This is a genomic window from Pseudomonas sp. B19(2017), assembly GCF_002113165.1.
In the GTDB taxonomy this organism is placed as follows: Bacteria; Pseudomonadota; Gammaproteobacteria; order Pseudomonadales; family Pseudomonadaceae; genus Aquipseudomonas.
In genome coordinates this window covers 1-112422 of sequence record NZ_NEJR01000001.1, presented here as the reverse complement: position 1 = coordinate 112422, position 112422 = coordinate 1, and the positions used below count along the sequence as shown (strand labels likewise).

The window sequence follows — 112422 nt, the reverse complement described above, 5'->3', positions numbered from 1 at the left end:
TCGCGGGGCCTTGAGCAGGCGCTGCATGGTGTCGTCTTGCGACACCGCAGCAGCCAGGCCGAGCATGGCTGACCAATTGGCCAGTTGCTGATGGGCCTGGGCATGCTCAAAGGCAGCCTTAGCGTAAGGTCGGGCCAACGTGGTCAGTTCTGCCATGATCGCCCTCGCTTAAATTTCAGCGGCCAGTTTGTTAACCAGCTCCGCATGCGCGTTTTGATCGATTGTGGCGCCAAGGATCTTTTCAGCACCGCCAACGGCCAGGGCACCCACTTGGGCACGCAGGGCGTCTTTAGCGCTGTTCAGTTCCTGTTCGATCTCGGCCAGAGCCTGAGCCTTCACACGGTCAGCTTCGACGCGGGCCTGATCACGGGCTTCCTCGACAAGCTGAGCAGCGCGCTTCTTGCTTTGCTCAATGATTTCGGCTGCCTGTGCTTTAGCTTCACGCAGTTGCTGACCCACTTTCTCTTGGGCCAGCTCCAGGTCGCGAGCTGCGCGGTTGGCAGCGTCCAAGCCGTCGGCAATCTTCTTTTGACGCTCTTGCAGAGCAGTGATGACCGGAGGCCATACGTACTTCATGCAGAAGAGTACAAAAATCAGAAAAGCAACGGATTGGCCAATCAGGGTTGCATTAATGTTCACGCCAACACCTCGCTCGGTCTTAATTCATCACAGCCATCAACTCGTGGGTACGAGTGATTAGCCGGCGATCTGACCAACGAAGGGGTTCGCGAAGGTGAAGAACAGAGCGATACCAACACCGATCATGGTTACGGCGTCGAGCAGACCGGCAACGATGAACATTTTCACCTGCAGCATCGGAACCATTTCAGGCTGACGAGCAGCGCCTTCCAGGAACTTGCCGCCCAGCAGGCCGAAACCAATGGCGGTACCCAGAGCACCCAGGCCGATCAGCAGAGCAACAGCGATAGCGGTCAGACCAACTACAGTTTCCATCTTTCCTCCCGACTTTTACGTCGTATTGGTTAGGTTTTTAGTTTGAAGCGGTAAAACAAATCGTTTGGTACAGCATGCCCTTGCGGACTTTTTAAGCCCTCCCCCCAAACGAGCGGGGAAGGCTATCAGACACGCCAGGCGGTCTTAATGGTTATCTTCGTGAGCCATCGACAGGTAGACGATGGTAAGCATCATGAAGATGAAGGCTTGCAGGGTGATGATCAGGATGTGGAACACAGCCCACGCCCACTGCAGCACCACACCCAGGCCGCTGAGCCAGAGGATGCCGGCGCCGAACATCACGGCGATCAGGATGAACACCAGCTCGCCGGCGTACATGTTGCCGAACAGACGCAGTGCCAGCGAGATCGGCTTGGCGATCAGGGTGACGAATTCCAGCAGGAAGTTGACCGGAATCAGCAGGATCTGCACGAAGATGTTCTTGCTGCCGAACGGGTGCAGGGTCAGCTCACCGATGAAGCCGCCCAGGCCCTTGACCTTGATGCTGTAGAAGATGATCAGGGCGAACACACAGAAGGCCATGGCCAGGGTCGCGTTCGGGTCGGTGGTCGACACGGCGCGGAACGGAATGTGCGGGTCACCGGAGATCAGGATGGCCAGCTGAGGAATCCAGTCGACCGGTACCAGGTCGATGGCGTTCATCAGGAACACCCAGACGAAAATGGTCAGCGCCAGCGGGGCGATTACCGGGCTACGGCCGTGGAAGGAGTCCTTCACGCTGCCGTTGACGAAGTCCACCAGCACTTCAACGAAGTTCTGCAGGCCGCCAGGTTGGCCGGAAGTCGCCTTCTTGGCCGCCATGCGGAAGATGAACAGGAAGATCAGACCCAGCGCGACGGACCAACCCAGGGTGTCCAGGTGGAACGCCCAGAAGCCCATTGCCTTGGCTTCTGCAGCCGAATGGGCGAAGCCCCAGCTGCCGTCTGGTAGTTGACCGTAGGTCAGGTTCTGCAAGTGGTGCTGGATATAGCCCGAAGCGGTTTCTGCTGCCATGGTTGCCTCAAACGCCCTAAGGTCTCGAAAGTCTTTTATTCATCAGCAGGGGCGCGAACCAGCTGACCAAAAGGGTCAACACGAAGACGCCGAATACTGCTAACGGCGCCAGTGGCTTCACTCCTGCGAAGGTCAGTGCAAAAAGCACTGCCGTCAAAATCATCTTGCCTGCCTCGCCAGCGTAGAACGACTTGACGATGGCTTGTGCCGCCCGGGCCCCGCTGAAGCGAAAAGCCTTCCAGGCGAAATACACATTGGGTAGCCAGGCAATCAAGCCTCCACAAAGGCCTGAATATCCACTGACCGCCCCTTTCCACTGCCACAACACCAACGTTGCCAGCAGCAGTACGACGAATTGAGCCAGCAGTACCGGGAAAACCGCCCAGCGATGGAAAGGCAAGCGGTTTGGCGTGCGGATTTCCATCACAACTGCTCCTCGGAAGTCGACCAACAAGTCAGCTATGACTTGGCATAATTTGTGCCGACAAAATGCGCGCAGAGTATAGGGGTGGATTAACCCCTATTCAACTCTTCGTAGTGATTTCCGACTGCACGCTACAACAGGAATTGTTTCAGCGGATGTGAGCAAGCACACCTTGCAACTCGTCAAGCGAGTTGTAGCGAATAACCAACTGGCCTTTGCCCTTGTTGCCATGACGGATCTGCACGGCCGAGCCCAGGCGCTCTGCAAGCCGCTGTTCAAGGCGTGCGATATCCGGATCAGGTTTGCTCGGTTCGACCGGATCAGGTTTGTCGCTGAGCCATTGACGGACCAGTGCCTCGGTTTGGCGCACGGTGAGTCCACGTGCGACAACATGACGCGCCCCCTCTTCCTGACGGTGTTCTTCCAGGCCGAGCAATGCACGGGCGTGGCCCATCTCCAGGTCGCCATGGGCGAGCATGGTCTTGATCGCATCCGGCAGGGTGATCAGGCGCAGCAGGTTGGCCACGGTTACCCGCGACTTGCCCACGGCATCAGCCACCTGCTGCTGGGTGAGCTCGAACTCCTGCTGCAGGCGCTGCAGGGCCAGGGCTTCTTCCAGCGGGTTGAGGTCTTCGCGCTGGATGTTCTCGATCAGCGCCATGGCGATGGCGGCTTCGTCGGGCACTTCACGGACCATGGCCGGAATCTTGTCCAGGCCAGCCTGCTGGGTGGCGCGCCAGCGGCGCTCACCGGCGATGATCTCGTAGCGGTTGCCGTCGATCGGGCGCACCACGATCGGCTGCATCACGCCATGGTTGCGAATCGAGTGCGCTAGCTCTTCCAGCGCCTGCGGGTCCATGTCCCGGCGTGGCTGGTACTTGCCACGCTGGATCAACTCGACCGGCAGGTGTTGCAGTTCTTTCTGGTCGATCTTCACAGCCTGCTCTTCGAGCGCGCTGACGGAAGGACCACTGAGCAGTGCATCCAACCCACGTCCGAGACCCCGTTTCTTGACGGCCATACGGATTCCTTAAGTTGTTTGTGCAGTGCGTGACTGACGGCGTTGACGGCGTACCAGTTCCCCGGCCAGGGCCAGATAAGCGAGTGCGCCGCGCGATTGCTTGTCGTAGGCCAGGGCCGGCATGCCGAAGCTCGGTGCCTCGGCCAGGCGAATGTTGCGAGGAATGACGGTGTCGTACAGCTGCGGGCCAAAGTGCTCCTTCAGCTGCGCAGAGACGTCGTTGTTCAGGCTCAGGCGCGGATCGTACATGGTCCGCAGCAAGCCCTCGATCTTCAGTTCGGGGTTCAGCCGGGCGGCGATGCGCTTGATGTTATCCACAAGGTCGCTGAGACCTTCCAGGGCGTAGTACTCGCACTGCATCGGGATGATCACGCCATCGGAGGCGACCAGGGCGTTCAGGGTGAGCATCGACAGCGACGGCGGGCAGTCGATGAGGATGTAGTCGTAGTTCTCGCGGATCGGCGCCAGGGCGTTGCGCAGGCGGCTCTCCTTGACCTGCATTTCCAGCAGCACCACTTCGGCGGCGGTCAGGTCACGGTTGGCCGGCAGCAACTGGAAACCACCGTGTTCGGAGTAATGCATGGCCTGGGCCAGGTCGCATTCCCCGATCAGCAGGTCGTAGACCGAGTGCTCGAGCTCGTGCTTGTCCACACCGCTGCCCATTGTGGCGTTGCCCTGCGGATCGAGGTCGATCAGCAGCACGCGACGCTTGGTCGCGGCCAGCGAGGCGGCGAGATTGATACAGGTGGTTGTCTTGCCCACACCACCTTTCTGGTTCGCGATTGCGAATACCTTAGCCATTGTTGCGTGTGTTCCCAGTCATGCCTTGCGGCGCAGTATCAGCAGATGGCGCTGGCCCTGGCAACCTGGAACGGTCAGGGCCTGCTCGCTTTCCACTGTGAAGTCTGCGGGCAATGCTACCAGTTCATCGGCAGGATGCAGCCCCTTCATTGCAAGCCATTGCGTCCCGGTGTCGCCCAGGTGGCGGGTCCAGTTGGTGAAGTTCTCCATGCTGCTGAAGGCGCGAGAGATGATTCCGCTGAACGGTTGTGCCGGCTGGAAGGCCTCGACCCGGCTGTGGATAACCGTGAGGTTGTCCAGTTTGAGCTCCATTTTCACCTGGGTCAGAAAGCGGGTCTTCTTGCCATTGGCGTCCAGCACCGTCACGCGCTTGTGCGGATGCAGGATAGCCAACGGAATACCGGGCATGCCACCGCCACTGCCGACATCCAGCCAGTTGTCACGCTCGCTGTGGATAAACGGCATGACACTGAGGCTGTCGAGCAGGTGGCGCGACACCATCTCGTCCGGGTCGCGCACGGCAGTGAGGTTGTAGGCTTTGTTCCATTTGATCAACAGGGCCAGGTAGCCGAGCAGCTTTTCGTGATGCTCGGGGGTCAGCTCGACTCCGAGCTGGCGCGCACCTGTGGACAACTCTTCGGCGTGTTGCGGGGTGACCAGGGAACTCAAGCGCTTTGCTCCAATTCGCGGCCAGCGCCGCGTTTTTTCAAGTGAATCAGCAACAAGGAAATCGCCGCCGGGGTCACGCCCGGGATGCGCGAAGCCTGGCCCAGGGTTTCCGGGCGGGTCTGGCCCAGCTTGCCCTGGATTTCCTTGGACAGGCCCGAAATCGTCGAGTAATCGATATCCACAGGCAGGCGGGTGTCTTCGCTGGCACGCAGGCGGGCGATTTCATCCTGTTGGCGGTCGATGTAACCGGCGTACTTGGTGCGGATTTCGACCTGCTCAGCGACCTGTGGATCGATCGCTTCGCCGCCGGTGGCCTCGATCAGCCCGGCGTAGTCGATTTCCGGACGCGCCAGCAGGTTGAGCAAACTGTACTCGTGGCTGAGCGGGGTGCCGAACTTATCCACAATGGCTTGGCCTTGCTCGGTATTCGGGCGCACCCAGGTCGACTTCAGGCGCTGCTCCTCACGCTCGATGCCGTCGCGCTTGGCGCAGAAGGCGGCCCAGCGCTGGTCGTCGATCAAGCCGAGTTCGCGGCCCTTTTCGGTCAGGCGCAGGTCGGCGTTGTCTTCGCGCAGGATCAGGCGGTACTCGGCACGCGAAGTGAACATGCGGTACGGCTCCTGGGTACCCAGGGTAATCAGGTCGTCGACCAGTACACCGATGTACGCCTCGTCGCGGCGCGGGCACCAGCTGTCACGGCCCCGCGCTCGCAGAGCCGCGTTGGTCCCGGCCAGCAAACCCTGGGCGCCGGCTTCTTCGTAACCGGTGGTGCCGTTGATCTGGCCGGCGAAGAACAGGCCACCGATGACTTTTGTCTCGAGGCTGTACTTGAGGTCGCGCGGGTCGAAGTAGTCGTATTCGATGGCATAGCCCGGGCGCACGATGTGGGCGTTTTCCATGCCGCGGATCGAACGCACCAGCTCCAGCTGCACGTCGAACGGCAGCGAAGTGGAAATACCGTTGGGGTAGAGCTCATGGGTGGTCAGGCCTTCCGGCTCGATGAACACCTGGTGGCTTTCCTTGTCGGCAAAGCGGTGGATCTTGTCTTCGATCGACGGGCAGTAGCGCGGGCCGACACCTTCGATCACGCCCGAGTACATCGGCGAACGATCGAGGTTCGAGGCAATGATTTCGTGGGTGCGCGCATTGGTATGGGTAATCCAGCAGCTCACCTGGCGCGGGTGCATCTGGGCATTGCCCATGAACGACATGACCGGGATCGGCGTATCACCCGGCTGCTCGGTCATTACCGAGAAGTCCACCGAACGGCCGTCGATGCGTGGCGGAGTACCGGTTTTCAGGCGACCGACGCGCAGCGGCAGTTCACGCATACGGTGGGCCAGGGCGATCGAAGGCGGATCACCGGCGCGACCACCGGAATGGTTTTGCAGACCAATGTGGATAAGCCCGCCGAGGAAGGTACCGGTGGTCAGTACCACCGATTCGGCGAAGAACCGCAGGCCCATCTGGGTCACTACGCCTTTGACCTGGTCCTGCTCGACGATCAGGTCGTCGCACGACTGCTGGAATATCCACAGGTTTGGCTGGTTTTCCAGGATTTCACGCACCACGGCCTTGTAGATGGCGCGGTCGGCCTGTGCTCGGGTAGCGCGTACGGCCGGGCCCTTGCGGTTGTTCAAAACGCGGAACTGGATGCCGCTCTTGTCGGTGGCCAGCGCCATGGCGCCGCCGAGGGCATCGATTTCTTTGACCAGATGGCTTTTGCCAATACCGCCGATTGCGGGGTTGCAGCTCATGTGACCGAGGGTTTCCACGTTATGGGTCAGCAGCAGGGTTTTCACACCCATGCGTGCAGACGCAAGCGCAGCCTCGGTACCGGCATGGCCGCCGCCGATGACGATCACTTCAAAACGGGAAGGGAAATCCACCACGCACCTCGTGCCTGTTTTTGCGAATAGAGAAGGTAAGCGGACAAGTATAGGGACTTCACCCCCTTTAAAGAAACCGTCTGAGCAAAATTTGACCAATCTGTGGATGAGTGGCAGACAACAGAAACCAAAGAAGAGAAATTTATAAAAGCTTTGTTTTTATGTTTATTCTTATGCACAGGCCTATCTGTGGATAAGGTTGTGCAGGCCTTTATCCACGCTGTATAGGGCAAAATTAAACCCTGTGGCTGGAGTGCCATGAGGGCTATGGATAACGTGATTTAGCCTGTGGATTAAATAGCTGTTTACCCACAGGCGGTTTTTTCCTCAGAAAAAAAGCCTGCTTATCAACGGAGCTGAAGGCGGGTTTTCCACAGGGCTCCCGAGCACGGATTCGAGCCTGTGAATGGAAAGAACATGGAGGTAGGCCTGGATGCGGACAAGGTGGGAGCGGGCCAAGCCCGCGAAAGCGTCGTTACAGCCACAGCGATTCAGGGCTTGTAAGGGCCTCTTCGCGGGCACGCCCGCTCCCACAGGTACCCGGTTATCTCCTGTAACGAATTACAGGCAAAAAAAAGCCGCTCCCGAAGGAGCGGCTCTTGGCCTTGCCTGGCTGTGGATTACTTGCCGATGCAGAAGCTGGAGAAGATCCTGCCCAACAGGTCGTCCGAGCTGAATGCCCCGGTAATCTCCCCCAAGGCCTGCTGCGCTTGGCGCAGGTCTTCCGCCAACAGCTCACCTGCGCCAGCCTGGGTCAGTTGTGCACGGCCGTGTTCCAGGTGCTCGCTGGCTTGGCGCAGGGCGTCCAGGTGGCGCCGGCGGGCGCTGAAACCACTCTCGGCAGTCTGTTCATAACCCATGCAGGCCTTCAGGTGGTCGCGCAGCAACTGCAGCCCTGCGTCATCCCCTTTGGCGCTGAGGGTGATCGTTACATGGCCGTCATCGCACTGTTCGAGCGCGACCCGCTCACCACTCAGGTCGGCCTTGTTGCGAATCAGCGTGACCTTGGCCGGATCAGGCCGCTGGTCGAGAAACTCTGGCCACAGGGCGAACGGGTCGCTGGCCTCGGGCGCGGTGGAGTCCACCACCAGCAACACCTGGTCAGCCTCGCCAATGGCCTTCAGTGCGCGTTCCACGCCGATCTTTTCCACGTGGTCATCGGTGTCGCGCAAACCGGCGGTATCGACCACATGCAGCGGCATGCCGTCGATGTGGATATGTTCGCGCAGGATGTCCCGCGTGGTGCCGGCGATATCGGTGACGATCGCCGCTTCGCGCCCGGCCAGCTGGTTCAACAGGCTCGACTTGCCGGCATTCGGCCGACCGGCGATGACCACGGTCATGCCGTCACGCAGCAAGGCGCCCTGCCCGGCTTCACGCTGAACGGTGGATAACTCGCCGCGCACCGCATCGAGCATTGCGAGCACGTGGCCATCGGCGAGGAAGTCGATCTCTTCCTCGGGGAAGTCGATCGCCGCCTCGACGTAGATACGCAGGGCGATCAACGCCTCGGTCAGGCTGTGCACACGCTTGGAGAACTCCCCCTGCAGCGAGCGCAGGGCATTGCGCGCGGCCTGGCTGGAACTGGCCTCGATCAGGTCGGCAATGGCTTCGGCCTGGGCCAGGTCGAGCTTGTCATTGAGGAACGCGCGCTCGCTGAACTCGCCCGGGCGAGCCAGCCTGCAACCCACTTGTACACAACGCTGCAGCAGCATATCCAGCACCACCGGGCCACCGTGGCCTTGCAGCTCGAGCACATCCTCGCCAGTGAACGAATTCGGGCCGGGGAAGAACAGCGCGATCCCTTCGTCCAGCACCAGCCCTTCCTCGTCGCGGAACGGGCCGTAATGGGCATGGCGCGGGGTAAGCGTACGGCCGGTGATCAGCTGGCCGGCCTTGGCAGCCAAAGGGCCGGACAACCTGACAATCCCCACACCGCCACGGCCTTGGGCGGTGGCGATGGCGGCGATGGTTTCACGCACAGTGTTCATGCTCGAAAGCCTCTACGACAAAAACGACAGATAGCAAAAACGCCCCACTAGGGGGCGTTTTTATTCACAGGCTAGCGCAGTAGCCTGTCAAGCAGCAGCTTTTTTGCTGGCTGCTTCGATGCTACGGGTGATGTACCACTGCTGTGCGATCGACAGGCAGTTGTTCACAACCCAGTACAGCACCAGACCCGCCGGGAACCACAGGAAGAAGAAGGTGAAGATGATCGGCATCATTTTCATCACCTTGGCCTGCATCGGATCCGGCGGCGTAGGGTTCAGGCGCTGCTGGATGAACATGGTGGCGCCCATGATGATCGGCAGGATGAAGAACGGATCCTTGATCGACAGGTCGGTAATCCACAGCATCCATGGGGCCTGGCGCATTTCCACGCTTTCCAGCAGTACCCAGTACAGGGCCAGGAACACCGGCATCTGCACCAGGATCGGCAGGCAGCCGCCCAGCGGGTTGATCTTCTCTTTCTTGTACAGCTCCATCATCGCCTGGGACATCTTCTGGCGATCGTCACCGAAGCGTTCCTTCAGTGCAGCGAGCTTCGGCGCAACGGCACGCATACGCGCCATCGAACGGTAGCTGGCAGCCGACAGCGGGAAGAACAGGCCTTTGATCAGCATGGTCAGCACGATGATCGACCAGCCCCAGTTACCCAGCAGGCTGTGGATATGTTGCAGCAGCCAGAAGATCGGTTGCGCGATGAACCACAGGAAGCCGTAGTCGACGGTCAGTTCCAGGCCTGGGGACAACTCTTTCAGCTTGGACTGGATTTTCGGGCCGGCGTACAGCATGGCACTGGTTTCGACCTTGCCGCCAGCAGGCACGCTGATGGCCGGGCCGGTGTAGCCGATGATGTAGTTGCCCTGGCTGTCCTTGCGGGTCTGAACAACGTTGTTGTCCGACTTGGCCGGAATCCAGGCGGTCACGAAGTAGTGCTGCAGCCAGGCAACCCAGCCGCCGGACACATTTTCTTTCAAACTACCTTTGTCGATGTCCTTCATCGAGACCTTTTTGTAAGGCTCGGAAGCTGTCCACAGGGCGGCGCCCAGGTAGGTAGCGGTGCCGGTGGCGGTGCTCGACGACGGATCGGAGCTGGCGTCACGCTTGAGCTGGGCAAACATGTTGCCGCTCCAGGCCTGGCCGCTCTGGTTGTCGATCAGGTAGCTAACGGTCAGGTCGTACTCACCGCGCTTGAAGCTGAAGCGCTTGATGTAGTTGACGCCGTTGTCGCTGAACTTCAGGTCGACTACCAGTTGCTGCTGGCCATCGGCCAACTGGTAACCCTTCTTGTCGGCAGCGTACAGCGGGCGACCGGCAGGTCGGGCATCCGGACCGTTGGTGCCGGTCAGGCCGCTTTGCGCCAGGTAGACACGCTCGCCACCGTTGTCGAACAGCTGGAACGGAATGTCCGGGTGATCCTGGCGACGCGGATACTGCGGCAGGTTCAGCTGGACGATGTCACCACCGACCGGATCGATAGCCAGCTCCAGGACATCGGTCTTGACCCGGATCAGGTCCTTGCTGACCGCGACCGGCGCCAGTTCGGCTGCGCTGGTTTCGGCGTTGGCGCTTGGTACATCGGCGCTGGCGCCGGCATTACCGGCCGGTACGCCATCCGGCAAGCCCGGGGCAACAGTGCTGGAAGCAGTATTCTGAGTCGGCAGGGCAGCCTGGCCGTAGTCCTGGTTCCACTTGAGGACCATGACGTAGGACACGATTGCCAGGGCGACGATCAGGATCGTGCGTTTAATATCCATGATTACTCGGCTATCGAAGAAGTTCGGGAGGAAGGAGCGGGAGGAACGGGATCGAAACCGCCGTCATTCCACGGATGACAACGCCCCAGGCGACGAACGGCTAGCCACCCACCACGCCAGAGGCCGTGGTTTTCAATGGCTTCATAAGCGTAACAGGAGCAACTGGGGAAGAAACGACAGTGGTTGGCCATCAGAGGACTAATGGCATAACGGTAAAACTGGATCGGAACGAGCGCCAGTTTACGCATCTTGGCTGTCTACCCCTGCGGAATTGGCGGTCACTGCTGGAGTTGGCCGGCTGCGCGCCAGGCGTTTCCAGAGTTTGCCAAAGTGTTGGTGCAATTCCGGGTTTTCTATCTCACCCAATCCCTTGCGCGCGACGATCACAATGTCCAACCCGGCAAGCAACTGCTGGTTCAGACGGAAGGAATCGCGCATCAAGCGCTTGAGGCGGTTGCGTTGAACGGCGAGCTTGACGCTCTTCTTGCCGATCACCAGGCCAAGGCGTGGGTGATCGAGGCCGTTCTCGCGAGCAAGGATCAGCAGGTTTTTCCCTGGAACCTTGCCGGTTGGGGAGTCGAAGACCGCTTTGAAATGCCGGGGTGTAAGCAGTCGCTTTTCCCGACTGAAGTCCTGACTCACCACCTGTGCCGAAAAATCAAATGGCCAGACGCTTACGGCCTTTGGCACGACGACGCGACAGAACAGCGCGGCCGTTCTTGGTAGCCATACGGGCACGGAAGCCGTGGGTGCGCGCGCGCTTGATGGTGCTTGGTTGGAAAGTACGTTTCATGGCGTATTACCTGGTTTGTCGACGACGGGCCGGGATGGCCCCCTTTTTAAGAGACCGGCGATTCTAGAGAAAGCAAGCCCGTAGGTCAATTTCCAACCAGTCTTTCCATATAGAGCACGTGATGGACGGTGCGTGCTTGTCCTTCACCAAGGGGTGCTTGATCGGACACACGAATCGGGGACAACATGAAAAAAAAGAAGAGACATATAAAAAGCTTTTCTGAAGAATCTATAACTCTTAGGTGGATAAACGTCTGTGGATAACCTACCAAAGGCCAGAAAACACGGGCTGTACAGAGTTTCATAACTGTGTTCCAAACCGGTGCTGCGCTTGTTTTCTTCGTGGTTAAAAGCTGTGGATTAAATTGTCCATTATCCACAGCTGAGTTATCAACAGGCTTGACCTCAAGGTTGTGCATAGCGCTCATGGTCGCTTATCCACAGGTCTTATTCACAGCGCCACGAAGCTGTTTCGGTCGATAAATGGCTGTTTTGTCATGGTTCCTGGTGTGTCCACATGTGGATAACTGAACGCTCGACCGGTACAATGGCGGTTTGTTTTTGCCTCATCCGGCTTTCAAACTCAGGGGATATCCGTGTCAGTGGAACTTTGGCAGCAGTGCGTGGAGCTTCTGCGCGATGAACTGCCTGCCCAGCAATTCAACACCTGGATCCGTCCGCTACAGGTCGAAGCCGAAGGCGACGAGTTGCGCGTCTATGCGCCTAACCGTTTCGTTCTCGATTGGGTCAATGAAAAGTACCTGGGTCGTTTGCTCGAACTGTTGGGCGAAAACGGCAGCGGCATTGCGCCTGCCCTTTCCTTGTTGATCGGCAGCCGTCGCAGCTCGGCTCCACGTGCCGCGCCCAACGCGCCAGTGAGTGCCGCCGTGGCCGCTTCGCTGGCGCATACCCAGGCGCAGAGCCAGACATTGAAGGCAGTGCCGGCAGCTGTCGAACCGGTCGCCGTGGCCGCCGCCGAGCCTGTGCTTGTCGATGAACTGGCCGAGCCATCCTCGCGTGACAGCTTCGATGCCATGGCCGAGCCGGCTTCGGCGCCGGCGGGCGGTGCCCGGACAGAACAGCGCACCGTACAGGTTGAAGGTGCGCTCAAGCACACCAGCTACCTGAACCGTACTTTTACCTTTGACACCTTCGTCGAAGGTAAGTCGAACCAGCTGGCACGTGCGGCTGCGTGGCAGGTCGCCGACAACCCCAAGCATGGCTACAACCCGCTCTTCCTTTATGGTGGTGTGGGCCTGGGTAAAACCCACCTTATGCATGCTGTGGGTAACCATTTGCTGAAGAAGAACCCGAACGCCAAGGTCGTGTACCTGCACTCGGAGCGCTTCGTCGCGGACATGGTCAAGGCGCTGCAGCTAAACGCCATCAACGAATTCAAGCGTTTCTACCGCTCGGTGGATGCGTTGCTGATCGACGATATCCAGTTCTTCGCCCGTAAAGAGCGCTCGCAGGAAGAGTTTTTCCACACCTTCAACGCCTTGCTCGAAGGCGGCCAGCAGGTAATCCTTACCTCTGACCGCTACCCCAAGGAGATCGAAGGGCTGGAAGAGCGCCTGAAGTCACGCTTTGGTTGGGGTCTGACAGTGGCCGTCGAGCCACCGGAGCTTGAAACGCGGGTGGCTATCCTGATGAAGAAAGCCGACCAGGCCAAGGTCGAGCTGCCGCATGATGCAGCCTTCTTCATTGCCCAGCGTATCCGTTCCAACGTCCGCGAACTGGAAGGCGCATTGAAGCGGGTGATTGCTCACTCGCACTTCATGGGCCGCGACATCACCATCGAGCTGATCCGTGAGTCGCTCAAGGACCTGCTGGCGCTGCAGGACAAGCTGGTCAGTGTGGATAACATTCAACGCACTGTCGCCGAGTACTACAAGATCAAGATCTCCGATCTGTTGTCCAAGCGTCGTTCACGTTCTGTGGCGCGTCCACGTCAGGTGGCCATGGCCCTGTCCAAGGAGCTGACCAACCACAGTCTGCCGGAAATCGGCGACATGTTCGGTGGTCGCGACCATACGACCGTGCTGCACGCCTGCCGCAAGATCAACGAATTGAAGGAATCCGACGCGGACATCCGCGAGGACTACAAGAACCTGCTGCGGACGCTGACGACCTGATGGCCGTCTGCGCAGCTAATTGAAGGCAAGGGACTAGACCATGCATTTCACCATTCAACGCGAAGCCCTGTTGAAACCCCTGCAACTGGTCGCCGGTGTCGTCGAGCGCCGTCAGACCTTGCCGGTCCTGTCCAACGTATTGCTGGTGGTGCAAGGCCAGCAACTGTCGTTGACTGGTACCGACCTGGAAGTCGAACTGGTAGGCCGCGTGCAACTGGAAGAGCCGGCCGAGCCTGGCGAAATCACCGTCCCGGCGCGCAAGCTGATGGACATTTGCAAGAGCCTGCCGAACGATGCCCTGATCGATATCAAGGTCGACGAGCAGAAACTGTTGGTCAAGGCCGGCCGTAGCCGTTTCACCCTGTCGACCCTGCCGGCCAATGACTTCCCGACCGTGGAAGAAGGCCCGGGCTCGCTGACCTGCAACCTGGAACAGAGCAAGCTGCGTCGCTTGATCGAGCGCACCGGTTTCGCCATGGCCCAGCAGGATGTGCGCTACTACCTCAACGGTATGCTGCTGGAGGTTTCCCGCAACACGCTGCGTGCGGTGTCCACTGACGGCCACCGCTTGGCGCTGTGCTCCATGAGCGCGCCGATCGAGCAGGATGATCGCCATCAGGTCATCGTGCCACGCAAAGGTATCCTTGAACTGGCGCGCCTGCTTACTGACCCGGAAGGCATGGTGAGCATCGTTTTGGGCCAGCATCACATCCGCGCCACCACGGGTGAATTCACCTTCACCTCCAAACTGGTGGACGGCAAGTTCCCGGACTACGAGCGCGTACTGCCCAAGGGCGGTGACAAGCTGGTGGTCGGCGACCGCCAGGCGCTGCGTGAAGCCTTTAGCCGTACTGCGATTCTTTCCAACGAAAAGTACCGTGGTATCCGCCTGCAACTGGCTGCTGGCCAACTGAAGATTCAGGCCAACAACCCCGAGCAGGAAGAAGCTGAAGAAGAAATCAGCGTAGACTACGATGGTAGCTCGCTGGAGATCGGCTTCAACGTCAGTTACCTGCTGGACGTGCTGGGCGTGATGACTACCGAGCAAGTTCGTCTGATCCTGTCGGATTCCAACAGCAGTGCCCTGCTGCAGGAAGCAGGTAACGACGATTCTTCCTACGTTGTCATGCCGATGCGTCTGTAACCCGTAGCAGGCGAAATGTCCCTTCGACGTATCATGGTCACCGCGGTGCGCAACTTGCACCCGGTGACACTCTCACCCTCCCCCCGCATCAACATCCTTTACGGCGCCAACGGCAGCGGCAAGACCAGTGTGCTCGAAGCCGTGCACCTGCTCGGGCTAGCGCGTTCATTCCGCAGCACCCGCCTGAACCCGGTTATCCAGTACGAACAGCCCGCCTGTACCGTATTTGGCGAAGTGCAATTGGCCGAGGGTGGCAGCAGCAACCTGGGTGTATCCCGGGAGCGACAAGGGGAGTTCACTATTCGCATCGATGGGCAGAATGCGCGTAGTGCCGCGCAGCTGGCAGAGTTACTGCCACTGCAGCTCATCAACCCAGACAGTTTCCGCCTGTTGGAAGGTGCCCCGAAAATACGCCGCCAGTTCCTGGATTGGGGAGTGTTCCACGTGGAACCTCGTTTCCTGCCGGCCTGGCAACGGCTGCAGAAGGCACTGCGGCAGCGGAACTCATGGTTGCGACATGGTACACTTGACCCAGCTTCGCAAGCCGCTTGGGACCGGGAATTGTGCCTGGCCAGCGCGGAAATAGATGAATACCGTCGCAACTACATCAAGGCCTTGAAGCCCGTCTTCGAGCGAACCCTGAGCGAACTGGTCGAGCTGGACGGGTTGACCCTGAGCTACTACCGAGGCTGGGACAAGGACCGGGAACTGCAAGAAGTACTCGCCTCCTCTCTCCTTCGCGATCAGCAGATGGGCCACACCCAGGCCGGTCCGCAGCGTGCTGATCTACGTCTTCGTCTGGCTGCCAACAATGCAGCCGACATCCTGTCGCGTGGTCAGCAAAAGCTGGTGGTGTGCGCTTTGCGCATTGCCCAAGGCCACCTCGTTAGCCAGGTTCGCCGCGGTCACTGTATTTATCTCGTGGATGACTTGCCGTCCGAACTGGACGACCAGCATCGCCGCGCGCTATGCCGCTTGCTTGAAGAATTACGCTGCCAGGTGTTCATCACCTGTGTAGATCACGAATTACTGAGGGAAGGCTGGCAGACGGAAACGCCAGTTGCTTTGTTCCACGTGGAACAAGGCCGTATCACCCAGACCCACGACCATCGGGAGTGAATGCATGAGCGAAAATCAAACGTACGACTCCTCCAGCATCAAGGTGCTGAAAGGTTTGGATGCCGTGCGCAAGCGCCCCGGCATGTACATTGGCGACACCGATGATGGCAGCGGCCTGCACCACATGGTCTTCGAGGTGGTCGACAACTCGATCGACGAAGCCCTCGCCGGTCACTGCGATGACATCACCGTCATCATCCACCCGGACGAATCCATCAGTGTGCGCGACAACGGTCGCGGCATTCCGGTCGACGTGCATAAAGAAGAAGGCGTTTCCGCAGCCGAGGTCATCATGACCGTGCTGCACGCTGGCGGTAAGTTCGACGATAACTCCTACAAGGTATCCGGTGGTCTGCACGGTGTAGGTGTTTCTGTTGTGAATGCCCTGTCCGAGAAACTGGTACTGACCGTTCGCCGTAGCGGCAAAATCTGGGAACAGACCTACGTTCACGGTGTTCCACAGGCGCCGATGGCGGTTGTCGGTGACAGCGAAACCACCGGTACCCACATCCACTTCAAGCCATCGGCTGAAACCTTCAAGAACATTCACTTCAGCTGGGACATCCTGGCCAAGCGTATCCGCGAGCTGTCGTTCCTGAACTCGGGCGTTGGCATCCTGCTGAAGGATGAACGCAGCGGCAAAGAAGAGTTCTTCAAGTACGAAGGCGGCCTGCGTGCGTTCGTCGAATACCTGAACACCAACAAGACTCCGGTCAACTCCCAGGTGTTCCACTTCAACGTCCAGCGTGACGATGGCGTGGGTGTTGAAGTCGCCCTGCAATGGAACGACAGCTTCAACGAAAACCTGCTGTGCTTTACCAACAACATTCCACAGCGCGACGGCGGTACTCACCTGGTGGGCTTCCGTTCCTCGTTGACCCGTAGCCTGAACAGCTACATCGAGCAGGAAGGCCTGGCCAAGAAAAACAAGGTGGCGACCACCGGCGACGACGCCCGTGAAGGCCTGACCGCGATCATCTCGGTGAAGGTACCGGACCCTAAGTTCAGCTCGCAGACCAAGGACAAGCTGGTCTCCTCGGAGGTGAAAACCGCCGTGGAACAGGAGATGAACAAGTACTTCGCCGACTTCCTGCTGGAAAACCCGAACGAGGCCAAGGCCGTCGTTGGCAAGATGATCGACGCGGCCCGTGCCCGTGAAGCGGCACGTAAAGCCCGTGAGATGACTCGCCGTAAAGGCGCGCTGGATATTGCCGGCCTGCCAGGAAAACTGGCGGACTGCCAGGAAAAGGACCCTGCCCTTTCCGAACTGTACCTGGTGGAGGGTGACTCCGCGGGTGGCTCGGCGAAGCAAGGTCGCAACCGTCGTACCCAGGCGATCCTGCCGTTGAAGGGTAAAATCCTCAACGTCGAGAAAGCGCGCTTCGACAAGATGATCTCGTCCCAGGAAGTGGGCACGCTGATCACCGCACTGGGCTGCGGTATCGGGCGCGAAGAGTACAACATCGACAAGCTGCGTTATCACAACATCATCATCATGACCGATGCTGACGTTGACGGTTCGCACATCCGTACCCTGCTGCTGACCTTCTTCTTCCGTCAGCTGCCGGAGCTGGTAGAGCGCGGCTACATCTACATTGCCCAGCCACCGCTGTACAAGGTGAAGAAAGGCAAACAGGAGCAGTACATCAAGGACGACGAGGCCATGGAAGAGTACATGACCCAGTCGGCCCTGGAAGATGCCAGCCTGCACCTGGACGAGTCGGCACCAGCTGTTTCCGGTGTGCAGCTGGAAGCGCTGGTGAATGAATTCCGCAGTGTCATGAAGACCCTCAAGCGCCTGTCGCGCTTGTATCCGGAAGAACTGACCGAGCACTTCATCTACCTGCCGGAGGTGACCCTGGAGCAATTGGGTGACCATGCTGTGATGCAAGCCTGGCTGGCCCAGTTCCAGGAGCGTCTGAACAGCAGCCAGAAGTCCGGCCTGGTTTACAAAGCCAGCCTGCGCGAAGACAAAGAGCGCAACGTATGGTTGCCAGAAGTGGAAGTTACCTCCCACGGTCTGGCCAGCTACGTCACCTTCAACCGGGACTTCTTCGGCAGCAATGACTACCGTACCGTAGTCAACATTGGCGCCAAGCTGTCCAGCTTGTTGGGTGAAGGTGCTTACGTGCAGCGCGGTGAGCGCCGCAAGGCAATTGTCGAGTTCAAGGAAGGCCTGGATTGGCTGATGAACGAAACCACCAAGCGCCATACTATCCAGCGATACAAAGGGCTGGGCGAGATGAACCCTGAGCAGCTGTGGGAAACCACCATGGACCCGACCGTCCGCCGTATGCTCAAGGTCACCATCGAGGATGCGATCGCTGCTGACCAGATCTTCAACACCCTGATGGGTGATGCAGTCGAGCCGCGTCGCGACTTTATCGAAAGCAACGCACTGTCGGTGTCTAACCTGGACTTCTGATCAGGTGTAGGTTCACAGAGAAGCTGCAAATAGATGACCGGTCGGAACCTCAGTTCGCTTCTCACCGGTCACCACCAAAAGCCCGCTTACGCGGGCTTTTTTTGCCTCAAATTTCCTGTGCCCCACTGACAGATCAACGTTCCACGTGGAACAGGTTTTCAGTAACCGCTGAGAATGTTGACGATCACACCACTGGCAATAGCCACCAGCACATAGTCCCCGTTCACATACAACCAGCGGTGATCATGCGGTGGCGCATACAGGTGGCGTGCTTTCCAGTCGGTCACCCAGTAGCGGTCGCCACGGTAATGAGGGTCAACCACATGGCCACGTTGCCACTGTTGATGAGGGACCGGCATGCCCTGCTGTGGGCGGAAGTTCGGGTCACGGTAAGCGGGACCGCGGCCATTGTCATGTCGGCCTTTTTGTTGCGGCTGACCATGGGGCGAGTTGCCTTGGTGCGATGGGCCGCCATCATGCCGATCAGGTGGACCCGGCTGCGCGAAGCTGGCCAAGGGGACGCTGAGCATGAGCGCGGCGCAGATCACGGTTAGGTTTTTTTTCATTTGATGCGGTCCTCTGCATGTTAACGCCTGGCGGGAGCTGACAGGTTGCCAGGTTCGGTTAACTGATCAGACCACAATCCTTCCCGCTTAATGTCAGGACAGAGGTAAAGGTCCGGTAAAGGTCTGTGAAGCGCCATCCCTGTGGGAGCGGGTTTACCCGCGAACACCGGCGAAGCCGGTGCATCCACCGCGTCGAATGCTTCGCGGGTAAACCCGCTCCCACAGGTGTGGCGCTGTATTCGGGTCCTGTGACGTACCTGTGGGAGCCGGCTTGCCGGCGATAGGGCCGGTGCAGCCAACGCGTCAATTCAGGCCAAGCTCCTTCAACCGGCGATATAGCGTGCGCTCACTCAGACCAAGGTGACGGGCCAGTTCGCTGCGCGAGCCCTTGAAGTGTTCCAGTGCCTGCGCCAGCTCACCCAGGTGATTGCGCCTGCCACCTGCCGTGATCGCCCCCGCCGGCCCGATATCCTCCGGCAAATGCTCCGGCCGGATCAGCCCGTCATCGGCAAACAGTCGCGCCCTTTCCAGCATGTTGCGCAGCTCGCGAATGTTGCCTGGGAACGGATGCAGCCCAAGCTGTTGCAAAGCTTCATCGCTCAGCCTGGGCGTCGGCTTGCCTGCCATGCGCTGCAACAGGCTCTGTGCCAGCAGGGGTAAATCCTCGACCCGTTCGCGCAATGCGGGCAGGCGGATCGGGAAGCCGCTGATGCGGTAATACAGGTCTTCGCGGAAGGTCCCATCCGCCACCATCTGCCGGAGGGGTTTGTGCGTCGCCGAAACCAGGCGAAAATCGGAATGCACCGTGCGCAGGCTACCCACCGGGCGGAAGCTGCCGGACTCGATCAGGCGCAGCAGCTTCACCTGCATCGCCAGCGGTACTTCACCAATTTCATCGAGGAACAGGGTGCCGCCATGCGCTGCTTCGGCGAGGCCGATCTTGCGCTGGTTGGCACCGGTGAACGCGCCCTTCTCGTAGCCGAACAACTCGCTCTCGAACAACGACTCGGTCAGGCCGGTACAGTCGACTACCACCAATGGGCCGTTGGCCCTGGGGCTGCCCATGTGCACCGCGCGAGCGAACAGTTCCTTGCCGGTACCCGACTCACCCTGCAGCAGCACCGGGATCTGCGCCGGCGCGGCACGCTGCAGGCTGGCCAGAGCCGCTTTAAACGCTGGCGCTCGCCCGACCAGCCCGTGTTCCTGGGGCTGCGCCGACGCCAGGGTGATGCTGGTCAGGCGTTCGACAAAGGCCACCACCCTGCCCTGTTCATCCAGGATCGGCCGCAACTCGACATCCACATGCTCGGGGCCGCGTGGCGTGTGATGAATGTGCAACACCCGCTCTGGCACCTTGCTGTGCCACGCCTTGCGCATCGGGCAATGCTCGCCGGCCTGGTCGCAAGGCACGGCATAGTGGTGCGAGACCTTGTGGCATTTTTCGCCCAGCGGCGCCTGCTCATGCCGGCCGAACTGGCGGCGATAGGCAGCATTGGCGGCCAGGATGTTGTACTCGGTATCCAGCACGATGGTTGGCAGGGCATCGTGCTCAAGATAGGAAACCAGGGCTAGGATGAGGGGATGGGCTTCAGGCATGACGGCACCGACTGGATGAGCGACGGAGAGTAGCAAGGACTGCCAAACACTGCCATTGGCTGACAGTCGACTGCCATCTGCGCTGCCACGGTCGTCGGCAGTTGCCAGCAAAGGACCGGTTTCATTGGCCCAAGCGCAGGAAAATGCCTGGCATGCATCTTGATAAACCTCCTGGCACTGCCTTCGCCTGTACAAGGCTGGGCGGATAAATTGGAGAACGCGATGATCATCGGCAACAACCTGCACGTGGACGCTTTTTACGACAAGGCGACCTCGACCATCAGCTACCTGGTCATGGACGGCGTAACGCGCAAGTGTGCGTTGATTGACAGTGTCCTCGACTATGACCCCAAGTCGGGGCGCACCTGCACTGCTTCTGCGGACCAGTTGATTGCCCGGGTGAAGGAGCTGCGAGCTGAGGTGCAGTGGGTGCTGGAAACCCATGTGCATGCCGATCACCTTTCGGCGGCGGCCTATTTGAAGGAAAAGCTCGGCGGCCACACCGCCATCGGCGCGTACATCACCCAGGTACAGAAAGTATTCGGTGCCTTGTTCAATGCCGAGCCTGGCTTCGCCCGCGATGGCAGCCAGTTCGATGTGCTGTTCGAAGATGAGGAAGGTTTCCGCATCGGCAACCTGCATGCCCGCGCGCTGCATACCCCGGGGCACACACCTGCGTGCATGAGCTTCATGATCGAGGACGCAGGCGAGACCGCGGTGTTCGTCGGTGACACCTTGTTCATGCCCGACTATGGTACCGCCCGCTGCGATTTCCCGGGGGCCGATGCCCGCACCCTGTACCGCTCGATCCGTCGCCTGCTGGCCTTTCCCGACCAGACCCGGCTGTTCATGTGCCATGACTACCTTCCAGGTGGCCGCGACATGCAGTACGTCACCACCGTGGCCGAGCAGCGCGCCAGCAATATTCATATCCACCAGGGCATCGACGAGGACAGCTTCGTCGCCATGCGTGAAGCCCGCGACAAGACGCTCGACATGCCCGTGCTGATCCTGCCATCGGTGCAGGTGAACATGCGCAGCGGCCAGTTCCCCGCGCCGGAAGAAAACGGTGTGAGCTACCTGAAGATCCCGCTGAACAAGCTGTAACCGCCCTGCCCCATAACCAGATTTCCAGGATTTACCGCCATGCCTGCCTTGTTGTCCCCTACCTATAACGACCACCACAAAGTGGTCATCGTCGGTGCCGGTGCCGCCGGTATCGCCACTGCTTCCAGCCTGATCAGCCGTGACCCGTCGCTGGACGTGACCCTGATCGACCCCGCCGAGGTGCATTACTATCAGCCCGGCTGGACCATGGTCGGTGCCGGTGTGTTCAAGGCGCAGAGCACTGCCCGCACCATGGCCTCGACCATCCCGCGCGGTGTGCGCTGGATCAAGGCACGTGTGCAGGGGTTCGACCCGCTGGGCCAGCTGGTCCTCCTCGAAGGCGGCCACGCCATCAGTTATGAACAGTTGGTGGTGTGCCCCGGCCTCAAGCTGGATTGGGCGGCCATCGATGGGCTCAGCGAGACCCTGGGCCACAACGGCGTCACCTCCAATTACCGCTACGATCTGGCGCCCTACACCTGGGAGCTGGTGCAGAAGCTCAGGCAAGGCCGCGCCCTGTTCTGCCAGCCGCCGATGCCGATCAAGTGCGCGGGCGCGCCGCAAAAGGCGCTGTACCTGTCATGTGACCACTGGCTGCGCAATGGTCATCTGGGGGCGGTGAAGGCCAGCTTCTTCAACGCCGGTGCGGTATTGTTCGGGGTGGCGGATTACGTGCCCGCGCTGATGAAGTACATCGACAAGTACGGCGTGGACCTGAATTTTTCCCACCGCCTGGTCGCCGTGGACGGCCCGAACAAGCGCGCCACCTTCGTGCGCACCTTGGCCGATGGCAGCAGCGAAACCCTTATCGAGGCCTTCGACATGCTGCACGTGGTACCGCCGCAGGTGGCACCGGACTTCATTCGTGAAAGCCCGCTGGCCGACAACGCCGGCTGGGTCGATGTTGATCCGCACACCCTGCGTCATCGCCACTTCACCAATGTGCATGCCCTGGGGGACGTGGCCAATACCAGCAATGCCAAGACTGCCGCGGCTGCCCGCAAGCAGGCTCCGGTCGTGGCCAACAACGTGCTGGTGGCCCTTGGCAGGCTACCTGCCTTGGCCCGGTACGATGGTTATGGCTCGTGCCCGCTCACCGTCGAGCGCGGCAAGATCGTGCTGGCCGAGTTCACTTATGGCGGCAAGCTGGCACCGAGTTTCCCAAACTGGTTACTGGATGGCCGCCAACCTACACGCCTGGCGTGGTTGCTCAAGGCACGGGTGCTGCCGCCCTTGTACTGGAAAGGCATGCTCAAGGGCCGGGAGTGGCTGGCACGCCCGCAGTTGGTAGCCGAGGGTGGGCAGTGATCGAACATCAACTACTGGGAGCGGGCCTGGGCGCGATCATCGGTGCCGTGCTGGCCTTGACCGGTGCCGGCGGTGGCATTCTCGCAGTGCCTTTACTGGTGTTCGGCCTGGGTTTGTCGATGGTCGAGGCTGCACCGGTCGGCCTGCTGGCCGTAGGCATGGCGGCGGCAGTGGGTGCCGTGCTGGGGTTGCGTCAGGGCCTGGTGCGCTACCGGGCGGCGTTGTTCATCGCGGTGATCGGTGTGGTAGCGGCTCCGTTCGGGCTGATGCTGGCCCACCGCTTGCCTGACACGCCACTGCAGTTGGTGTTCGCCGGCGTGTTGGTGTACGCCTGCCTGCGCATCTGGCGCAAGGCGGCCAAGGAACTGCGCGGCGAAGCCAATGACGCCCACCGCTATATCGAACCCTGCGTGCTGAACCCGTTGCAGGGCCGTTTGCGCTGGACCCTGCCCTGCGCCCGCGCTCTGGCGTTTACCGGCGCACTGTCCGGGCTGCTGTCCGGCCTGCTCGGCGTAGGCGGTGGCTTTGTCATCATCCCGGCCCTTAACCGCTATACCAACTTGCGCATGGCCAGCATCGTCTCCACCTCGCTGGCGGTGATTGCATTGGTGTCTACCGGCAGTGTGGTCAGCGCCAGCCTGGCAGGGGTGATGCACTGGCAGGTTGGCACCCCGTTCGCTGGCGGCGCGGTGCTCGGCCTGCTGCTGGCGCGGCCCTTGGCCGCCAGGCTGGCCGGGCCGCGCTTGCAGCAGATGTTTGCCGTGGCCGGTTGGGCTGCGGCCCTGTTGCTGGCCGGCAAGGCGTTACTCGGCTAGCAACTCGCTTTGTTCTGCAGCGCACAGCGCCAGCAGGTAGTCCCACACTACTCGCAGGCGCACTGACTTGTGCAGTTCGCGGCGGGTGCAGATCCAGTAGCTGCGCTGGATGGTTTCACCAGGCAGTACACGCACCAGTGTCGGGTCGTGGCGGGCCATGTAATTGGGCAGCACGGCGATGCCCAGCCCGGCACGAGCGGCGGTTTGCTGGGCGATTACGCTGGTGCTGCGAAACACTACGTTGGGTGCCCGGCAGAAGCTGTTGAGAAACAGCAGTTCCTGGCTGAACAGCAAGTCGTCCACGTAGCCGATCCAGTTATGCCGGGCCAGGTCCTCGCGGTTTCGTAGCGGGGGCGCGCGATCCAGGTAGGCCTGGCTGGCATACAAGGCCAGGCGATAGTCGGTGAGCTTGCGGGTGATCAGCAGGTCTGCGTTGGGCCGTTCCAGGTGGATGCTGATCTCCGCCTCGCGGTTGAGGATGCTGACGAAGCGCGGCACCGCCACCAGCTCCACCTCCAGGCCGGGGTAGCGGTCGAACAGCGCATTCATGCGCGGGGTGAAGAACATGATGCCGATGCCTTCGGTCACCCCCAGGCGAATCTTGCCCAGTGGCGTGATGGCCTGGGTGATTTCTTCCTGTGCCAGCAGGGCAACGTTTTCCATGGCTTCGGCGTGCTTGAGCAGAGCTTGGCCCGAGGGGGTCAGTTCATAGCCCTGGGCATGCTGCACGAACAGCGCGGTACCCAGGCTTTGTTCGATGCTCTCGATGTGCCGGGCCACGGTGCTGTGGGTGGTGTTGAGGCGCTTGGCGGCGGTAAGCAAACGGCCGCTGCGCTGCAACTCGAGGAAAAACCGCAGATCGTTCCAGTCGAACATGCTGATCCTTTTTGGCAGTTCGTTCCGGCCTCTTCGCGGGCACGCCCGCTCCCACAGGGATCGCGTTACCTTGTGGGAGCGGGCGTGCCCGCGAAGAGGCCAGTACAGACTTACCACTGTGCTAAAACGCACAGCGGCTGCGCGAAATCTCGTGTTTCCTCCACGAAATTACTCACTAAGATGGATCGGGACAAGAATAATAATCAGGCCCGAGGTTGCACATGCCATCAGCCGATTCTGTCTTCGACTACGTGGTCGTAGGGGCCGGTCCCGCCGGTTGCCTGCTGGCCAATCGTTTGTCCGCCGACCCCTCCTGCCGAGTGCTGCTGCTGGAAGCGGGTGGCCGTGACAACTATCCCTGGATCCATATCCCCGTCGGTTACCTCTATTGCATCGGCAACCCGCGCACCGACTGGTGCTTCAAGACCGAGGCGCAGCCTGGTCTGGGCGGTCGTGCGCTGGGCTATCCACGCGGCAAGGTGCTGGGTGGCTGCTCTTCGATCAACGGCATGATCTACATGCGCGGCCAGGCCGCCGACTATGACCGTTGGGCCGAGCAAGGCAACGACGGCTGGGCCTGGAAGGACGTACTGCCGCTGTTCAAGGCCAGCGAAAGCCACTTTGCCGGCGCCAGCGAACACCACGGTGGTGACGGCGAATGGCGGGTCGAGCGCCAGCGCTACAGCTGGCCGATCCTCGACGCCTTCCGCGACGCCGCCGAGCAGAGCGGCATCGGCAAGGTCGACGACTTCAACACTGGCGACAACCAGGGCTGTGGATACTTCCAGGTCAACCAGCGCAGCGGTGTGCGCTGGAACGCTTCCAAGGCTTTCTTGCGGCCGATCAAGGACCGCCCCAATCTCACCGTGCTGATCGGCGTTCAGGTTGACCAGGTGCTGCTCAACAACACCCGCGCACGGGCGGTGAAGGCGTTTTGGCAAGGGGCCTGGCACGAGTTCGCGGCCCGTCGCGAGATCATTCTCTGTGCGGGCGCGGTGGGCTCACCCGGCATTCTGCAGCGCTCCGGCATTGGCCCGCGGCAGCTACTGGAACGCCTGGGCATTGGCGTGCGTCACGACATGCCAGGCGTTGGCGGCAACCTGCAGGATCATCTGCAACTGCGCCTGATCTACCAGATCCGCAATACCCGCACCTTGAACCAGATGGCCAACAGCTTGTGGGGCAAGATGGGCATGGGCCTGCGCTACCTCTATGACCGCAGCGGCCCACTGGCCATGGCGCCGAGCCAGCTGGGCGCGTTCGTGCGTTCGAGCCCGGAGCAGACCACCGCCAACCTGCAGTACCATGTGCAGCCGCTATCACTCGAACGCTTCGGTGAGCCACTGCACAGGTTCCCGGCCTTTACCGCTTCGGTGTGCAACCTGCGCCCGGCCAGCCGCGGGCGGATCGATATCCGCAGCAGCGATATGAACAGCACGCCGCTGATCGACCCCAACTATCTTAGTGATCCCCAGGACTTGCGGGTCGCCGCCGATTCCATTCGCCTCACCCGGCGTATCGTCCAGGCCCCTGCCCTTGCCGCGTTCGACCCAAAGGAATACCTGCCGGGCCCAACGCTGCAAACCGAAGAAGAGCTGTTCGAAGCCGCAGGCAAAATTGGCACCACCATCTTCCACCCGGTCGGCACCTGCCGCATGGGCAATGGCGAACTGGACGTTGTGGATAACCAGTTGCGCGTGCACGGCATCCCCGGCCTGCGCGTGGCAGACGCCTCGATCATGCCGCAGATCACCTCCGGCAATACCTGTTCACCCACCCTGATGATCGCCGAAAAGGCGGCGCAACTGATCCTCAAAGGAGCTGCCACCCAGACCTATCTGAACGAAGACGCGATACCGACGCCCTGACCACGGGTGCGTGCAGTACCGGCAGCTGGCGGTCAGAAGCTGCCGACAGTGGAACAACAAGAATAATCACTGTGGCCTGCGGGCCGAGGACAGCAACGATGTCGGATTACCTCCAAGAGCAGGGCGCGGCGGCCAGCAGCGCGAGCGGCCGTGAAGAACGCAAGATCATTTTCGCGTCATCCCTCGGGACCGTTTTCGAGTGGTATGACTTTTTTCTCTATGGTGCGTTGGCAGCGGTCATCAGCAAGCAGTTCTTCGCGGGTGTGAATGACACCACCGCCTTCATCTTCGCCCTCATGGCCTTTGCCGCCGGCTTCCTGGTGCGGCCGTTCGGCGCGCTGGTGTTCGGCCGGCTGGGCGACATGATCGGGCGCAAGTACACCTTCCTCGTCACCATCGTGCTGATGGGCCTGTCGACCTTTGCCGTCGGCTTGTTGCCCACCTATGCCAGCATCGGCATTGCAGCACCGATCATCCTGGTAGTCCTGCGCATGCTGCAGGGGCTGGCGCTCGGCGGTGAGTACGGCGGTGCGGCTACCTATGTGGCGGAGCATGCACCGCCTGGCAAACGCGGCTTCCACACCGGCTTCATCCAGTCCACCGCCACTCTCGGCCTACTGCTGTCGCTGGTCGTGGTGCTGGGCAGCCGTTATATCAGTGGCGACCAGTTCGAAACCTGGGGCTGGCGCCTGCCGTTCTTGCTGTCGATCGTGCTGTTGGCGATTTCCACCTGGATCCGCATGAGCATGCATGAGTCGCCGGCCTTCGTGAAAATGAAGGCCCAGGGCAAGGTCAGCAAGTCGCCTATTCGTGAGTCGTTCACCTCCTGGCCGAACCTGAAAGTGGTGCTCACTGCCTTGTTCAGCATCAACGCAGGGCAGGCCGTGACCTTCTACACGGCGCAGTTCTACGTGCTGTTCTTCATGACCCAGATGCTGAAAATGGACCCGGCCCAAGCCAACACCCTGCTGATCATCAGCGTGGTCATTGGGGCGCCGTTCTTCGTGTTCTTCGGCTGGTTGTCCGACCGGATTGGCCGCAAGCCGATCCTGATGCTCGGCCTGCTGCTGGCCACGGTACTTTACTTCCCGCTGTTCAAGGCGTTGAGCCACTACGCCAACCCACAGATCGACGCGGCCAGCCGCCAGGCGCCGATCGTGGTCACTGCCGACCCGCAAGGCTGCACCTTCCAGTTCGACCCGGTGGGCAAGGCGCGTTTCGACAGCCCGTGCGACAAGGTCAAGACCTTCCTGGTCAAGCAGGGCCTGCCTTACAGCTCGGTGGATGTGGCTGGCAGCGATGTGGTGGTCAACATCGGTGACAAGACCATCAACGGCTTCGATGAAGCGGCCATGCGTGCGGCGGTGGAACAGGCCGGTTACCCGGCCAAGGCCGACCCTGGGCAGGTCAACCAGGTGATGGTGGTGGTGCTGATCGTGGCGATGATCCTGATCGCGACCATGACCTATGGCCCGCTGGCGGCGGTGATGGTCGAGCTGTTCCCGACCCGCATCCGCTACACCTCGATGTCGCTGCCCTACCACATTGGTAACGGCTGGTTCGGTGGCTTCCTGCCAACGGTGTCGTTCGCGCTGGTGGTGTATACCGGGGATATCTTCTACGGGCTGTGGTACCCGGTGCTGGTGACCGGGGTCAGCCTGGTGGTGGGGATCTTCTGCCTGAAAGAAACCAAGGATGTGGATATCGACAAGATCTGACGGCCGACGCGGACCGTTGTTGTAGGAGCGGCCTCCACACCTGGAGGCGTCCATAAAAAAACCGGCTGTAAAAGCCGGTTTTCTTATGCCCCGAAAAAACTTATGCACGATTTTCAGAAAAATGTCATACACAGAAATAAACAGCTAATTCAAATACTTAGCGGCGATTCGTAGCATTTCATCCAGAAATTGCACACAAGTTATCCACAGATGGTCAGGCCATCTGCTCCTGGGGTTTTTCCTCTGCTGGCGGCAGCGAACCCATGGCCCGCTGGGTCGCTTCGTTCCACGCCGCGGCACGGTCGTTGAGCTCGGCGATGGCCCGTGGCCCGGTGCCGTTGGCGTACATCGGCGCGCCAATCACCACCTCGATGGTGCCAGCGCGCTTGCCCCAGCCGGTCTTCGGCCAGAACTTGCCGGCGTTGTGGGCAATCGGTAGCACCGGCAGCCCGGCATTCACCGCCAGCGCGGTACCGCCACGGGAGAACTTGCCCATTGTGCCGAATGGCACGCGAGTGCCTTCCGGGAAGATCAGCACCCAGGTCTTCTGCTTGAGCAGCTCGTCACCCTTGCTGGCTACCTGGCGCAGGGCTTCCTTGGGGTTGTCGCGGTTGATCGCGATCGGCCGCAGCATGGCCATGGCCCAACCAAAGAACGGCACGTACAGCAACTCGCGCTTGAGCACCTGGCTCAGCGGCGAGAAGTACTGGGAAAGGAAGAAGGTTTCCCAGGTGCTCTGGTGGTTGGACAGGATGACGCAAGGCTCATCAGGCACGTTCTCGGCGCCAGTGACCTTGTAGTCGATACCCAGGATGGTGCGCACCAGGAACAACGCGCAACGGCACCAGTACACGTTGATGAACTTGTAGCGCTTGGGGAACGACAGGAACGGCGCGACGAAGAAGCTCAGCGAGCACCACAGCAGCGAACTGGTGCCCAGCAGCAGGTAAAAAAGAAAGATTCTGATCGCCTGCAGGATCGACATAGTGGCTTGTACCATTGCGGGGCATGCCCGCCTGAGAAAAATGCGCCCGAAGGCGCACTGTTTAAATTAGTTCTCTGGCGATAGCTGCCAGATCGTCGAAAATCAGTGTAGTTTCCGGAACACCTTTTTCCAGGGTCCGCTCGCCCTTGCCGGTTTTCACCAACACGGGTTGTGCACCGACGGCCAGGGCGGCCTCCAGGTCACCTTTGCTGTCGCCAACGAACCAGACGCCTTCAAGGCCAACCTGGTAATGCTCGGCAATCGCCCGTAGCATTCCAGGCTTGGGCTTGCGGCAGTCGCAGCCTTCGTCCGGCCCGTGCGGGCAATACACGATGTGGCCCACTTCGCCACCCTGCTCGGCCACCAGCGTGCGCAGGCGCGCGTGCATGGCCTCGAGGGTTGCCAGCGCATAGTAGCCACGGGCAATGCCGGACTGGTTGGTGGCCACGGCCACCGTCCAGCCCGCTTTGCTCAACTGCGCGATCGCTTCGACCGAGCCAGGGATCGGAATCCACTCGTCCAGCGTCTTGATGTAGGCGTCGGAGTCATGGTTGATGACTCCGTCACGGTCGAGAATCAGCAGTTTCAAGGCTTACCCCAGCAGCGAAATATCGGCCACGCCCAGGAACAGGCCGCGCAGGCGGCTGAGCAGGGCATAACGGTTGGCGCGTACCTTGGCATCCTCGGCGTTGACCATCACCGCCTCGAAGAAGGCGTCGACCGGATCACGCAGGGCCGCCAGGCGGGCCAGCGATTCGCTGTACTGGCGTGCAGCAGCCATCGGTTGCACGGCCTGGTCGGCCTGCTGGATGGCCGAGTACAGGGAGAACTCGTTGGCGTTGTCGAAGTACTTCGGTTCAACGTGATCGGCGATGGCGCCTTCGGCCTTGCTCAGCAGGTTCGATACACGCTTGTTCACCGCGGCCAGGGCCTCGGCTTCCGGCAGCTTGCGGAAGGCTTGTACAGCCTGCACGCGCTGATCGAAGTCCAGGGCAGAACCTGGTTGCAGGGCACGAACCGACAGGTAGGTGGCCACGTCGATGCCTTCGTCTTCGTAACGCGCACGCAGGCGGTCGAAGATGAACTCCAGTACCTGTTCGGCCAGGCCGGCGGCCTTGACCTTGGCGCCGAACTGCTTGACCGCGAACTCGACCGCGCCGGTCAGGTCCAGGTCCAGCTGCTTCTCGATCAGGATACGCAGCACGCCCAGGGCGGCACGGCGCAGGGCGTACGGGTCCTTGCTGCCGGTAGGCAGCATGCCGATGCCGAAGATGCCGACCAGAGTGTCGAGCTTGTCGGCGATGGCCACGGCAGCACCGGTGAGGGTCTGTGGCAGTTCGGCGCCAGCACCACGCGGCATGTACTGCTCATTCAGGGCCAGGGCGACGTCTTCCGGCTCACCGTCGTTGAGCGCGTAGTAGTAACCGGCAACACCCTGCATTTCAGGGAATTCGCCGACCATCTCGGTGGCCAGGTCGCACTTCGACAGCAGGCCGGCACGGCCGGCGCGCTGGGCGTCGCCGCCGATCAGCGGGGCGATGAAGGCGGCCAGCCGGGAAACGCGCTCGGCCTTGTCGTACACGGTGCCCAGCTGAGCCTGGAACACCACGTTCTTCAGGCGCTCGTTGAAGGTTTCCAGCGGCTGCTTCTTGTCCTGCTTGAAGAAGAACTCGGCGTCTGTCAGGCGTGGGCGCACGACCTTCTCGTTGCCTTGCACGATCTGCTTCGGGTCGCGGCTCTCGACGTTGGCCACGGTGATGAAGCGCGGCAGCAGCTTGCCTTCGCTGTCCAGCAGGCAGAAGTACTTCTGGTTGTCCTGCATGGTGGTGATCAGGGCTTCCTGTGGCACTTCGAGGAAACGCTCCTCGAACGAGCACACCAGCGGCACCGGCCACTCGACCAGGGCAGTCACTTCGTCCAGCAGCGCCGGTGGCACGATGGCGCTGCCTTCCTGCTGCATGGCAAGCTCTGCGGTACGCTTGCTGATCAGCTCGCGGCGCTCGGCGAAGTCGGCCAGCACGTAGGCTTTGCGCAGGTCTTCGACGTAGTTGGCCGGGGTGGTGATGACCACGTTTTCCGGGTGGTGGAAGCGGTGGCCACGGGATTCACGGCCGGCCTTCTGCGACAGGATGGTGCAGTCGATCACCTGGTCGCCCAGCAGCATCACCAGCCATTGGGTCGGGCGCACGAACTCTTCACGGCTGGCCGCCCAGCGCATGCGCTTGGGGATCGGCAGGTCGTTGAGCGAATCTTCGACGATGGTCGGCAGCAGGCCAGCGGTGGCCTTGCCCGGGATGTGCTGGGAGAAGCGCAGCTTGGGGCCGCTCTGGTCGATTTCCGACAGCTCCACACCGCACTTCTTGGCAAAGCCCAAGGCAGCCTGGGTAGGCTCGCCGTCTTTGAAAGCAGCCTGCAGGGGCGGGCCGTCGATATTGATGCTGCGGTCAGGCTGCTGCACGTCCAGCTGGCGGATCAGCACGGCCAGGCGACGCGGCGCGGCGTATACCTGCTTGCCGGTGTAGTTCAGGCCAGCGGCCTGCAGGCCTTTCTCGATACCGGCCAGGAAAGCTTCGCCGAGGCTGGCGAGGGCCTTCGGCGGCAGCTCTTCGGTGCCCAGTTCTACCAGGAAATCTTGAGCACTCATTGTGCAGCCTCCAGCTTAGCCAACACTTCGTCACGCAGTTCGGGGGTAGCCATCGGGAAGCCCAGGCGTGCGCGGGCTTGCAGGTAGCTTTGCGCCACGTCCCGGGCCAGGGTACGTACACGCAGGATGTAACGCTGGCGCTCGGTTACCGAGATGGCGCGGCGGGCGTCCAGCAGGTTGAAGGTGTGCGAGGCCTTCAGGACCATTTCATAGGTCGGCAGCGGCAGCTCCAGCTTGATCAGGCGGTTGGCTTCGCTTTCATAGAAGTCGAACAGTTCGAACAGCTTCTCGACGTTGGCGTGTTCGAAGTTGTAGGTCGACTGCTCCACCTCGTTCTGGTGGAACACGTCGCCGTAGGTGACCTTGCCGAACGGGCCGTCGGCCCATACCAGGTCGTAGACCGAGTCGACGCCCTGGATGTACATGGCCAGGCGCTCGAGGCCGTAGGTGATTTCACCGGTGACCGGGTAGCACTCGATGCCACCTACCTGCTGGAAGTAGGTGAATTGGGTGACTTCCATGCCGTTCAGCCAGATTTCCCAACCCAGGCCCCAGGCGCCCAGGGTCGGCGATTCCCAGTTGTCTTCGACGAAGCGGATGTCGTGGACCAGTGGGTCCAGGCCAATGGCCTTCAGCGAGCCGAGGTACAGCTCCTGGAAGTTGGCCGGGTTCGGCTTCAGGACCACCTGGAACTGGTAGTAATGCTGCAGGCGGTTGGGGTTTTCGCCATACCGCCCGTCGGCAGGGCGACGGCTAGGCTGCACGTAGGCGGCGTTCCAGGTTTCTGGACCCACGGCGCGCAGGAATGTAGCGGTGTGGAAAGTGCCGGCGCCTACTTCCATATCGTAGGGCTGAAGCACCACACAACCTTGAGCTGCCCAGTAGTTTTGCAGGGCGAGGATCAGGTCTTGGAAGGTACGCACGGCTGGCGTAGGCTGGCTCACGAAATTCACCTGTATCTGGGGATGCGGATGTAAAGAGCGGGAGTATAACCTGATTCGCCTCGCCCTCTACTCATTGGAGCCTTATGCCACGCTGCTTTTGGTGTACCGACGATCCGTTGTACCAGGCCTACCATGACCAGGAATGGGGAACGCCCCAGCGTGACCCGGCGTTGCTGTTCGAGATGCTTTTGCTCGAAGGGTTCCAGGCGGGGCTTTCATGGATCACCGTTTTGCGCAAACGCGAGCGTTATCGCGAGGTGATGCACGGCTTCGACCCGGTGAAACTGGCGGCCATGAGCGACGAACGCATCGAGGAGTTGATGCTGGACGCCGGCATCATCCGCAACCGCCTCAAGCTCAAGGCTGCCCGGCGTAACGCGCAGGCCTGGCTGGCTGTGGATAACCCTGCCGAGTGGTTGTGGTCGTTCGTTGGCGGTGAGCCGAAGATCAACCACTTCCAGGGCCGTGGCGACGTGCCAGCGGTTACCGAAGAAGCCAAGGTCATGAGCAAGGCCTTGCAGAAGGCCGGCTTCACGTTCGTTGGCCCGACCATCTGCTATGCCTTCATGCAGGCCACCGGCATGGTCATGGACCACACCACCGATTGCGATCGCTACGCCGCCTTGTTGCGCTGAGGGGTTACAATGCGCGCCTTGCTGAAATAAGGAATTCGCCTGTGGAAAAGTTCAAGGGCGCCCTGATGGTTGGGGTGCTGCGTCTGTTTGCCAAGCTGCCCTGGGGCGCCGTGCAGCGCGTCGGCGCCGGTATCGGCTGGCTGATGTGGAAGATCCCCAACGGCTCGCGCAATGTCGTGCGCATCAACCTGGCCAAGTGCTTCCCGGAGATGAACCCGGCCGAGCGCGAACAGCTGGTGGGCCGCGCGTTGAAGGATATCGGTAAATCGTTTGTCGAAAGTGCCTGTGCCTGGATCTGGCCACCGCAGCGCTCGCTGGAGCTGGTCAAGGAAGTGCATGGCCTGGAAGTGCTGGAGCAGGCCTTGGCCTCGGGCAAGGGCGTGGTCGGCATCACCAGCCACCTGGGCAACTGGGAAGTGCTGAACCACTTTTACTGCAACCAGTGCAAACCGATCATCTTCTATCGCCCGCCGAAGCTGAAGGCGGTGGATGACCTGCTGCGTGAGCAGCGTGTGCAGATGGGCAACCGCGTGGCACCTTCGACCAAGGAAGGCATCCTCAGCGTGATCAAGGAAGTGCGCCGTGGTGGCCAGGTAGGTATTCCTGCCGACCCGGAGCCAGCGGAGTCGGCGGGGGTGTTCGTACCGTTCCTCGGCACCCAGGCGCTGACCAGCAAGTTCGTGCCGAACATGCTGGCCGGGGGCAAGGCAGTGGGGGTGTTCCTGCATGCCCTGCGGTTGCCGGATGGCTCGGGCTTCAAGGTGTTCCTGGAGGCGGCGCCGGAAGAGATGTACAGCACTGACGTAACGGTGTCCGCGGCGGCGATGAGCAAGGTGGTTGAGCGCTACGTGCGCGAGTACCCGAGCCAGTACATGTGGAGCATGAAGCGCTTCAAGAAACGCCCGGCTGGCGAGCCGCGCTGGTATTAAGCTTTTTAGCAGGGACCCTGTGGGAGCGGGCGCGCCCGCGAACACCGGCGTAGCCGGTGTCAGCCACCGCGTTGAATTCTTCGCGGGCACGCCCGCTCCCACAGGGACCGCGTTAACCTGATACTTTGTTCAGCTTCTTAAGGAACACGGTCATCTCTTTCTCGGCCTGCTTGTCCCCATGGGCCTGCGCCGCCATGATCCCCTCCTCCCAGGCCTTGCGCGCCGCCGCCAGGTCACCCTGCAGCTGATGCGCCTTGCCCAGCAGCTTCCACGCCGCCGAGTACTTCGGGTCCTGTTCCACGCACCGTGCCAGATGCACCGCCGCTTCAGCGCCATTGCCTTCGTCCAGCCAGGCCTTGCCCAGCCCAAACCTCAACAACGGGTTATCCACACCCTTGGCCAGCATCTTCTCCAGCGATTCGCGCATACCCTGTTCTCCTAGAAGAAACTCAAACCGACGTGGAACAGCTTCTCCACATCCCGAATATGCTTTTTATCCACAACGAACAGGATCACATGGTCGCCCGACTCGATCATGGTGTCGTCGTGGGCGATCATCACTTCTTCATCACGGATGATCGCGCCGATGGTAGTGCCCGGCGGCAGGGCGATGTCTTCGATCGCTTTGCCGACTACCTTGCTCGATTTCGAATCGCCGTGCGCCACCGCTTCGATAGCTTCGGCCGCGCCGCGGCGCAGCGAGTGCACGCTGACGATGTCGCCCCGGCGCACGTGCGCCAGCAAGGTGCCGATAGTGGCCAGCTGCGGGCTGATGGCGATGTCGATGTCGCCACCCTGCACCAGGTCGACATAGGCCGGGTTGTTGATGATGGTCATCACCTTGCGCGCACCCAGGCGCTTGGCCAGCAGCGACGACATGATGTTGGCTTCGTCGTCGTTGGTCAGGGCCAGGAAGATGTCGGCGTCGGCGATGTTCTCTTCGAGCATCAGGTCCTTGTCCGAGGCGCTGCCCTGCAGCACCACGGTGCTTTCCAGGGTGTCAGAGAGGTAGCGGCAGCGCGCCGGGCTCATCTCGATGATCTTGACCTGGTAGCGGCTTTCGATGGCCTCGGCCAGGCGCTCGCCGATCTGCCCGCCACCGGCGATGACCACGCGCTTGTTGGTCTCGTCGATACGGCGCAGCTCGCCCATCACCGCGCGAATGTCCTTCTTCGCGGCGATGAAGAACACTTCGTCGTCGGCTTCGATGACCGTGTCGCCGCGGGGGGTAATCGGCCGGTCGCGGCGGAAGATGGCTGCCACGCGGGTGTCTACGTTGGGCATGTGCGCACGGATCTGGCGCAGTTGCTGGCCGACCAGCGGGCCGCCATAGTAGGCCTTCACCGCCACCAACTGGGCCTTGCCTTCGGCGAAGTCGATCACCTGCAGCGAGCCCGGGTGTTCGATCAGGCGCTTGATGTAGTTGGTTACCACCTGCTCGGGGCTGATCAGCACGTCGACCGGGATATGGTCGTTGTCGAACAGCTCTTCGCGTGTCAGGTAGGCCGACTCGCGCACCCGGGCGATCTTGGTCGGGGTGTGGAACAGCGAATAGGCCACCTGACAGGCGACCATGTTGGTCTCGTCGCTGTTGGTAACCGCCACCAGCATGTCGGCGTCATCGGCACCGGCCTGGCGCAGCACCGTGGGCAGCGAGCCGCGACCCTGCACGGTGCGGATGTCCAGGCGGTCACCGAGGTCGCGCAGGCGGTCGCCATCAGTGTCGACCACGGTGATGTCATTCGCTTCGCTGGCCAGGTGCTCCGCCAGCGTACCGCCTACCTGCCCTGCACCGAGGATGATGATCTTCATCCGCTACTCCCTACCTTTTTGTGCTTATCCGCGTGATGCGGCGATCTTGATCAGCTTGGCATAGTAGAAACCGTCGTGGCCGCCCTCCTGGGCCAGCAACTGGCGGCCGTGGGGCTGGCGCAGACCGGCTTCGGTGGCCAGGTCCAGCTCACGGGCGCCCGGGGTGCGGGCGAGGAAGGCATCGATCACTTCGGTGTTTTCGGTCGGCAGGCTGGAGCAGGTGGCGTACAGCAGCATGCCGCCGACTTCCAGGGTCGGCCACAGGGCATCGAGCAGCTCGCCTTGCAGCGTGGCCAGGGCCGGGATGTCGTCGGCCTGACGGGTCAGCTTGATGTCCGGATGGCGGCGGATCACGCCGGTGGCCGAGCACGGTGCGTCGAGCAGGATGCGCTGGAACGGCTTGCCGTCCCACCAGCTGGCGGTGTCGCGGGCATCACAGGCGATCAGCTCGGCCTCCAGTTGCAGGCGGTCGAGGTTTTCGCGCACCCGGGTCAGACGCTTGGCTTCGAGGTCGATGGCCGTCATGTGGGCCAAGCCCGGTTCGGCTTCAAGCAGGTGGCAGGTCTTGCCGCCCGGGGCACAGCAGGCATCGAGCACGCGTTGACCGGGGGCCAGCTCCAGCAGGTCGGCGGACAGTTGCGCGGCTTCGTCCTGCACGCTCACCCAGCCTTCGGCGAAGCCCGGCAGGCCGCGCACGTCGCAGGCTTCTGCCAGCACGATGCCGTCACGGCTGTACTGGCAGGCGCTGGCGCCGACGCCTGCTTCGGCCAGCAGCGCCAAGTAGGCATCGCGGCTGTGGTGGCGGCGGTTGACCCGCAGAATCATCGGCGGGTGGGCGTTGTTGGCGGCGCAGATGGCCTCCCACTGCTCGGGCCAGAAGGCCTTCAGTGACTTCTGCAGCCAGCGCGGGTGGGCAGTGCGTACCACCGGGTCGCGCTCCATGCCGGCCAGCAGTTCCTCGCCTTCGCGTTGGGCGCGGCGCAGCACGGCATTGAGCAGGCCCTTGGCCCATGGCTTCTTCAGCTTGTCAGCACAGCCGACGGTCTCGCCGATGGCCGCATGGGCCGGGATACGGCTGTAGAACAGCTGGTACAGGCCGACCAGCAGCAGCGCCTGCACATCGGCATCGGCGGCCTTGAACGGCTTCTGCAGCAGCTGCGCGGCCAGCAGATCGAGGCGTGGCTGCCAGCGCGCGGTGCCGAACGCCAGGTCCTGGGTCAGGCCACGGTCGCGTTCATCGACCTTGTCCAGTTGCGCCGGCAGCGAGCTGTTCAGCGAGGCCTTGCCACTGAGCACAGCGGCAAGGGCACGGGCGGCGGCGAGGCGTGGGTTCATTGGCCCAGCACCTTGCCGCTGGCGAACTTCTCGCGACGGCTGTTGAACAGGTCGCTGAAGTTCAGCGCCTTGCCGCCGGGCAGTTGCAGGCGGGTCAGGCTCAGCGCCTGGTCACCGCAGGCGACCACCAGGCCGTCTTTGCTGGCGGAGAGGATCTCGCCGGGGGTGCCTTTCGCTGTGGACACGTTGGCGGCCAGTACTTTCACGCTTTCGCCATCGAGGGTGCTGTGGCACACCGGCCACGGGTTGAAGGCCCGGATCAGGCGCTCCAGCTCGACGGCCGGGCGGCTCCAGTCGATACGCGCTTCGTCCTTGTTCAGCTTGTGCGCGTAGGTGGCTAGGGCATCGTCCTGTACTTCACCGTGCAGCGAACCATCGGCCAGGCCGGCGATGGCCTGGACGACAGCCGGCGGGCCCATTTGTGCGAGGCGGTCGTGCAGGCTGCCGCCGGTATCTTCGGCGCTGATCGGGGTGGCTACCTTGAGCAGCATCGGGCCGGTGTCCAGGCCTGCTTCCATGCGCATCACGGTCACACCGCTCTCGGCGTCGCCGGCTTCCACGGCACGCTGGATCGGTGCGGCACCGCGCCAGCGTGGCAGCAGGGAGGCGTGGCTGTTGATGCAGCCCAGGCGCGGGATATCCAGCACAACCTGCGGCAGGATCAGGCCATAGGCGACCACCACCATCAGGTCCGGCTGCAGCGCGGCCAGTTCGGCCTGGGCTTCGGCGTTGCGCAGGGTCGGCGGCTGGAATACCGGGATGTCACGGGCCACAGCCAGTTGCTTGACCGGGCTCGGCATCAGCTTTTGGCCACGGCCGGCGGGGCGGTCGGGCTGGGTGTAGACGGCCACGATCTCGTACGGGCTGTCGAGCAGGGCCTTGAGGTGTTCGGCGGCAAACTCTGGAGTGCCTGCAAAGACGATGCGCATGGAGTTCTCGCTTCAAAAAAGAAAAAGGCTTGCCGGAGCAAGCCTTCTGGAAGGTAGGGATCAGGCTTGCTGGCGGTGCTGCTTTTCCAGCTTCTTCTTGATCCGGTCGCGCTTGAGCTGCGACAGGTAGTCGACGAACAGCTTGCCGTTGAGGTGATCGAATTCGTGCTGCACACACACCGCCAGCAGGCCTTCGCATTCCAGCTCGTAGGGCTTGCCGTCGCGGTCCTGGGCCTTGACCCGCACACGCAGCGGGCGGTCGACGTTCTCGTAGAAGCCCGGTACCGACAGGCAGCCTTCCTGGTACTGACCCATGTCGTGGGTCAGCTCTTCGACCGTGGGGTTGATGAAGACGCGCGGCTCGCTGCGGTCTTCACTGAGGTCCATGACCACGACCTGCTTGTGCACGTTGACCTGGGTGGCCGCCAGGCCGATGCCAGGGGCTTCGTACATGGTTTCAAACATGTCGTCGATCAGCTGACGCAGGGCGTCGTCGAACTCCGTCACCGGTTTGGCGATGGTGCGCAGGCGCGGGTCCGGGAATTCGAGAATGTTCAAGATGGCCATAAGGTCAGGCAGTCACTGTGCGTTCGGTTGAAAACTGAGCACACATAATAAAGGGAAACGGGGAATTCAGCACCTGCGAAAGCTCGTCTAGGGTTTTCAGGGCCAGCTTATAGCCCATTCGATGGACAGGTTGTCAAAGCGTTATCAACAAAGTTATCCACAGTTTGTGCCACGTCGCTGGCCCCGTTTTGATCAAGGATGATCCTCATGCAAACCTACCATTCGTCGCCTCTTGCGCCTGCCGAACTGGAGGCAAGATTACGCCTGCACCGGCTGCCGGAAACAGGATTGCGTCGCTTCAACACCTTGCTGGAGGCCTTTGGCAGTGCGTCTTCGGCACTGTGTGCACCGGCCGGCGCGTGGCGCGCATTGGGCATACCACAGGCCACCATCGATGCCCGGCGCAGTGCCGAAGTGCGTGAAGGTGCACTGGCTGCAATGGCCTGGCTAGAGCGCCCGGGCCAGCATTTACTGATGTGGGATGGCCCTGGCTACCCGCCACTGTTGGCGGAGACTGATGATGCCCCACCGCTGCTGTTCGTCGCTGGCGACCCTGCTTTGCTCGAGCGTCCACAGTTGGCAATTGTGGGCAGCAGGCGTGCTTCACCCCCGGCGCTCGATACGGCTGCGGCGTTTTCCCGCTACCTGGCGCAGGCCGGTTTCACCATTACCAGTGGCTTGGCAGTGGGTATCGACGGTGCCGCTCATCGGGCGGCATTGCAGGCTGGTGGGGGCACGATTGGCGTGCTCGGCACGGGGTTGCAAAAACTTTATCCACAGCGCCACCAATCCCTTGCGCAAGCGATGATCGACAATGGCGGCGCGCTGGTTTCCGAGTACCCGCTGGATGCCGGGCCGTTGCCCGGCAACTTCCCGCGGCGCAATCGCATCATCAGCGGCTTGTCGCTGGGCGTGCTGGTGGTTGAAGCCAGCCTGGCCAGTGGTTCGCTGATCACCGCACGCCTGGCCGCCGAGCAAGGCCGCGAGGTGTATGCCATTCCAGGCTCCATTCACCACCCCGGAAGCAAAGGCTGCCATCAATTGATCCGTGACGGCGCGCTGCTGGTGGAAAGCGTGGAGCAGATCCTGGAGAGCCTGCAAGGCTGGCAGAACCTGCCGCCTGCGGTTGTGGATAAATTCGACCATCCGCTGCTCGCCCTGCTACATGCCGCGCCGCAAACCAGTGAAAGCCTGGCCCATTGCAGCGAGCTGCCCTTGGCCGAGGTGCTGGCGCAACTGACCGAACTGGAGTTGCAGGGCCGGGTCAGCAATGAAGCCGGGCGTTGGTTTGCCCGCGCGGGCTAAGTACACTGCTCACAAGCAAGGTTTATAGGCGGAGTGACAGAAATGGTGAGCAGTTTTCGTGTGCAACAAGCCGCACGTGAAATCCGGGCGGGCGCGGTGATCGCCTACCCGACGGAAGCGGTCTGGGGCCTGGGCTGTGACCCATGGAACGAGGACGCGGTGTACCGCCTGCTGGCGCTGAAGTCGCGGCCTGTGGATAAAGGGCTGATTCTGGTCGCCGACAACATCCGCCAGTTCGACTTTTTGTTCGAGGATTTTCCCGAAGACTGGATCGACCGCATGGGCAGCACCTGGCCGGGGCCGAACACCTGGCTGGTGCCGCACCAGGACCTGTTGCCCGAGTGGGTGACCGGGGAGCATGACACCGTGGCGCTGCGGGTCAGCGATCATCCGGTGGTGCGGGAGCTGTGCGCGCTGGTCGGGCCGTTGATTTCCACCTCGTGCAACCCGGGCGGCCGCCCGGCGGCGAAGACCCGGTTGCGGGTGGAGCAGTACTTCCATGGCCAGCTGGATCTGGTGTTGGGTGGGGCCTTGGGTGGAAGGAAGAACCCGAGTGTGATTCGCAACCTGGCCACTGGCGAAGTCGTTCGCCCGGGCTGATATCGCTGGCGAGGGCTTCGCCCTCGATCGCCGGCAAGCCAGCTCCCACAGGGTCGGTGTGGGAGCTGGCTTGCCGGCGATTGGGCCGCAAAGCGGCCCGAGAATCTACATTTCCGCCGAGGACGCCTTGGTCCATGTAGGCCTGTACCTGCGCGGCGCATATGAAACGGGCTCCCAAGCCCTCGAATACCTGCGCGAAGAGGGCCGTGGCATGTACTGGTCGAGCCTGCATTCCATAGAACCGGCGGAGGGGTTGGTGGAGGCGATTCTCGATGGCATCGAGTCGTCACCGTCCCCCCGTCCCCCACAGGCTTAGTGCTGCACTCAAGGCCGGCACAGTACCTGTGGGAGCGGGCGCGCCCGCGAACACCGGCGGAGCCGGTGCCATGCACCGCGGTGCTTGCTTCGCGGGCATGCCCGCTCCCACAGGGATGGCACAGCACTTAAGATCGGTGCAGTACCTGTATGAGTGAACTCAAGGAAGCAGAATTGTAGAACCCACAGTCCGCCGCGCCGACAGCTCCGCCTGCGCCTTGGCCGCCTCATTCAGCGGATACCGCTGCTGAATATCTACAACCAGCTTCCCACTGCCAATCATCGCAAACAGGTCATCGGCCATGGCCTGGGTGTTCTCGGCATTATTGGCATAGGTCGCCAACGTCGGCCGGGTCACATACAGTGAACCCTTCTGCGCCAGAATCCCCAGGTTCACCCCGCTCACCGCGCCCGAGGCATTGCCAAAACTCACCATCAACCCACGCGGCTGCAGGCAATCCAGCGAGGTCAGCCAGGTATCGGCTCCCACGCCGTCATATACTACCGGGCATTTCTTGCCGTCGGTCAGTTCCAGCACCCGCTTGGCCACGTCTTCATGGCTGTAGTCGATTGTCGCCCACGCGCCCAGCGCCTTGGCCCGCTCGGCTTTCTCGGCAGAGCTCACGGTCCCGATCAGCTTGGCGCCCAAGGCCGTGGCCCATTGGCAGGCAAGCGAGCCCACACCACCGGCTGCGGCGTGGAACAGGATCACGTCACCTGGCTTGACCTCGTAGGTCTGCTTCAGCAGGTACTGCACGGTCAAACCCTTGAGCATCACCGCCGCCGCCTGCTCGAAGCTGATGTTGTCGGGCAGCTTCACCAGGTTGGCTTCCGGCAGCGTATGCACCTCGCTATACGCGCCCAACGGGCCGCCGGCATGGGCCACGCGGTCACCCACTTTCAGCCGGGTCACGCCCTCGCCCACGGCCTCGACCACGCCAGCCGCTTCTGTACCCAGCCCCGAAGGCAAGGATGGCGGCGCATACAGCCCGCTGCGGAAGTAGGTATCGATGAAGTTCAGGCCGATCGCATGGTTACGCACACGCACCTGCTGTGGCCCTGGCGGGGCTGGTTCGAACTCCACAAACTGCAGCACTTCCGGGCCGCCATGCTGGCTGAACTGGATACGCTTGGCCATCTCGCACTCCTGTCGTCGGGATCGGGAAAGGCCCTCTATCGGACGCCTTTGCTTGATCGCCGTCAACTGCGGCGCGCGCGTTGGCGGTGGTATGCTACCCGGCGAATTCTTCCCTGCCCGTTCCTGGTGACCCGATGACTAGCCGCACCGAGGCCGTGAAAGCCTACCTGCTCGACCTGCAAGACCGCATCTGCTCTGCCCTCGAAACAGAAGACGGCGGCGCCCGCTTCGTCGAGGACGCCTGGGTGCGCGAAGCCGGTGGCGGGGGCCGCACGCGAGTGATCGGCGATGGCAAGGTGATCGAGAAAGGCGGGGTCAACTTCTCCCATGTGTTCGGTGCGGGTCTGCCGCCCTCGGCCAGTGCCCACCGCCCTGAGCTGGCGGGCCGTGGTTTCGAGGCCTTGGGCGTGTCGCTGGTGATTCACCCGCACAACCCGCATGTGCCCACTTCCCACGCCAACGTGCGCTTCTTCATCGCCGAAAAGGAAGGTGAAGAGGCTGTCTGGTGGTTCGGCGGCGGCTTCGACCTGACCCCGTACTACGGCAATGAAGAAGACTGCATCCACTGGCACCGGGTGGCCGAGCAGGCCTGCGCGCCGTTCGGCGCCGACGTTTACCCGCGCTACAAGGCCTGGTGCGACCGCTACTTCCACCTCAAGCACCGTGGCGAGCCACGCGGCATCGGCGGCCTGTTCTTCGATGACCTGAACGAATGGGGCTTCGACACCTGCTTCGCCTTTATCCGCGCCATCGGCGACGCCTACGTCAACGCCTACCTGCCGATCATCCAGCGTCGCAAGGGCACCCCTTACACCCCGCAGCAACGGGAGTTCCAGGAATACCGCCGTGGCCGCTACGTAGAGTTCAACCTGGTCTACGACCGTGGCACCCTGTTCGGCCTGCAGTCCGGTGGCCGCACCGAGTCCATCCTCATGTCGCTACCGCCGCAGGTGCGCTGGGGCTACGACTGGAAGGCCGTGCCCGGTAGCGAAGAAGCGCGCCTGACCGAGTACTTCCTGCAGGACCGCGACTGGCTCGGCCAGTAATTCTGTGGATAACCAAGGAGCCGTCATGGACCAGTACGTCGTTTTCGGAAACCCCATCGGCCACAGCAAGTCGCCGCTGATCCACCGTCTGTTCGCCGAGCAGACCGGCCAGGACCTGGAATACGCCACCCTGCTGGCGCCGCTGGACGAGTTCAGCGACTGCGCGCGCGGCTTCTTCAAGCAAGGCAGCGGTGGTAACGTAACCGTGCCGTTCAAGGAAGAGGCCTACCGCCTGTGCGACAGCCTGACCCCGCGTGCACAACGCGCTGGCGCAGTGAATACGCTGAGCAAGCTGGCCGATGGCAGCCTGCAGGGCGACAACACCGATGGCGCTGGCCTGGTGCGCGACCTGACGGTGAATGCCGGGGTCGAGCTTGCGGGCAAGCGCATTCTGATCCTGGGTGCTGGTGGTGCGGTGCGTGGTGTGCTGGAGCCGATCCTGGCGCACAAGCCGCAGTCGCTGGTGATTGCCAACCGTACTGTGGAAAAGGCCGAGCAGCTGGCGCGTGAGTTCGATGAACTGGGACCGGTGGTGGCCAGCGGGTTTGCCTGGTTGCAGGAGCCGGTTGATGTGATCATCAATGCCACCTCGGCGAGCCTGGCCGGCGAATTGCCGCCGATTGCCGACAGCCTGGTCGAGGCGGGGCGCACGGTTTGTTACGACATGATGTATGGCAAGGAGCCGACGCCGTTTTGCCAGTGGGCTGAGAAGCTGGGCGCGGCCAAGGTACTGGATGGGTTGGGGATGCTGGCTGAGCAGGCGGCTGAGGCGTTCTTTATCTGGCGTGGGGTGCGGCCGGATACGGCGCCGGTGTTGGCTGAGTTGCGCCGGCAGCTGGCTCGCGGCTGAGATTGCCGGGGCCGCTTTGCGGCCCCAAAAATCTCAACCCAACATCACTCTTCAAACCGGATCGGACAAAGCTCCACCCCTTCCAGCTTCTGCAACTCCTCGATCACCTGCGGCCTGGCCCGGTGCAGGGTCAGACTCCCCCCCGCCCGCCGCAACCGCCGCGCCTCGCGGTGCAACATATCCACACCCGAGTAATCGATGAAATTCACCTGCCGGGCATCGATCACCACATGCGGCCCCTGGCAGCGCTGCAAGCGCACCTGCAGGTAATGCGCCGCACCAAAGAAGATCGACCCGCCCACCCGCAGCACGTCCGCCTCCCCTTCACGGCTTTGTTGCACCCGTGGTCGCGAGGTGCGCTTCAGGTAGAAGAACAGCGACGCCAGCACTCCGGCATAGATCGCCGTCTGCAACTCCAGCAACAAGGTCGCTGCCGCCGTCAGCGCCATTACCAAAAACTCGGAGCGGCTGACCCGGAACAGCGCTCGAATCCCCCGGTGGTCCACCAGACCCCAGCAAATCAGCAGAATACTGCCGGCCATGGCCGGGATCGGCAGGTGCGCGATCAGCCCGGCCCCGGCAACGGCGAACACCGCCACCCATAACGCTGAGAAAACCCCGGCCATGGGCGAGCGGGCGCCGGCGTCGTAGCTCAGCCCGGAACGGGTGAAGGAGCCAGAAGACAGGTAACCGGAGAACAACGCACCGACTATGTTCGACAGACCTTGTGCGCGTATTTCCTGGTCTGCGTCGATCAACTGCTCCGAACGTGCCGACAACGAGCGGGCGATCGACAGGCTGGTGACCAGCCCGAGCATGCCCACCGCCACGGCGCTGGGCAGCAGGCGCAGGATCAGTTCTACATCCAGCAGGGGCAGCGGGCTGAAGGGCGGTAGTTGGCCGGTGAACGCCGGCACCCGTGGCACATGGCCAAAAAAGCCGGGCAGCAGCCAGGCCAGCAGGCTGACCAGGATCAGGCTTATCAACAGGCTAGGCCAGCGTGGGCGGCAGAGTTTGAAGGCCACGCCGATCACCACCGTGGCCAGGCCAAGAAACAAGGACGGCAGGTCGACCTCGCCGGCATGGCTGGCCAGGTCTTGCACGGTCTTCAGCGCCGTGGCCTGGCTTGGCAGGTCCATGCCCAACAAGTTGGGCAACTGGCCCAGGGCAATGACGACAGCGGCGCCCAAGGTGAAGCCGAGCACCACTGAATGGGAGACAAAATTCACCAGAGCGCCGAAGCGCAAAAGCCCCAGTAGCAGCTGGAAGATGCCGCCGAGGAAGGTCAGCAGCAGCACCAGGGTGACGTAGTCGGCGCTGCCGGCCACGGCCAGCGGGCTGATGCTGGCGTAGAGGACGATGGAGATGGCGGCGGTCGGGCCGCAGATCAGGTGCCAGGACGAGCCCCACAGGCAGGCGATCAGCACTGGCACGATGGCGGCGTACAGGCCGTATTCGGCGGGCAGGCCGGCGATCAGGGCGTAGGCGATGGATTGCGGCAGGGCGAGGATGGCACCGCTCAGGCCCACCAGCAGGTCCTGGCGCAGGCTGCGGCCCGATTGGCGGGGGAGCCAGGAGAGGAAGGGCAGCAGGTGAGTGAGGCGATGCATGGGTTATCCACATTCCTTACTGTTTCACCAATCCCTGTGGGAGCGGGCGCGCCCGCGAAGAAGCCGCCGCAGTGGATGGCACCGGCTTCGCCGGAGTTCGCGGGCATGCCCCCTCCCACAGGGATAGAGGTTTGCTTGTGAGGTTACAGTTTGGCTTTGACGGCCTCCAGCGCATTGCCATCGGCCTTGGTCGTCACCCCGGCCAACCACCCTTCCAGCAACTCGGGATGCGCCTTCACCCAAGCCTTGGCCGCATCATCGAAGCTGATCTTCTTGTCCACAACCTCGGCCATGATGGTGTTTTCCATGTCCAATGTGAACTTCAGGTTACCCAGCAGCTTCGCCGCATTCGGGCAGGCTTGTGGATAACCCTTGCGGGTCAGGGTGTACACCTCGCCCTTGCTGCCGAACCACTTCTCCCCACCCGTCAGGTAGTGCATCTTCAACTTCACGTTCATCGGGTGAGGGGTCCAGCCGAGAAAGGTGATGAACTGCTGCTTCTTCACCGCCCGGTCGACCTGGGCCAGCATCGCCTGCTCGCTGGACTCCACCAGCTTCCACTGGCCGAGGTTGAATTCGTTGTTGTCGATGATTTGCTTCAGCGACAGGTTGGCCGGTGCGCCCGAGCCAATCCCGTACAGCTTGTTGTCGAACTGGTCGGCGTGCTTCTGCAAGTCGGCGAAATCTTTCACCCCGGCATTCCACACATAGTCGGGCACTGCCAGGGTGAACTCGGTTCCTTCCAGGTTGCGTGAAAGTTGCTGCACATCGCCGTTGGCGATGAACTTGTCATGAAAGCCCTGCTGTGCCGGCATCCAGTTGCCGAGGAAGGCATCGACGCGGCCATCCTTGAGGCCGCCGTAGATGATCGGCACGGCCAGGCTGTCGATCTTCACCTGGTAACCCAGGCTTTCCAGCAGCAGGCGGGCCACGGCGTTGGTCGTGGCGATATCGCTCCAGCCGGGGTCTGCCATCTTCACGGTGGTGCATTGCGCGTCGCTGTCGGCGGCGTAGGCTGCGGCGGTACCCAGGCTCAGGGCCAGGGCGAATACGGTGGCGGAGAACTTGTGCATGGCGGCCTCTCTTCTCAATCCAGGGGGGCGGGCTGTGGATAACGTGCCTTGCGCTCGAGGTCGTCGAGATCGATGTGGTTGCGCATGTACTGTTGGCTGGCATCCACCAGCGGTTGGTGGTCCCAGCTTTTCAGCTTGCCGATGGCCAGCGCCTCGGCTACCAGGCGGCGGCGCCGCTGGCTGACCAGAACCTGCTGGCGCAGGCTGGGGATATCCCAGCGCTGCTGTGCTTCATCGACAAATGCCTGCAGCAGCGCCTGGTGTTCCGGGCTGCCGGTGAGGTTCTCCCGCTCGTGCGGGTCGCGGCTCAGGTCGTAGAGTAGGCATGGGTCGTCTTCGCTGTACACGAACTTGTATGGCCCGCGGCGAATCATCATCAGCGGGCCGACGGTGCCTTCGGCCATGTACTCGCCGATCACTTCGTCATGGCCGCCCTGCCCTTGCAGGTGGCCGACCAACGAGCGGCCGTCCAGGTGCAGGTGGTTATCCACAGCGCCACCAGCCAGCTCGACCAGGGTCGGCAGCAGGTCGCAGGTCGATACCGAGGCGCTGACCCGGGCTGGCGCGTAGCGCTTGGGCGCGTGCACCAGCAGCGGCACGCGCGCCGACATCTCGAACCAGTGCATCTTGTACCAGAGGCCACGCTCACCCAGCATGTCGCCGTGGTCGCCGGAGAACACGATCAGGGTGTCATCGGCCAGGTTGCATTCCTCCAGGGTCTGCAGCAGCAGGCCGATGTTGTCGTCGATGTAGCTGCAGGCGCCGAAGTAGGCACGGCGGGCATCGCGAATCTTGTCCACAGGCAGCGGCTTGTTCCACAGGTCATAGACCTTCAGCAGGCGCTGCGAGTGCGGGTCGAGTTCTGCCTGGTTGAATTCGGCACGGGGCATGGGGATATCCACACCCTCGTAGCGGTCCCAGTAGCGTTTGGGGATGGTGTACGGGTCGTGCGGATGGGTCATCGACACGGTGAGGCAGAACGGCCGACCATCGTTTTCGCGCACATGGTCGTACAGGTACTGGCGCGCCTTGAAGACCACTTCCTCGTCGAAATCCAGCTGGTTGGTACGCACGCACGGGCCGGCCTGCAGCACCGAGGACATGTTGTGGTACCAACTCGGGCGCACGTCTGGTTCATCCCAGTTCACCGCCCAGCCGTAGTCGGCCGGGTAGATATCGCTGGTAAGGCGTTCCTCGTAGCCATGCAGCTGGTCCGGGCCGCAGAAGTGCATCTTGCCAGAGAGCGCGGTGCGGTAGCCCAGGCGGCGCAGGTAGTGAGCGTAGGTTGGCACGTCGGCAGGGAAGTCGGCGGCGTTGTCGTAGGCGCCGATGCGACTGGGCAATTGCCCGCTGACCAGGGTGAAGCGCGATGGTGCGCACAACGGGCTGTTGCAGTAGGCCGAGTCGAACACCACCGCTTGTTCGGCAAGGCGGCTCAGGTGCGGCATCTGGATTGGCGAAGAGGCGTAGATCGGCAGCAAGGGCGCGGCCATCTGGTCGGCCATGATCAACAGGATATTCGGGCGCGTCATGGTGGCTTCCATCGTTGAGGGTTATGCGAACCGCTTGCCTACCAAGATGCGACTGTGGATAACATGGGTAAAGCCCATGGCGGGCAATGACTGGGATTAGCCCTGCTTATGTTTGACCACCTTGCCAAATTGTCGCTGGATACACTGCGCGTGTTCGAGGCTGCCGCACGGTTGCGTGGCTTTACCGCTGCGGCACTGGAGCTGGGCACCACGCAGCCGGCGGTGAGCCAGCAAGTCAAACGGCTGGAGGCACAGCTGGGCACGCGGTTGTTCGACCGCATTTACCGGGGTATCGAGCTGACCGAGGCTGGCCAGGTGCTGTTCGAACAGGTGCATCAGGGCCTGCAGGCCATGGAGGACGGCATTGCCCAGGCCAGTGGGCGCGGCCAGCGCGAAGTGCTGCAGGTGGCTACCGACTTCGCCTTTGCGGCGTTCTGGCTGATGCCACGGCTGCAGCGTTTTCACGAGGCTTATCCACAGGTGGATGTGAGCCTGGTGACCGGTGAGCGCAGCCAGGGAATGTTGCGCCCGGACATCGATGTGGCGGTGCTGTTTGGCGACGGGCGCTTTCACCAGGGCGAGAGCCGCTGGCTGTTCGATGAGGAGGTTTTTCCGGTGTGCAGCCCGCGGCTGATTCATGGCAAACCCTTGTCAGCCGCGGCTTTGCAACGATTGCCTTTGCTGCATTTGAAGGGCGAGCAGGCTAGCCGCTGGTTTGATTGGGCGGGGGTGTTTCGCGGGTTTGGCGTGGCCAGCCCGCCGCCGGCCGGGCAGTTGCGGTTTGATAACTATACGTTGCTGATCCAGGCCGCGATTGCCGGGCAAGGGGTGGCGATTGGCTGGGGGCACCTGGTGGATGGGCTGGTGGAGCAAGGGTTGCTATGCCGGCCGTTGGAGGGGAGTTTGCGCTCGGCGCGCGGGTATTACGCGGTGCTGCCACCACGCAAGCGGCGTGGGGCTTTGATCGAGCGGTTCGTGGATTGGCTGGAGCAAGAGCGTAGCCTTTGAGATTTGGGGCCGCTTTGCGGCCCCGGCAATCTAGACCACGAAGTTCAGGTGCTCGCCCCGGTGCAAGTCCAGCTCCAGCATATCCACCATCCCCGCCGCGACCCTGGCCAGGTGCCGCAACGGCTCAGCCAACCCCGGCTCCAGCGTCCCTTCGGTGCTGCGAAAATGCTCCATCCCCAACCCGGCCAGTTCCTGCGGGGCATTGATCAGCGTCCAGTGCAACGCACTGCGCTGTAACCCGTCCACTACCTGGCCCACACACTCCCGCTCTGCCTCGGTGTACTTGCCCGGCTCATCCAGCACATCGAAATCGCCCACCAGCAACAGCCGGCGTATAGTCGTACGCTTAAGCCCTGCCACCAGCGCCTCGCTCATGCGGGCTTGCCTGGGCAGATCGCCCGGCGCCAGCGTCGACAACAGGGCAATGACCGCCGAGCCGCCTGCCGCGCCCTGCTCCGCCTGGTCGGCATCGCTCAGCCCGCCTATCTTGAAATGCAGGCCAGGACGCGGCGCATGGCGGTTGAGGTCGTCGACCACGGCGGTCACTTCGTGCTGGCGCGACAGCAGCTCTACCATCAGGGCATTGCCCAGGCTGCTGTCAGGCCCGAACAGGACCAGTTTGAACACTGGGGTTTCGGCGTTTTTCACTGCATCACTCCCTTTGCAGGTGGTGATGGTTGGACCGCAATCAGGAGTTATCGTGCAGAGGATCAAGGGTTACCACGCCCATGTTTACTACAACGCAGCGACCATGGACCAGGCCCGTGAACTGTGTGAAGAGGCGGCGCGTCTGTTTCCCGTGAGCATGGGGCGCATGCACCAGAAACCCGTGGGGCCGCACCCGGACTGGAGCTGCCAGCTGGCGTTCGGGCCGGAGGTGGTGGGGGTGGTGTTGCCGTGGTTAGCGTTGTATCGGAAGGGGTTGGTGGTGTTCATGCACCCGCTGACCGGGGATGAACTGGCGGACCACCGGGACCATGCGATCTGGATGGGGGCTGTAAGGCCTTTGGATCTGTCGATTTTTGGGGGCTAGAGTTGTGTAGCCTGCACCGGCCTCTTCGCGGGCGCGCCCGCTCCCACAAGGACGGCGCAGCCCATGAGAGCGGCGCGGTCACTGTGGGAGCGGGCATGCCCGCGAAGCAGACGATGCGGCTCAGCGACGAGCGCCGCGCACCCCTTCAGCCAGTGCCGAGCACAGGCTCAATACATCACTCACCGCCTGCTCGGCACTCTTGGCCTGGGCAATCTTGTCGACCAGCGCCGAGCCCACCACCACGCCGTCAGACAGGCGGGCAATGGCCGCAGCCTGCTCCGGCGTACGAATGCCAAAACCAACGCTGATCGGCAGATCGGTATGCCGACGCAGGCGGGCAATGGCTTCGGTCACGTGCTCGGTGGTCGCCGAGCCAGCGCCGGTCACACCGGCTACCGACACGTAGTAGACAAATCCGGAGCTGCGCTCCAGCACGCGCGGCAGGCGCGCGTCGTCGGTGGTCGGAGTGGTCAGGCGGATGAAGTCGATGCCTGCGGCCTGGGCCGGGGTCGCCAGCTCGGCGTCGTGCTCTGGCGGCAGGTCGACGATGATCAGGCCATCGACGCCGGCTTGCTTGGCTTCGGCGACGAACTTTTCCACGCCAAAGCGGTGGATCGGGTTGTAGTAGCCCATCAGTACGATCGGTGTGGTCTGGTTATCCACACGGAATTCGCGAACCATCTGCAAGGTCTTGGCCAGGGTCTGGCCGGCTTCCAGGGCACGCAGGGTGGCCAGCTGGATGGCCACGCCGTCGGCCATCGGGTCGGTGAAAGGCATGCCCAACTCGATCACGTCGGCACCGGCAGCCGGCAGGCCCTTGAGGATCTGCAGCGAGGCGTCATAGCCCGGATCGCCCGCGGTGACGAAGGTGACCAGTGCCGAGCGGCCTTCGGCCTTCAGCTCGGCGAAGCGTTGTTCAAGACGGCTCATGCCTGTTTCTCCTGGGCGGCCATGTGGTTCATGACGGTTTGCATGTCTTTGTCGCCGCGGCCCGACAGGCACACGACCATCAGGTGGTCCTTGGGCAGCTTCGGTGCGCGCTTGATCGCCTCGGCCAGGGCGTGGGAGCTTTCCAGGGCCGGGATGATGCCTTCCAGGCGGCAGGTGGCGTGGAACGCATCCAGCGCTTCGTCGTCGGTGATGCTGACGTACTCGACACGCTTCACTTCGTGCAGGTAGGCGTGCTCCGGGCCGATACCCGGGTAGTCCAGGCCGGCGGAAATCGAGTGGGCGTCGGTGATCTGACCGTCTTCGTCCTGCAGCAGGTAGGTGCGGTTACCGTGCAGCACGCCCGGTACGCCACCATTCAGGCTGGCCGCGTGCTTGTCGGTGTGCACGCCGTGGCCACCGGCTTCGACACCGATGATCTGCACGCTGGGTTCTTCGAGGAATTCATGGAACAGGCCCATGGCGTTGGAACCACCGCCGACGCAGGCTACCAGGCTGTCTGGCAGGCGGCCTTCCTTCTCTTGCAGCTGGGCGCGGGTTTCCTTGCCGATGATCGACTGGAAGTCGCGGACCATGGCCGGGTACGGGTGCGGGCCGGCGACGGTGCCGATCAGGTAGAAGGTGTCTTCTACGTTGGTGACCCAGTCGCGCAGTGCCTCGTTCATGGCGTCTTTCAGGGTGCCGGTGCCGGCGGTGACCGGGACGATTTCGGCGCCCAGCAGTTTCATGCGGAACACGTTGGCCTGCTGGCGCTCGATGTCGGTGGCGCCCATGTAGATCACGCAAGGCAGGCCGAAGCGGGCCGCGACGGTAGCGGTGGCCACGCCGTGCATGCCGGCGCCGGTTTCGGCGATCAGGCGCTTCTTGCCCATGCGCTTGGCCAGCAACACCTGGCCGATGCAGTTGTTCACCTTGTGCGCGCCGGTGTGGTTGAGCTCTTCACGCTTGAAGAAGATCTTCGCGCCGCCGCAGTGCTCGGTCAGGCGCTCGGCGAAGTACAGCGGGTTGGGGCGGCCGATGTAGTCGCGCTGGAAGTAGGCCAGCTCTTCGAGGAACTTGGGGTCTGCCTTTGCCGCTTCGTATTCGCGAGCCAGGTCCAGCACCAGTGGCATCAGGGTTTCGGCCACGTAGCGGCCGCCGAACGAGCCGAACAGGCCGTTGGCGTCGGGGCCGGGGCGGTATTGGGACTGGGTCATGGGGCGCTCCAGGGCGTAATGAATGAGTGATGGGCTTTACTCTAACCACGGCACGCCCGGCTGAAAACCGATAAGATTGCGCAAACTTGTCAGAAAAACTCACAGGTACCATGGCCCACGACCTCCCTCCCCTCAACGCCCTGCGGGCCTTCGAGGCCACCGCCAGGCTTAACAGCGTCAGCCAGGCGGCGGAAGCGCTGCATGTCACCCATGGCGCCGTCAGTCGGCAGATCAAGGTGCTTGAAGAGCACCTGGGCGTAGCGCTCTTCGTTAAGGACGGGCGTGGCATCAAACTCACAGATGCCGGCATACGCCTGCGCGATGCCAGTGGCGAAGCCTTCGACCGCTTGCGCAGCGTGTGCGCCGAGCTCAGCCGCGACGTCAGCGAGGCGCCATTCGTGCTGGGCTGCTCGGGCAGCCTGCTGGCGCGCTGGTTCATCCCGCGATTGGGGCGGCTGCAGGCGGACTTGCCTGAACTGCGCCTGCACCTGTCGGCCGGTGAAGGGGACCTGGACCCGCGACGGCCAGGGCTGGATGCGCTGCTGGTATATGCCGAGCCGCCATGGCCGATGGACATGCAGGTGCATGTACTGGCCGAGGAACGCATCGGGCCGGTGCTCAGCCCGCATTTCGCCGGTTTCGAGCGCTTGCAGGCTGCGCCGGCCAAGGCCTTGCTGGGCGAAGCCTTGCTGCACACCACCTCCCGCCCGCAGGCTTGGCCCACCTGGGCGCTGGAACAGGGGCTGGAGCCGGCGGCCCTTCACTATGGCCAGGCTTTCGAGCACCTGTATTACCTGCTGGAAGCTGCCGTGGCCGGGTTGGGTGTGGCGATTGCGCCGCAGCCTCTGGTCGCCGATGACCTGCGGGCGGGCCGTTTGAGTGCGCCATGGGGTTTTTCACCTACCCCTGCGGCGCTGGCCCTGTGGGTGCCCAGACGCGCCGCGGACGGGCGCGCCGAGCAGTTGGCGCAGTGGTTAAGGGCGGAACTGGCGCGCCAGGGCGCTTAGTTACGTTTGCACATCAGGTACGCCGCCAGCAGGCCCAGTGCGCCGATGGCAACACCCGCAGTGGTGTACGGGTGTTCCTGGGCGTAATCACGGGTGGCGATGCCCGTCTGGCGGGTCCGCTGCTTCACTTCCTCGTAGGCATCGCTCAGCAGGCTACGGGAATGCCGAAGGGCGTTTTCGGCGTTGCTGCGGATGGCCTTCACCGACTTCTGGGATTCTTCCGACGCGTCATGCTTGAGGTTCTCCAGGCTTTTCAGAAGGCTCTCGATTTCGGCTTCCATGCTTTCCAGGGACGTTTTACGCAGCGAATTGCGGTGCATATTGACTCTCCTTCGCGTTGTGGGCTGTAGAGGTTGCGACTGCCAAGCGAAGCGAAAGTGCGATCGAACTTTCGCCTAGGGTGACCGCTCGCAGGTAAACCCGGCCTGCGCTGCTAGGCTCAATTTCACCATCATCCAAGGAGAGCGCTCATGACCGATCATCACACCTACAAGAAGATCGAACTGGTGGGGTCTTCGACCACCAGCATCGAAGAGGCGATCAACAATGCCCTGGCCGAAGCCGGCAAGAGCATCAAGCATCTGGAGTGGTTCGAAGTGATAGATACCCGTGGCCATATCCGCGACAACAAGGCGGCGCACTTCCAGGTCACGCTGAAGGTCGGCTTCCGTATCGCCAATAGCTGAAACACTGCCGGGCTGGATGAGCCCGGCATGATGGGGTATTCAGGAAAGGGGCGCCTTGGCGGGTGCCCTTTCTGATTTCATCTGCACAAGGAAAGCGAGTGATGAACAAACTGATTCTGGCGCTGGGCCTGATGACCCTGGCCGGTGGTGCGCTGGCAGCAGGCAAGCCGTGTGAGGAGCTCAAGGCAGAAATTGCGGCCAAGCTGGATGCCAAGGGGGTCACCGGCTACAAGCTGGAGATCGTCGACAAGGGTGACCCGGCCGGCAAGGTGATCGGAACCTGCGAGGCGGGTACCAAGGAGATTGTGTACCGCCGCGGTTAACGCGTTGGCTTCTTCGCGGGCTCGCCCGCTCCCACAGGGGCTGCACAGGTTTCAGCATCTGTGCAGTCCCTGTGGGAGCGGGAAAGCCCGCGAAGAAGGTCACGCGGTCTTGAGCGCCTGCGCCATCAGTTCATAGGACCGGATCCGGTCCGCATGCTCATACAAATCACAGGTAAAGATCAGCTCATCGGCGCCGGTCTGCTCCAGCAGCACCTCAACCTTGGCCCGCACTTTCTGCGGGCTGCCGATCATCGCCAGGCCGAGGAAGCTGCCCACCGCGTCCCGCTCATGGGGTAGCCACAGCCCATCCATGCTTTCCACTGGCGGCTTTTGCATCAGGCTCTGCCCGCGAATCAGCGCGAGGATGCGCTGGTACACGGAGGTGGCCAGGTACTCGGCCTTTTCGTCAGTTTCTGCCACTACCATGGGAATGCCCAGCATCACATACGGCTTGTCCAATGTGGTCGACGGCTTGAAGTGGTTGCGGTACACGCGGATCGCCTCATGCATCAGGCGTGGTGCGAAGTGCGAGGCGAAGGCGTAGGGCATGCCGCGCATACCCGCCAACTGGGCGCTGAACAGGCTGGAACCCAGCAGCCACATGGGCACACCGGTGTCGTGCCCAGGCACAGCGATCACTTTTTGATCATCGGTACGCGGGCCAAGATAGCGTGACAGTTCCTCGACATCATCCGGGAAGTCATCCGGGCCGCCAGCGCGGTCGCGACGCAGGGCGTAGGCAGTCATCTGGTCGGAGCCCGGCGCGCGGCCCAGCCCGAGGTCGATACGCCCCGGATACAGGCTGGCCAGGGTGCCGAATTGTTCGGCGATCACCAGCGGCGCATGGTTGGGCAGCATGACCCCGCCAGAGCCCACGCGAATGCTCGAGGTGCCCCCGGCCAGGTAGCCGATCAGCACCGAAGTCGCCGAACTGGCGATGCCGTCCATGTTGTGGTGCTCGGCTACCCAGAAGCGGTTGTAGCCAAAGCGCTCGACGTGCTGCGCCAGGTCCAGGGAGTTGCGCAGCGACTGCGCCGGGCCGGCATCGGCGCGTACCGGCACCAGGTCGAGGGTGGAAATCTTCAGGTCACGCAACTGCGTCATGGAGCCTCCGCAAAGGTGTTTGGCCACAGGCCTTTTCAACTCTGTATGGGCACATTCGCCGGATTCAATGCTTGCCGTGCGATTGCTCTGAACTTGCTGTAGGCGGCTGGCCTCTGAAGCCTTAAGTATGTAACCCGAGACCAGGAGGCATCATGAAAAAGACAGCATCGGCGATCTGGCAAGGTGGCCTTAAAGACGGCAAAGGCCTGCTTTCTACCGAAAGTGGTGCGCTCAAGCAGAACCCCTACGGCTTCAACACCCGTTTCGAGGGCTCGCCAGGGACCAACCCGGAGGAGCTGATCGGCGCGGCGCACGCTGGCTGCTTCTCGATGGCACTGTCGATGATGCTGGGCGAAGCGGGGTTCACCCCGGACAGGATTGACACCGCTGCCGAAGTGACGCTCGACAAGCAGGCTGACGGCTTTGCCATTACCGCAGTGCACCTGGTACTCAGGGCCAAGGTGCCCGGGGCGAGTGAAGCGCAGTTCTTGCAGATTGCCGAGAAGGCCAAGGCCGGGTGCCCGGTGTCCAAGGTGCTGAACGCGAAGATCAGCCTTGATGCGGCGTTGGTGGGTTGAAGCAGTGCAATGAGGGCGGTTTGTTGTAGTCTAGACAGCGTCGGCAGCACGCTGCCCTTTCAGGAGCCGTTTCATGATTCGCGTCGCAATCGCCGTGTTGGCTTCCCTGGTCGCCACGTCTACGCTGGCGGCGGTCAAGCCGTGCGAAGAGCTCAAAGCCGAGATCGAGGCCAAGATCCAGGCCCAGGGGGTTTCGTCCTATACCCTGGAAATCGTGCCCAACAGTGAGGTCAAGGACCCGAACATGGTCGTCGGGACCTGTGATGGTGGGACCAAAAAAATCATTTATCAGAAGAATGATCGGTGAGTCCTGGAGCCTGGGGCCGCTTTGCGGCCCATTCGCAGCGCAAGGCTGCTCCTACAGGAAATACGCGATCTTTGTAGCAGCCCTATGCTGCGAATGGGCTGCGAAGCGGCCCCCGATCAAGGAATGCAGAACACCTCGCTAGGTTCGTTCACCACCACCTTGCGGCTGCCGTCATACAGCAGCACCTGCGGCTCCATCACCGGCGCCCGTGCCTCCAGGCGATAGCGCTCACCGGCCTTGAAGTTGTCAAAACGCACGGTCAGGTAGCAGGTACGGTCCCTGGGCTGGGTCGTGAGGCTACCCCCCTTGATCTCATAATCGAAGCGCACTACCAGTTCGTGCTTGCCCGGCGTCACCTGGAAGTAACGGCCATCCTCCAGGCGTTTGCCATCAAGGCGGTCGGCCATGATCACCCTGCCGGGGGTTATGGTGTACAGGTCGACCCAGGCCTGCTTGGGGTCGACGGGCGGCAAGGGGCTGGCGCAAGCCCCCAGTGCACTGAGGGCGATCAGCATCATGGGCTGGCGCATGGCAAGACTCCCGCTTGCGATTTACACGCTACAAGCATAGCGCCGTTTGTGTGTTTCAGGTGCGCTGGCAGCCTGCAGGCAGGCCTTGGCCAACCAGTTTCTGCTGATGGTCGTAGAGTTTGATCCAGGGGCGGAAGCCGATGCTGCCAGCCTGCAGCTGGTAGCGCTGGCCGGCACTGAAATCCTTGAAGGTCAGCTTGACCTGGCAATCCCGCCACAAAGGCTCCTCGACCGGGCCGATATTGCTTGGGGTAACCGGAAACTGGTAGCGCACGGTCAGCTCGTGGCTGCCGGGCGGTACTTCGAAGTAACGGTTGTCGGCCCAGTCGCGTTCATCTACCTGCACGGCGTGCAGCGAGGTGTTGTCGTAGGGCGTGAGGTCGATCCAGGCCTGGTTCGGGTCCGGGTCTGGCAGGGTCGAACAGGCGGATATCAGCAACAGTGAGCTGGTGACCAACAGTGCACGCATGGCGAAACGCCCCCTTGGCGAGATAGTCTTGGCGTGAATCGGCCATGAGCGAGTCAGACAGTTGCGGATGCTTCGACTTATTCTTGTGCAGCGCTCAGGCCCTGGGCCACTCGACCTCGTTTTTAGCCGTTTGGTTCCCCTGCTGGCGGTGCTCCTGCTGAACGGTTGCAGCAGCGTGGCCTACTATGGGCAGCTGGCCGAGGGCCAGTTGCAGCTGCTACGCGCACGGCAGCCGGTGGAGCAGGTAGTGGCCAACCCGGCCACTTCAACGCAATTGCGCGCACGACTGGAGCACGCCAGGCAGGCGCGGTTATTTGCCAGCCAGCAGCTGAAGCTGCCGGATAACCGCAGCTACCGGGTGTATGCCGACATTGGCCGGCCCTATGTGGTGTGGAACGTGTTCGCCACCCCCGAGCTGTCGTTGCAGCCAGTGACGCACTGCTTCCCGATCGCGGGGTGTGTGGCCTACCGCGGCTATTACCAACAAGGCGCGGCGCGTGGGGCGGCAGCGCTGATGCGCCAGGAGGGCATGGATGTGTACGTGGGCGGCGTGGAGGCTTATTCGACGCTGGGCTGGTTCGACGACCCGATTCTGTCATCGATGGTGGGCTGGAGCGACGAGCGCCTGGCCACACTGATCTTCCATGAGCTGGCCCACCAGCGCTTCTATGTGCAGGACGATACCGAGTTCAACGAGTCGTTTGCCTCCTTCGTCGAACAGGAAGGCACGCGGCAATGGCGCGTGGCGCGTGGCCTGGCTGCTTCTGACGGGGAGCGGGGGAAGCAGCGTGAGCAGTTCATTCGGCTGGTGCTGGCCAGCCGCGAGCGGCTGCAGGCGATTTATGCAGGGCCTCTGGGTGATGTGCAGAAGCGGGCTGCCAAGCAGGCGGAGTTCGAACGTCTAAGGCGGGAATACCGGCAGGTGCGTGATGCCCAGTGGGGTGGTGACAAGCGCTATGACGCCTGGATGTATGGGCCGATGAGCAATGCCAAGTTGTTGCCGTTCGGGCTGTATGACCAGTGGGTGCCGGCGTTTGCGGTGGTGTTCGGCGAGGTTGGCGGGGACTGGCGGCGGTTTTACGAGCGGGTTGAGCAACTGGGAAGGTTGCCGATCGCTGAAAGGAAGGCTGTGTTGCAGAGGTTGATGGCTAACCTGTGAGTTTTTGGGGCCGCTTTGCGGCCCATCGTCGGCAAGCCAACTCCCACCCCGACCGCACCGATTTCAAGTCATGCGCAGTACCTGTGGGAGCTGGCTTGCCGGCGATGGGCTGCAAAGCAGCCCCCATGGCCATCAAGCCTTGAGAAATGCCTGATGCATCTCGGCCAAGGTAGCAAAGTGGAATGCCGGTTCTTCCGCCATCAGCTCTTCCTGGCTACCAAACCCGTACCCCACCGCCACTGCCTGCAAACCATTGCTGCGTGCACCGATCAGGTCATGCTTGCGATCGCCGATCATCAGCGTCTGCGCCGGGTCCAGGCGCTCCTCATCCAGCAGGTGGCGAATCAGCTCGACCTTGTTGGTGCGCGTGCCGTCCAGTTCACTGCCATAGATCACCTTGAAGTGGTGGTCGAAGGCAAAGTGACGGGCGATTTCGCGAGCGAATTTCCAAGGTTTGGAGGTGGCAATATACAGCGTGCGGCCTTGGCCGCTCAGCGCTTCGAGCAGCTCCGGCACACCGTCGAACACCAGGTTTTCGTACAGTCCGGTGACGCTGAAGCGTTCACGATAGAAGTTCACCGCATCCCAGGCCTTGGCTTCGTCGAAGTTGTAAAACTGCATGAAAGCCTGCAGCAGGGGTGGGCCGATGAAGTGTTCGAGGCGGGTCAGGTCCGGCTCGTCGATGCCTAGCTTGGCCAAGGCGTACTGGATCGAGCGGGTGATGCCCTGGCGCGGGTCGGTCAGGGTGCCGTCGAGGTCGAACAGGATGTTCTGCTGGTGCATTTACTGGGTTCCACTTGAGTGCTGCGTGGCCTGCTTCGCGGGCTCGCCCGCTCCCACAGGTACAGCGCTGGCCTGGAAGGCTCCACTAGACCTGTGGGAGCGGGCAAGCCCGCGAATGCGGTCATTCAGGTTGATCGTAGCCCTCGGCCAAATGCTGGTCCTTGAGCTTCACGTAATTGCTGGCGCTGTAGGAAAAGAACGCGCGCTCCTGGTCGTTCAGCAGCCGGGCCTGTTTCACCGGGCTGCCCATGTACAGGTAGCCACTGACCAGGCGCTTGCCTGGGGGCACCAGGCTGCCGGCGCCGATGATCACCTCATCCTCGACGATGGCGCCGTCCATGACGGTGCTGCCCATGCCGACCAGGATGCGATTGCCCAGGGTACAGCCATGCAGCATGACCTTGTGGCCGATGGTCACTTCGTCGCCAATGATCAGCGGGAAGCCGTCCGGGTTGAACGGGCCGGCATGGGTGATGTGCAGCACGCTGCCGTCCTGCACGCTGGTGCGTGCGCCGATACGGATGCGGTGCATGTCGCCGCGTACCACGGTCAACGGCCAGACCGAGCTGTCTTCACCGATTTCCACATCGCCCAGCACCACCGCCGACCGGTCGACGAAGGCCCTGGGCCCAACTTTCGGAGTGTGTTGCTGGAAGCTTCGGATGGCCATGATAGCGTCTCTCATCTGTGCCGATAGGCAGGCTGCCTGCTGCGGTCGGCGTCGATTGTAATTAAGATGGGGCAGTGTTTCTTCTGCCAAGGTATCCAAACCGTGAGTGCGAACAACCCGCTTCTGCAGTCCTACGATCTGCCGCCCTTCTCGCAAATCCGTGCCGAACACGTGTTGCCGGCGATCGAAGCGATCCTGGCCGACAACCGTAAAGCCATTGCCGAGATCCTCGAAAAGCAGGGCAAGAACCCTACCTGGGCCGGCCTGGTGCTGGCCATGGACGAACTGAATGACCGCCTGGGCGCCGCCTGGAGCCCGGTCAGCCACCTCAATGCGGTGTGCAACAGCGCACAACTGCGCGAAGCCTATGAGTCGTGCCTGCCGGCGCTGAGCGCCTACTCTACCGAACTGGGCCAGAACCGTGCGTTGTTCGAAGCCTACCAGGCACTGATCGCCAGCCCCGAAGCCGCCGGCTTCGACGTGGCGCAAAAGACGATCCTCGAGCACGCCCTGCGTGACTTCCGCCTGTCGGGTATCGACCTGCCGGCGGACAAACAGCAGCGCTATGCCGAAGTGCAGAGCAAGCTCAGCGAGCTGGGTAGCCGGTTCTCCAACCAGTTGCTCGACGCCACCCAGGCCTGGACCAAGCACGTTACCGACGAAGCCGCGCTGGCCGGCCTGACCGATTCGGCCAAGGCGCAGATGGCCGCCGCTGCCCAGGCCAAGGGCCTCGACGGCTGGCTGATCACCCTGGAGTTTCCCAGCTACTACGCGGTGATGACCTACGCCAGCGACCGTGCACTGCGCGAAGAGCTGTACGCCGCCTACTGTACCCGTGCCTCGGACCAGGGCCCGAATGCCGGCCAGTTCGACAACGGCCCGGTGATGCAGGAAATCCTCGGCCTGCGCCAGGAACTGGCCGAACTGCTGGGCTACAAGAACTACGCCGAGCTGAGCCTGGCCACCAAGATGGCCGAGTCCAGCGACCAGGTGCTTAGCTTCCTGCGTGACCTGGCCAAGCGTTCCAAGCCGTTCGCCGCCCAGGACCTTGAGCAGCTCAAGGCCTTTGCCGCCGAGCAGGGCTGCCCTGAGTTGGCCAGCTGGGACGCCGGCTACTTCGGCGAGAAGCTGCGTGAGCAGCGCTACAGCGTGTCGCAGGAAGCCCTGCGCGCCTACTTCCCGATCGACAAGGTGCTGGGCGGCTTGTTCAGCATCGTGCAGCGCCTGTACGGCATCGAGATCGCCGAGCTCAAGGGCTTCGACAGCTGGCACCCGGATGTGCGCCTGTTCGAGATCAAGGAAAACGGCCAGCAAATCGGCCGCTTCTTCTTCGACCTCTACGCCCGAGCCAACAAGCGTGGCGGCGCCTGGATGGATGGCGCGCGTGACCGTCGCCGCACTGCCGCTGGCCAGTTGCAGAGCCCGGTGGCCAACCTGGTGTGCAACTTCACCCCGGCCGCGCCCGGCAAGCCAGCGCTGTTGACCCACGATGAAGTCACCACCTTGTTCCACGAGTTCGGCCACGGCCTGCACCACATGCTGACCCGCATCGAGCATGCCGGCGTATCCGGCATCAACGGCGTGGCCTGGGACGCGGTCGAGCTGCCCAGCCAGTTCATGGAAAACTGGTGCTGGGAGCCGGAAGGCCTGGCACTGATCTCCGCCCACTACGAAACCGGTGCCCCCCTGCCCCAGGACCTGCTGGACAAGATGCTGGCGGCGAAGAACTTCCAGTCGGGCATGATGATGGTGCGACAGCTGGAGTTCTCGCTGTTCGACTTCGAGCTGCATGCCACCCATGGTGACGGCCGCAGCGTGCTGCAGGTGCTCGAAGGCGTACGCGACGAGGTGTCGGTCATGCGCCCACCGGCGTACAACCGCTTCCCCAACAGCTTTGCGCACATCTTCGCGGGTGGTTACGCGGCGGGCTACTACAGCTACAAGTGGGCCGAAGTACTTTCGGCTGACGCCTTCTCGCGCTTCGAGGAAGAAGGTGTGCTGAACGCCGAGACTGGTCGCGCCTTCCGCGAGGCGATCCTGGCACGCGGTGGTTCGCGCGAGCCGATGGAGCTGTTCGTCGATTTCCGTGGCCGTGAGCCTTCCATCGATGCCTTGCTGCGCCATAGTGGCCTGAGCGAGGACGCTGCAGCATGAGCGAGGTAGCCGTGAACAAGACCAAGAAACGCTTCATTGCCGGGGCGGTATGCCCGGCGTGCAGCGAACCCGACAAGTTGATGATGTGGAACGAAGACGGCGTACCGCACCGCGAATGCGTGGCCTGCGGCTTTACCGACACCCTCAACGAGCAGGGCTTGTCGGTGCCGAAGGAGCTCGGCACCCGGGTCAACCATCTGGAACCGAAAGCCGCGCCGGCCAAGGTACAGACGGTGCAGTTCTTCCCCAACCCGAAGCTGAAGAAGCCGGCTGAATAATGCTGTCGTGCCACCCGGGCTTGCATGCCCGGGTGGTAGATATTCAGGGCGCCCGCTCCACGCTTGCCATGCAAGCTCGCCTGCTCTTTTCTACGAGCAAGGTGTTGCACCATGGACAATCCCCTTCTGCAAAACAGCCACACCCCCGTCGATTATCCGTCGATCACGCTTCAAAACATGCAAGCTGCCTTCGACTACGTGCTGTTGGCACACGAGCAAGGTATCGAACGCATCATCCGCGACCAGCAGGCATTGCCAACCTGGGATGACATGGTGCTGGCGGTGGACGGGCTGGATAGCCAGCTGCTGGCGGTGTTGTATGCCGCCTCGCCATTGATTGGTCGGGATGAAACCTGGGCTGGGGCCATCTTCGACTTCTTCGCCAAGGCCACAGAGCGGTTTGAACGAAAGTTCACCAACTCCGCACTGCAAACCCTGTACGAGCGCTTGGCCAACAGCGACATCGGCAAGCAGCTGGATGCACAGAAACGCGCCACGTTGCGCTGGCATTTGCACAAGTTCGCCTCCACTGGTGCATTGCTCGACCCTGCAGGCAAGGTGCGTCTGGCCGAACTGCAGAAACAGATTGGCGCCGGGCGCGAGGCGTTTCGCAGCAACATAAACCGGCCAGGGCTGAGCATCTCGGATGAATCCGAACTGAGCGGTGTTCCTCTACGCATCCGTGAAGAGCTGGCTGCAAGGGCACAGGAGGCGGGTGAGCCGGGTTGGTTGATTGCCTGTGAAAGCGTGGCCACCGATGCCGTGCTCAAACATGCCGGCAATCGGCAACTGCGTGAGCGCGTGTACCGGGCTTACAACACCCGAGGCGTCGGCCTTGGCCTGCAGCAGGACAATCGCTCGCACCTGGAGCAACTGGCGAGGCTGCGGGAAGAAAAGGCCCACCTGCTCGGCTTTGCCAGCCATCTGGAGCAGAGCCTGCATGTAAAGAGCGCGGGTTCGGTTGCCCAGGTGCGCGGCTTTCTTCATGACCTGGCCGACCATGTGCGGCCGGCCATGCTGCAGTGGCGCGCAGACATGCAGCGCCAGGCCGCAGCCAAGGGGTTGGAGAATGTCCAACCCTGGGACATTGCCTACCTGCAGGCCTCGTCGCGCACGGAGCTTTCCACCGAAGCCTTGCGCGAATACTTCCCGCTGAATGCCGTGGTCAGCGCGTTGCAGCAGTTGGCGGAGAAGCTGTTTGGCGTGACGCTGCAGCCCAGGCCGCTGGCAACCTGGGATGACAGTGTGCAACCGTTCGAGGTGTGGCAGGACAACGCCTTGATCGGTTTCCTCTACCTGGACGCGGTACAGCATGCCAGCAAGGAGCCTGACTCGGTGTTCACCACCTATATTCGCAACCGCCGGGTCGATGCCGAGGGGATCTACCAGGCGGCCTCGGTGGTGGTCTACAGCGACGTGCCAGCAGCGCTGCCGGGTAGCCAGCCGTTGCTGGACCATCTGTCACTGCGCAAGCTGTTCCATGAATTTGGCCATGCCTTGCACCACTTGCTGGTGCGCACGACCAACCACGTTATGTCCAACGTCACCGAACTCGGTACCGATGGCGTAGAGCTGTTCGGCAAGCTGTTCGAGCGCTGGGTCTGGGACGCGGATTACCTGGTGGCGATCTCGTCGCACCAGCACGATGGTAGCCAGCTTACCCGGGCACGGGTCGATGAGTGCCTGCGTCGCTTGCGGCAGCAAGGCGTTGAGGAAACCGCGCGTGATCTGAGCCTGGCGTTGTTCGACCTGGACCTGCATGGCACGCCGAACGATGGCCGGTCCCTCGAACAGCGCCTGAGCGATGCCCGTGAGCGCTGTGGCTACTGGCCACTGGCTGATTTCGAACACCCGGCGCACGCCTTCGACCATCTGGTGAATGGCTACGATGCCGGCTATTACGCCTATCTGTGGTCGGATGTGCACGCCCTGGACCTGTTCACCCGCTTCGAGGCACAAGGCCTGCTGGATCGGGCCACAGGCCGGGCGCTGCAGGAGACATTGCTTGCCCCGGGGGCATCGCGCCCGTTGCGTGAAAGTATCGAGGTGTTCCTTGGTCGACAGGCGAGCCAGGAGCCTTACCTGCGTTGGCATGGCCTGAAGTGAGGGCACGCTGACCGGAGGTGCTGGCAGGATTCAGACATGCACGGTACTGTATATGAATACAGTATCCGGGGTAAGCCATGATTCCTCCAGCACCGCAAAAGGGCCGTGGCACGGCGCACAATCCGCACAACCGCTTTGCCCCCAGCCATTCGGTGGCTGAGGATGATGGCTGGTACCAGGAGGTGCCGCAAACCCAGGGCACCGAGGTGCGAGTCGAGACGGCCAAGTCGGTGATCAGCCGCAACACCTCGCCCGACCTGCCCTTCGACCGCTCCATCAACCCCTACCGTGGCTGCGAGCATGGTTGTATCTACTGCTATGCCCGCCCTTCCCACGCCTACTGGGACCTATCCCCCGGTCTGGATTTCGAGACCAAGCTGATTGCCAAGACCAACGCCGCCGAAGTGCTCGCGCAACAATTGAGTAAACCGGGTTATGTATGCGCACCGATCAACCTGGGTTCCAATACCGACCCGTACCAGCCAATCGAGCGGGAACAAATGCTGACTCGGCGCCTGCTTGAAGTGCTGCTGCGTTTTCGCCACCCGGTGACCATCGTCACCAAGGGTTCGCTGGTGTTACGCGACCTCGACCTGCTCGCCGAGATGGCCCGCCAGCGCCTGGCGCGGGTGATGATCAGCCTGACCACGCTGGACGATGACCTGAAACGGGTGCTGGAACCGCGTGCGGCGTCACCCAAGGCGCGCTTGCGAGCGATCCGCGTGTTGCGCGAGGCGGGGGTGCCCGTGGGCGTGTTGTGTTCGCCGATGATTCCAATGATCAACGACAGTGAACTGGAACGGTTGCTGGAGGCGGCCAGGGAGGCAGGTGCCCAGAGCGCGGCCTACATGATGTTGCGCCTGCCGCTGGAGGTGGCGCCGTTATTCGAGCAATGGCTTCAGGACCACTACCCGCAGCGGGCGGCGCATGTGTTGAGCCTGATTCGCCAGAGCCGCAGTGGCGAGCTGTATGACAGCCGATTTGGTGTGCGCATGCGCGGTGAAGGGGTATTTGCCGAATTGCTGGCTCAACGCTTCGCCAAGACCCTGCGCAAACTGGATTTCGAAGGGCGAGATTCCCAAGTACTTGACTGTACGAAGTTCAGTCCTCCAGGTAGCCAGTTGCCATTACTCTGATGGGTTGTTGGGCTTTGAATAGTTACGCGTGATCACAGTATGACCTTGATTGGTGAACTGCTCGAGTTCATGCGCAAGTCAGGTAAGAATACGTCGCGGTTAAATGTGAACTGCGTCATGTTTTTCTAGCAAAACGTGAAGGCAATTTCATTACGAATTGATGCGACAGAGCGCTAGAGCCTTGATTTACGCCCATTCAGAGCGGTCTTGGTGGGGCAGCATGGTGGCATTTTGGTACTAATTGTGTAGGAAAATTCGCTCCGGTAATCTCCGCGCCTTTCTAAAAGGCCGCTCATTGATCAGCAGAGTTTTTGCTCGATCGCCAGTTCGATGGAGCCAAAAAGGCTTCGATTCAGCCAAAGTTCGATGAGCTGCAGCAGGAAGCTTAAATGCCCTTCCCATGAACGGAGTCGGGCATCAATTTCATGGACGATTAAGTGTGGAAACTGCAGAAACTGCCAGCTTGAAAGATCGCGCCAGGAAAAAGCTGGAGCGCGATGCCGGCCCGCTCATCATTGATGCGCTCAACGATCCTCAGACCGTCGAGCTGATGTGCAATGGTGACGGCAAACTCTGGCTCGAGCAGTTAGGCCAGCCAATGAAACACATTGGCGACCTGCGCCCGGCGCAGGCCGAGTCCATCATCAAGACGGTGGCCGGCTTCCATGGCAAGGAAGTGACCCGCAGCAAGCCGCTGCTCGAAGGCGAATGGCCGCTGGACGGCTCGCGCTTCGCCGGCCAGCTGCCTCCGGTCGTGCGCGCGGCCACGTTCGCCATCCGCAAGAAGGCAGTGGCCATCTACACCCTCGACCAGTACGTCGAATCGTCGATCATGACGCCTGCCCAGTGCGATGCAATCAAGCGCGCCATCCGCGAGCACCGCAACATCCTGGTGATTGGTGGTACCGGTACCGGCAAGACCACCTTGGTCAACGCGGTGATCAACGAAATGGTCGTCGAGTTCCCCAGCGAGCGCGTGTTCATCATCGAGGACACCGGCGAGATTCAATGCGCGGCGAAGAATTTCGTGCAGTACCACACCACCGTGGACGTGAGTATGACTCACCTGCTGAAAACCTCCCTGCGCATGCGCCCGGATCGCATCCTGGTCGGTGAAGTGCGTGGCGAAGAGGCGCTTGACCTGATCGATGCCTGGAACACCGGCCACCCCGGTGGTGCGGCTACCTTGCACGCCAACAGCGCCAGCGAGGGGCTGACCCGCCTGAAATCCCTGGTTTCCCGCAACAAATCGGCCCCAGCCGAGATCGAGCCGCTGATTGGCGAAGCGGTTCATGTCGTCATTTCCATCGCCAGAACCCCAGAAGGCCGTCGCGTCCAGGAAATCCTCGAAGTTTCCGGGTACGAAAACGGCCGTTACCTCATGCGCAACCTTTAAGGAAAATATCGCACATGCAAGCCAACACTTCGCTGTTCCGCGTCAACGCCCAAACCTTTGGCTACCTGGCCTTCAGCTTCCTGATGCTGGCTGTGATGGTAGCTCCGGAAAGCGCCTTCGCCTCTTCCAGCACCGGCGGTTCGCTGCCCTATGAGAGCTGGCTGACCTCTCTGCGTCAATCGGTTACCGGCCCTGTCGCTTTCGCCCTGTCGATCATCGGCATCGTGGTCGCGGGGGGCGTCCTGATCTTCGGCGGCGACCTCAATGGCTTCTTCCGTACGTTGATCTTCCTCGTGCTGGTAATGGCACTGATCGTTGGCGCGAACAACATCATGACCACCTTCTTCGGCACCAGCGCCGAGCTGGCGCAGCTGCTGCCGCAGTATGGCCCGGTGCAAGGTCAGGTCTGAACCATGGCCCTGCGCACGATTCCCATCCGGCGGGCCGGAAACCGGGACAACCTGTTCATGGGCGGGGATCGCGAGCTGGTGATGTTTTCCGGGTTGCTCGCCTTCGCGCTGATCTTCAGTGCCCAGGAATTGCGGGCAACCGTGGTCGGCCTGGTGCTGTGGTTCGGTGCCCTGTTCGTGCTCCGCGTCATGGCCAAGGCCGACCCGAAGATGCGCCACGTGTACCTGCGCCATCGCCGCTACAAGTCCTATTACCCGGCGCGTAGCACGCCGTTCAGGGACAATCCTCCAAGTCAGGGAAGTCAATACAAATGATCGAAGGTATTGCGTATGCCATCGCTGCCCTCGGTGTTTTGCTGGTACTGCTGCTGGTTCAACGCCTGCTGCAGGTGGATGCCGAACTCAAGCTGAAGAAGCATCGCTCGAAGGATGCCGGCCTTGCCGACCTGCTGAACCATGCGGCGATGGTCGACGATGGCGTTATCGTGGGCAAGAACGGTGCCTTCATGGCCGCCTGGCTGTACCGCGGAGATGACAACGCCAGCAGCACCGAAGCGCAGCGCGAACTGGTTTCGCTGCGCATCAACCAGGCCTTGGCCGGCCTGGGTAACGGCTGGATGATCCACGTCGATGCGGTGCGCCGGCCGGCGTCGAACTACTCTGCAAAAGGTGTCTCGCACTTCGCTGACAGCCTGACTGCAGCCATCGACGAAGAGCGCCGTGCGTACTTCGAATCGCTGGGGACCATGTACGAAGGTTATTTCGTGCTGACCCTCACCTATTTCCCACCGATGCTGGCGCAACAGAAATTCGTTGAACTGATGTTCGACGACGACACTGCGCCGCCAGACGCCAAGGTTCGTACACGTAACCTGATCGAGCAATTCAAGCGTGACTGTCTCGGCGTCGAAGGCAGCCTTTCCTCGGTGCTCAAGTTGACGCGCCTCAAAGGCAACCGCATGGTCACCGAGGAAGGTGCCGAGATCACCCATGACGACCTGCTCAGCTGGGTGCAGTTCTGTGTCACTGGTGTAAGCCAGCCGGTCCTGCTGCCGAGCAACCCGATGTACCTGGATGCTGTCATCGGCGGCAAGGAACTTTGGGGGGGCGTAGTACCCAAAATTGGTCGCAATTTCGTCCAGGTAGTGGCCATCGAGGGGTTCCCGCTGGAGTCAGCCCCCGGCATTCTCGCGGCACTGGCTGAACTGCCTTGCGAATACCGCTGGTCCAGCCGCTTCATTTTCATGGACACCCATGAGGCGGTCCAGCACCTGGAAAAGTACCGCAAGAAGTGGAAGCAGAAAGTTCGCGGTTTCTTCGACCAGGTATTCAATACCAACAATGGCAACATCGACCAGGACGCCCTGGCCATGGTGCAGGACGCCGCCGACGCGATCGCCGAAGTCAATAGCGGCCTGGTTGCGCAGGGGTACTACACCAGTGTAGTGGTGCTCATGAATGAGGACCGTGCCCAGCTGGAAGAAGCTGCCCGCAAGGTCGAGAAAGCCATCGAGCGCATGGGCTTCGCCGCCCGCATCGAATCGATCAACACGCTCGACGCCTACCTCGGCAGCCTGCCTGGGCACGGCGTGGAAAACGTGCGGCGGCCGCTGATCAACACCCTCAACCTGGCCGACCTGCTGCCTACCAGCAGCATCTGGACCGGCAGTGCCGATGCCCCCTGCCCGCTCTACCCGCCCCTGTCACCAGCGCTGATGCACTGCGTGACCAGCGGTGCCACACCGTTCCGCCTGAACCTGCACGTGCGTGACCTGGGCCATACCTTCATGTTCGGCCCGACCGGCGCTGGCAAGTCGACACACCTGGCACTGATTGCAGCCCAGCTGCGTCGCTATCAGGGCATGTCGATTTTCGCCTTCGACAAGGGCATGTCCATGTACCCGCTGGCGGCCGGTATTCGTGCTGAAAGCGGAGGTCAGTCCGGTCGTCACTTTACCGTGGCGGCAGACGACGAGCGCCTGGCCTTCTGCCCGTTGCAATTCCTGGAAACCAAGGGCGACCGCGCCTGGGCGATGGAATGGCTGGACACCGTACTGGCGCTCAATGGCCTGGAAACCACCGCAGCGCAGCGCAACGAGATCGGCCATGCGGTAATGACCATGTACCGCGACGGCTCCCGCACGCTGTCCGAGTTCTGCATCATCGTGCAGGACGAGGCCGTGCGTGAAACCCTGCGCCAGTACACCGTCGACGGCACGATGGGCCACTTGCTCGATGCCGAGGAGGACGGCCTGGCGCTGTCCGACTTCACCGTGTTCGAGATCGAGGAGCTGATGAACCTGGGCGACAAGTACGCCTTGCCGGTGCTTCTGTACCTGTTCCGCCGCATTGAATGCGCACTCAAGGGGCAGCCCGCGGTGATCATTCTCGACGAAGCCTGGCTGATGCTCGGTCACCCTGCCTTCCGCGAGAAAATCCGCGAGTGGCTCAAGGTATTGCGTAAAGCCAACTGCCTGGTGCTGATGGCCACCCAGAGCCTGTCGGACGCGGCCAATTCGGGGATCCTCGATGTCATCGTCGAGTCCACTGCCACCAAGATCTTCCTGCCCAACGTCTATGCCCGCGACGAGGACACTGCTGCCCTCTACCGGCGCATGGGGCTGAACGCCCGGCAGATCGAAATCCTCGCCACGGCTGTTCCCAAGCGCCAGTACTACTACGTATCGGAGAACGGCCGACGCCTCTACGACCTGGCTCTGGGCCCGTTGGCGCTGGCCTTCGTCGGCTCCTCCGACAAAGAGTCGGTGGCCGCCATCAAGCGCCTGGAAGCCAAGTACGGTGATGGCTGGGTGGCCGAATGGCTGGCGGCCAGGGGCCTCAGATTGAACGACTATGGAGTGGCCGCATGAGCCTCGCTGAAAGCATCAAGGGGATGGTCATGAAACGCCCCGCCAAAGCTTCCGCCATGAACGGTGAAAGCAACACGGCCGGGCCCAAGGGCGCCGTCCTCGATAACCCGTACCTGACCGCCCGTCGTACGTGGAACGACCATGTTGGTAGCGTGGTGACTTCGCGGCAGTCCTGGCAGGTGGTAGGCATCCTTTCGATGATGGTCGCCCTCGCCGGTGTCGGCGGCATCATCCATATCGGTAGCCAGTCCAAGTTCGTGCCTTACGTCGTGGAAGTCGACAAGCTCGGCCAACCGATGGCGGTCGCGCCGGCGCAGGTGGCCCAGCCCGTCGACCTGCGGGTGGTGAAGTCACAAGTGGCCTTGTTTATCGCGGATGCCCGCACGGTTACACCGGATGTCGCGCTTCTGCGCAAATCGATCTTCCGCCTGTACGCCTTGCTGGCGCCGAACGACGCAGCAACGCAGAAGATGAACGAGTGGCTCAATGGCACCAAGGAATCGAGCCCGTTCCTGCGTGCAGCCGAGGAAACCGTCAGCGTCGATATCCGCTCGGTCATGCAGCAGACCCCGGAAACCTGGCAGGTCGATTGGGAAGAAGTCACCCGTGACCGCCAGGGCCTGATCAAGAGCAAGGCCAACTGGCGTGCCCTGGTGACCACCTATACCGCCGAACCCACTACCCAGACCAGCGAAGAGCAAATACGGATGAACCCGATCGGGACGTACGTGCGCGACTTCTCCTGGTCCAAGCAACTCTGAAGGACCGACCATGAACCGTTACCTTTGCGCCATCCTCGCGGCACTCCTGCCCGCGTTCGCACAGGCCGCGCCAGGAACAAGCCAGGCCGATCTGTACTTCTCCGATGCCAATCCGACCCTCACGCCGCAAGAGAAGGCCGCGTTGGCCATTTCCCAGCGTTGGCAGCAGGCCAGCGCCACCGGCATCAAGCCAGTGGACGGCGGCGACGGCACCGCCCGCTTCATTTACGGCGCCCAGCAGCCGAGTATCGTCTGTGCCGTGCTGCAGGTCTGCGACATCGCCCTGCAAGCCGGTGAGCAGGTCAACTCGATCAACCTTGGCGACACTGCACGCTGGACGGTCGAGCCGGCCATCACCGGCATGGGCGAGAGCGAGGTCCAGCACCTGATCATCAAGCCGATGGACGTGGGGCTGGAAACTTCCCTGGTGGTCACCACCAACCGTCGCACCTACCACTTCAAGTTGCGCTCGCACCGTACCCAGTACATGCCGCAAGTTGCCTTCACCTATCCGGAAGAGGCACTGGCGAAATGGAACCTGATCAAGAACCGCGAAGCGACCGAGCGCAAGAAGGCGACCATCCCGGAAACCGGCGAGTACCTGGGCAACCTGAGCTTCGACTACACCGTCAGCGGCGATACCTCGTGGAAGCCGGTGCGGGTCTACAACGACGGCAGCAAGACCATCATCCAGATGCCGCGCAGCATGGCTCAGACCGAAGCGCCGTCGCTGTTGGTGGTGCGCAAGGACGGTGGCTGGTTCCGCGATGACGAGACCGTGATGGTCAACTATCGCATCCAGGGTGACCGCTACATCGTCGACACCGTGTTCGACAAGGCCATCCTGATTGCCGGTGTCGGCAAGTCCCAGGACCGTATCACCATCCAGCGGGGTAAATGATATGCGCGCATGGATCGCATTGTTCGCCCCCCTCTGGCTTGCCGCCTGTGCAAGCGGCCCATATGGCAACTTCGCCGAGCGCACCACGCCGGCAATCAACCAGCAGCTGGCCGGTGCCACTGTGCGCCAGCTGGCCGTGGTACACCCGCCGGCCAGCACGCGCCTGCGGATCAACCAGGAAACCCCCGATGGCTATGGCGCCTCGCTGGTGAGCACGCTGCGCGCCGCAGGCTTCTCGGTGCAGGAGTTCGACCCCAAGGCCCAGCCTGCGCCAACGCCGGCCGGTACGGTTGCGCCGCTGCCAGTCAACTATATCGTCGATGCGCCCAAGGACAGCGAGCTGTTCCGCGTCACCCTGCTGGTCGGGCGTGAATCCCTGAGCCGCGTCTACGCGGTACAGAACGGCCGCCTGTTGGCCGCTGGTGCCTGGGTGCGCAAGGAGTGACGAGCAATGAGTAACATGAACGACGCCATGTCTCCAGACGCGTCCCCCGGCAAGCTGAACCGCAGCGCTGGTGTGCGCAGGGTCAACAACTGGCCGATGTACATCATTGGCGGTGCTGCCATGACCTTCTTGCTGATCATGCTGCTGGTCGCAGCCGATCGTGCGGAGAAGCAGAACAAGCCGGTGGAAAAGGAAGCTGAAAAAGCCGGCAACAGCAGCCTGTTTGCGCAGCAGATCAACGGCATCGATTCGGATGGGATCATCCCGAGCAAGGCCGAGCCGCCGGCCTTGCCGGTGCTGGACAACACGCAAACCCAGCCGGCCGGCCTGCAGGTTGTGCGACCGACCAACCTCGACGCACCACCCATGCCACCGCGTGAAATGCTGTCAGACGTCAATGCCGAAGAGCTCGAGCGCATTCGGCGCATGAAGATGCAGCAGCTCCAGGAAGCCGTTCAGGCACGCAGCACCGTGCAGGTCACGGCGCCACGCAGCGCGGGCTCGAGTGCTGCTGGCGGTGCTGGTGGCCCGCTCAGCCAGCAGGACGCCCTGGCCCGTATCGCTGCCGCACGTCAGCGCCTGGATGAACAATCGCGCAGTGATCCAAATGCGGCCTTCAAAGCCCGACTGGCCGAGTTGCGCTCTGCTGGCATTGGTGCGGGCGCGGGCGGCGGTGCTGGAGCAGAAAGCGATTCGCCATTCCTGATGCAGGCCTCGGCCAGCAGCGGCAAGGACTACAAGCAGTTCGGCAGCACCCCCGGCGAAGATCGCTGGCGACTGGATGCCAGTCCTGAGGCGCCACGCAGCCCCTATGAACTGCGTGCAGGCTTTGTTATCCCAGCCATGCTGGTGTCCGGTATCAATTCCGATTTACCGGGGCAGATCATGGCCCAGATATCACAGGCCGTGTACGACACCGCCACCGGCAAGCACCTGCTGCTTCCGCAAGGCTCGCGCCTGGTCGGCAGCTACTCCAGCGATGTTGCCTACGGTCAGAAGCGCGTGCTGGTAGCTTGGCAGCGCATCATCTTCCCTGATGGCAAGGCGATGGACATCGGCTCGATGCCAGGCGCAGACATGGGCGGCTACTCCGGCTTCGAAGACAAGACAAACAACCACTACGTGCGGATCTTCGGGTCGGCCCTGTTGATGTCCGGCATCGTCGCAGGTATCAGCCTCAGCCAGGACCGTGCCAGTAGCGACAGCTCCGACCGCGAGACGGCCAGCAGTGCCATGAGTGAAGCGCTCGGCCAGCAACTCGGTCAGGTTACCGCGCAGATGATCGCCAAGAACCTGAACATTGCACCCACGTTGGAAATCCGTCCGGGGTATCGCTTCAACGTGATGGTGACCAAGGACCTGACGTTCTCGAAGCCTTACCAGTCTTTCGATTACTGATGAAACACGCCAAGGAGAGGAACATGAAGTCTACGACGTTAGTGAAGCCGGCGATTGTGCTGTTGGCCGCTCTTGGTTTTAGCCTGCAGGTAAATGCAGGCATCCCAGTTATTGATGGGGCAAACGTTGCCTTGAATCAGGTCACGATGGCCGAAAGCATCGCGCAGACGGCCAAGCAGGTTCAGGAGTACACAACTCAGATGAACCAGTATCGGACCCAGCTGGAGCAGTACGAGAATATGATCAAGAATACTGCTGCGCCAGCTGCCTACATCTGGGACCAGGCCAATGCGACCATCAGCAAGCTGATGCAAGCGCAGGACATGCTTAACTATTACACCAATAAAGCCGGCAGTCTCGACTCGTATTTGGACAAGTTTCAAGATACAAGCTACTACAAAAGTTCTCCTTGCTTTACTAGCAACGGTTGCAGCCCTGAAGATGAAGCCGCTCTGGTAAAACAGGAAGAGCTTGCTTCTGGGGCGCGGAAGGAGGCCAGCGATGCATTGTTCAAGAGTATTTCGCAGCAACAAAAAAACTTGACTGCGGACGCTCAGCAACTGGAAAGGTTGCAGTCGGCAGCTTCATCAGCAGACGGCCAGATGAAGGCCATTCAGTTTGCGAACCAACTTGCTAGCCAGCAGGCCAACCAGTTGCTGCAAATTCGTAGTTTGATGATGGCGCAGCAAAGTGCATATGCAGTTCAACAGCAGGCGGAGCTCGATCGACAGGCCAAGGCCACAGCTGCAGGCAAGGAGCTTCGTCAAGGGGGCTTTCAGAAAAGCTCCTCTACTCAAGGCCTAATTCGTTAAGCGGGAGAGAATTATGTATAGAAAAGTTGTTTTTTCATCGGTCGTGGTCGTATTGGTTTCTGCGCTTTCTGGCTGCTTTGAAGATGTTAAAGAACCGACGTGTTCTGATCTGCGTAGTAACGATATAGAAACACTAAAAAAGCAAGAAGGGAAATTCCCTGATTTAATGCGTAATCTGCGCGAAAAATGTCCAAATCAAGGTACAGGCGGTTTTCAACCGAGCACTGCGACTAAAGGTCTTATCAGGTAGGGATATCTCAGATGAGGTCAATGTTGAAAACGCTTGCATCGTTAATGGTTGTGTTTTTTTGTAACACGGCCATGGCAGCTATTGACAACAAAGATGTACTTAACAAAGTCGTTGATCGTTACGAGGCTGTTGCATCGACGTGGGCGGCAACAATCGGTGGCTATGCAACGTGGCTGTTCTGGTGCTTGGTTACGATCAGCCTGGTTTGGACATTTGGCCTCATGGCATTAAGAAAAGCCGACATAGGAGAGTTTTTTTCAGAGTTTATTCGCTTCATCGTGTTTACCGGGTTTTTCTACTGGTTGCTTGCCAATGCGGCTAGCTGCGGTACTGCTGCCTGCCCGTCAGGGCAAGGGATAGGACCCTCGATAATCAACGGGGTTGCCCGCATCGGCGCGCAAGCAGCCGGAATTTCCGATACTGTTACGCCTTCGTCGATTGTGGACATTGGGTTTGAGCTGTTCGACAAGGTTTCCGACAACTCCACATGGTGGGAGCCCGTTGATAGTGTCGTCGGTTTTATCATGGCGGGTATCATTCTGGTCGTATTGGCGTTGGTCGCCATTAACATGTTGCTTCTGCTGATTACCGGCTGGGTCATGATGTATGCCGGCATATTTTTCCTCGGTTTCGGTGGTTCGCGTTGGACTTCGGATATGGCTCTTAATTATTTTAAAGCCGTTCTGGGGCTTGGAGCGCAACTCATGACAATGGCGCTACTGGTTGGAATTGGTAAAAGTTTTCTGGACGAATACTACCGAGGTATGCAAAACGGTCTCCATTTTCAAGAAATGGCGGTCATCATGATCATTGCCATCACCTTGTTGGTTTTAGTCAATAAGGTACCCGGTGCCGTTGCTGGAATCATGTCTGGTGCGAGTATCAGCAATTCCGGAATTGGCAATTTCGGTGCCGGTGCGGTGGTGGGGGCTGCCAGTATGGCGGCGTCGGCACTCAAAACTGGTGCATCTGCTGTGATGGGGGCGGCTTCCGGTATTGCGGGTGGCGGGCAATCTTTGTATGCAGCATTCAAAAGCGCCCAATCCAATGTGTCAGCAGGCACGGACCTCGCATCGCGCATGTTCGGTGGTAGTGGCGGTGGCGGCGCGAGCCCTTTGGGAGCCGCCATGGGCTTGGCTTCAGCTGCATCCGGAGGAATAGGGGGAGGTTCTTCAGGCTCAGGTGGCCTATCCCAATCTTCGTCGGGTGGTGGAGAATCTGGCGCTGGTACGAAGGGCTCCGACGGTTCGTCGGGTGGCGGCGCTGGTGCCGTGACTCAAGGCGCTGGAGAAAATGGCACACCAGGTGGTGGAAGCGCCCAAGATAGCAGCGATAGTGGCGGGGGTGGCGGTATGGCCCAAGCTGCCGCCAATAGTGGGGGGGCAGCAAACAGCGAAGGTACCACGAAGGGCCAGGTTCCCGTGGCCTCCGGTGGCATTGGCGCCAGCAGCAAACCCAGCAAAATGGGCACCGCCGGTCGCATTGCCTTGGATATGAGTGCCAACCTGGTTTCTGGGATGGGACGAATGGCCCAGGCACGTATCGATCAGACCATGGGAGGGAAGCTGGCTGCGGAAATCTCTAATGCAGGTTTGAGCCAGCGCGCCAACCTCAACACCGGTTCGTCCAGTCGTGACTTCGACCCGGCCACCGAAGTGGCGGCCTATCGCGACAGTAAACAGGAAAACGTTTGAACAAGGAGTGCTCATGAGTTCCGTTAGATTCCTCCCCATAGCCGCGCTAATTGTCGGTTTTAGCGTCGCCCTCCCCGCCGAAGCCCGCGACCCATGCGCCACGGTGTTGTGCATGTGGGGCAAGCTCAAGGGCGCCGGCGTGGTGGAAAACTGCGACGGCCCGGTCGCCGACTACTTCAGCATCGTCAAGCGGAAGAAAGGCAAGATCAAGCTGAGCCAGACCGCTGACGCCCGTAAGTCCTTCCTCGACAGCTGCCCGAAGGCGGACCCGAGCGCGACCAGGTCGATCAACAACAAGTTCGGCAAGGTCATCTGAGGCGCGCCCGGGATGCCATTCGTTGCCGACGCACCGCCCCCGGCCCTCAGCGAGCCGGTCGCCTGTTCGATCATGGCCGCCGTGAAGTACGAGCTGCCGGTGAACATCGTGCTCGCTGTGGCCGCCCAGGAGGGCGGCAAGCCTGGCCAGTGGGTGCGCAACCGCAACGGCACCTACGACGTGGGGCCTATGCAGTTCAATACCTCGTACCTGCGCGAACTCTCGCGCTATGGCATCACCCCCGAGGATGTCGAACAGGGTGGCTGCTACTCCTACGACCTAGCGGCCTGGCGCCTGCGTGGCCATGTGCGTAATGACCGCGGCGACCTGTGGACGCGGGTGGCCAACTATCATTCGCGCACGCCAACGATCAATGCGCGCTACCGCCATCAGGTGATGCGTCGCGCGGCCTGGTGGGCCGACTGGCTCGATGAGCGCTTCGCCACGCAGCAGGTGGCGCAAGGTGCGGTGTTATCCAGCGTGCCGAGCGAGGTTCCGGTGGCGACTGCCGAAACGGCTCCAGCGGTGCAGGCGGCTGTCGTACGGCAGCCGGTCACGTCGCAAACCGCCCCTACGTCGGCCTATGTACCCCGTGGACTGGTGACGGGGAGCAGGTGAGAGAGGTCTTGGATGGCGCATTGCGAAATCCTGCGCAGCGCGGTTGTGAGACGGTCGTTACTGCTGAACTACACGACTAGTGGCCCCTGGCCACAGGTTTATCGATATTCTTCGCCTCACGCAAGGCGACTTGAGCTGCGACGTGACATCAAACAGGGACACGCCGAGAGCCATGTTCAGGGAGATTGAGATTGAACGGTAAAACCATCGATGCGAAAGCATCCAGTTCGGGCACAGCCTATAGCCTCACCTCTGACCTCTGGTCGCGGCTGCGCCTGGGCTCGCTCATCCCTTTAGCGCTGGGGATTTGTGTGCTCCTGCCTGCCACTTCATCTTCGCTTCAAGCCAAGGAGATTTCCATGCAAGACAATCAAGGCCAGTATCAACCCTACACCCCGGGCATGAAGTTGCCTGATGGTGTGTTTCCGCCCATGCCAGGCTACACCCATGCAGACCTTATCGCGGCAGCCCAGGTGCGTGTGGAGGCACTCATGAAGGAGCAGGGTATCGATCCGACCCTGATGCGGGAGTCGTTGATTGCTCTGGCGTCTCACCTGAACACGCAGTTCGAGAAGGAAGGCGTCGAGTACCAGGTAGCCAGCTGGTATCAGAAGCCTTATGACGACCCGTCCGCACGTGCCCGTAGTGTCGAGCGAATGGGTGAAGATTTTGGCGGTGCAGCCGTCGACGCGGCAGCCGATTCGCTGAGTGGCTCGCCGTTGTTGCTCAAGGGCAAAGAGTTCTACAAGGCATACATTGGTGCGGCCGGTGATGGCGTGCATGACCTTATCGTGACCCTGAATAAAAAGAGTTCCTGAGGAAACGTCGGCGCGGCGACGCGCCGGTGGATTTACGTTTTAGGCACGTGGCACTTCATAGGGATATGACATGGGCGATGCATTGCGCTTCACGGTGTATTTCGACGGCACCGGCAACAACAAAGATCTGAATACACCTGAGGGCACGCAAACCAACGTAGCTCGGCTATTCGACCTGGATACGGCCAAAGGCACCAATCTGGCGCGCAATTCGGGGCATGTCCCGCAGCAATACGATGCCCAGGAGCGCTCCGGCCAATCGGAAAAGGTCTACTTCGACGGGGTTGGCAGTCAAGGCAAGACCTCGGCGCGCTCAGCCCTGGAGGGCGGCACCGGGTTGGGTGGCCAGGAGCGTATCGACCAGGCGTACGACGCCATCGTTGCTTTCCACAACAAGTACCCAGACCAGAAGATCGACGTGAATATCGTCGGCTTCAGCCGTGGTGCCGCACAGTCCCGAGCACTGGCCAATGAATTCATCGAGCGCGGCGTACCCAAGCTGGATGAGCAGGGCAAGGCGACCGGCGATTTCCTGATTCCTCCCGGCCAGGCCCATGTGAACAAGCTGGGCATCTTCGATACCGTGGCTTCCTACGGCAACGCGATGTCGGATACCCACCTGGGCAAGAACCTGGAGATTGGCAAGAACGTCGACTCGACCACGCACCTGGTGGCGGCGAACGAGTACCGTGACACCTTTCGCCTGACCAGCGCCCTGCGCAATGACGACAATTCGCGTATCGAGGAGTTGAAATTCGCAGGTGCGCATTCGCAGGTTGGCGGTGGCTACAAGGACGACGTACTGGCGGCTGGCCCGCTGGCGGTGATGTATGACCGCCTGCAATCGGCCGGCATCGAGATGAAGCCGATGCAGCAGGAAGACTTGCAGCGCATCGGTCAGTACAACGAAGTGATCAAGAGCCCGGAGAAAGTCCAGGAGGCGCTGATCGATTCGCGGTTGATCAACGGCAAGGACGCGTTCACCCGTGGCGCTGACGGCGCCTTTCAGACTGTGGATAACACACCCTTCCCGATGGAGCGCGGCACGATCAATATCTTTGATCGCCAGGCCCATCCTTTCGACCACCAGACGAATGGCCGGGGAATCATTTTCGAGAATGACAACTCCTTGAGCAAGAGTGGCATTCAACGGGGCGCCGAGTCGGTTGGAAGCTGGTTCGCCGAAAAAGGCTCCCAGCTCAAGGATCGTGCATCCGAGTACCTCGGCTTGCGCAGCCGTTCCGAGCGGCAGGAAGCACGGGCAGATTCATTCGAACAGGAATTGGCCAAGTACCGGCAGGCTGCCACCCAGCAGAGCCAGGACATGGCCAGCACGATGACAGGCTCGCGACCTGATCAAAGCTTTATCAGCAGCCTGAACCTGCAACCTGTGCCAGTCCCCAAGGATCTCAAACAGGATCAGCAGCAAGACCCCCAGGCGCAGCAACGCAGTGACTCGTTCAAGGCCATGGAACAGAAGGCCCTTAGCCTCACCCCGTCGGCCAGCGTTGGCGAAGCCTCGCAAACCGGGCGCAAGGCCACCAGCGGAATGGTTGTCGACATGGACGAGCACCACATCCTGCAGAAGGTCGGCCAGACCGACCAGTTCGTCATTCATGATCGCCGCGATGTTGACCCCAGCCGCAATTTCCAGGTGGGCAAGAGCACCGCGATCGTGCATGACAAAGGTATCGGCGATCTGGCCGGCACCCTAGCTCCGAAAATGGAGCTAAGCCCTGTATTGGCCAATGCCATACGGCGCTGAGTTACCGGGATGAAGCCTTCGCCTGGTTACAGCTATATCGGTATTCTTCGCCGATTTACACTAGGCGGCAGGAGCCGCGACCACATTAAACAGGGATCCGCCGAGAGGCGTGTTCAGGGAGACAGGGATTGAACGGTACCGCCATCGGTGCGAATACATCCATTTTCGGCAACGCTTGTTGCCGCGCCGAGAGCCTCTGGTCGCGGTTGCGCCTTGGCTCGCTCATCCCTGTCGTGCTGGGAGCCTGCATGCTATTGCCTGCCATTCCGTCTGCGCTTCAAGCCAAGGAGATTTTCATGCAAGACAGTCAAGGCCAGTACCAACCTTATACACCTGGCATGAAACTGCCTGAGGGCGTTTTCCCCCCAATGCAGGGTTACACCCACGAGGACCTGATCGAGGCGGCCGGCAAGCGGGTCGAGGCCGTACTGAAAGCCAATGATGTCGATTCGACGCTGGCCAAAGAAACGCTTTTCGCCTTGGCCGATCACCTGAACCGCGCCTTCCAGTCGCAGAACGTCGAGTACCAGATTGCAACCTGGTTCAAGAAACCGTACGACGATCCTGCTGCTCGCGCACAGAGTGTTTCTGATATGGGTGAAAGCTTTGGTGCACTCGCCATCCGTGCAGCAGGCGACTCGTTGAAGGGCTCCCCATTGCTACACAAGAGTGACGCTTTCCTCAGCGCCTTCATCAATGGTGCCGGTGACGGGGTCCACGATTTGATCGTAACCCTCAACAGGCAGCATTACTGAAACGGTACGCGATAGTTTTTGGAGTGACGATCCTGTCTTGGTGCGGGATCATCCATAGGGACGTGGTATGGGCGATACCAAACGCTTTACGGTGTATTTCGACGGCACCGGGAATAATAAAGATCTGGACTTTCCTGACGGAAAGCAGACCAATGTGGCCCGTCTTTACGAATTGGACACCGCTCAAGGCAGCAACTTGGCCCGCAATTCCGGGCATCTGCCTCAGCAGTACAATGGCAATGAACGGTCCGGCCAATCGGAGAAGGTCTACTTCGATGGCGTTGGCAGCCAGCCCGATACCTCGGGTCGCTCCCTGCTCGAAGGCGGCACTGGCCTCGGTGGCCAGGAGCGTATCGATCAAGCCTACGATGCCATCGTTGCTTTTCACAACAAGTACCCAGACCAGAAGATCGACGTGAATATCGTCGGCTTCAGCCGTGGGGCCGCACAGTCCCGAGCACTGGCCAACGAATTCATCGAGCGCGGCGTACCCAAGCTGGATGAGCAGGGCAAGGCGACCGGCGATTTCCTGATTCCTCCCGGCCAGGCCCATGTGCACAAGCTGGGCATCTTCGATACCGTGGCTTCCTACGGCAACGCGATGTCGGATACCCACCTGGGCAAGAACTTGGAGATTGGCAAGAACGTCGACTCGACCACGCACCTGGTGGCGGTGAACGAGTACCGTGACACCTTTCGCCTGACCAGCGCCCTGCGCAATGACGACAATTCGCGTATCGAGGAGTTGAAATTCGCAGGTGCCCATTCGCAAGTTGGCGGTGGCTACAAGGACGACGTACTGGCGGCTGGCCCGCTGGCGGTGATGTATGACCGCCTGCAATCGGCCGGCATCGAGATGAAGCCGATGCAGAAGGAAGACTTGCAGCGCATCGCTCAGTACAACGAAGTGATCAAGAGCCCGGAGAAAGTCCAGGAGGCGCTGATCGACTCGCGCCTCAAGGAAGGTAACAAGGCTTTCACTCGTCGTGAGAATGGCTCTTTCCAGGTCGTTAACAACACGCCCTTTCCTATGGAGCGCGGTTACTTCAATCCTCTCAACCGCCAAAATAAGCCTTTTGATCATGAGACCAATGGACGAGGTGTCATTTTCGAGAATGATCAAAGTCTTGGTCGCAGTGCAATGGTGCGCGGGTTCGAGAAGATCGGGGGCCGTATAGCGGACGTCGGGCGTCAGACACTATCGGCTTCGGCGCAGTTCCTGGGCCTGGAAAACCGCAAGCAAGCGCACGCAGAAACCATGGATAGCTTGAAGCAGGCTCGTGCGCAGCTGAATGCCATCTCGCAGGAGCAGGTTACTACGATGTCCGGCGCGCTCAAGGCTTCGCAACCCACTGCGGACTATATCGAGAGTTTGAAACTTCAAGCTGTGCCAGCTCCGCAGCGAGCCAACCCAGGCCAACAGCAAAACCCCCAAGCTCATCACAGTGACTCGTTCAAGGCCATGGAAGAGAAGGCCCTTAGCCTCACCCCGTCGGCCAGCGTTGGCGAAGCCTCGCAAACCGGGCGCAAGGCCACCAGCGGAATGGTTGTCGACATGGACGAGCACCACATCCTGCAGAAGGTCGGCCAGACCGACCAGTTCGTCATTCATGACCGCCGCGATGTTGACCCGAGCCGCAACTTCCAGGTGGGCAAGAGCACCGCGATCGTGCATGACAAAGGTATCGGCGAAGTGGCCCAAAACGTCGCGTCGAAACTGGAGCTGGACGTGAGCCCGTCCCTGGCGATGCGCCGGTGAGTGAGCGTCGTCTGGTTGGTGAAATTGCAGTGCAACAAGGGCGGAAGACCTTCGCCCTGCCTCGCCTGCAATTGGCTGACGGTGCCCTGGAGGCATTGAAATGGCTGGCGTTGCTGTTGATGACCGGCGATCACGTCAACAAGTACCTGTTCAACGAGACCTTGCCGTACCTGTTCGAGGCCGGGCGGTTGGCGATGCCGCTGTTCGTGACGGTGCTGGCGTGCAATCTGGCGCGCCCGGGTGTCGGGGCAAAGGGCGCCTACCGCCGCACCGCGATGCGCTTGTGTCTGTTCGGTGTGTTGGCGACACCGCCGTTCATCGCACTGGGTGGGCTGCTGTATGGCGCCTATCCGCTGAACATTCTCTTTACCCTGCTGGTAGTCACCGTGGTGACCGCTGCTTGTGAGCGTGCGGCGGCTGGGCAAGCACGTTACTGGGCTGTCGCGCTTTGTGTGTTCGTGGTCGGCGGAGCGCTGGTCGAATTCTGGTGGCCGGCCGTGCTGCTGGGGCTGTGCGTAGGTTGGTACGTGCGGCGCCCGAATGCCATGGCTGGCGTGGGGGTCGTGGTTTCGTTGGCAGCGCTGTCGCCGATCAATGGCAACGCCTGGGCGTTCGCCGCCCTCCCGTTGCTGCTGGTGGCCGGTTGGTTGCAACCGAAGCTGCCACGCTGGCGTTGGCTGTTCTACGGCTACTACCCCCTGCATTTGCTGGCGCTTTGGTTGATCCGCATCCCGATGGCCAAGGCCGGTTATTTATTCCTGATATGAAGCAGGTGCCCATGGACAATCCGAACAAGGCCAGGACCCGGCTGGAAGATGCCGGGCAAGCCCTTGAAGCCCAGGCCCAGGCACTGGCGACCGAGCAGACCGCCCTGCTCGAAGGCAGCCCGGTGCAGGCGCGTTATACCCAGGCCCTGGGCGAGTACGTCGAGCAGAAGGCCGAACAGGCGCAAGCGCTCGAGCAGCGCCTGGAAAGCCTGGTGGAGCGCCAGCAGGCGCAACTGCAACAGAACCTGGCCGGCCGCCCGGGCTGGCTCGCCCTACCCTCCACCCGTGCCACCTGGGAACATTGCAACCAGCGCTGCCAGGCGCGCCTGCTGCAACTGCAAGGCCGTCTTGAGCGGGTGCAGGAGCTGCATCACGGCATGGGCCTTTACAGTCCGCGCATCGAGGAGCTGGCGGTGCGCCGCCTGCGTGCCGAGCAGCCCGAACTGGCCGAGCAGTGGAGCCTGCAACGCCAGGCCGAGCGCTCCCTGACCGAAGCGCAGCGGCGCAGCCAGGCCCAGGACGTAGGGCGCTCGCGCACCTCGTCGCCCTGAATGAGTATTCCCTTTTCAATTCCTTCGTTCACGGAGCGAACCTATGAAACACAATAACGCCGTCGGCCCGCAGATCCGCGGTGGCCAGCGTAGCAGCGGCAGTACCTGGCAGGCTTTGTTGGCGATCTTCTTCCTGCTCGCCGGCCTGGCTACTGCCACCCAGTACTTCGCCTACCTGTTCCAGTACCACGCGGCGTTGGGCGCCAATCTCAACGGCGTTTATGCACCGTGGATGATCCTGGTGTGGGCCGCCAACTGGTCGGGCCAGTATCAGGACCCGCTGATGCGCGCCGGCTCCCTCGGCATGCTGGTCAGTGGTGGGGGCATGATGGCGGTGATGATCATCCGCCTGATCAACAGCAACAGCGCCAAGGCCAATGCCTTTCTGCACGGTTCGGCGCGGTGGGGCGAGCGCAAGGACATCGAGAGTGCCGGCTTGCTGGCCGACGAAGGTGTGTATGTGGGCGCCTGGCTGGACAAGCGTAACAAGCTGCATTACCTGCGCCACAATGGCCCGGAACACATTCTTACGTTCGCCCCGACCCGCAGCGGCAAGGGCGTCGGCCTGGTGATTCCGACCTTGCTGTCGTGGAAGCACAGCGCAGTGATTACCGACCTCAAAGGCGAGCTATGGGCGCTGACCGCCGGCTGGCGGCAGAAGCATGCCGGCAACAGGGTGCTGCGCTTCGAGCCGGCCACGGCAAACGGCTGCGTGGGCTGGAACCCGCTGGAGGAAATCCGCCTCGGCACCGAATTCGAGGTGGGTGACGTGCAGAACCTGGCGACGCTGATCGTCGACCCGGACGGCAAGGGCCTCAACGACCACTGGCAAAAAACTTCGCAGGCGATGCTGGTGGGCTGCATCCTGCACCTGTGCTACCGCTCGCTGGATGAAGGTGGTGTAGCCAGTTTGCCGGCCCTGGACGCCATGCTCGCTGACCCGTCGCGGCCGATCAATGAGCTGTGGGAGGAAATGACTCACTACGGGCACCTCGGTGGTGAAAACCACCCGCTGGTGGGCTCTGCCGCGCGTGACATGCTTGATCGCCCGGCGGAAGAGGCCGGCTCGGTGCTGTCCACGGCCAAATCGTACCTGTCGCTGTACCGCGACCCGATCGTGGCGCGCAACGTCGCCCGCTCGGAGTTCAAGATACGCGACCTGATGAACCACGACGACCCGGTTAGCCTGTTCATCATCACCCAGCCCAACGACAAGGCGCGCCTGCGCCCGCTGGTGCGCATCCTGGTGAACATGATCGTCCGCCTGCTGGCCGACAAGATGGACTTCGAGGACGGCCGGCCCAAGGCTCATTACAAACACCGCCTGCTGATGATGCTCGATGAGTTCCCGAGCCTGGGCAAGCTCGACATCATGCAGGAGTCGCTGGCCTTTGTGGCCGGCTACGGTATCAAGTGCTACCTGATCATCCAGGACTTGTCGCAGCTGCAGGAGTTCTACGGGCAGAACGAGAGCATCACCTCCAACTGCCATATTCAGAACGCCTACCCGCCGAACCGCGTAGAAACTGCGGAGCACCTGTCCAAGCTCACTGGACAGACCACTATCGTCAAGGAGCAGATCACTACCAGTGGGCGCCGCTCCAGTGCGCTACTCGGCCAGGTGTCGCGCACCATCCAGGAAGTGCAGCGACCGTTGCTGACCACCGATGAGGCCTTGCGCATGCCCGGCCCGCGCAAGGACAGCCAGGGCAACATCCAGGAAGCCGGCGATATGGTGGTGTATTGCGCTGGCTACCCGGCGTTCTATGGCAAGCAGCCGCTGTATTTCCAGGACCCGATCTTCCTTGCCCGTGCAAAGGTGCCTGCGCCGCGTGAAAGCGACCGCACCATCGACATACATGGCTCGGCGACGCTGGCATGAGGCGCCCACTGAGCATGGCTGCGCTGTTGGGCATCCTGGTGTTGCTGCTGTTGCCGCTGGTGTTGCATGGCGGCGCCCGGATCAACGTCACCAGCAGCTTCCCGCCGGGCATTTACTGGGTAGTCGACAAGGCGCCGGAGAAAGGCGATCTGGTCATGTTCTGCCCGCCTCCGCAGCCGGTGTTCGACTTGGCCAACGCGCGAGGTTACCTCAGCAGCGGGCCATGCCCAGGGGGATACATGCGCATGATCAAGCGCCTGGTAGCAGTTGCGGGGGACGAGGTACGGATCGGCGCCGGGGGCGTTACTGTCAACGGCCTGCTGCAGCCGCGCAGCCAGCCTTTGTCCAAGGATCCCAGCGGCCGCAGCATGCCGCACCCGGCATTGACGCATTTTCGCCTGGCTGATGGCGAGGTACTGATGCTTTCCGATTACAGCCGGTTGTCGTTCGACAGTCGCTACTTTGGCGCAGTGCCTCGGGCTCAGCTGGACGAGGTGGTCAGGCCCTGGCTGGTATGGGATCGCCAGCCCCGGTAGACACTGAGGTGTGCTACCCCCCAGTACAACTCATGGGAATGAATAATTACAGTAATGGTACTTGGCAGCTGATGGTTATTTGCTATTATCCAGTTCCCGCCATGCTCATCTGGAACACCCGTTCTAGAGCCTCCGAATTAAGTTTCAATTAAGTTTTCCCCGCTAGCGTAGGAAATCAGTCCACACCGACTGTGATCTATGGCCCGTGCGTGTCATCTAAATCCCTGCATAGCCAGAATCTTTCACCGGTAAAATGGATTTACCTACACACCGTCAAGAGGATGAATCATGCCCGTCAAGGACCCATCCAAGGTCGTACCGCAGGTCCCCGCGGAGAGCGCCGATGCCGCCCTTAAGCACATCGTCGACGGCTTCCTGCGTTTTCACCATGACGTTTTCCCCGAGCAGCAAGAGCTGTTCAAGAAGCTCGCCACCGCGCAAACCCCGCGTGCCATGTTCATCACCTGCGCCGACTCGCGCATCGTTCCCGAGCTGATCACCCAGAGTTCGCCTGGCGACCTGTTCGTGACCCGTAACGTCGGTAACGTGGTCCCGCCGTATGGCCAGATGAACGGCGGCGTTTCCAGCGCCATCGAGTACGCCGTACTGGCGTTGAAAGTGCATCACATCATTGTCTGCGGCCACTCCGACTGCGGCGCCATGCGTGCGGTGCTCAACCCGCAATCGCTGACCAAGATGCCGACCGTGTCCGCTTGGTTGCGCCACGCCGAAGTGGCCCGCACCGTGGTCGAGAACAACTGCTCGTGCGGCAGCGAACACGAAACGATGCAAGTGCTGACCAAGGAAAACGTCATCGCCCAGCTGCATCACCTGCGCACCCACCCTTCGGTGGCTTCGCGCCTGGCAGCCGGTGAGCTGTTCATTCATGGCTGGGTCTACGATATCGAGACCAGCAAGATCGAAGCCTACGACGCCGCCAGCGACAGCTTCCTGCCCCTGGCTGCTGGCGAGCCGGTCCCCTGCGCTACTCCGAGAGGTCGCTACTAAGCGACCCATCCACCCGCTGAAACCTTGATAGCCGGCCGCACCCTGTAGGGGTGTGGCGCGGCCTTCGGCTGCCCTGAATTCCCTGACTGCCTGCCGGCACGCCCGCTGGCGGCCCGCGCCTGCGCGCTCGTCGGGGACAAACGTGCCCACGGCCAGAGGAATGGCTGTGTGACAAAGAAAGGAGAAACACGGTGAACATTACACAGTTGAAAGCGGCCCTGCCGCGTGAGTTGCTGGCGTCGGTGGTGGTCTTCCTGGTGGCCCTGCCGTTGTGTATGGGCATTGCGATCGCCTCTGGCATGCCGCCGGCCAAAGGTCTGATTACCGGCATTATCGGCGGCATTGTCGCAGGTTTTCTCGCCGGATCGCCGCTGCAGGTCAGTGGCCCGGCTGCCGGTCTGGCGGTATTGGTGTTCGAACTGGTGCGCCAGCATGGCATGGCCATGCTCGGGCCGATCCTGCTGCTGGCCGGCTTGCTGCAGTTGCTGGCCGGGCGCCTGCGCCTGGGCTGCTGGTTCCGGGTTACTGCGCCGGCGGTGGTGTACGGCATGCTGGCGGGTATTGGCGTGCTGATCGTGCTGTCGCAGGTGCATGTGATGTTCGACACCGCGCCGCAGCCATCCGGCATGCAGAACCTGCTGGAGTTCCCGACGACGGTGGCCGCAGCCCTGCCACGGGAAAGCGCCGGCTCCGGCTGGATGGCCGGTGCGCTGGGCCTTGGTACCATCGCCATCATGTGGGGCTGGGAGCGCCTGCGACCGCAGCGGCTGCGCTTCGTGCCGGGTGCCCTGTTGGGCGTGTCGGCCATGACGGCCATCAGCATGTGGCTGGCCTTGCCGGTGAACCGCGTACAGGTGCCGGCCGACCTGTCCGAGGCCATCGACTGGATCCGCCCTGGTGACCTGATGCAACTGGCCGACCCCACCCTGTTGGTCGCCGCTTTTGCCCTGGCCTTCATCGCCAGTGCCGAAACCTTGTTGTCGGCTGCAGCGGTTGACCGCATGCACAGCGGCCAGCGGTCGGACTTCGACCGCGAGCTGTCGGCTCAGGGTATCGGCAACATGCTGTGCGGGGTGCTGGGCGCGTTGCCGATGACCGGAGTGATCGTGCGTAGCTCGGCCAACGTGCAGGCGGGCGCGCAGACCCGGGCTTCGGCAATCTTCCATGGCTTTTGGCTGCTGGCGTTTGTGGTGGCGCTGAGCAGCGTGCTGCAGCAGATCCCGGTGGCGAGCCTGGCGGGTGTGCTGGTGTTCACCGGGGTCAAACTGGTGGATTTCAAGGCGTTTCGCGGGCTAGGCCGCTATGGCCGCATGCCGATGTTCACCTACGCGGCGACGGCGCTGGCGATCATCTTTACCGACCTGCTGACCGGCGTACTGCTGGGCTTTGCCCTGACCTTGCTGAAGCTGGCACTGAAGGCGGCGCGGTTGAAGATCAACCTGGTCAGCCTGGAGAAGGCCGGGCACATGGAATTACGGCTTAGTGGTGCCGCCACCTTCCTCAAGGTGCCGGCGCTGACCCAGGTGCTGGATAGCGTGCCGGCAGGGACCACGCTGCATGTGCCGCTGGGTAACCTGAGCTATATCGACCACTCGTGCCTTGAGCTGCTTGAAGATTGGGGCCGCAGTAATTCGGCCAATGGGTCGCGGTTGCTGATCGAGCAGCGGCGCTTGAAGCGGAGGATCGAGGGGCGGATGCGCACCACGGCGGGGGTTGGGGCCTAGAGCCGGAATCTTTGCTGCATGAGCCGGCCCTTTCGCGGGCACGCCCGCTCCCACAGGTAATCCACGGTCAGCAAGGCTGTGATTTCCCTGTGGGAGCGGGCGTGCCCGCGAAGAGGCCGGGACAGGAATGTCAGGCCGGCTGGCCCAGCTCCACCCCCAGCTGCCGTGACAGGCACGGCCAGCGCTTCCACGCCGCCCCCGTTTCCGGGCTGCTCAATTTCTCGCGGTAGGCCTCCACCGACTCCACCGCGAAGCTTTCGTCGTTCAACATTTCGTCTACCGAGTGGTGCACCACTTCATCCAGCTGGTTGGCAAACTCCTCGCCGATCAACTGGTGGGCAATCAGGTTGGCGACGGTGGTGTCGACCGGGATCAGCGGCTGCTGGAAGTGACGGATGTACAGGTCGTTCACCTCTTCCACCAGGCGGTGCGCCAGGTAGGCCTCATCCAGCAGGCAGTCCAGGCCTACATGCCCTTGCATCACGCTGGGCGGCTGCAGGAAGTAGGCTTCGGCAATTTTCAGTACAGGTTTGATCTGCGATTCGATCCCGGCTTCGCGTGCAACCTCGTGGGCGGCCTCCAGCAGTTCCGGAACCTGGTCGATGTAGGCGCTGACGAAGCGCGCCAAAGTACCCTGTGCGTCCTGCTCGGGCAGTTGGATCGAGGGGTGCAGGTGGGGCAGTTGCAGCTCGAGACGCTTTTTCAGTTGGCCGGTCTGGCCTTCGTGTTGATGGGCTTGGCTTACCTGCTCGCGTACAGCAGCGATGTTCATGACAACTCCAGGGACATTACGTTTCAAACGGAAGACACTAAATTAGCTCGACATACAGAATACCTAAGACGCATTTGTTATAAGTCGCGCAAACGTGTGCATGCTCAGGCATATCGAAACGCCATTATTGTGCCATGCCGTGTCAAGCGCGCGGTTTTCAGGCCGTTCAGGTATTTCGTCGCGTTCATTTCACGGCCTTCATTGCGTGCCGTTGGTCGCTGTCTATACTCCCGGTGAACGTGATTCGTTGATGAGGCCCGACTGCTTTTAGCAGGGGCTCGGTCGTCGAAGCCAGGCAGTCTTGACCGCCGTTCCCTCTTGCCGCAGGCCACGCCTCCGGGACTACAAGAACGAGAAGGGGAACCCGCAATGATGCGACATCCACATGTCTGGATGGGCCTCCTGTTGTGGTCGGTTTTTGGTCAGGCCAACGCCGCCTGGACCGTGAACATGCACCCAGGGGCGACGGAAGTCTCCAACGCCGTCTTCGACCTGCACATGACCATCTTCTGGATCTGCGTGATCATCGGCGTAGTTGTCTTTGGCGCGATGTTCTGGTCCATGGTCATCCACCGCCGCTCCACCGGGCAGCAGGCTGCGCATTTTCACGAGCACACCTGGGTGGAAATCCTCTGGACCGTTGTCCCTTTCCTGATCCTGGTCGCCATGGCCATCCCGGCCACCAAGACCCTCATCGACATCTACGATGCCAGCGAGTCGGACATCGATATCCAGGTTACCGGCTACCAGTGGAAGTGGCACTACAAGTACCTGGGCCAGGACGTGGAGTTCTTCAGCAACCTGGCCACCCCCGCCGACCAGATCCATAACCAGGCCCCCAAGGACGAGCACTACCTGCTCGAAGTCGACCAGCCGCTGGTGCTGCCGGTTGGCGCCAAGGTGCGCTTCCTGGTGACCGCTGCCGACGTCATCCACTCCTGGTGGGTGCCAGCCTTCGCAGTCAAGCGTGATGCCATCCCCGGCTTCGTCAACGAAGCCTGGACCCGTATCGAGAAACCCGGCATCTACCGCGGTCAGTGCACCGAGCTATGCGGCAAGGACCATGGCTTCATGCCGGTGGTAGTCGAGGTCAAGTCCAGGGCCGACTACGACACCTGGCTGGGCGAGCGCAAGGCCGAAGCTGCCAAGCTCAAGGAGCTGACCAGCAAGGAATGGACCCTGGAGGAGCTGGTGGAACGTGGTGACAAGGTCTACCACACCACCTGCGTGGCCTGTCACCAGGCCGAAGGCCAGGGCCTGCCGCCGATGTTCCCGGCGCTCAAGGGCTCGAAGATCGCCACCGGGCCGAAGGAAGGCCACCTGGGCATCGTCTTCCACGGCAAACCCGGCACCGCCATGGCCGCGTTCGGCAAGCAGCTCTCGGAAGTCGATATCGCCGCCGTGGTCACCTACGAGCGCAACGCCTGGGGCAACAACAAGGGTGACATGGTGACGCCGAAGGACGTGCTGGCGCTGAAGCAGGCAGAAGCGCAATGAACCGGGTTACTCGCGGCAATCAATGGATTGCAGGAGACAGGACATGAGTGCAGTGATCGACGACCACGCCCAGGGCCATGAGCACGCACACGGCCCGGCCAAGGGCCTGATGCGCTGGGTGCTGACTACCAACCACAAAGACATCGGCACGATGTACCTGTGGTTCAGCTTCATCATGTTCCTGCTCGGTGGCTCGTTCGCCATGGTGATCCGCGCCGAGCTGTTCCAGCCCGGGTTGCAGATCGTGGAGCCGGCGTTCTTCAACCAGATGACCACCATGCACGGCCTGATCATGGTATTCGGCGCGGTGATGCCGGCGTTCGTCGGCCTGGCCAACTGGATGATCCCGCTGATGATCGGTGCACCCGACATGGCCCTGCCACGGATGAACAACTTCAGCTTCTGGCTGCTGCCGGCGGCCTTCCTGCTGCTGGTCTCGACATTGTTCAGCCCGGGAGGCGGGCCGAATTTCGGCTGGACCTTCTACGCCCCGCTGTCCACCACCTACGCCCCGGCCAGCGTTACCTTCTTCATCTTCGCCATCCACCTGATGGGTATCAGCTCGATCATGGGCGCGATCAACGTGATCGCCACCATCCTCAACCTGCGTGCCCCGGGCATGACCCTGATGAAGATGCCGCTGTTCGTCTGGACCTGGCTGATTACCGCGTTCCTGCTGATTGCTGTGATGCCGGTGCTGGCCGGCGTGGTAACCATGATGCTGATGGACATCCATTTCGGTACCAGCTTCTTCAGTGCCGCCGGTGGCGGTGACCCGGTGCTGTTCCAGCACGTGTTCTGGTTCTTCGGCCACCCCGAGGTGTACATCATGATCCTGCCGGCCTTCGGCGCGGTCAGCTCGATCATCCCGGCATTCTCGCGCAAGCCGCTGTTCGGCTATACCTCCATGGTGTACGCCACCGGCGCCATCGCCTTCCTGTCATTCATCGTCTGGGCCCACCACATGTTCGTGGTCGGTATCCCGGTGGTCGGCGAGCTGTTCTTCATGTACGCCACCATGCTGATTGCCGTGCCAACCGGGGTGAAGGTGTTCAACTGGGTCAGCACCATGTGGGAAGGCTCGCTGACCTTCGAGACGCCGATGCTGTTCGCCATCGCCTTCGTCATCCTGTTCACCATCGGCGGTTTCAGCGGGCTGATGCTGGCCATCGCCCCGGCGGACTTCCAGTACCACGACACCTACTTCGTGGTGGCGCACTTCCACTATGTGCTGGTGCCGGGGGCGATCTTCGGCATCTTCGCCTCGGCCTATTACTGGCTGCCGAAATGGACCGGCCACATGTACGACGAAACCCTCGGCAAGCTGCACTTCTGGCTATCGTTCATCGGCATGAACATGGCCTTCTTCCCCATGCACTTTGTGGGGCTGGCCGGCATGCCACGGCGAATCCCGGACTACAACCTGCAGTTCGCCGACTTCAACATGGTGTCGTCGATTGGCGCGTTCATGTTCGGCGCCACGCAGATCTTCTTCCTGTTCATTGTCATCAAGTGCATCCGCGGCGGTGCGCCGGCACCGGCCAAGCCCTGGGATGGCGCCGAGGGCCTGGAGTGGTCGATCCCTTCGCCTGCGCCGTATCACACCTTCCAGACGCCACCGGAAGTGAAATAGGACGCGTGCCATGAACGGCCTTTCGCTGAAACGCCTGGTGTTGCGCCTGTTGATGCTGACGGTGGTGATGTTCGCCTTCGGCTTCGCCCTGGTGCCCATCTATGACGTGATGTGCAAGGCCTTCGGCATCAACGGCAAGACCGGCGGGCAGTATGAAGGCAGCCAGGTCAGCGACCCGACGCGTTCGGTGAGGGTGCAGTTCATGTCTACCAATGCCAGCGACATGGTCTGGGACTTCTATTCCACCGCAGACCAGCTGGAGGTCAACCCGGGTGCGGTGAACCAGATGATCTTCATCGCCCACAACCCGACCGATCGGCCGATGAGTGCGCAAGCCATCCCCAGCATCACCCCGGCCGAGGCCGCGGCGTACTTCCACAAGACCGAGTGCTTCTGCTTCACCCAGCAGGTGCTGCAGCCCGGTGAACGCATCGAGATGCCGGTGCGCTTCATCGTCGACCGCGACCTGCCGGCCAGCGTGAAGCACCTGACACTGGCCTACACCTTGTTCGACATCACCGCTCGCCACCCGCCGGTCGCGCATGTCGCGGCCGAGGACGTCCAGGGCGCCCGTTAAGGGAAGGAGAACAGCAATGGCAAGTCATGAGCACTACTATGTTCCGGCGCAGAGCAAGTGGCCGATCATCGCCACCATCGGCATGTTCATCACGGTGTTCGGCCTGGGTACCTGGTTCAACGACATGAAGGCTGGCCACCCGGAGTCGCACGGGCCGCTGATTTTCTTCATTGGCGCGTTGTTCCTGGCGTACATGCTGTTCGGCTGGTTCGGTTCGGTGGTGCGGGAGAGCCGCGCGGGGCTGTACAGCCCGCAACTGGACCGCTCGTTCCGCTGGGGCATGAGCTGGTTCATCTTCTCCGAGGTGATGTTCTTCCTGGCCTTTTTCGGTGCGCTGTTTTACGTGCGGGTGCTGGCCGGGCCATGGCTGGGCGGTGAAGGGGCCAAGGGTGTTGCGCATATGTTGTGGCCGACCTTCGAATTCACCTGGCCGCTGCTGCACACGCCCGACCCGAAACTGTTCCCGCCGCCCAGGGAAGTGATCGACCCGTGGCACTTGCCGCTGATCAACACCATCCTGCTGGTCAGTTCCAGCGTGACCATCACCATCGCCCACCATGCCCTGCGCCGCGACCACCGTGGCCCGCTGAAATTGTGGATGGCGCTGACCATCATCCTGGGCGCCAGCTTCATCGCGTTACAGGCCTACGAGTACCACGAGGCCTATACCAAGTTGGGGCTGACCCTGGGGTCGGGGATCTATGGCGCGACGTTCTTCATGCTCACCGGCTTCCACGGCGCCCACGTGACCCTGGGCACGATCATCCTGATCGTGATGTTCGTGCGCATCTTGCGCGGGCATTTCAACCCGGAGAAACACTTTGGTTTCGAGGCGGCCAGCTGGTACTGGCACTTCGTCGATGTGGTGTGGGTGGGGTTGTTCATCTTTGTCTATGTGTTGTGAATAAAGAACCCTGTGGGAGCGGGCGCGCCCGCGAATGCGTCGGTACATTCAACATCGCATTCGCGGGCATGCCCGCTCCCACAGGATCAGGTGAAAACTTCAGAAAGGGGCGTGCGAGACCAGCTGACCGCTGATGAAGCCCCAGGCGACCAAACCGATGGTCAGTGCCGCCAGGGTCACCCGCACGGTCAGCGCTTTCAGCAAACGGGTCGAGTTTTCATCGTCCTTGACCAGAAACACCAGGCCACTGAACAGGCTGGCAATCGTGGCCAACAGCATCAGGACAATCGCGGCCTTGAGCATGGCGATACTCCGGGGGGATGCGGTGATGTGGACAAGTATAGCGATCGGCCCGGCGAGGCTCCGATGAGGCCGTTTCGTCCGGGCTGGGTACCAACCCTGGTAGTGCTTGCGCTGCTGCCGGGGCTGCTCGCGCTTGGCTGCTGGCAACTCGGCCGTGCCGAGGAAAAGCGCGTGCTGCTGGCTGCCTACGCTGAGCGGCGCATCGAAGCGCCCTTGGCCGTGACCCAGCTGACAGCGAACCCGGACAATGCCTTCCGCCGCGTGCATCTGTATGGCCGTTTCGACGCCGAGCACAGTCTGCTGCTGGACAACCGCACGCGCGATGGCCAGGCAGGTGTCGAGCTGCTGCAACCCTTCCATGACCAGGCGAGCGGCCTGTGGCTGCTGGTCAACCGCGGCTGGCTGCCCTGGCCGGATCGACGTGTGCCGGTGCGTTTCGACACCCCGGCCCAGGCGTTGGCGCTGGACGCTTCGGTATATGTCGCGCCAGGCAGCACGTTCCAGCTGCATCCAGACCCTGCAGGCGGCCAGTGGCCGCACCTGCTGAACGCCGTGGATGGTGCGCAGCTATGGCAACAGCTCGATCGCGAAGGCTTCGCCCACGAGTTGCGCCTGGAGCCCGGCCCGGCGGCCTATCGCCTGGACTGGCCGGTCGTTGCCATGGGCCCGGAAAAACACTTGGGCTACGCCGTGCAGTGGTTTGCCCTGGCAGCCGCTTTGGTGCTGCTCTACCTCTACTTCGGCTGGCACCACAACAAGGAGAAACGCCATGGCCACCGCCACTCCACTGGAAGTGCCTGAACCTAGCAAACCCAGAGCCCGCGGGCGTTTGCAGCTGTTGCTGATTCTGCTGGTGGTACTCGGGCCGATGGTTCTGGCCACCAGCATGTACAAGCTCAAATTCTGGGTGCCGGAGGGCCGCAGTTACCACGGCGCCATGATCGGCAACGGTGAAAGCCGCGCCGATCTTGGCGTTTCAGGCCAGGACGAGCGCTGGCAGCTGTTGGTGAGTGCACCTGAGGGATGTGCCGAGGACTGCCAGCGCCTGGTGTACCTGGCTCGGCAGATCCAGGTGGGGCTGGGCCGCGATGCTGGCCGTGCCAGCCACGCACTGGCCGCCGCCCAGCCGCTGAGCGCCGACTACCAGGCGCTGATCGGCCGCGAGTACCCGCAGTTGCAACGCTACCCGCTGGATGCCCAGCGCTATCGGCGGCAGGTCGGTGAGGTCGGCCCGCAGCTGTGGATCGTCGACCCGCACGGCAACCTGGTGCTGCGCTACGACGCCAAGGTCAACGGCAAGCATGTGCTGGACGACCTGCGCCACCTGCTCAAGCTCTCCAACATCGGCTAGGAGCCTGCCATGGCCAGACCCGGATTCCGTCTTGCTGTGTTCGCCACCCTGCTGGCACTGCTGGTCGTCCTGCTCGGTGCCTATACCCGCCTGACCCACGCCGGCCTCGGCTGCCCTGACTGGCCGGGTTGCTACGGCTTCATCAGCGTGCCCAAGAGCGAAGCGCAGCTGGCCCATGCCGAGCTGCATTTCCCCGAACACCCGGTGGAAGCCGCCAAGGGCTGGGCCGAGATGGTCCACCGCTACTTCGCTGGCACCCTGGCGATGGTGATTGCCCTGCTTGCCGTACAGGCGCTGCGCAGGCATGCCCGCGATGGCCAGCCATATCGCCTGCCCTTGCTGTTGTTGGGCGTGGTGCTGGCCCAGGCAGCCTTCGGCATGTGGACGGTCACCCTCAAGCTGTGGCCGCAGGTGGTCACTGCGCATCTACTTGGCGGCTTCACTACCCTGAGCTTGTTGTTCCTGTTGTCCCTGCGTCTGTCTCGGGCATTTGCGCCTTTGCCCAAGCTGCCATTGAGCCTGCGCCGGATCGCTGCGCTGGCGTTGCTGGTGGTGATCGGCCAGATCGCCCTGGGCGGCTGGGTCAGTGCCAACTACGCGGCCGTCGCCTGCATCGACCTGCCCACCTGCCACGGCCAGTGGTGGCCAGCGGCGGACTTCAGCAACGGTTTCCACCTGACCCAGCACGTCGGGCCCAACTACCTGGGTGGGCAGCTGGACAGTGATGCGCGCACAGCCATCCATATCAGCCACCGCCTGGGCGCGTTGCTGGTGACCTGCGTGCTGCTGATGCTCAGCTGGAAGCTGCACCGTTGCGGCCTCCCTGGCCTGGCGCGGTTGGTGCTGCTGGCGCTGGTGGTGCAAGTCGGCCTGGGCATCAGCAATGTACTGTTGCACCTGCCGCTGGCCGTGGCCGTGGCGCACAACGCGGGTGGGGCGCTGTTGCTGCTGAGCATGGTGCTGGTGAACTACCGCATCCGCGTGGTCGACAAGGTTCGGGTGGGGGTCGGCCATGGCTGGCGCCTGCGGCCCGTGGCTGGCGTGGGCATTTCCCACCACATGAGGAATGATTCGTGGCGACGCTTCTGAGCGCATGGCGGGCCAGCTGGCGTGATTACCTGGAGCTGACCAAGCCCAAGGTGGTGGTGCTGATGCTGATCACCTCGTTGGCGGGCATGTTCCTTGCCACCCGTGCGGGTGTCAGCTGGAGCGTGCTGCTGTTCGGCAACCTGGGCATCGGCTTGTGTGCAGGCGGCGCGGCGGTGGTAAACCATGTGGTGGACCGACGCATCGACGCGCTGATGGCGCGTACCCACAAGCGACCGCTGGCCCAGGGCCGGGTAGAGCCGCTGCCGGCGCTGCTGTTCGCCCTGGCGCTGGCGCTGCTGGGTATGGCCCTGCTGCTAGTGTTCACCAACGCTCTGACCGCCTGGCTGACACTGGCTTCCCTGCTCGGCTATGCGGTGCTCTACACCGGCTTTCTCAAGCGTGCGACGCCGCAGAACATCGTCATCGGCGGCTTGGCTGGTGCCGCACCGCCGTTGCTGGGTTGGGTGGCAGTCAGCGGGCATGTCAGCGCCGAGCCCCTGTTGCTGGTGCTGATCATCTTCGCCTGGACCCCACCGCACTTCTGGGCCCTGGCCATCCACCGCAAGGAGGAATACGCCAAGGCCGATATCCCGATGCTGCCGGTGACCCATGGCGAGCGCTACACCAAACTGCATATCCTGCTGTACACCCTGGTATTGCTGGCAGTAAGCCTGCTGCCCTATGCCATCCACATGAGCGGCCTGCTGTACCTGGCCTGCGCCCTGGTGCTGGGCCTGCGCTTCCTGCAATGGGCCTGGGTGTTGTACCGTGGCAGCCGGCCGCACGCGGCGATCGGCACCTTCAAGTACTCTATCGGCTACCTGTTCGCGCTGTTCATCGCGTTGCTCCTCGACCACTACCTGTTGCTGAACCTATGACCCGAACCCAGAAAACCGTCTTCATCCTCGTCGCCCTGGTCGCGTTGATCCTGGGCCTGACCGTCAACAAGGTGCTCAATGGCCGCGACCAGCCGAACCCCGCCGAGCTGATCGATGCCGGCATCATCCTGCTGCCGCAGAGCCGTACCGTGGCCGACGTGACCATGACCAACCAGGACGGCCAGCCGGTGCAACTGGATGACTTGAAGGGCAAATGGTCGCTGCTGTTCTTCGGCTACACCTACTGCCCGGATATCTGCCCGACCACTTTGGCCCAGTTGCGCCAGGTGAAGAGCGAGCTACCCAAGGAGGCCATCGATCGGCTGCAGGTGGTGTTGGTGAGCGTGGACCCGAACCGCGATACGCCGAACCAGCTGAAGCAGTACCTGGGTTATTTCGACAAGGATTTTGTCGGGGTGGTGGGGTCGATCGAGGATACCCAGAAGCTGGCCAATGCCTTGAGCATTCCGTTCATCCCGGCCGATACCAGCAAGCCGGGGTATACCGTGGATCACAGCGGCAACCTGGCGGTTGTGGGGCCGGACGGGCGTCAGCGCGGGTTCATTCGGGCGCCGTTCAACAACCAGAAGCTGGCGGCGCAGTTGCCCGGGCTTGTGAAGCGGGATTGATGGGGCTTTAAAAGCTTCGCGGGCACGTCGGATCGCCGCACCGCCGATCCCACAGGGATATCACAAGGCCTGAGGCTAGTGAGGTACCTGTGGGAGCGGCGGTGCGGCGATCCGACGTGCCCGCGAAGAATCCAGCGCGATAGTTCGGATCAGAACGCCGGAACCACAGCGCCTTTGTACTTCTCGTTGATGAACTGCTTCACCTCAGGCGAGTGCAGTGCAGCGGCCAGCTTCTTCATCGCATCGGAGTCCTTGTTGTCCGGGCGGGCAACAAGGATGTTCACGTACGGCGAGTCGCTGCCTTCGATGGCCAGGGCGTCTTTTTCCGGGTTCAGCTTGGCTTCAAGCGCGTAGTTGGTGTTGATCAGGGCAGCATCGACCTGGGTCAGCACGCGCGGGATGGTGGCGGCTTCCAGTTCACGGAACTTCAGGCTTTTCGGGTTCTCGGCAACATCCTTCACGGTGGACAGGATGTTCTTGTTGTCCTTCAGCTTGATCACGCCGGCCTTGTCCAGCAGCAGCAGCGCGCGGCCGCCGTTGGTGGCGTCGTTGGGGATGACCACGGTGGCACCGGAGGACAGTTCGTCCAGCTTCTTGATCTTGGCCGAGTACACGCCCAGCGGCTCGATGTGCACGCCGGCCACGCTCACCAGGTTGGTGCCCTTGGCCTTGTTGAATTCATCCAGATACGGCTGGTGCTGGAAGAAGTTGGCGTCCAGGCGCTTTTCGGCAACCTGCACGTTCGGCTGGATGTAATCGGTGAATTCCTTGACCTTCAGCTCCACGCCCTGTTTCGCCAGGGCAGGTTTGACGAAGTTGAGGATCTCGGCGTGCGGCACCGGGGTAGCGGCGACAGTCAGCGATTCGGCGTGGGCCGAGAAGGCCGCGACAGCGGCGACAACAGCAAGCAGCTTCTTCATTGATCACTCCTTGTGAGGGCCGCGACGGCCCCCGAACGGGTCGGCCTGGCCGACCCCATTGGGGTTACTTACGGGAAAAATGCACGACCAGTTTGTCGCCCACGCTTTGCAGGACTTGAACCAGTACCAGCAACAGCACCACGGTAACGACCATCACATCGGTCTGGAAACGCTGGTAGCCGAAGCGAATGGCCAGGTCGCCCAGGCCGCCGGCACCGACCACACCGGCCATGGCGGTGTACGACACCAGGGTGATGGCGGTCACGGTAATGGCGGCGAAGATGCCCGGGCGGGCCTCTGGCAGCAATGCGCTGGTAATGATCTGGCGTGTGGTGGCGCCCATCGACTGGGTGGCCTCGATGATGCCGCGGTCCACTTCACGCAGGGCGGTTTCCACAAGGCGCGCGAAGAACGGCGTGGCACCCACTACCAGCGGCGGAATGGCACCGGCCACGCCCAGCGAAGTGCCGGTGATCAGCACGGTGATCGGAATCATCACGATCAGCAGGATGATGAACGGCAGCGAGCGCAGGATGTTGACGATCAGCGACAGCAGCGCATACACGCCCTTCTGCTCGAACATCTGCTTCGGCCCGCAGAGGAACAGCAGCACACCCAGCGGCAAACCGAGCAGCACGGTGAAGAACAGCGAGCCGAACAGCATGATCATGGTGTCGACGCTGGCCAGCCAGATTTCGGCCCAGTCGACGTTGGCAAAGAAACTCAGGGCGTCCATCAACGCAGTACCTCCATATGTACGTCAGCTGCCTTGAAGCGGGCGAACGCCGCTTCCATGTCACCGCCGATCAGGGCGAGGGTGAGCTGGCCATAGGGGACATCCTTGATGCGGTCGATACGCCCGGCGAGGATGCTGTAGTCCACACCGGTTTCGCGGGCCACGGTGCCCAGCAGCGGCGCGTAGGTGGCGTCGCCCTGGAAGGTCAGGCGCACGATACGGCCCGGCACATGGGCGAAGTCGTCACGCTGCTCGCCTTCGTCGACCTGTTCGTCCTCCTGGACGAAGCGCTTGGTGGTGGGGTGCTGCGGGTGCAGGAACACCTCGGCCACCGAGCCTTGCTCGACGATCTGGCCCGCGTCCATCACTGCCACGCGGTCGCATACCCGGCGGATCACGTCCATTTCGTGGGTGATCAGCACGATGGTCAGCTTCAGCTCACGGTTGATTTCGGCCAGCAATTGCAGGACCGAGGCGGTGGTTTGCGGGTCGAGGGCGCTGGTGGCCTCGTCGCACAGCAGGATCTTCGGGTTGGTGGACAGGGCGCGGGCGATACCGACGCGCTGCTTCTGGCCGCCGGACAGCTGAGCCGGGTACTTTCTGGCATGGTCGGACAGGCCGACACGGGCCAGCAGTTCGGTCACGCGCTTGTCGATCTCGCTGCGTGACAGCTCGCCGGCCAGGGTCAGTGGCAGGGCGACGTTGTCGGCAACGGTCTTGGAGGCCAGCAGGTTGAAGTGCTGGAAAATCATCCCGACCTGCTGGCGGAAACCGCGCAGCTGGCTGGCGTTGAACGCGGTGACGTCTTCACCATCGACGATGATCTTGCCGCCGGAAGGCTCTTCGAGGCGGTTGATCAGGCGCAGCATGGTGCTTTTGCCGGCGCCGGAATGGCCGATCAGGCCGAACACCTGGCCATCTTCAATAGTCAGGCTGGTCGGATTCAGTGCGGGGATTTCCCTACCGGCGACGCGGTAGGTCTTGTGTACCTGTTGGAACTCGATCACGTAGCGAACCTTGTGGGGCGCATGGAATTTGGGTCAGCGGTTAGCTGGGGTCGCGCATTTTAGCCTTTTCCCATAGCTGTTCTTAGCATTTATTTCGTAATGCACCAATCCTTCGGGCATATCGCGACAACCGGTAATTCTGATTGAACGCTTGGCAAAGCGCTCCGGTCACTACCTGAACAAGCCCGAACGGGCACGCCTGCAGACTGATGAGGAGAGCCGACCATGCCCAGCAAGAACACGGACGCGCCAAAGCACAGCGAGGCCGCCGGCACCCAGACCCCGGACCGGGCCAATACCAACGCCAAATTGCAAAGCCTGGAGGCTGACCGCAGCGATGCCACAGGGCATGCGCTGCGTACCAATCAAGGGGTACGAATCGCTGACAACCAGAACACGCTGAAGGCCGGTGACCGAGGCCCCTCGTTGCTCGAAGATTTCATCATGCGTGAGAAGATCACGCATTTTGACCACGAGCGCATCCCTGAGCGCATCGTGCATGCGCGAGGCACCGGCGCGCATGGTTACTTCCAGAGTTATGGCAACCACGCCGAGTTGACCAAGGCTGGCTTCCTGCAGGACCCGGAAAAAATCACTCCCGTCTTCGTGCGGTTTTCCACGGTACAGGGCCCGCGCGGCTCCGCCGACACCGTGCGTGACGTGCGGGGTTTTGCGGTCAAGTTCTACACCGACGAAGGCAACTTCGACCTGGTGGGCAACAACATGCCGGTATTCTTCATTCAGGATGCAATCAAATTCCCGGATTTCGTCCACGCCGTAAAGCCGGAGCCGCACAATGAGATCCCGACCGGTGCCTCGGCCCATGACACCTTCTGGGATTTCGTCTCGCTGGTACCGGAGTCGGCTCATATGGTGATGTGGGCGATGTCGGACCGTGCAATCCCGCGCAGCTTGCGGATGATGGAAGGGTTCGGGGTGCATACCTTCCGCCTGATCAACGCCCAGGGCGTAGCCAGTTTCGTCAAATTTCACTGGAAACCGCGCCAGGGTGTGCACTCCCTGCTATGGGACGAAGCGCAGAAGCTGGCAGGCAAGGATGCTGACTTCCAGCGTCGCGACTTGTGGGAGGCTATCGAGACGGGCGATTACCCGGAATGGGAGTTGGGTGTGCAGATCGTTCCGGAAGCCGACGAGCACAAGTTCGATTTCGACCTGCTGGACCCGACCAAGATAATCCCGGAAGAGCTGGTGCCGGTTACACCATTGGGCAAGATGGTTCTGAACCGCAACCCGGACAACTTCTTTGCCGAAGTGGAACAGGTGGCGTTCTGCCCGGCCCATATCGTCCCAGGCATCGATTTCACCAACGACCCGTTGCTGCAGGGGCGGCTGTTCTCCTATACCGACACCCAGCTTAGCCGCCTGGGTGGGCCCAACTTCCACCAGATCCCGGTCAACCGCCCCGTCGCTCCCAACCACAACAACCAACGCGACGCCCTGCATCAGCATGTGGTGCACAAGGGCCGCGCATCCTACGAGCCCAATTCCATCGACGGCGGCTGGCCGAAGGAAACGCCACCTGCAGCCCAGGATGGTGGCTTCGAGAGTTACCAGGAGCGTATCGATGCGCACAAGATCCGCCAGCGCAGCGAGTCGTTCGGCGACCACTTCTCGCAGGCGCGGCTGTTCTTCCAGAGCATGAGCCCGACCGAGCAGCAGCACATCATCAAGGCATACAGCTTTGAGCTGGGCAAAGTGGAGCGTGAGACGATTCGTGCTCGGGAGGTGAATGAAATTCTTGCCAATATCGACCTGAAGCTGGCGGCTGCAGTGGCTGCCAACCTCGGCTTGCCTGCGCCAAGCGCGGGCACGGTGCAAGTGAAGGGCAGCAAGCTTGCGCAGTCCCCTGCATTGAGCCAGATGAACCACCCGGGTTCGGTGGGTATCAAGGGGCGCAAGATTGCCGTGCTGGTGGCAGATGGCGTAGATGCTGCGAGCGTAGACAAGCTGGTCAAGGCGCTGGAAGCGCACAGTGCCCGGCCAATGCTTCTAGGGCCGACATCGGCACCGGTGAAGGCTGCGGACGGCAAGCAACTGCCGGTGGATGCTTCCATGGAGGGGATGCCATCGATCATGTTCGATGGGGTTGTCGTGCCTGGGGGCAAGCCTTCGACCGATGCGCTGGCGGCCAGCGGGTTGGCCAGGCATTTCCTGCTGGAGGGCTACAAGCACCTGAAGGCGATGGTGTTGACCAAAGAGCTTTTGGGCAGCTTGGGGCTCAAGGAGGACAAAGGGTTGCTGCTGGGGGATGAGCAGAAAGTGGTGGATGGCTTTGTCAAAGCGGTAGAGGGGCATCGGGTGTGGGAGCGGGAGGCGGCTGCGGAGGCTGTGCCGGCCTAGGGGCTGCTTTGCAGCCCATCGCGACACAAGGCCGCTCCTACAGGAGATCACAGGTCCCTGTAGGAGCGGCCTTGTGTCGCGAAAGGGGCGCTCAGCGCCCCCAGATTCTTAACGCTGATGCGGAACCAGAACCACCTGCGCCGGCAGCGACCGCTGGATCTCGTGCTTCTGCTTCAGCTCGAACCCGCTGTCTATCTTGCGCACGCGCTTCTCCAGCAAGGTCTTGAGCCAGGGCGCATCCTCGGTGCGCGGCACCTGGAACACCACGTCGCACTGGTAGCTCACCACATCGGCGGCAATGTCATCCAGCTGGCGGCGCATAGCGCGGCTGTCGGTGGTCTTCAAGGCTACCACGGTGCTCGGTGCCGCCGGGTCGATGATGCGTGCCTTGGGCTTGGCTTCGGCCGCTTTCAACGCTGCTTCAGTCTTCTCCAGCTCGGCCTTGCGTGCCTGGCTCACGGCATCGCCACCAGTCACCGCCGGGGCCTGCGGCATCAGCGCCCGGGCTCGGGCCAGGGCGGTGGCCGCAGCGTTCACATCACCCTTTTGCAGGAAGATCTGGCTGCGTTGCAGGTAGGCTTCGGCGAGCTGGCGCTGGTATTGCTCCAAGCGCGCGTCATCCGGCGCCTGCGCCTGCAGGGCTGCCAGCTGGTCTTCGGCGGTGGCCAGCTCGTTGCTGGCGATGTTCTGTTGCAACTGCTGCCAGGCATCGGCTTGGGAAGGTGCGCTGGCCTGCTCGACCGGCGCGCTGGAACACGCGGCCAGGAACAGGGAAAACGCGGCAACAAGCAGATAACGGGAGGCGAACGGCTTCATTCCTGCGACTCTCTATTTGCGCAAAAAGCGAGCAAGTCTACACCCAGGTGCGCACGCTCGAAAACAAGTCTTACAGACCCTTTACGTGCGAAAAGGTTGCAAGGCGCAACTGCATGCGCCCTTTTTTCAGCGTTTCGGCAGGGCCAGGCTCAGCAAGAATAGCACCGCCGCGCAGACCACGATCGATGGGCCGGCGGGGGTGTCCTTGAACCAGGACATGGCCAGGCCGCTGCAAACCGCGGTCACGCCCAGCAGGCTGGCGCCCAAGGCCATCTGCTCGGGAGAACGGGCGTGACGTTGCGCCGCAGCGGCAGGAATGATCAGCAGTGAGGTGATCAGCAGCACGCCGACGATCTTCATGGCCACGGCAATCACCACCGCGATCAGCAGCATCAGCGCCATGCGCAGCCCGGCAACCGGCAGGCCTTCGACCATTGCCAGCTCTTCGTGCACCGTGACGGCCAGCAACGGCCGCCACAGGGCAGCGAGCAGCAGCAACACCAGCGCACTGCCGCCAATTATCCAGGCCAGGTCGGTGGTGCTGATGGCCAGCAGGTCGCCGAACAGGTAGGCCATCAGGTCGATGCGCACATCGTGCATGAAGCTCAGCACCACCAGGCCCAGCGACAAGGTGCTGGGGGCGAGGATGCCGAGCAGGGTGTCGGAGGCCAGCGGTTGGCGTTGTTGCAAGGTCACCAGCAAGATCGCCAGCAACAGGCAGCCCACGGTTACCGCCAGCGCCGGGCTGACGTCCAGGGCAAAGCCCAGGGCCACGCCCAGCAGCGCGGCGTGGGACAAGGTGTCGCCGAAGTAGGCCATGCGCCGCCACACCACGAAGGAACCCAGCGGGCCGGCCACTAGTGCCAGGGACAAGCCGGCAAACAGGGCGTAGAGAAGAAAATCAGCCATGCTTGCAGTGCGCTCCGTGAACATGGGTGCCAGGGGCGACCACCGAGCCGTGCAGGTCGTGGCTGTGGTCGTGATGATGATGGTAGATGGCCAGGCTGGGTGCTGCGGTCTGGCCGAACAGCTCGACGAATGCCGGGTCACCGCTGACCTGCTCCGGGTGCCCCGAACAGCACACGTGCCGGTTCAGGCACACCACCTGGTCGGTGGCACTCATCACCAGGTGCAGGTCGTGGGAAACCATCAGTACGCCGCAACCGTGGCGGTCGCGCAGGCGGGTAATGAGGTTGTACAGCTCGGTCTGGCCGACTACGTCAACGCCTTGCACCGGCTCGTCGAGTACCAGCAACTGGGGTTCGCGCAGCAGGGCGCGGGCCAGCAGCACGCGCTGCATCTCGCCACCGGAAATGGTCTGGATCGGGCTGTCGATAACCTGCTCGGCGCCCACTTCCTGCAACGCCGACAAGGCTGCCGCGCGGTCTACACCGGGCACCAGGCGCAAGAAGCGCAGTACCGACAGTGGCAGCGTGGCATCGACCTGGATTTTTTGCGGCATGTAGCCAATGCGCAGTTTCGGCTTGCGCCATACCTTGCCGCGGTGCGGCTTGAGCAGGCCAAGCACGGCGCGCACCAGGGTGGTCTTGCCCGCCCCGTTCGGGCCGATCAGGGTGACGATCTGGCCGGGTGCGACCGACAGGTCGATGCTGTCGAGCACGGCCTCGCCGCCGAAGGTGACGCCGACCTGCTCCAGGCGGATCAGTGCATCGCTCATGCCGCGCTCCGGCAATTGCTGCACAGGCCGACCACTTCCACAGTCTGGGTCTCGACCGTGAAGCCCACGCCCTCGGCGCTGCTGATGATGGCTTCGCTGATGCTGTCCTGTTCCAGCTCGATGGCCACATGGCATGCCCGGCAGATCAGGAACTGCCCTTGGTGCAGGTGTTCCGGGTGGCTGCAGCCGATGAAGGCGTTAAGCGAGGCGATGCGGTGCACCAGGCCGTTTTCCAGCAAGAAGTCCAGGGCGCGGTATACCGTGGGTGGTGCGGCGCGGCGGCCGTCCTGCTCACTGAGCACGGCGAGGATGTCGTAAGCGCCCAGCGGCTTGTGGCTCTGCCACACCAGTTCCAGCACCCGACGGCGCAGCGCGGTCAGGCGCAGGCCCTGGCGGGTGCACAAGGCGTCGGCTTCAGCCAGCGCGTTGTGCACGCAATGGGAGTGATCATGAGGACGGTTGGCCAGCGGCGTGATGGACATGGGCAGCGACGGTTCTGGATAGAGACGTTATTATGTTACCTGTTTCTCACGACTCGAGTATTCACCGTGTCCCGATTCCTAGTCCTTTTTGTCGCTTTCATCGCATTTTCCGCCCAGGCCGACGTGCGCGTGCTGACCAGTATCAAACCCCTGCAGCAGATTGCCGCCGCCGTGCAGGACGGTGTTGGCAGCCCTGAGGTATTGCTGCCGCCGGGCGCTTCGCCGCACCACTACGCGCTGCGCCCGTCTGACGTACGGCTGGTGGGCGATGCCGACTTGCTGTACTGGATCGGTCCGGACATGGAGGGCTTTTTGCCGCGGGTGCTGGGTAGCCGCAGCAAGACCACAGTAGCCGTGCAGTCACTGCCGGGGATGAAGCTGCGCCACTTTGGCGAGGACAGCCAGTCGCATGAGGAAGAAGACCACGATGACCATGATCATGACCACCGTCCGGGCAGCCTGGATGCGCACTTGTGGCTATCGTCAGTCAACGCGCGGGTTATCGCAGCGAAAATGGCGGCTGACCTGGCGCAAGTCGATCCGGCCAATGCGGCGCGTTACCAGAGCAACCTGAAGGCCTTCGAGGAACGCCTGGACGCGCTGGATGGACGGATCAAGGCGCGGGTGGCCGGGATTGCCGGCAAGCCGTACTTCGTGTTCCACGAAGCATTCGACTATTTCGAGGCCGAGTATGGCCTGAAGCACACCGGGGTGTTCAGCGTGGCGTCCGAGGTGCAGCCTGGCGCGCAGCATGTGGCAGCCATGCGCAAGCGCCTGCAGGAAGTAGGCAAGACCTGTGTGTTCAGCGAACCGCCATTGCGGCCACGGCTGGCCGAGACCTTGACCGCCGGGCTGCCGGTGCGGCTGGCCGAGCTGGATGCACTGGGCGGTACCGACCCGGTGGATGGCAAGGGCTATGAGCGCTTGCTGGAGAAGCTGGGTGGCGACCTGGTTGGGTGCCTGGAGCAGTTGTAAGCCTGTACCGGCCTATTCGCGGGTAAACCCGCTCCTACAGGGACAGCACAAATCTCAAGCCTGTCACCATACCTGTGGGAGCGGGTTTGCCCGCGAAGAAGCACACGCGGTCTAGAGGGCAAACGGCAGGTGCAAGGCCACCTGCTGACGCTGCGCCAAACGCACTTCGAACTCGCTCGGGTCATGGATCATCACATCCATCCCGGCAAACGATTCCGCTGCAATCAGGCGCGACAGCCAGAAGCGCACGCAGCCTACCCGCAACATCTCCGGCCACAGCTCGGCTTCGGCGGCGGTGAACGGCCGCAGCGCCGCATAGGCCGCCAGCAATGCCTGGGCGCGTGGCACATCGATCGCGCCGTGTTCATCCAGGCACCAGTCGTTCACGGTGATGGCGATGTCATACAGCATCGGCCCGGAACAGGCATTGTAAAAGTCGATCACACCGGTCAGGTGGGTGCCTTCGAACATCACGTTGTCGCGGAACAGGTCGGCATGCAGGTTGGCCCGTGGAAGGGCCAAAATCTGCACCTTGTGCGCGCTGATTTCATCCAGTGCCGGCTGCAGCAGTGCGGCTTGCTCGGCGGTGAGACGCGGCAGCAGCTCGGCACCCGAGGCCAGCATCCAGTCCAGGCCGCGGTCGGTGCGGCGCTCGATGATGTGCTCGCGGGTGGCCAGGTGAATGTGCGCCAGTAGTTCGCCAACCTGTGCGCAGTGCTGGGCATTCGGTGCCTTGATGTGCTTGCCCGACAGTCGTGGCTGCAGCAGTGCCGGCTTGCCGCACAGCTCGCGCAGGCCGTTGCCGTCGCGGTCACGTATCGCATAGGGCACCGGCATGTCGGCAGCGTGCAGGGTATCGAGCAGCTCGATGAAGAACGGCATGTCCTCGCTGGGCCCACGCTCGATCAGCGTCAGGACGAACTCCCCCTGTTCGAGGCTGACGAAGAAATTGCTGTTCTCGGTGCCGGCGGCGATGCCCTGGAAATCGAGCAGACGACCCAGCGCGTACGGCGCCAGAAAGGTTTCCAGCTCAGGCCGGGTCACGGGGGTGAAAACTGACATGATGAAAATTTGCCCATACGGGCACTCCGCCGGGAAGTGCCGGGTTGATGTGAACGGTGCGCGTCAGATTACCACTCAAAGATCTTCCAGGACGGAATCAGCATGTCCGGCTGGTCGGATCGAATGAAATTGCCATCAGAGCCATCGGCGCGTACCAGGAAATAAGGCTTGCCGTTTTTCGGCGTGATCTTGATCGCATACAGGAACCCGTTCTGCCGGTACTCCTGGATGGTTTTGTCGCCTTCCGTGCGAATGGTCACCTCGGGATCGGCCGAGGGGGCGTCGTCCGCCGCCAGGGTGACGACAGGCATGGTTGCCAACAGACCGAGCAGTAACAGGCGATTGAGTGTACGCATGATAACCTTGTCCCTTTGTCGTCAATGATTCTGGCTATTCTAGCGCCGGACCCGTCGAAAAGGTTGATTCTGCTCATGAGCCAAGCGCCCCTCGTCCTGGTGGACGGTTCCTCCTACCTGTACCGCGCCTTCCATGCGCTGCCGCCGTTGACTACTTCCAAGGGCATGCCGACCGGGGCCGTGAAGGGCGTGCTGAACATGCTCAAGAGCCTGCGCAAGCAATACCCCGACAGCTTGTTCGCGGTGGTGTTCGACGCCAAGGGCGGTACTTTCCGCGATGCCATGTTCGCCGAATACAAAGCCAACCGCCCGAGCATGCCGGACGACCTGCGGGTGCAGATCGAGCCGCTGCACGCCAGCGTCAAGGCCTTGGGTTACCCGCTGCTGTGTGTCGAAGGGGTCGAGGCCGACGACGTGATCGGCACCCTGGCGCGCAGCAGTGCAGCCTTGCGCCGGCCGGTCATCATCTCGACCGGTGACAAGGACATGGCGCAGCTGGTGGACGGGCACATTACCTTGGTCAACACCATGACCGGAAGCGTGCTGGACGTGGCCGGCGTGCACGAGAAGTTTGGCGTCGGCCCGGAACACATCATCGACTTCCTGGCGCTGATGGGCGACAAGGTCGACAACATCCCCGGCGTGCCGGGTGTGGGCGAAAAAACCGCAGTGGGCCTGCTGACCGGCATCGGCGGCGGCCTCAGCGACTTGTACGCCAACCTGGACAAGGTTCCGACGCTGGCCATTCGCGGCGCCAAGACCCTGCCGGCCAAGCTGGAAGAGCATCGAGACGCCGCGTTCCTGTCTTATGAGCTGGCGACCATCAAGGTCGATGTACCCCTGGACATCGAAGTGGATGCCCTGGTGTGCGGCGAGCCGGACCGTGAAGCGTTGCTGGCGCTGTATACCGAGATGGAGTTCAAGAGCTGGGTCGCCGAGGTGCAACGCGACGCGGCCAAGGCCGGTGACGATATCGCGCCGCTGGCTGAGCCGGCGGCGAAGGTCGAGCCCAGGTACGAAACCATCCTCGACCAGGCCCGTTTCGACTTCTGGCTGGAGAAGCTGCGCCAGGCACCCCTGTTCGCCTTCGACACCGAGACCACCGGCCTGGACGCTCAGCAGGCGCAGCTGGTCGGCCTGTCGTTCGCCGTCGAGCCGCATGAAGCGGCCTATGTGCCGCTGGCCCACGACTATGAGGGGGCGCCGGTTCAACTGGACCGCGCTGCCGTGCTGCTGGCGCTGAAGCCGCTGCTGGAAGACCCGGCCAAGGCCAAGGTCGGGCAGAACGCCAAGTATGACATCAACATCCTCGCCAACGGCTCCCCCGCCATCGAAATGCGCGGCGTGGCCTACGACACCATGCTCGAGTCGTACGTGCTGAACTCAACGGCCACCCGTCACGACATGGACAGCCTGGCGCAGAAGTACCTCGACCACACCACCATCGCCTTCGAGGACATTGCCGGCAAGGGCGCCAAGCAGCTCACCTTCAACCAGATCCACCTGGACAAGGCCGGCCCCTACGCCGCCGAAGACGCCGACATCACCCTGCGCCTTCACCAGGCGCTGCAGGCGCGCCTGGCGCAGACGCCGAGCGTGCAACCGGTGCTGATGGACATCGAGATGCCGCTGGTGCCGGTGCTGGCCAGGATCGAGCGCCAGGGTGCGCTGGTCGATGCCGCGCTGCTGCAGGTGCAGAGCGCTGAGCTGGGAGAGAAGATGGCCGAGCTGGAGCAGCGCGCTTATGAGCTGGCCGGCGAGGCGTTCAACCTAGGCTCGCCCAAGCAGCTGGGTGCGATCCTCTATGACAAGCTGGGCATGCCGGTGCTGAGCAAGACCACCAAGGGCCAGCCATCCACTGCAGAAGCGGTGCTCGACGAACTGGCCGAGCAAGGCTATCCGTTGCCTGAGGTACTGATGCAGTACCGCAGCCTGAGCAAGCTCAAGAGCACCTACACCGACAAGCTGCCGGGGCAGATCAACCCGCGCACCGGGCGCATCCACACCTCCTACCAGCAGGCGGTGGCGGCCACCGGCCGGCTGTCGTCGAGCGACCCGAACCTGCAGAACATCCCGATCCGTACCGCCGAAGGCCGGCGCATCCGCCAGGCCTTCATTGCCAGCCCGGGCTACAAGCTGCTGGCGGCGGACTACTCGCAGATCGAGTTGCGTATCATGGCCCACCTGGCCAAGGACGAAGGCTTGTTGCATGCCTTCCGCAACGACCTGGACGTGCATCGCGCTACGGCGGCGGAAGTATTCGGCGTAGCTCTGGAAGACGTCACCACCGACCAGCGCCGCAGTGCCAAGGCCATCAACTTCGGCCTGATCTACGGCATGAGCGCCTTTGGCCTGGCCAAGCAGATCGGCGTCGATCGCAAGCAGTCGCAGGATTATATCGACCGCTATTTCGCCCGTTACCCGGGCGTGCTGGCCTACATGGAGCGCACCCGCGCCCAGGCGGCAGAGCAAGGCTTTGTCGAAACCCTGTTCGGCCGCCGCCTGTACCTGCCGGATATCAATGCCAAGAACCCGGCCTTGCGCAAAGGCGCCGAACGTACGGCGATCAACGCGCCGATGCAGGGCACTGCGGCCGACATCATCAAGCGGGCCATGGTCAACGTGGATAACTGGCTGAGCGAGAGTGGGCTGGATGCCCGGGTGATTCTGCAGGTACACGACGAACTGGTGCTTGAAGTGCGCGAGGACCTGGTGGAGCAGGTGAAAGATGAAATTCGCCAGCACATGAGCAAGGCCGCGCAACTGGATGTGCCGCTGCTGGTCGAGGCAGGAATTGGCGCGAATTGGGACGAAGCTCACTGATCGGGCCGGGAAGGCTGTGTAGGATCCGTGAGGTAGGGATGCGGATCCTGGCAGTGCTCAGTGCCAGTGGTGCTGAGCTTTCATGAAACTATCGCAAATAGTTTTCAGGGCTCTGGAACTAAACCAGTGAAGCGGAACTCAGAGTAACTGAATGGCTGGTGAAGCCTTTCGATGCTCCTATGTTGTGTTAAGTGTTGGCAGATATCTGGACCCCGCCCTAGCGGTCCGGACTTGGACCCCGAACTTCCCCCTCCCCATACGAAGTCCGGGGTTTTTTTTGCCCGGAATTTGGCTTGAGTCTGGTGATGAACACTGTGGGAGATCACCCAGCCCTTCCGGGCTGCGCTGTCGCGCAGCAAACATGAGATGTACGGCTTCAGTTCTGCAGCAGCGCTGACATTTTGAAAAAGA

At 61.9% G+C, this 112422-nt stretch carries 113 protein-coding genes and 1 pseudogene (1 of these 114 only partly in view); 63 read left to right on the top strand and 51 right to left on the bottom strand.

The genetic code is table 11. The features are described 5' to 3' along the window. The 15 genes from CAF70_RS00565 to CAF70_RS26035 all read right to left on the bottom strand — a co-directional run. Nucleotides 1-156, bottom strand: partial view of a F0F1 ATP synthase subunit delta gene (locus CAF70_RS00565; RefSeq protein WP_003253191.1) — the 5' portion only. It extends 381 nt beyond the left edge of the window; the window shows 156 of its 537 coding nt (coding positions 1-156); it begins with the start codon at nucleotides 154-156; the stop codon falls past the left edge of the window. Between the two features lie 12 nt (nucleotides 157-168). Further along, nucleotides 169-639: a F0F1 ATP synthase subunit B gene (locus CAF70_RS00560; protein WP_027917106.1), complete on the bottom strand. Its 471-nt coding sequence runs from the start codon at nucleotides 637-639 to the stop codon at nucleotides 169-171. Nucleotides 640-696: 57 nt separating this feature from the next. Next, nucleotides 697-954 carry a F0F1 ATP synthase subunit C gene (atpE, locus tag CAF70_RS00555; RefSeq protein WP_003097235.1) on the bottom strand — a complete coding sequence of 86 codons (258 nt, stop codon included), beginning with the start codon at nucleotides 952-954 and terminating at the stop codon, nucleotides 697-699. Between the two features lie 144 nt (nucleotides 955-1098). Continuing rightward, nucleotides 1099-1968 carry a F0F1 ATP synthase subunit A gene (gene atpB / locus CAF70_RS00550; RefSeq protein WP_023383137.1) on the bottom strand — a complete coding sequence of 290 codons (870 nt, stop codon included), beginning with the start codon at nucleotides 1966-1968 and terminating at the stop codon, nucleotides 1099-1101. Between the two features lie 16 nt (nucleotides 1969-1984). Then, entirely contained in the window at nucleotides 1985-2392 is a 408-nt protein-coding gene (locus CAF70_RS00545) for a F0F1 ATP synthase subunit I (protein WP_008092225.1), read from the bottom strand. A 148-nt stretch (nucleotides 2393-2540) separates the two neighbouring features. Continuing rightward, nucleotides 2541-3413 carry a ParB/RepB/Spo0J family partition protein gene (locus CAF70_RS00540; protein WP_085621457.1) on the bottom strand — a complete coding sequence of 291 codons (873 nt, stop codon included), beginning with the start codon at nucleotides 3411-3413 and terminating at the stop codon, nucleotides 2541-2543. Between the two features lie 9 nt (nucleotides 3414-3422). Next, nucleotides 3423-4214, bottom strand: coding sequence for a ParA family protein (locus tag CAF70_RS00535; RefSeq protein ID WP_012274913.1), 792 nt, complete (start codon nucleotides 4212-4214; stop codon nucleotides 3423-3425). 18 nt (nucleotides 4215-4232) lie between these two features. Further along, on the bottom strand, nucleotides 4233-4883 hold the full coding sequence (gene rsmG / locus CAF70_RS00530) for a 16S rRNA (guanine(527)-N(7))-methyltransferase RsmG (RefSeq protein ID WP_085621456.1): 651 nt from the start codon (nucleotides 4881-4883) through the stop codon (nucleotides 4233-4235). Beyond that, nucleotides 4880-6772 (bottom strand): tRNA uridine-5-carboxymethylaminomethyl(34) synthesis enzyme MnmG, encoded by a 1893-nt coding sequence (gene mnmG, locus CAF70_RS00525; RefSeq protein ID WP_085621455.1) that lies wholly within the window; start codon nucleotides 6770-6772, stop codon nucleotides 4880-4882. Before mnmG ends, rsmG begins: the two co-directional genes overlap by 4 nt. A 620-nt stretch (nucleotides 6773-7392) precedes the next feature. Then, entirely contained in the window at nucleotides 7393-8763 is a 1371-nt protein-coding gene (gene mnmE / locus CAF70_RS00520) for a tRNA uridine-5-carboxymethylaminomethyl(34) synthesis GTPase MnmE (protein ID WP_085621454.1), read from the bottom strand. 87 nt (nucleotides 8764-8850) lie between these two features. Next, a complete protein-coding gene (gene yidC / locus CAF70_RS00515; RefSeq protein WP_085621453.1) occupies nucleotides 8851-10533 on the bottom strand; it encodes a membrane protein insertase YidC in 1683 nt (560 codons plus the stop codon). A gap of 2 nt (nucleotides 10534-10535) precedes the next feature. Beyond that, a complete protein-coding gene (gene yidD, locus CAF70_RS00510) occupies nucleotides 10536-10781 on the bottom strand; it encodes a membrane protein insertion efficiency factor YidD (protein WP_015268406.1) in 246 nt (81 codons plus the stop codon). Beyond that, entirely contained in the window at nucleotides 10774-11178 is a 405-nt protein-coding gene (rnpA, locus tag CAF70_RS00505; RefSeq protein ID WP_003253166.1) for a ribonuclease P protein component, read from the bottom strand. Before rnpA ends, yidD begins: the two co-directional genes overlap by 8 nt. A gap of 13 nt (nucleotides 11179-11191) precedes the next feature. Continuing rightward, nucleotides 11192-11326, bottom strand: a complete 135-nt coding sequence (rpmH, locus tag CAF70_RS00500; protein WP_003253163.1) for a 50S ribosomal protein L34 — start codon at nucleotides 11324-11326, stop codon at nucleotides 11192-11194. Between the two features lie 85 nt (nucleotides 11327-11411). Further along, nucleotides 11412-11753, bottom strand: coding sequence for a hypothetical protein (locus tag CAF70_RS26035; RefSeq protein WP_143491496.1), 342 nt, complete (start codon nucleotides 11751-11753; stop codon nucleotides 11412-11414). A gap of 168 nt (nucleotides 11754-11921) precedes the next feature. Between CAF70_RS26035 and dnaA the strand changes: the two genes are divergently transcribed. Genes dnaA through gyrB form a run of 4 tightly spaced genes read left to right on the top strand, consistent with a single transcriptional unit; the run spans nucleotide 11922 to nucleotide 18148 of the window. Then, nucleotides 11922-13460, top strand: coding sequence for a chromosomal replication initiator protein DnaA (gene dnaA / locus CAF70_RS00495; protein WP_085621452.1), 1539 nt, complete (start codon nucleotides 11922-11924; stop codon nucleotides 13458-13460). Nucleotides 13461-13500: 40 nt separating this feature from the next. Next, the gene (gene dnaN, locus CAF70_RS00490) at nucleotides 13501-14604 is read left to right on the top strand and encodes a DNA polymerase III subunit beta (protein ID WP_085621451.1); all 1104 of its coding nucleotides are present in this window, start codon (nucleotides 13501-13503) and stop codon (nucleotides 14602-14604) included. A gap of 15 nt (nucleotides 14605-14619) precedes the next feature. After that, entirely contained in the window at nucleotides 14620-15723 is a 1104-nt protein-coding gene (gene recF, locus CAF70_RS00485) for a DNA replication/repair protein RecF (RefSeq protein WP_085621450.1), read from the top strand. A 4-nt stretch (nucleotides 15724-15727) separates the two neighbouring features. Beyond that, entirely contained in the window at nucleotides 15728-18148 is a 2421-nt protein-coding gene (gene gyrB / locus CAF70_RS00480) for a DNA topoisomerase (ATP-hydrolyzing) subunit B (protein WP_085621449.1), read from the top strand. Nucleotides 18149-18306: 158 nt separating this feature from the next. Here the strand turns inward: gyrB and CAF70_RS00475 are convergent, their stop codons facing one another. Together CAF70_RS00475 and CAF70_RS00470 are read right to left on the bottom strand one after the other, a co-directional pair. Continuing rightward, nucleotides 18307-18714 carry an RcnB family protein gene (locus CAF70_RS00475; protein ID WP_085621448.1) on the bottom strand — a complete coding sequence of 136 codons (408 nt, stop codon included), beginning with the start codon at nucleotides 18712-18714 and terminating at the stop codon, nucleotides 18307-18309. 303 nt (nucleotides 18715-19017) lie between these two features. Then, nucleotides 19018-20310: a sigma-54-dependent Fis family transcriptional regulator gene (locus tag CAF70_RS00470; RefSeq protein ID WP_085621447.1), complete on the bottom strand. Its 1293-nt coding sequence runs from the start codon at nucleotides 20308-20310 to the stop codon at nucleotides 19018-19020. 222 nt (nucleotides 20311-20532) lie between these two features. On the opposite strand from CAF70_RS00470, the gene CAF70_RS00465 reads away from it, so the two are divergent. From CAF70_RS00465 to CAF70_RS00455, 3 genes are read left to right on the top strand one after another with little or no spacing between them, the layout of a single operon-like run. Then, nucleotides 20533-21417: an MBL fold metallo-hydrolase gene (locus tag CAF70_RS00465; RefSeq protein ID WP_085621446.1), complete on the top strand. Its 885-nt coding sequence runs from the start codon at nucleotides 20533-20535 to the stop codon at nucleotides 21415-21417. A 39-nt stretch (nucleotides 21418-21456) separates the two neighbouring features. Next, nucleotides 21457-22725, top strand: a complete 1269-nt coding sequence (locus CAF70_RS00460) for an FAD/NAD(P)-binding oxidoreductase (protein ID WP_085621445.1) — start codon at nucleotides 21457-21459, stop codon at nucleotides 22723-22725. After that, entirely contained in the window at nucleotides 22722-23540 is an 819-nt protein-coding gene (locus CAF70_RS00455; RefSeq protein WP_085621444.1) for a sulfite exporter TauE/SafE family protein, read from the top strand. The genes CAF70_RS00460 and CAF70_RS00455 overlap by 4 nt, the downstream gene beginning before the upstream one ends. On the opposite strand, the gene CAF70_RS00450 is transcribed toward CAF70_RS00455, so the two are convergent. After that, a complete protein-coding gene (locus tag CAF70_RS00450; RefSeq protein ID WP_085621443.1) occupies nucleotides 23529-24416 on the bottom strand; it encodes a LysR family transcriptional regulator in 888 nt (295 codons plus the stop codon). The two genes, CAF70_RS00455 and CAF70_RS00450, sit on opposite strands and share 12 nt — an antisense overlap. Nucleotides 24417-24637: 221 nt before the next feature. Between CAF70_RS00450 and CAF70_RS00445 the strand changes: the two genes are divergently transcribed. Both CAF70_RS00445 and CAF70_RS00440 read left to right on the top strand, forming a co-directional pair. Continuing rightward, the gene (locus CAF70_RS00445) at nucleotides 24638-26284 is read left to right on the top strand and encodes a GMC family oxidoreductase (protein WP_085621442.1); all 1647 of its coding nucleotides are present in this window, start codon (nucleotides 24638-24640) and stop codon (nucleotides 26282-26284) included. 98 nt (nucleotides 26285-26382) lie between these two features. Beyond that, on the top strand, nucleotides 26383-28002 hold the full coding sequence (locus CAF70_RS00440) for an MFS transporter (protein WP_085621441.1): 1620 nt from the start codon (nucleotides 26383-26385) through the stop codon (nucleotides 28000-28002). A gap of 214 nt (nucleotides 28003-28216) precedes the next feature. Here the strand turns inward: CAF70_RS00440 and CAF70_RS00435 are convergent, their stop codons facing one another. Genes CAF70_RS00435 through glyQ form a run of 4 tightly spaced genes read right to left on the bottom strand, consistent with a single transcriptional unit; the run spans nucleotide 28217 to nucleotide 32575 of the window. Beyond that, nucleotides 28217-29002, bottom strand: coding sequence for a 1-acyl-sn-glycerol-3-phosphate acyltransferase (locus CAF70_RS00435; RefSeq protein WP_085621440.1), 786 nt, complete (start codon nucleotides 29000-29002; stop codon nucleotides 28217-28219). 46 nt (nucleotides 29003-29048) lie between these two features. Next, the gene (gene gmhB, locus CAF70_RS00430; RefSeq protein ID WP_085621439.1) at nucleotides 29049-29576 is read right to left on the bottom strand and encodes a D-glycero-beta-D-manno-heptose 1,7-bisphosphate 7-phosphatase; all 528 of its coding nucleotides are present in this window, start codon (nucleotides 29574-29576) and stop codon (nucleotides 29049-29051) included. Nucleotides 29577-29579: 3 nt separating this feature from the next. Next, the gene (gene glyS, locus CAF70_RS00425) at nucleotides 29580-31631 is read right to left on the bottom strand and encodes a glycine--tRNA ligase subunit beta (protein ID WP_085621438.1); all 2052 of its coding nucleotides are present in this window, start codon (nucleotides 31629-31631) and stop codon (nucleotides 29580-29582) included. Next, a complete protein-coding gene (gene glyQ / locus CAF70_RS00420; protein ID WP_027592054.1) occupies nucleotides 31628-32575 on the bottom strand; it encodes a glycine--tRNA ligase subunit alpha in 948 nt (315 codons plus the stop codon). Before glyQ ends, glyS begins: the two co-directional genes overlap by 4 nt. Before the next feature lie 83 nt (nucleotides 32576-32658). Here glyQ and CAF70_RS00415 point away from each other — a divergent pair, with 83 nt between their 5' ends. Beyond that, a complete protein-coding gene (locus CAF70_RS00415) occupies nucleotides 32659-33210 on the top strand; it encodes a DNA-3-methyladenine glycosylase I (RefSeq protein ID WP_085621437.1) in 552 nt (183 codons plus the stop codon). 41 nt (nucleotides 33211-33251) lie between these two features. Beyond that, complete coding sequence (locus CAF70_RS00410) at nucleotides 33252-34139, top strand: lysophospholipid acyltransferase (RefSeq protein ID WP_085621436.1); 888 nt, start codon at nucleotides 33252-33254, stop codon at nucleotides 34137-34139. A 112-nt stretch (nucleotides 34140-34251) separates the two neighbouring features. On the opposite strand, the gene CAF70_RS00405 is transcribed toward CAF70_RS00410, so the two are convergent. The 5 genes from CAF70_RS00405 to def are packed head-to-tail and all read right to left on the bottom strand — an operon-like array spanning nucleotide 34252 to nucleotide 38782. Further along, nucleotides 34252-34566, bottom strand: a complete 315-nt coding sequence (locus CAF70_RS00405) for a tetratricopeptide repeat protein (RefSeq protein ID WP_085621435.1) — start codon at nucleotides 34564-34566, stop codon at nucleotides 34252-34254. Between the two features lie 11 nt (nucleotides 34567-34577). Next, the gene (gene trkA / locus CAF70_RS00400) at nucleotides 34578-35951 is read right to left on the bottom strand and encodes a Trk system potassium transporter TrkA (RefSeq protein ID WP_085621434.1); all 1374 of its coding nucleotides are present in this window, start codon (nucleotides 35949-35951) and stop codon (nucleotides 34578-34580) included. A gap of 24 nt (nucleotides 35952-35975) precedes the next feature. Beyond that, on the bottom strand, nucleotides 35976-37286 hold the full coding sequence (gene rsmB, locus CAF70_RS00395) for a 16S rRNA (cytosine(967)-C(5))-methyltransferase RsmB (RefSeq protein WP_085621433.1): 1311 nt from the start codon (nucleotides 37284-37286) through the stop codon (nucleotides 35976-35978). Then, nucleotides 37283-38215 (bottom strand): methionyl-tRNA formyltransferase, encoded by a 933-nt coding sequence (fmt, locus tag CAF70_RS00390; protein WP_085621432.1) that lies wholly within the window; start codon nucleotides 38213-38215, stop codon nucleotides 37283-37285. The genes rsmB and fmt overlap by 4 nt, the downstream gene beginning before the upstream one ends. 60 nt (nucleotides 38216-38275) lie before the next feature. After that, entirely contained in the window at nucleotides 38276-38782 is a 507-nt protein-coding gene (gene def, locus CAF70_RS00385) for a peptide deformylase (protein WP_051097836.1), read from the bottom strand. A 207-nt stretch (nucleotides 38783-38989) separates the two neighbouring features. Here def and dprA point away from each other — a divergent pair, with 207 nt between their 5' ends. The 3 genes and pseudogenes from dprA to CAF70_RS27785 all read left to right on the top strand — a co-directional run. Then, nucleotides 38990-40087: a DNA-processing protein DprA gene (gene dprA / locus CAF70_RS00380; RefSeq protein ID WP_085621431.1), complete on the top strand. Its 1098-nt coding sequence runs from the start codon at nucleotides 38990-38992 to the stop codon at nucleotides 40085-40087. A gap of 42 nt (nucleotides 40088-40129) precedes the next feature. Continuing rightward, a complete protein-coding gene (locus tag CAF70_RS00375) occupies nucleotides 40130-40687 on the top strand; it encodes an L-threonylcarbamoyladenylate synthase (RefSeq protein WP_023660948.1) in 558 nt (185 codons plus the stop codon). Between the two features lie 109 nt (nucleotides 40688-40796). Beyond that, nucleotides 40797-41003 (top strand): annotated as a pseudogene (locus CAF70_RS27785) (hypothetical protein); the annotation flags it as partial. Between the two features lie 159 nt (nucleotides 41004-41162). Here CAF70_RS27785 and CAF70_RS00360 read toward each other — a convergent pair. Next, nucleotides 41163-42140, bottom strand: coding sequence for an NADPH:quinone reductase (locus tag CAF70_RS00360; RefSeq protein WP_085621428.1), 978 nt, complete (start codon nucleotides 42138-42140; stop codon nucleotides 41163-41165). Nucleotides 42141-42274: 134 nt separating this feature from the next. On the opposite strand from CAF70_RS00360, the gene hemF reads away from it, so the two are divergent. Together hemF and aroE are read left to right on the top strand one after the other, a co-directional pair. After that, complete coding sequence (gene hemF, locus CAF70_RS00355) at nucleotides 42275-43186, top strand: oxygen-dependent coproporphyrinogen oxidase (RefSeq protein WP_085621427.1); 912 nt, start codon at nucleotides 42275-42277, stop codon at nucleotides 43184-43186. Nucleotides 43187-43211: 25 nt separating this feature from the next. Beyond that, nucleotides 43212-44036, top strand: a complete 825-nt coding sequence (aroE, locus tag CAF70_RS00350; RefSeq protein ID WP_085621426.1) for a shikimate dehydrogenase — start codon at nucleotides 43212-43214, stop codon at nucleotides 44034-44036. A gap of 44 nt (nucleotides 44037-44080) precedes the next feature. On the opposite strand, the gene CAF70_RS00345 is transcribed toward aroE, so the two are convergent. The 3 genes from CAF70_RS00345 to betC form a co-directional block, all read right to left on the bottom strand. Next, nucleotides 44081-45646, bottom strand: a complete 1566-nt coding sequence (locus CAF70_RS00345; protein WP_085621425.1) for a SulP family inorganic anion transporter — start codon at nucleotides 45644-45646, stop codon at nucleotides 44081-44083. Between the two features lie 143 nt (nucleotides 45647-45789). Beyond that, nucleotides 45790-46719, bottom strand: coding sequence for a choline ABC transporter substrate-binding protein (gene choX / locus CAF70_RS00340; RefSeq protein ID WP_085621424.1), 930 nt, complete (start codon nucleotides 46717-46719; stop codon nucleotides 45790-45792). Nucleotides 46720-46733: 14 nt separating this feature from the next. Beyond that, the gene (gene betC / locus CAF70_RS00335; RefSeq protein WP_085621423.1) at nucleotides 46734-48251 is read right to left on the bottom strand and encodes a choline-sulfatase; all 1518 of its coding nucleotides are present in this window, start codon (nucleotides 48249-48251) and stop codon (nucleotides 46734-46736) included. A 108-nt stretch (nucleotides 48252-48359) separates the two neighbouring features. On the opposite strand from betC, the gene CAF70_RS00330 reads away from it, so the two are divergent. After that, nucleotides 48360-49259, top strand: coding sequence for a LysR family transcriptional regulator (locus CAF70_RS00330; RefSeq protein ID WP_085621422.1), 900 nt, complete (start codon nucleotides 48360-48362; stop codon nucleotides 49257-49259). 30 nt (nucleotides 49260-49289) lie between these two features. Here CAF70_RS00330 and CAF70_RS00325 read toward each other — a convergent pair whose 3' ends face one another. Next, a complete protein-coding gene (locus CAF70_RS00325) occupies nucleotides 49290-49907 on the bottom strand; it encodes an NAD(P)-dependent oxidoreductase (RefSeq protein WP_085621421.1) in 618 nt (205 codons plus the stop codon). Nucleotides 49908-49959: 52 nt separating this feature from the next. Between CAF70_RS00325 and CAF70_RS00320 the strand changes: the two genes are divergently transcribed. Beyond that, nucleotides 49960-50292, top strand: a complete 333-nt coding sequence (locus CAF70_RS00320) for a DOPA 4,5-dioxygenase family protein (protein WP_085621420.1) — start codon at nucleotides 49960-49962, stop codon at nucleotides 50290-50292. Nucleotides 50293-50412: 120 nt separating this feature from the next. Here CAF70_RS00320 and trpA read toward each other — a convergent pair whose 3' ends face one another. Then, the gene (trpA, locus tag CAF70_RS00315) at nucleotides 50413-51222 is read right to left on the bottom strand and encodes a tryptophan synthase subunit alpha (RefSeq protein WP_085621419.1); all 810 of its coding nucleotides are present in this window, start codon (nucleotides 51220-51222) and stop codon (nucleotides 50413-50415) included. Then, nucleotides 51219-52436 (bottom strand): tryptophan synthase subunit beta, encoded by a 1218-nt coding sequence (gene trpB / locus CAF70_RS00310; RefSeq protein ID WP_015268451.1) that lies wholly within the window; start codon nucleotides 52434-52436, stop codon nucleotides 51219-51221. Before trpB ends, trpA begins: the two co-directional genes overlap by 4 nt. A gap of 110 nt (nucleotides 52437-52546) precedes the next feature. Here trpB and CAF70_RS00305 point away from each other — a divergent pair, with 110 nt between their 5' ends. After that, nucleotides 52547-53443: a LysR family transcriptional regulator gene (locus tag CAF70_RS00305; protein ID WP_085621418.1), complete on the top strand. Its 897-nt coding sequence runs from the start codon at nucleotides 52547-52549 to the stop codon at nucleotides 53441-53443. On the opposite strand, the gene CAF70_RS00300 is transcribed toward CAF70_RS00305, so the two are convergent. Next, nucleotides 53440-53763, bottom strand: coding sequence for a YqjD family protein (locus CAF70_RS00300; protein WP_085621417.1), 324 nt, complete (start codon nucleotides 53761-53763; stop codon nucleotides 53440-53442). The two genes, CAF70_RS00305 and CAF70_RS00300, sit on opposite strands and share 4 nt — an antisense overlap. Nucleotides 53764-53913: 150 nt before the next feature. Between CAF70_RS00300 and CAF70_RS00295 the strand changes: the two genes are divergently transcribed. After that, complete coding sequence (locus CAF70_RS00295) at nucleotides 53914-54129, top strand: dodecin (protein ID WP_013970282.1); 216 nt, start codon at nucleotides 53914-53916, stop codon at nucleotides 54127-54129. Between the two features lie 101 nt (nucleotides 54130-54230). Further along, nucleotides 54231-54452 (top strand): DUF1161 domain-containing protein, encoded by a 222-nt coding sequence (locus tag CAF70_RS00290; RefSeq protein ID WP_085621416.1) that lies wholly within the window; start codon nucleotides 54231-54233, stop codon nucleotides 54450-54452. Nucleotides 54453-54551: 99 nt separating this feature from the next. On the opposite strand, the gene CAF70_RS00285 is transcribed toward CAF70_RS00290, so the two are convergent. Then, nucleotides 54552-55556 carry an LLM class flavin-dependent oxidoreductase gene (locus CAF70_RS00285; RefSeq protein ID WP_085621415.1) on the bottom strand — a complete coding sequence of 335 codons (1005 nt, stop codon included), beginning with the start codon at nucleotides 55554-55556 and terminating at the stop codon, nucleotides 54552-54554. Nucleotides 55557-55708: 152 nt separating this feature from the next. Between CAF70_RS00285 and CAF70_RS00280 the strand changes: the two genes are divergently transcribed. After that, nucleotides 55709-56134, top strand: coding sequence for an OsmC family protein (locus CAF70_RS00280; RefSeq protein WP_085621414.1), 426 nt, complete (start codon nucleotides 55709-55711; stop codon nucleotides 56132-56134). Nucleotides 56135-56207: 73 nt separating this feature from the next. Further along, entirely contained in the window at nucleotides 56208-56441 is a 234-nt protein-coding gene (locus CAF70_RS00275) for a DUF1161 domain-containing protein (RefSeq protein WP_085621413.1), read from the top strand. Between the two features lie 116 nt (nucleotides 56442-56557). Here the strand turns inward: CAF70_RS00275 and CAF70_RS00270 are convergent, their stop codons facing one another. Further along, the gene (locus tag CAF70_RS00270; protein WP_085621412.1) at nucleotides 56558-56971 is read right to left on the bottom strand and encodes a hypothetical protein; all 414 of its coding nucleotides are present in this window, start codon (nucleotides 56969-56971) and stop codon (nucleotides 56558-56560) included. A gap of 55 nt (nucleotides 56972-57026) precedes the next feature. Then, complete coding sequence (locus tag CAF70_RS00265; RefSeq protein ID WP_085621411.1) at nucleotides 57027-57440, bottom strand: hypothetical protein; 414 nt, start codon at nucleotides 57438-57440, stop codon at nucleotides 57027-57029. Between the two features lie 85 nt (nucleotides 57441-57525). On the opposite strand from CAF70_RS00265, the gene CAF70_RS00260 reads away from it, so the two are divergent. After that, entirely contained in the window at nucleotides 57526-58599 is a 1074-nt protein-coding gene (locus tag CAF70_RS00260) for an aminopeptidase (protein WP_085621811.1), read from the top strand. 132 nt (nucleotides 58600-58731) lie between these two features. Here CAF70_RS00260 and CAF70_RS00255 read toward each other — a convergent pair whose 3' ends face one another. Together CAF70_RS00255 and CAF70_RS00250 are read right to left on the bottom strand one after the other, a co-directional pair. After that, nucleotides 58732-59382, bottom strand: coding sequence for an HAD family hydrolase (locus CAF70_RS00255; protein ID WP_085621410.1), 651 nt, complete (start codon nucleotides 59380-59382; stop codon nucleotides 58732-58734). Between the two features lie 121 nt (nucleotides 59383-59503). Then, nucleotides 59504-60052, bottom strand: coding sequence for a gamma carbonic anhydrase family protein (locus CAF70_RS00250; RefSeq protein ID WP_085621409.1), 549 nt, complete (start codon nucleotides 60050-60052; stop codon nucleotides 59504-59506). 102 nt (nucleotides 60053-60154) lie between these two features. Between CAF70_RS00250 and prlC the strand changes: the two genes are divergently transcribed. The 27 genes from prlC (at nucleotide 60155) to CAF70_RS00120 (ending at nucleotide 89162) form a co-directional block, all read left to right on the top strand. Further along, a complete protein-coding gene (gene prlC / locus CAF70_RS00245; protein ID WP_256573235.1) occupies nucleotides 60155-62206 on the top strand; it encodes an oligopeptidase A in 2052 nt (683 codons plus the stop codon). Further along, a complete protein-coding gene (locus tag CAF70_RS00240) occupies nucleotides 62203-62484 on the top strand; it encodes a YheV family putative zinc ribbon protein (RefSeq protein WP_085621407.1) in 282 nt (93 codons plus the stop codon). The genes prlC and CAF70_RS00240 overlap by 4 nt, the downstream gene beginning before the upstream one ends. Before the next feature lie 111 nt (nucleotides 62485-62595). Further along, entirely contained in the window at nucleotides 62596-64590 is a 1995-nt protein-coding gene (locus CAF70_RS00235) for a M3 family metallopeptidase (protein ID WP_085621406.1), read from the top strand. A 77-nt stretch (nucleotides 64591-64667) separates the two neighbouring features. Continuing rightward, a complete protein-coding gene (locus CAF70_RS00230) occupies nucleotides 64668-65726 on the top strand; it encodes a PA0069 family radical SAM protein (RefSeq protein ID WP_085621405.1) in 1059 nt (352 codons plus the stop codon). Nucleotides 65727-66165: 439 nt separating this feature from the next. Then, a complete protein-coding gene (trbB, locus tag CAF70_RS00225) occupies nucleotides 66166-67122 on the top strand; it encodes a P-type conjugative transfer ATPase TrbB (RefSeq protein ID WP_256202908.1) in 957 nt (318 codons plus the stop codon). Nucleotides 67123-67136: 14 nt separating this feature from the next. Continuing rightward, entirely contained in the window at nucleotides 67137-67532 is a 396-nt protein-coding gene (trbC, locus tag CAF70_RS00220; RefSeq protein WP_085621403.1) for a conjugal transfer system pilin TrbC, read from the top strand. A 3-nt stretch (nucleotides 67533-67535) separates the two neighbouring features. Beyond that, nucleotides 67536-67847: a conjugal transfer protein TrbD gene (locus tag CAF70_RS00215; RefSeq protein WP_085621402.1), complete on the top strand. Its 312-nt coding sequence runs from the start codon at nucleotides 67536-67538 to the stop codon at nucleotides 67845-67847. Further along, nucleotides 67844-70402 carry a VirB4 family type IV secretion/conjugal transfer ATPase gene (locus CAF70_RS00210; protein WP_085621401.1) on the top strand — a complete coding sequence of 853 codons (2559 nt, stop codon included), beginning with the start codon at nucleotides 67844-67846 and terminating at the stop codon, nucleotides 70400-70402. The genes CAF70_RS00215 and CAF70_RS00210 overlap by 4 nt, the downstream gene beginning before the upstream one ends. Further along, nucleotides 70399-71163: a conjugal transfer protein TrbF gene (locus CAF70_RS00205; RefSeq protein WP_085621400.1), complete on the top strand. Its 765-nt coding sequence runs from the start codon at nucleotides 70399-70401 to the stop codon at nucleotides 71161-71163. The genes CAF70_RS00210 and CAF70_RS00205 overlap by 4 nt, the downstream gene beginning before the upstream one ends. Before the next feature lie 10 nt (nucleotides 71164-71173). Next, nucleotides 71174-72064 (top strand): P-type conjugative transfer protein TrbG, encoded by an 891-nt coding sequence (gene trbG / locus CAF70_RS00200; RefSeq protein ID WP_085621399.1) that lies wholly within the window; start codon nucleotides 71174-71176, stop codon nucleotides 72062-72064. Between the two features lies 1 nt (nucleotide 72065). After that, nucleotides 72066-72509, top strand: coding sequence for a hypothetical protein (locus CAF70_RS00195; RefSeq protein WP_063912337.1), 444 nt, complete (start codon nucleotides 72066-72068; stop codon nucleotides 72507-72509). Nucleotides 72510-72515: 6 nt separating this feature from the next. Further along, nucleotides 72516-73907, top strand: coding sequence for a TrbI/VirB10 family protein (locus tag CAF70_RS00190; protein ID WP_085621398.1), 1392 nt, complete (start codon nucleotides 72516-72518; stop codon nucleotides 73905-73907). Between the two features lie 23 nt (nucleotides 73908-73930). Then, nucleotides 73931-74719: a P-type conjugative transfer protein TrbJ gene (gene trbJ / locus CAF70_RS00185; RefSeq protein WP_085621397.1), complete on the top strand. Its 789-nt coding sequence runs from the start codon at nucleotides 73931-73933 to the stop codon at nucleotides 74717-74719. 13 nt (nucleotides 74720-74732) lie between these two features. Further along, the gene (locus CAF70_RS26015; RefSeq protein WP_143491494.1) at nucleotides 74733-74969 is read left to right on the top strand and encodes a hypothetical protein; all 237 of its coding nucleotides are present in this window, start codon (nucleotides 74733-74735) and stop codon (nucleotides 74967-74969) included. Nucleotides 74970-74989: 20 nt separating this feature from the next. Further along, entirely contained in the window at nucleotides 74990-76663 is a 1674-nt protein-coding gene (gene trbL, locus CAF70_RS00180; protein ID WP_256573234.1) for a P-type conjugative transfer protein TrbL, read from the top strand. Nucleotides 76664-76676: 13 nt separating this feature from the next. After that, nucleotides 76677-76979 carry a TrbM/KikA/MpfK family conjugal transfer protein gene (locus CAF70_RS00175; protein ID WP_085621395.1) on the top strand — a complete coding sequence of 101 codons (303 nt, stop codon included), beginning with the start codon at nucleotides 76677-76679 and terminating at the stop codon, nucleotides 76977-76979. 12 nt (nucleotides 76980-76991) lie between these two features. Beyond that, on the top strand, nucleotides 76992-77597 hold the full coding sequence (locus tag CAF70_RS00170) for a transglycosylase SLT domain-containing protein (protein ID WP_085621394.1): 606 nt from the start codon (nucleotides 76992-76994) through the stop codon (nucleotides 77595-77597). Nucleotides 77598-77788: 191 nt separating this feature from the next. After that, nucleotides 77789-78415 carry a hypothetical protein gene (locus tag CAF70_RS00165; protein ID WP_256573233.1) on the top strand — a complete coding sequence of 209 codons (627 nt, stop codon included), beginning with the start codon at nucleotides 77789-77791 and terminating at the stop codon, nucleotides 78413-78415. A gap of 70 nt (nucleotides 78416-78485) precedes the next feature. Beyond that, nucleotides 78486-80180, top strand: coding sequence for a DUF2235 domain-containing protein (locus CAF70_RS00160; RefSeq protein ID WP_085621392.1), 1695 nt, complete (start codon nucleotides 78486-78488; stop codon nucleotides 80178-80180). Between the two features lie 128 nt (nucleotides 80181-80308). Beyond that, nucleotides 80309-80935 carry a hypothetical protein gene (locus CAF70_RS00155; protein WP_143491493.1) on the top strand — a complete coding sequence of 209 codons (627 nt, stop codon included), beginning with the start codon at nucleotides 80309-80311 and terminating at the stop codon, nucleotides 80933-80935. A gap of 67 nt (nucleotides 80936-81002) precedes the next feature. Then, complete coding sequence (locus tag CAF70_RS00150) at nucleotides 81003-82694, top strand: DUF2235 domain-containing protein (RefSeq protein WP_085621390.1); 1692 nt, start codon at nucleotides 81003-81005, stop codon at nucleotides 82692-82694. Next, entirely contained in the window at nucleotides 82691-83461 is a 771-nt protein-coding gene (locus CAF70_RS00145) for a TraX family protein (protein WP_256573232.1), read from the top strand. Before CAF70_RS00150 ends, CAF70_RS00145 begins: the two co-directional genes overlap by 4 nt. Before the next feature lie 11 nt (nucleotides 83462-83472). Then, nucleotides 83473-84012 carry an IncP plasmid survival protein KfrC family protein gene (locus tag CAF70_RS00140; RefSeq protein WP_143491492.1) on the top strand — a complete coding sequence of 180 codons (540 nt, stop codon included), beginning with the start codon at nucleotides 83473-83475 and terminating at the stop codon, nucleotides 84010-84012. 43 nt (nucleotides 84013-84055) lie between these two features. Then, the gene (locus CAF70_RS00135; RefSeq protein ID WP_085621388.1) at nucleotides 84056-85894 is read left to right on the top strand and encodes a type IV secretory system conjugative DNA transfer family protein; all 1839 of its coding nucleotides are present in this window, start codon (nucleotides 84056-84058) and stop codon (nucleotides 85892-85894) included. Then, complete coding sequence (gene traF / locus CAF70_RS00130; RefSeq protein WP_085621387.1) at nucleotides 85891-86430, top strand: conjugative transfer signal peptidase TraF; 540 nt, start codon at nucleotides 85891-85893, stop codon at nucleotides 86428-86430. The genes CAF70_RS00135 and traF overlap by 4 nt, the downstream gene beginning before the upstream one ends. A 288-nt stretch (nucleotides 86431-86718) precedes the next feature. Continuing rightward, nucleotides 86719-87438, top strand: a complete 720-nt coding sequence (locus CAF70_RS00125) for a carbonic anhydrase (RefSeq protein ID WP_085621386.1) — start codon at nucleotides 86719-86721, stop codon at nucleotides 87436-87438. A 191-nt stretch (nucleotides 87439-87629) separates the two neighbouring features. After that, nucleotides 87630-89162, top strand: coding sequence for a SulP family inorganic anion transporter (locus tag CAF70_RS00120; protein WP_085621385.1), 1533 nt, complete (start codon nucleotides 87630-87632; stop codon nucleotides 89160-89162). A 130-nt stretch (nucleotides 89163-89292) separates the two neighbouring features. On the opposite strand, the gene CAF70_RS00115 is transcribed toward CAF70_RS00120, so the two are convergent. Further along, a complete protein-coding gene (locus CAF70_RS00115) occupies nucleotides 89293-89934 on the bottom strand; it encodes a hypothetical protein (protein ID WP_085621384.1) in 642 nt (213 codons plus the stop codon). 369 nt (nucleotides 89935-90303) lie between these two features. Between CAF70_RS00115 and coxB the strand changes: the two genes are divergently transcribed. The 4 genes from coxB to CAF70_RS00095 are packed head-to-tail and all read left to right on the top strand — an operon-like array spanning nucleotide 90304 to nucleotide 94545. Next, complete coding sequence (coxB, locus tag CAF70_RS00110; protein ID WP_085621383.1) at nucleotides 90304-91431, top strand: cytochrome c oxidase subunit II; 1128 nt, start codon at nucleotides 90304-90306, stop codon at nucleotides 91429-91431. Nucleotides 91432-91474: 43 nt separating this feature from the next. Then, the gene (gene ctaD, locus CAF70_RS00105; protein ID WP_085621382.1) at nucleotides 91475-93064 is read left to right on the top strand and encodes a cytochrome c oxidase subunit I; all 1590 of its coding nucleotides are present in this window, start codon (nucleotides 91475-91477) and stop codon (nucleotides 93062-93064) included. A 10-nt stretch (nucleotides 93065-93074) separates the two neighbouring features. Then, nucleotides 93075-93641, top strand: coding sequence for a cytochrome c oxidase assembly protein (locus tag CAF70_RS00100; protein ID WP_085621381.1), 567 nt, complete (start codon nucleotides 93075-93077; stop codon nucleotides 93639-93641). Nucleotides 93642-93657: 16 nt separating this feature from the next. Then, nucleotides 93658-94545, top strand: coding sequence for a cytochrome c oxidase subunit 3 (locus tag CAF70_RS00095; RefSeq protein WP_085621380.1), 888 nt, complete (start codon nucleotides 93658-93660; stop codon nucleotides 94543-94545). Nucleotides 94546-94644: 99 nt separating this feature from the next. Here CAF70_RS00095 and CAF70_RS00090 read toward each other — a convergent pair whose 3' ends face one another. Next, nucleotides 94645-94848, bottom strand: a complete 204-nt coding sequence (locus tag CAF70_RS00090) for a twin transmembrane helix small protein (protein ID WP_003258925.1) — start codon at nucleotides 94846-94848, stop codon at nucleotides 94645-94647. 63 nt (nucleotides 94849-94911) lie between these two features. Between CAF70_RS00090 and CAF70_RS00085 the strand changes: the two genes are divergently transcribed. Genes CAF70_RS00085 through CAF70_RS00065 form a run of 5 tightly spaced genes read left to right on the top strand, consistent with a single transcriptional unit; the run spans nucleotide 94912 to nucleotide 98795 of the window. Further along, nucleotides 94912-95649 (top strand): SURF1 family protein, encoded by a 738-nt coding sequence (locus tag CAF70_RS00085; protein ID WP_085621379.1) that lies wholly within the window; start codon nucleotides 94912-94914, stop codon nucleotides 95647-95649. Next, complete coding sequence (locus CAF70_RS00080) at nucleotides 95618-96199, top strand: hypothetical protein (RefSeq protein WP_085621378.1); 582 nt, start codon at nucleotides 95618-95620, stop codon at nucleotides 96197-96199. Before CAF70_RS00085 ends, CAF70_RS00080 begins: the two co-directional genes overlap by 32 nt. A gap of 9 nt (nucleotides 96200-96208) precedes the next feature. Continuing rightward, nucleotides 96209-97288 (top strand): heme A synthase, encoded by a 1080-nt coding sequence (locus CAF70_RS00075; protein WP_085621377.1) that lies wholly within the window; start codon nucleotides 96209-96211, stop codon nucleotides 97286-97288. Beyond that, entirely contained in the window at nucleotides 97273-98166 is an 894-nt protein-coding gene (gene cyoE, locus CAF70_RS00070; RefSeq protein WP_085621376.1) for a heme o synthase, read from the top strand. The genes CAF70_RS00075 and cyoE overlap by 16 nt, the downstream gene beginning before the upstream one ends. Continuing rightward, on the top strand, nucleotides 98163-98795 hold the full coding sequence (locus tag CAF70_RS00065; protein WP_085621375.1) for an SCO family protein: 633 nt from the start codon (nucleotides 98163-98165) through the stop codon (nucleotides 98793-98795). Before cyoE ends, CAF70_RS00065 begins: the two co-directional genes overlap by 4 nt. Before the next feature lie 149 nt (nucleotides 98796-98944). Here CAF70_RS00065 and CAF70_RS00060 read toward each other — a convergent pair whose 3' ends face one another. The 3 genes from CAF70_RS00060 to CAF70_RS00050 all read right to left on the bottom strand — a co-directional run bounded on the left by CAF70_RS00060 (nucleotide 98945) and on the right by CAF70_RS00050 (nucleotide 101458). After that, complete coding sequence (locus CAF70_RS00060; RefSeq protein ID WP_085621374.1) at nucleotides 98945-99715, bottom strand: MetQ/NlpA family ABC transporter substrate-binding protein; 771 nt, start codon at nucleotides 99713-99715, stop codon at nucleotides 98945-98947. A gap of 64 nt (nucleotides 99716-99779) precedes the next feature. Next, entirely contained in the window at nucleotides 99780-100451 is a 672-nt protein-coding gene (locus CAF70_RS00055; RefSeq protein WP_085621373.1) for a methionine ABC transporter permease, read from the bottom strand. Continuing rightward, nucleotides 100451-101458: a methionine ABC transporter ATP-binding protein gene (locus tag CAF70_RS00050; RefSeq protein ID WP_003256960.1), complete on the bottom strand. Its 1008-nt coding sequence runs from the start codon at nucleotides 101456-101458 to the stop codon at nucleotides 100451-100453. Before CAF70_RS00050 ends, CAF70_RS00055 begins: the two co-directional genes overlap by 1 nt. 225 nt (nucleotides 101459-101683) lie before the next feature. Between CAF70_RS00050 and katE the strand changes: the two genes are divergently transcribed. Continuing rightward, nucleotides 101684-103819, top strand: a complete 2136-nt coding sequence (gene katE, locus CAF70_RS00045) for a catalase HPII (RefSeq protein WP_085621372.1) — start codon at nucleotides 101684-101686, stop codon at nucleotides 103817-103819. A 108-nt stretch (nucleotides 103820-103927) separates the two neighbouring features. On the opposite strand, the gene CAF70_RS00040 is transcribed toward katE, so the two are convergent. From CAF70_RS00040 to zur, 4 genes are all read right to left on the bottom strand, one after another. Further along, on the bottom strand, nucleotides 103928-104635 hold the full coding sequence (locus CAF70_RS00040; protein ID WP_085621371.1) for a PA5502 family lipoprotein: 708 nt from the start codon (nucleotides 104633-104635) through the stop codon (nucleotides 103928-103930). Nucleotides 104636-104761: 126 nt separating this feature from the next. Next, entirely contained in the window at nucleotides 104762-105544 is a 783-nt protein-coding gene (gene znuB, locus CAF70_RS00035) for a zinc ABC transporter permease subunit ZnuB (RefSeq protein ID WP_085621370.1), read from the bottom strand. Beyond that, entirely contained in the window at nucleotides 105537-106313 is a 777-nt protein-coding gene (gene znuC, locus CAF70_RS00030) for a zinc ABC transporter ATP-binding protein ZnuC (RefSeq protein WP_025337219.1), read from the bottom strand. Before znuC ends, znuB begins: the two co-directional genes overlap by 8 nt. Next, on the bottom strand, nucleotides 106310-106795 hold the full coding sequence (gene zur / locus CAF70_RS00025; protein ID WP_085621369.1) for a zinc uptake transcriptional repressor Zur: 486 nt from the start codon (nucleotides 106793-106795) through the stop codon (nucleotides 106310-106312). Before zur ends, znuC begins: the two co-directional genes overlap by 4 nt. A 66-nt stretch (nucleotides 106796-106861) precedes the next feature. Between zur and CAF70_RS00020 the strand changes: the two genes are divergently transcribed. Next, nucleotides 106862-107770, top strand: coding sequence for a zinc ABC transporter substrate-binding protein (locus CAF70_RS00020; protein ID WP_256573231.1), 909 nt, complete (start codon nucleotides 106862-106864; stop codon nucleotides 107768-107770). 111 nt (nucleotides 107771-107881) lie between these two features. Here the strand turns inward: CAF70_RS00020 and CAF70_RS00015 are convergent, their stop codons facing one another. Continuing rightward, complete coding sequence (locus CAF70_RS00015) at nucleotides 107882-108832, bottom strand: homoserine kinase (protein WP_085621368.1); 951 nt, start codon at nucleotides 108830-108832, stop codon at nucleotides 107882-107884. A gap of 68 nt (nucleotides 108833-108900) precedes the next feature. After that, a complete protein-coding gene (locus CAF70_RS00010; RefSeq protein WP_013970316.1) occupies nucleotides 108901-109188 on the bottom strand; it encodes a DUF2782 domain-containing protein in 288 nt (95 codons plus the stop codon). A 75-nt stretch (nucleotides 109189-109263) separates the two neighbouring features. Here CAF70_RS00010 and polA point away from each other — a divergent pair, with 75 nt between their 5' ends. Then, nucleotides 109264-112011: a DNA polymerase I gene (gene polA / locus CAF70_RS00005; RefSeq protein WP_085621367.1), complete on the top strand. Its 2748-nt coding sequence runs from the start codon at nucleotides 109264-109266 to the stop codon at nucleotides 112009-112011. Nucleotides 112012-112422: the final 411 nt, after the last annotated feature.

Coding starts and splice junctions, on each gene's coding strand:
- CAF70_RS00090 (WP_003258925.1), bottom strand. CDS start 94,848: ATGCTCAAGGCCGCGATTGTCCTGATGCTGTTGGCCACGATTGCCAGC.
- CAF70_RS00405 (WP_085621435.1), bottom strand. CDS start 34,566: ATGCGCGAATCGCTGGAGAAGATGCTGGCCAAGGGTGTGGATAACCCG.
- CAF70_RS00270 (WP_085621412.1), bottom strand. CDS start 56,971: ATGCGCCAGCCCATGATGCTGATCGCCCTCAGTGCACTGGGGGCTTGC.
- CAF70_RS00285 (WP_085621415.1), bottom strand. CDS start 55,556: ATGACGCAGTTGCGTGACCTGAAGATTTCCACCCTCGACCTGGTGCCG.
- trpB (WP_015268451.1), bottom strand. CDS start 52,436: ATGACCCAGTCCCAATACCGCCCCGGCCCCGACGCCAACGGCCTGTTC.
- hemF (WP_085621427.1), top strand. CDS start 42,275: ATGACTAGCCGCACCGAGGCCGTGAAAGCCTACCTGCTCGACCTGCAA.
- CAF70_RS00460 (WP_085621445.1), top strand. CDS start 21,457: ATGCCTGCCTTGTTGTCCCCTACCTATAACGACCACCACAAAGTGGTC.
- polA (WP_085621367.1), top strand. CDS start 109,264: ATGAGCCAAGCGCCCCTCGTCCTGGTGGACGGTTCCTCCTACCTGTAC.
- katE (WP_085621372.1), top strand. CDS start 101,684: ATGCCCAGCAAGAACACGGACGCGCCAAAGCACAGCGAGGCCGCCGGC.
- ctaD (WP_085621382.1), top strand. CDS start 91,475: ATGAGTGCAGTGATCGACGACCACGCCCAGGGCCATGAGCACGCACAC.
- CAF70_RS00345 (WP_085621425.1), bottom strand. CDS start 45,646: ATGCATCGCCTCACTCACCTGCTGCCCTTCCTCTCCTGGCTCCCCCGC.
- CAF70_RS00060 (WP_085621374.1), bottom strand. CDS start 99,715: ATGAAGAAGCTGCTTGCTGTTGTCGCCGCTGTCGCGGCCTTCTCGGCC.
- CAF70_RS00150 (WP_085621390.1), top strand. CDS start 81,003: ATGGGCGATACCAAACGCTTTACGGTGTATTTCGACGGCACCGGGAAT.
- CAF70_RS00085 (WP_085621379.1), top strand. CDS start 94,912: ATGAGGCCGTTTCGTCCGGGCTGGGTACCAACCCTGGTAGTGCTTGCG.
- trkA (WP_085621434.1), bottom strand. CDS start 35,951: ATGAAGATCATCATCCTCGGTGCAGGGCAGGTAGGCGGTACGCTGGCG.
- choX (WP_085621424.1), bottom strand. CDS start 46,719: ATGCACAAGTTCTCCGCCACCGTATTCGCCCTGGCCCTGAGCCTGGGT.
- glyS (WP_085621438.1), bottom strand. CDS start 31,631: ATGAGTGCTCAAGATTTCCTGGTAGAACTGGGCACCGAAGAGCTGCCG.
- CAF70_RS00230 (WP_085621405.1), top strand. CDS start 64,668: ATGATTCCTCCAGCACCGCAAAAGGGCCGTGGCACGGCGCACAATCCG.
- CAF70_RS00305 (WP_085621418.1), top strand. CDS start 52,547: ATGGCCCACGACCTCCCTCCCCTCAACGCCCTGCGGGCCTTCGAGGCC.
- CAF70_RS00080 (WP_085621378.1), top strand. CDS start 95,618: ATGGCCACCGCCACTCCACTGGAAGTGCCTGAACCTAGCAAACCCAGA.
- CAF70_RS00115 (WP_085621384.1), bottom strand. CDS start 89,934: ATGAACATCGCTGCTGTACGCGAGCAGGTAAGCCAAGCCCATCAACAC.
- aroE (WP_085621426.1), top strand. CDS start 43,212: ATGGACCAGTACGTCGTTTTCGGAAACCCCATCGGCCACAGCAAGTCG.
- rsmB (WP_085621433.1), bottom strand. CDS start 37,286: ATGAACCCACGCCTCGCCGCCGCCCGTGCCCTTGCCGCTGTGCTCAGT.
- CAF70_RS00135 (WP_085621388.1), top strand. CDS start 84,056: ATGAAACACAATAACGCCGTCGGCCCGCAGATCCGCGGTGGCCAGCGT.
- CAF70_RS00100 (WP_085621381.1), top strand. CDS start 93,075: ATGAACGGCCTTTCGCTGAAACGCCTGGTGTTGCGCCTGTTGATGCTG.
- CAF70_RS00195 (WP_063912337.1), top strand. CDS start 72,066: ATGCGCGCATGGATCGCATTGTTCGCCCCCCTCTGGCTTGCCGCCTGT.
- CAF70_RS00235 (WP_085621406.1), top strand. CDS start 62,596: ATGGACAATCCCCTTCTGCAAAACAGCCACACCCCCGTCGATTATCCG.
- recF (WP_085621450.1), top strand. CDS start 14,620: ATGTCCCTTCGACGTATCATGGTCACCGCGGTGCGCAACTTGCACCCG.
- def (WP_051097836.1), bottom strand. CDS start 38,782: ATGGCCATCTTGAACATTCTCGAATTCCCGGACCCGCGCCTGCGCACC.
- CAF70_RS00210 (WP_085621401.1), top strand. CDS start 67,844: ATGATCGAAGGTATTGCGTATGCCATCGCTGCCCTCGGTGTTTTGCTG.
- coxB (WP_085621383.1), top strand. CDS start 90,304: ATGATGCGACATCCACATGTCTGGATGGGCCTCCTGTTGTGGTCGGTT.
- CAF70_RS00330 (WP_085621422.1), top strand. CDS start 48,360: ATGTTTGACCACCTTGCCAAATTGTCGCTGGATACACTGCGCGTGTTC.
- CAF70_RS00075 (WP_085621377.1), top strand. CDS start 96,209: ATGGCCAGACCCGGATTCCGTCTTGCTGTGTTCGCCACCCTGCTGGCA.
- atpB (WP_023383137.1), bottom strand. CDS start 1,968: ATGGCAGCAGAAACCGCTTCGGGCTATATCCAGCACCACTTGCAGAAC.
- CAF70_RS00375 (WP_023660948.1), top strand. CDS start 40,130: ATGGTGAGCAGTTTTCGTGTGCAACAAGCCGCACGTGAAATCCGGGCG.
- CAF70_RS00295 (WP_013970282.1), top strand. CDS start 53,914: ATGACCGATCATCACACCTACAAGAAGATCGAACTGGTGGGGTCTTCG.
- CAF70_RS00065 (WP_085621375.1), top strand. CDS start 98,163: ATGACCCGAACCCAGAAAACCGTCTTCATCCTCGTCGCCCTGGTCGCG.
- CAF70_RS00280 (WP_085621414.1), top strand. CDS start 55,709: ATGAAAAAGACAGCATCGGCGATCTGGCAAGGTGGCCTTAAAGACGGC.
- yidC (WP_085621453.1), bottom strand. CDS start 10,533: ATGGATATTAAACGCACGATCCTGATCGTCGCCCTGGCAATCGTGTCC.
- CAF70_RS00055 (WP_085621373.1), bottom strand. CDS start 100,451: ATGGACGCCCTGAGTTTCTTTGCCAACGTCGACTGGGCCGAAATCTGG.
- CAF70_RS00540 (WP_085621457.1), bottom strand. CDS start 3,413: ATGGCCGTCAAGAAACGGGGTCTCGGACGTGGGTTGGATGCACTGCTC.
- CAF70_RS00435 (WP_085621440.1), bottom strand. CDS start 29,002: ATGGTACAAGCCACTATGTCGATCCTGCAGGCGATCAGAATCTTTCTT.
- CAF70_RS00040 (WP_085621371.1), bottom strand. CDS start 104,635: ATGAAGCCGTTCGCCTCCCGTTATCTGCTTGTTGCCGCGTTTTCCCTG.
- dprA (WP_085621431.1), top strand. CDS start 38,990: ATGCAAACCTACCATTCGTCGCCTCTTGCGCCTGCCGAACTGGAGGCA.
- CAF70_RS00125 (WP_085621386.1), top strand. CDS start 86,719: ATGCCCGTCAAGGACCCATCCAAGGTCGTACCGCAGGTCCCCGCGGAG.
- CAF70_RS00175 (WP_085621395.1), top strand. CDS start 76,677: ATGAGTTCCGTTAGATTCCTCCCCATAGCCGCGCTAATTGTCGGTTTT.
- rpmH (WP_003253163.1), bottom strand. CDS start 11,326: ATGAAACGTACTTTCCAACCAAGCACCATCAAGCGCGCGCGCACCCAC.
- dnaN (WP_085621451.1), top strand. CDS start 13,501: ATGCATTTCACCATTCAACGCGAAGCCCTGTTGAAACCCCTGCAACTG.
- CAF70_RS00265 (WP_085621411.1), bottom strand. CDS start 57,440: ATGCGTGCACTGTTGGTCACCAGCTCACTGTTGCTGATATCCGCCTGT.
- CAF70_RS00545 (WP_008092225.1), bottom strand. CDS start 2,392: ATGGAAATCCGCACGCCAAACCGCTTGCCTTTCCATCGCTGGGCGGTT.
- CAF70_RS00240 (WP_085621407.1), top strand. CDS start 62,203: ATGAGCGAGGTAGCCGTGAACAAGACCAAGAAACGCTTCATTGCCGGG.
- CAF70_RS26035 (WP_143491496.1), bottom strand. CDS start 11,753: ATGAGCGCTATGCACAACCTTGAGGTCAAGCCTGTTGATAACTCAGCT.
- znuB (WP_085621370.1), bottom strand. CDS start 105,544: ATGGCTGATTTTCTTCTCTACGCCCTGTTTGCCGGCTTGTCCCTGGCA.
- yidD (WP_015268406.1), bottom strand. CDS start 10,781: ATGCGTAAACTGGCGCTCGTTCCGATCCAGTTTTACCGTTATGCCATT.
- traF (WP_085621387.1), top strand. CDS start 85,891: ATGAGGCGCCCACTGAGCATGGCTGCGCTGTTGGGCATCCTGGTGTTG.
- CAF70_RS00215 (WP_085621402.1), top strand. CDS start 67,536: ATGGCCCTGCGCACGATTCCCATCCGGCGGGCCGGAAACCGGGACAAC.
- CAF70_RS00465 (WP_085621446.1), top strand. CDS start 20,533: ATGATCATCGGCAACAACCTGCACGTGGACGCTTTTTACGACAAGGCG.
- CAF70_RS00160 (WP_085621392.1), top strand. CDS start 78,486: ATGGGCGATGCATTGCGCTTCACGGTGTATTTCGACGGCACCGGCAAC.
- CAF70_RS00140 (WP_143491492.1), top strand. CDS start 83,473: ATGGACAATCCGAACAAGGCCAGGACCCGGCTGGAAGATGCCGGGCAA.
- CAF70_RS00440 (WP_085621441.1), top strand. CDS start 26,383: ATGTCGGATTACCTCCAAGAGCAGGGCGCGGCGGCCAGCAGCGCGAGC.
- trbG (WP_085621399.1), top strand. CDS start 71,174: ATGAACCGTTACCTTTGCGCCATCCTCGCGGCACTCCTGCCCGCGTTC.
- CAF70_RS00450 (WP_085621443.1), bottom strand. CDS start 24,416: ATGTTCGACTGGAACGATCTGCGGTTTTTCCTCGAGTTGCAGCGCAGC.
- CAF70_RS00275 (WP_085621413.1), top strand. CDS start 56,208: ATGATTCGCGTCGCAATCGCCGTGTTGGCTTCCCTGGTCGCCACGTCT.
- CAF70_RS00360 (WP_085621428.1), bottom strand. CDS start 42,140: ATGGCCAAGCGTATCCAGTTCAGCCAGCATGGCGGCCCGGAAGTGCTG.
- CAF70_RS00190 (WP_085621398.1), top strand. CDS start 72,516: ATGAGTAACATGAACGACGCCATGTCTCCAGACGCGTCCCCCGGCAAG.
- CAF70_RS00250 (WP_085621409.1), bottom strand. CDS start 60,052: ATGGCCATCCGAAGCTTCCAGCAACACACTCCGAAAGTTGGGCCCAGG.
- CAF70_RS00095 (WP_085621380.1), top strand. CDS start 93,658: ATGGCAAGTCATGAGCACTACTATGTTCCGGCGCAGAGCAAGTGGCCG.
- trbJ (WP_085621397.1), top strand. CDS start 73,931: ATGAAGTCTACGACGTTAGTGAAGCCGGCGATTGTGCTGTTGGCCGCT.
- CAF70_RS00300 (WP_085621417.1), bottom strand. CDS start 53,763: ATGCACCGCAATTCGCTGCGTAAAACGTCCCTGGAAAGCATGGAAGCC.
- mnmE (WP_085621454.1), bottom strand. CDS start 8,763: ATGAACACTGTGCGTGAAACCATCGCCGCCATCGCCACCGCCCAAGGC.
- CAF70_RS00290 (WP_085621416.1), top strand. CDS start 54,231: ATGAACAAACTGATTCTGGCGCTGGGCCTGATGACCCTGGCCGGTGGT.
- CAF70_RS26015 (WP_143491494.1), top strand. CDS start 74,733: ATGTATAGAAAAGTTGTTTTTTCATCGGTCGTGGTCGTATTGGTTTCT.
- CAF70_RS00010 (WP_013970316.1), bottom strand. CDS start 109,188: ATGCGTACACTCAATCGCCTGTTACTGCTCGGTCTGTTGGCAACCATG.
- zur (WP_085621369.1), bottom strand. CDS start 106,795: ATGTCCATCACGCCGCTGGCCAACCGTCCTCATGATCACTCCCATTGC.
- atpE (WP_003097235.1), bottom strand. CDS start 954: ATGGAAACTGTAGTTGGTCTGACCGCTATCGCTGTTGCTCTGCTGATC.
- CAF70_RS00415 (WP_085621437.1), top strand. CDS start 32,659: ATGCCACGCTGCTTTTGGTGTACCGACGATCCGTTGTACCAGGCCTAC.
- CAF70_RS00015 (WP_085621368.1), bottom strand. CDS start 108,832: ATGTCAGTTTTCACCCCCGTGACCCGGCCTGAGCTGGAAACCTTTCTG.
- CAF70_RS00255 (WP_085621410.1), bottom strand. CDS start 59,382: ATGCACCAGCAGAACATCCTGTTCGACCTCGACGGCACCCTGACCGAC.
- CAF70_RS00470 (WP_085621447.1), bottom strand. CDS start 20,310: ATGCCTGAAGCCCATCCCCTCATCCTAGCCCTGGTTTCCTATCTTGAG.
- fmt (WP_085621432.1), bottom strand. CDS start 38,215: ATGCGCATCGTCTTTGCAGGCACTCCAGAGTTTGCCGCCGAACACCTC.
- CAF70_RS00170 (WP_085621394.1), top strand. CDS start 76,992: ATGCCATTCGTTGCCGACGCACCGCCCCCGGCCCTCAGCGAGCCGGTC.
- CAF70_RS00205 (WP_085621400.1), top strand. CDS start 70,399: ATGAGCCTCGCTGAAAGCATCAAGGGGATGGTCATGAAACGCCCCGCC.
- znuC (WP_025337219.1), bottom strand. CDS start 106,313: ATGAGCGATGCACTGATCCGCCTGGAGCAGGTCGGCGTCACCTTCGGC.
- CAF70_RS00535 (WP_012274913.1), bottom strand. CDS start 4,214: ATGGCTAAGGTATTCGCAATCGCGAACCAGAAAGGTGGTGTGGGCAAG.
- trbL (WP_256573234.1), top strand. CDS start 74,990: ATGTTGAAAACGCTTGCATCGTTAATGGTTGTGTTTTTTTGTAACACG.
- trpA (WP_085621419.1), bottom strand. CDS start 51,222: ATGAGCCGTCTTGAACAACGCTTCGCCGAGCTGAAGGCCGAAGGCCGC.
- CAF70_RS00475 (WP_085621448.1), bottom strand. CDS start 18,714: ATGAAAAAAAACCTAACCGTGATCTGCGCCGCGCTCATGCTCAGCGTC.
- betC (WP_085621423.1), bottom strand. CDS start 48,251: ATGACGCGCCCGAATATCCTGTTGATCATGGCCGACCAGATGGCCGCG.
- gyrB (WP_085621449.1), top strand. CDS start 15,728: ATGAGCGAAAATCAAACGTACGACTCCTCCAGCATCAAGGTGCTGAAA.
- CAF70_RS00445 (WP_085621442.1), top strand. CDS start 24,638: ATGCCATCAGCCGATTCTGTCTTCGACTACGTGGTCGTAGGGGCCGGT.
- trbC (WP_085621403.1), top strand. CDS start 67,137: ATGCAAGCCAACACTTCGCTGTTCCGCGTCAACGCCCAAACCTTTGGC.